Source organism: Microbacterium sp. NPDC055599, assembly GCF_053618975.1.
Map to the genome: position 1 here is coordinate 1 of NZ_JBSHIM010000007.1, position 110,170 is coordinate 110,170.

A 110,170-nucleotide genomic window follows, 5' to 3' on the forward strand; every position below is an offset into this window, starting at 1 on the left:
GTGGGGGGGGCGTCGCCAGCACCCACAGGGCGACGGCGACGAGAACGGCCACGCGGGCCACGGTGAACAGCAGCATCACGCGGCGGGCGTCCACGCGGTCCGCGAGCACCCCGCCGAACAGCAGGATCAGTGCCCGGGGGAGGGTTCCGGCGGCGACGATGAGCCCGGCGACCGCGGGGGACGCGATCTGCACCGCCGTCCACGCCAGGGCGATGGTCCACAGCGCATCCCCTGCGTCGGAGAGGGCCTTCACGCCGATCCAGGCATGGACCAGGCGGTCGCGCCGGAACGGCGGAGGCGGCGCGAGCTCGACCGGCTCCTCGACCGCGGTCATCAGGGCTCCGTGGGGAAGGCGTGGGCGAACACGAAAACCGGCACGCGCTCCTGGCCGTCGTCCAGTGCGATGCCGCCCTGCCACTCGCGGATGGTCTGCAGCAGCCGCGCGGAGAGGTCCCGCAGCTCGTCGGGGGAGGCCCACGCGGTGGTCTCGGTGTTGGATGCGTCGTACCCGGCATAGGCGGGGTCGTCCCGGTGCCGGTGCCAGCGCTGGAGCCGGTCGATCTGCATGCGGATGCCCTGGCGTTGCGCCTCGCGGGCGAGCAGCGCATCGGCGGGGGAGTCGGCGAAGTCGTCCACCGACCAGGTGAGCCCTCGTCGGGCCACCCGCCACCAGCTGGTGCGGCGGTCGTCCGACTCATCGGGCGCGCGTTCGACGACGCCCGCGCGTTCGAGCATGCGCAGGTGATGGCTGATGCTGCCGACCTGACTGTCGAGGGCGCGCGCGAGCGTGGTCACCTGGCACGTGCCGTAGAGCAGGAGGTAGTCGTACATGCGGCGGCGCAGCGGGTGGTGCACGGCGGTGATCACGGAGATGTCTTCCACGGGCATCACGCTAGGGCGGGGTCCGCGGGTGCACAAGAGTTCTTGTATACCCCGGGAAATCAGGTTTGCGAGTCGGGTCCCTCTCGCCGTCAGCCCTCGTCGCCCGTGCGCGCGGGCGGTGCCTCGGAGTGCTTCCGGCGGGTGCGACGCGACCGACGGATCAGCCAGACCACGAGCACGACCACTGCGGCGACCGCCAGCCAGGGGAGCAGGAAGCCCACCGCGATGACCAGTGCGTTCAGCGACACGACGAGGCCGTTCCACCCCGCAAGGAGACCGTCGCCGAAACCAGCGGGGTCAGCCGTGCTCGGCGCGGTGGCCTTCGTCAGCTGCACCTGCAGCGACGACATCGCCACCTGATCGTCGAGGGCAGCGAGCTGCTGCTCGTACGACTCCAGCTGCGCTTGCCGGTCGGTGAGCGCCACCTCGGCCTCGATGAGCTCCGACACGCTGCCCGACTGCGCCATGAGCTGCGTGAGCCGTTCGACCGACGCCCTGGTCGAGTCGACGCGTGCCCGCAGGTCGATCGCGGTCGACGTCACATCCTGCTTCGACGTGGAGGACGACAGCACCTCACCGGTGTCGCCGAGCGCCGCGATCACGGCGGTGAGGTCGGTGGAGGGAACGCGGATGCTGATCCAGCCGTACGCGGAGTCGGCGGGCGCGGGCGCGCGGGTGTCGTCCGCCGCGAGCGCCTTGCCCACCTCGGTGCTCTCGACGTAGCCGCCGTGCTCCTCGGCCAGCGCGGCGATGGCGTCCGCCGCGTCGGGGATGCTCTTCACCTGCACCGTGGCCTGCGCGGTCGCGATGATGTCGCGGCCGGCGTCCGCCGTGGCGGCCCCCGGCAGCGTCACTCCGGGCAGCATCCCGCCGCTCGTGTCGGAGCGCGCGCCGTCGCCGGGCACCGAGCCGGGCGGGACCGCGGTGGTGCCCTCCGGCGCGGAGTCGGTCGACGACTCGGTCACCGTGTCGCCCGGGAGGCTGAGTCCCTCGACCGTCGACACGGCGGAGCCCCCGACGCTGTGCAGGATCGGCGGGGTGACGAGCACGCCGATCACGAACGCGGCGGCGATCCCGCCCCCGGTGAGCCAGGCGCGGCGGCGCCGACGGGCCTTCCCCTCCGCCGGCCGCGCCGGAGCGCGCTCCCCGGCGATCTCGGCGAACACCGCGTGCTCGATGCGGGCGATGGCCTCGTCCGACAGCTCGGGGAGCTGCTCGGCGGGAGTCTGTGCGTTCATGCGTCTCTCACTTCCTTCACGGCGCCGCGCAACTGCGTGCGCACTCGCGAGAGACGGTTCCGGACGACGGCGTGCGTGACCCCGAGCTCCTCCGCTGCGGCCTGATAGGCGTAGCCCTCCGCCGCGCACAGCCGGAAGATCTCCCGGTCGAGCTCGCTCAGCGTGCCCACCTCGGCAGCGATCCGCGCGGCGAGCGCGGCCGTGATGACCTGCTCCTCCACGCTGACCGTGCTCGCCAGCTCCTCGTCGACCGCGTCCGCCGTGTGCGCCCGGTCGCGGCGACGCTGGCGCAGGCGGTTCGCCGCCTGGAACCGGCAGATCGTCGCGAGCCAGGGCAGGATCGACTCGCCCTGCAGCTCCAGGCCGGGGAGCTTGCGCCACGCGACCACGAACGTCTCCTGGGTCACGTCCTCGGCATCGGCGGGGGAGGCGAGGATGCCCTGCGCGATCCAGTACACGGGCCGCACATGGGCCCGGTAGAGCTCGCGGAAGGCCCCCTCGTCGCCGGCTGCGGCCTGGGCCGCCCACCTCTGATCAGTCGTCTGGGAAGGCATCGGGTTTCCGTTCGGTGTCTCTCACCGGTGAGTGTCACGATCGGGCCCATCGTCTCAGACCCGGATTCCCGACGCGATCGCTCACGCCGCAGGTCGGATGCTCCGGTAGCATGGCTCCGGCGAGAGGGAGTATCCCGGACCCGCGCGTAACGTCATCACGAGCACCGACACCGCTGCTCCGGGCGCGCGACGCACTTCGGTGCGGGGGAGAGACTTTCGGACATCACCGACCCCTCGCGAAAGGTGCAGTGCGCCGTTGGACATCCCCGTCTGGTTCGAGATCACCTCGATGGTCGTGCTCACGATCATCCTGATCGGCGACCTCCTGCTCATCCGGCTGCGGCCGCACATCCCCTCGACGAAGGAGTCGACCCTCTGGGTGGTGTTCTACGTCGGGCTCGCGCTGCTGTTCGCGGTGCTGCTGGGAAACGTCGGCGGCTGGCAGAACGCGGGCGACTTCATCACGGGCTGGGCGCTCGAATACAGTCTCTCGGTCGACAACCTGTTCGTGTTCGTGCTGATCATGGCGCAGTTCGCCGTGCCGCGTCGGCTGCAGCAGCAGGTGCTGATGGTCGGCATCATCATCGCGCTGATCCTGCGCGGACTGTTCATCCTGGTCGGCGTCGCGGTGATCGAGAACTTCTCGCCGATCTTCTACGTGTTCGGCGCCTTCCTGGTCTACACCGCGATCCGCCAGGCCATGCCGGAGGGCGACCACGAGGACGAGGTCAAGCGCGAGAACTTCATCGTGCGACTGCTGCGTCGCCGCATCGACATCAGCGAGACGTACGACGGCTCGAAGATCCGCACGACCGTCGACGGGAAGCGCATGTGGACGCCCATGGTGATCGTGTTCATCACGATCGGCGTGACCGACCTCATCTTCGCGATCGACTCGATCCCGGCGATCTTCGAGATCACCACGAACGGCTTCCTCGTGTTCGCCGCGAACATCTTCGCGCTGATGGGGCTGCGGCAGCTGTACTTCCTCCTCGGCGATCTGCTCGACCGCCTGCGGTACCTCCACTACGGCATCGCCGTGATCCTCGGCTTCATCGGCATCAAGCTGATCCTGCACGCGCTGCACGTGAACGAGCTGCCGTTCATCAACGGCGGACAGCACGTGGAGTGGGTGCCCGACATCGACAACATGGTGTCCCTGGGCGTCATCCTCGTGTCGATGACGGTCGCCACGGTGGCCAGCCTCGTGGCGTCCTCGCGGGAGAAGCGCGCGGAGCGGCGCAGCGCCCCCGTCGGGGAGTGAGCGGCCGAGAGGCCCGTCAGAACGATCGCAGGTTCGCCTGCAGCCCGCCGTCGGCGTACTCGCGCCGGAGCAGCCCGCGTCGGCGCAGGATCGGCACGAGCTCGTCGAGGGTGCGGTGCAGGGTGACGGGGTGGAAGTCTCCCCACAGGAGCACGCCGTCGTTGCCCCAGTCGCCGAGTTCCTCGACGAGGTCGGCGAACTCGTCCGCGGTGCCCACGAATCCCGTCCGGTCGGAGAGGCGTCCCGCCCGCGCGAGAGCGGTGAGGTGAGCGCGCAGCGGGGCGTCCTCGCCGCGGTCTCCGACGAGCCGCTGGATGCTGCCGCGCGACACGTGGGCACCGAAGATCGACAGGTCGAGCGGTCGGTCGAGGTCGAGCGCGGTGAGGTCGGTCTCCAGGTCGCTCGACTGCTTGCGGGCGATCTGGTGCAGCGCGGCGTCGTCGGGGCGCGCGGAGGCGGCGACGATGCGGTCGGCCTCCTCTCTCGATGACGTGATGACGGGCTGGATGGCGAACAGGATCGTGATGTCCTCGGGGCGTCGGCCCTTCGCGACCGCGGCCTCGTGCACTCTCGCGCGATAGTCGCGCACCGACTTCTCGTGCAGCGGGGCGAGGGCGAGCTGCACGTCGGAGTTCGCTCCCGCGAAGCCCAGGCCGCGTCCGGAGCCCCCGGGCGAGACGATCGCGGGCTCCCCGTCCGTGAAGGGCAGGGCGTTCAGCGGTCCGTCGAACGCGTAGTGGCGGCCGCGATGCGCGACGGGTCGCAGACGCGTGCCGTCGGCGTACACGTCGGTGGCGCGGTCGGCGACGAGCGCCCCGTCGTCCCAGCTGTGCCACAGCGACCGGATGCCGTCGAGCCACTCCTCGGCGCGGTCGTACGCCTCGTCGTGCCCGAGCTGCGGGGCGTCGGAGAAGTGCCGCGCGCTCCCGGTGTCGGTGACCACGTTGAGGCCGAGCCGATGGCCGCTCAGGTGGTGCAGCGTGGCGAACTGCCGCGCGGACGTGTACGGCAGCGATGCGGCGGGGTTCACGGTGGGGACCACGCCGAGGTGCCGCGTGGCCTGGAAGAGGTACGGCGCGAGCAGCAGCGGGTCGTGCTTCGGGCCGCCGAACGCGTGGCGCACCCGGAGGTCGATGGTCTCGGGCGAGCCGAGCGAGGGGCTGTCCTCGATGATCACGAGGTCGAAGCCCGCCTGCTCGAGCGTGCGTGCGGCCTCCTGGTACACCTCGGGCCGCGTCCAGTCGTAGTCCCAGTCGAGGGACGGGTAGCCCCACCCCTGCGGGCCGAAGCCGCGGGCGAGGAACCATCCGAAGTGCTGCGGCCTGGTCATGCCACCGTCTCCCGCACCGACTCGAGCACGCGCGCCAGGTCGGCCACGAGGTCGTCGACGTCTTCGATGCCGATCGACAGGCGCAGCGTCCCCGGTGCGACGCCGAGCACGCGGCGCTCCTCGTCCGTACGCTGCGCGTGGCTCGTGGTGCCCGGGTGCAGCACGAGCGAGCGCACGTCGCCGATGTGGGTCATGTGCGTGAACACCTCGACCTCCTCCACGAAACGACGCGCGGCGGGGAGGCCGTCGCGCAGCGTGACGGTGAAGATCGAGCCGAAGCCGCCGTCCAGGTAGCGTCGTGCGGTCGCATGGTGCGGGTGGGTCGGGAGGCCGGCGTAGTCCACGCTCTCCACGGCGTCGTGCGCGGCGAGCCAGCGCGCGACGGCGAGGGCGTTGCGCGACTGCCGCTCGACCCGCAGCCCCAGCGTCTCCGTGCCCTGCCCGATGAGGAAGGCGTTGAACGGGGAGGGGGAGGCGCCGAAGCGCGGCGCGACCGACTCCCGCACGTACGCGATGCGGGCGTTGCCGCCGTGGCGGGCGTACACGCTCGGCAGTCCGCCGCGGCCGGGGAGCACGAGGTGCGGGGCGTTGTGTCCGGCGCGGTCGGCGTCGAAGCGGCCGTCGTCGACGATCACGCCGCCGAGCACGGAGCCGTGCCCGGCGAGGAACTTGGAGGCGGAGTGCACGACGATCGCTGCGCCGTGCTCGAGCGGCCGCAGCAGGGCGGGAGTGGGGAGGGTGTTGTCCACGATCAGCGGGATCGCGGACTCGTCGCCGATCGCGCTCACCGCGGCGATGTCGAGCACGTCGTTGCGGGCGTTCGCGAGCGATTCGGCGAACAGCGCGCGGGTGGTGGGACGGATGGCCTCGCGCCAGGCGTCTGGATCGGCGATGTCGTCCACGAACGTGGTCTCGATGCCGAGGCGGGCCAGGTTGTCGAGGAAGAGCCCCCGCGTGCCCTCGTAGATGTGGGTCGACGACACGATGTGGTCGCCGGCTCCGACGACCGACAGCACCGCGGCGGTCACAGCGGCCTGACCGCTCGCCACGAGCACCGCGTCCGCCCCCGACTCGAGCGAGGCGAGCTGGCGCTCGACCGCGCGCACCGTCGGGTTCCCGGTGCGGGTGTAGCCGAATCCCGTCCCCGTGCCGAAGTGGTCGGCGGCGTGGTCGAAGTCGTCGAACTCGAAGCCGGCCGTGAGGTAGATCGGGGTCGCGCGCGACGCAGCGGTCTCGCGACGGCGTGCGGCGTGGACGGCACGGGTGGCGAAGCGGGCGGTGTCGACGGTCATGCGGGGCCTCTCGATCGGGCGGGTGAGCAACAGAGTGTCACGGCGCGTCGCGGCGTGTCCGAGCGGTGGTAACCTGACGTCATGCGGACCGTGCTCCTTCTTAGCGGCCGCGGCGAGACCTCGATCTGAGCCCCTCCTCGTCGCGGAGTCCATCGTGGGCCGAACCGCCAGCCACAGGAGACACGCCATGACCAGCCCCGATTCCGGAGCCCCTTCCGCACGCCGCAGGACCCTCGCCGAGAAGGTCTGGGACGACCATCTCGTCGTGAAGGGCGAAGACGGCCAGCCCGACCTCATCTACATCGACCTGCACCTCGTGCACGAGGTCACCAGCCCGCAGGCCTTCGACGGTCTGCGCAGCGAGGGCCGCCCACTGCGCCGCCTCGACCTGACGATCGCGACCGAGGACCACAACACCCCGACGTGGGAGATCGACAAGCCGATCGCCGACCTCACCAGTCGCACGCAGATCGAGACGCTGCGCCGCAACGCCGCCGAGTTCGGGGTGCGCCTGCACTCGCTGGGCGATGCGGAGCAGGGCATCGTGCACGTGGTGGGGCCGCAGCTGGGCCTGACGATGCCCGGCATCACGGTGGTGTGCGGCGACTCGCACACCTCGACCCACGGCGCGTTCGGCGCGATGGCGTTCGGCATCGGCACGAGCGAGGTCGAGCACGTCATGGCGACGCAGACCCTGCCGCTCAAGCCGTTCAAGACCATGGCCATCACGGTCGAGGGCACGCTGCGCCCCGGTGTCACGGCGAAGGACATCATCCTCGCGGTGATCGCGAAGATCGGCACGGGCGGCGGTCAGGGCTATGTGCTCGAGTACCGCGGCAGCGCGATCCGCGCCCTCTCGATGGAGGGCCGCATGACGATCTGCAACATGTCGATCGAGGCCGGAGCCCGCGCGGGCATGGTGGCGCCCGACGAGACGACCTTCGCGTACCTGGAGGGGCGGCCGCACGCACCGAAGGGCCAGGACTGGGAGGACGCGGTCGCGTACTGGCGCACGCTGCCGACCGACGAGGGTGCCGAGTTCGACGCGGAGGTCTTCATCGACGCGAACGAGCTCGAGCCGTTCGTCACGTGGGGTACGAACCCGGGACAGGGGAGCTCCCTCTCCGCCGCGGTGCCGGACCCCGCGCAGATCGCCGACCCGAACGAGCGCGCTGCCGCCGAGCGCGCGCTGGAGTACATGGATCTGACGCCCGGCACTCCGCTCAAGGAGGTTCCGGTCGACGCGGTGTTCATGGGCTCCTGCACCAACAGCCGGATCGAGGATCTGCGCGCGTTCGCGTCGATCATCCAGGGCAAGAAGAAGGCCGACGGCGTGCGCGTGATGGTCGTGCCCGGCTCCGCGCGCGTGCGGCTGGAGGCCGAGGCCGAGGGCCTGGACAAGGTCATCACCGACTTCGGTGCCGAATGGCGCTTCGCCGGTTGCTCGATGTGCCTGGGGATGAACCCCGACCAGCTCGCCCCCGGGGAGCGGTGCGCGTCCACCTCGAACCGCAACTTCGAGGGGCGACAGGGCAAGGGCGGTCGGACGCACCTCGTGTCGCCGCTCGTGGCGGCGGCCACGGCGATCCGCGGCACCCTGTCCAGCCCGAGCGACCTGACGGAAGAGGCCTGACCCATGGAGAAGTTCACGACCCACACGGGCATCGCCGCTCCGCTGAAGCGGTCGAACGTCGACACCGACCAGATCATCCCCGCGGTGTTCCTCAAGCGCGTCACCAAGACCGGCTTCGAGGACGCGCTGTTCCACGGATGGCGGCAGGACCCGGAGTTCGTGCTCAACCAGCCCGTGTACCAGGGCGCGTCGATCCTCGTCGCCGGTCCCGACTTCGGTACCGGCTCGAGCCGGGAGCACGCCGTGTGGGCGCTGCGCGACTTCGGCTTCAAGGTCGTGCTCAGCCCGCGGTTCGCCGACATCTTCCGCGGCAACTCCGGTAAGCAGGGCTTGCTCGCCGCGACGATCTCGGAGGACGACCTCGAGCGGTTCTGGGCCGAGATCGAGCGGAATCCCGGGGCGCAGATGACCGTCCACCTCGAGGCGCGCACCGCGTCGGTCGGCGGCATCCAGGCCGACATCGGCATCGACGATTACACTAGATGGCGGCTCCTCGAAGGGCTCGACGACATCGGGCTCACGCTGCGCAACGAAGACAAGATCGCGCAGTTCGAGGCCCGTCGCGAGTCGTGGCGGCCGCGGACCCTCCCCGTTCAGTGAGACGGAGGGGGCGGGGGAGCCAGGGGTAACCCCGCCCCCGATGAACGAAGTGAGGCCCCAATGACGACACCCGTGCGCGACGCTCTTCCCGACGACGTCCCTGCGCTCACCGGAGACGTCCTCGCCATCCGAGGAGGCCGACCGCTGCGCGGCCGGGTCGACGTCAAGGGCGCGAAGAACCTCGCCACCAAGGCGATGGTGGCCTCGCTCCTGGGAGAGACGACGAGCGTCCTGCGCGACGTGCCGGCGATCAGCGATGTGGCCGTGGTCCGCTCCCTTCTCGAGGTGCACGGTGTCCGGGTGTCGGAGGGCGATGAGCCGGGCTCGCTCGTGTTCGACCCGAGCGACGTGGAGTCGGCGCACTTCGAGGAGATCGACGCCCACGCGGGCGCGTCCCGCATCCCGATCCTGTTCTGCGGGCCCCTGCTGCACCGGCTGGGCCAGGCGTTCATCCCCGACCTCGGCGGCTGCCGCATCGGCGATCGCCCGATCGACTTCCACCTGGACGCGCTGCGCAAGTTCGGCGCGATCGTCGAGAAGCTGCCGAGCGGCATCCGCCTCTCGACCGGCGGCACCCGCCTGCACGGCGCCAACATCCACCTGCCGTACCCGAGCGTCGGGGCGACCGAGCAGGTACTGCTGACGGCGGTGCGCGCCGAGGGCGTCACGGAGCTGCGCAACGCCGCGATCGAGCCCGAGATCATGGACCTGATCGCCGTGCTGCAGAAGATGGGCGCGATCATCTCCTACGAGCCGAACCGCGTGATCCTCATCGAGGGCGTCGAGAAGCTCCGCGGCTACGACCACCGGTCGATCTTCGACCGCAACGAGGCGGCCTCGTGGGCGTCGGCCGCTCTGGCGACGGACGGCGAGATCTTCGTCGGCGGCGCCAAGCAGCAGGAGATGCTGACGTTCCTCAACGTGTTCCGCAAGGCGGGCGGCTGGTTCGACATCCAGGAGGACGGCATCCTGTTCCGGCGCGACGGCGACATCAAGCCGGTCGTGATCGAGACCGACGTGCACCCCGGCTTCATGACCGACTGGCAGCAGCCCCTCGTGGTCGCGCTGACCCAGGCGCACGGCCGCTCGGTCGTGCACGAGACCGTGTACGAGAACCGCATGGGCTTCACGGAGGCCCTCGTGAAGATGGGCGCCGACATCGTCGTGCACCCGCGCGGGCTGCAGGACGGCCCTCGCCGCGTGCCGCGCCGTGACCTGGAGCAGGCGGCCGTCATCACCGGCCCGACGCCGCTGCACGGCGCCGACATCGTCGTGCCCGACCTGCGCGGCGGATACAGCCACGTGATCGCGGCGCTCACGGCCTCCGGCGAGTCGAAGGTGTCGGGCGTCGACATCCTGGCCCGCGGGTACGAGAAGTTCCTCGCCAAGCTCGACGCGCTCGGCGCCGACTTCGACGTCCTCCGGTGAGCCCGATGGCTTCCCGGTCGCCGGAGAAGACGCGTCCGAGTCTGTTCTGGCCGCTCGCGGCGATCGTCATCCCGCTCGTGTCGCTGCTCGCCAAGATCCGTGTCACCGGTGGTGAGAAGCTGCCGCGCGACGGCGCGTTCGTACTCGCCCCGAACCACTACTCCGAGTTCGACCCGCTGATCGTCGCGGTCGCCGTGTGGCGCATCGGCCGAGCCCCGCGGTTCATGGCGAAGGAGAGCCTGTTCCGTGTCCCCGTGCTCGGATGGGTGCTGCGTCGCACGGGCATGGTGCCGGTCGCGCGGACGTCGTCGGCGACCGCGGCCAAGCAGACCATGGCCCAGTCGGCGGAGCTCGTCGAGCACGGCCGCGGCGTGATCGTGTACCCGGAGGGCACGCTCACGCGCGACCCGGATCTGTGGCCGATGCGCGGCAAGTCCGGCGCGGTCCGCCTCGCCCTCGCCGACGGGATCCCGCTGATCCCGATGGCGCAGTGGGGTACTCAGGAGATCATGGGTCGCTATCAGAAGGGCCTGAGCCTTTGGCCGCTGCGCAAGCCGGTCCGCGTGCTGGTGGGCGACCCGATCGACGTCGAGGATCTGCGCGGGCGTGCGACCGAGCCCGCCGCGCTGACCGAGGCGACGAGCCGCCTGATGAACGCGATCACGGCGCTGCTCGAGGAGTTGCGCGAGGAGAAGGCACCAGCGGAGCGGTGGAACCCCGCGAGCCACGGCCAGAAGGAGACCGGTCGACTTGACTCCTAAGAGGAACACACCAGCGGGACCCCGGGTCGCCGTGATCGGCGCGGGCAGCTGGGGCACCACGTTCGGGAAGATCCTGGCCGATGGCGGAGCGCAGGTCACGATGTGGGCCCGCCGCGCCGAGCTGGCGCACGAGATCGACGAGGCCAAGCGCAACTCGCGCTACCTGCCGGGCATCAACCTCCCGCGCACCATGGCGGCCACGCACGAGCTCTCCTCGGCGCTCGACGGGGCGGAGCAGGTGTACCTGTCGGTGCCGAGCCAATCGCTGCGCGAGAACCTCAAGGCGCTGCGACCGCTGATCGCGTCCGGCGATGCCCGGATCGTCAGCCTCATGAAGGGGGTCGAGCGGGGCACGGGTCTGCGCATGAGTCAGGTGATCGAGCAGGAGCTGCGCTGCGACCCGGAGCGCATCGCGGTGGCGTCCGGCCCCAACCTGGCGCTGGAGATCGCGCGCGAGCAGCCCACCGCGGCCGTCATCTCGTCGTTGAGCCAGGAGACGGCGGAGGTCGTGGCGCGGGCCGCGCGCAACGGCTACTTCCGCACGTTCGTGAACACCGACGTGATCGGCACCGAGTTCGGCGGGGTGCTGAAGAACCTCATCGCCGTCGCGATCGGCATCGTCGACGGCGTCGGCTACGGCGAGAACACCAAGGCCTCGATCATCACGCGTGGTCTGGTCGAGATGACCGACTTCGCGGTCGCGAACGGCGCGCAGCCGGAGACGCTGCAGGGGCTCGCGGGGCTCGGCGACCTGATCGCGACGTGCCAGTCGCCGCTGAGCCGGAACAACACGGCCGGGCGGCTGCTCGGACAGGGCTATTCGTTCCAGGACGTCGTGAAGCAGATGCAGCAGACCGCGGAGGGGCTGGCCTCGGTCGCCCCCGTGCTGCAGCTCGCCCGCGAGGCCGGCGTCGACATGCCGATCGTCGAGCAGGTGAAGATGGTGCTCGACGGCAAGATGGATCCCCGGGATATCGCCCCGCATCTCACGACGGACGACGACACCCCGCAGGGGGAGAGGACCAACCATGGACAAGCAGACGGTGGTGGTGCTCTTCGGAGGGCGCTCCAGCGAGCATTCGATCAGTTCCGCAACGGCGGGGGGAGTGCTCGGCGCGATTGACCGCGACCGCTACGCGGTGATCCCGGTGGGGATCACGCGCGAGGGCGCCTTCGTGCTGGAGGACGACGACCCGGCGAAGTTCCCGCTCGATGCGGCGCACCTGCCCGAAGTGGTCGACAACGGCACGCGCATCCTGTGGCCGGAGCCGGGCGGCGACCGCACGCTCCGCGTGGTGCACCCTGGCGGCGCCGTCGACGGTCTCGGCGAGATCGACGTGGTGCTGCCGATCCTGCACGGACCGCACGGCGAGGACGGCACGATCCAGGGGTACTTCGACACGCTCGAGGTGCCGTACGCGGGCGGTGGCGTGCTCGATTCGGCGCTGTGCATGGACAAGCACTTCATGAAGATCGCCCTGCAGGCCGCGGGCATCCCGGTCGCGCCGTGGGTCACGGTGCGGCGCGCGGCGTGGGACGGCGACCCGTCGCCGGTACGCGAGCAGGCGGCCGGTCTGGGCCTTCCGGTGTTCGTGAAGCCCGCACGGGCGGGCTCGAGCGTGGGGGTGTCGAAGGTGAGCGCCCCGGAGGAGCTCGATGCGGCTCTCGCTGTGGCGTTCGCGGAAGACGACAAGGTCCTCATCGAGTCGGGGGTCACCGGGCGCGAGATCGAGGTCGCGGTGCTGGAGGCGGCGGAGGGTGTCCGCGCTTCGCTCCCGGGCGAGATCGTCCTCACGTCGCGCGGCTTCTACGACTTCGAGGGCAAGTACCTCGGCGGCGACGGGGTCGACGTCGTGTGCCCGGCGGAGCTGAGCGACGCGGAGGTCTCAGCGGTGCAGGAGGCCGGCGTCCGCGCGTTCGAGGCGGTGGACGGCCGGGGCCTCGCCAGGGTCGACATGTTCCTCACGCCGTCGGGCGAGCTCGTGGTGAACGAGCTGAACACGATGCCCGGGTTCACGCCGATCTCGATGTTCCCCAAGTGCTGGGTGGCCTCCGGGCTGAGCTACCGCGACCTGATCACGGAGCTGGTGGAGGCGGGTCTGCGCCGCTGACCCGGGTTCCCCGCGGCGCTCAGCCCGCGGGGAACTCCACGCGGTCCGTGCACTGCGCGGTCGCGGGCGCCAGGCCGGACTGGATGCTCGATGAGAGGGTGTTCACGATCGACTGGAAGTCGATCTGCTCACCGCGGCGGATGATGACCTCCACCGCGGGCTCGCGCCCGTAGGTGACGAGGCGCTGCCGCTCCTCCTCCTGATCGAGCACCAGCCAGTCGACGCCGCCGAGCGTCGTGCAGACGAGCGCCGACGGCGCGGGGGGCTCCACGCCGCAGCGCAGCACGATCGTGGGGTCGCCCCAGGCGCCCGTGGCCTGCGCGTCGGTCCACACCCGGTCGAACCCGTCGACGCTGTCGGGGAGCAGCACGGAGACGGAGGCGCAGCCCGGATCGTTGGCGTCGTCCGCGGGTTCCAGGTGGACGGTGGTCGAGCATCCGGTGACGACGGCGGCGAGGGCGATCGCCCCGGCGACGGCGGCGAGACGACGAGAACGGGGCATGCATCCAGGCTACCTTTGACGACATGCACTCCCGACCCGATGCCGACGACCCGCGCCTGGCAGAACTCTCGGAGGGACGCATCCTGCGGTCGATCCTGAGCCGCACGACCCCGGGAGCGAACACGCTCCTCGGGCCGGGTGATGATGCGGCCGTGATCGCGGCGCCGTCGGGCTCGGTCGTCGCGACGACGGACACGCTGGTGCACGGTCCCGACTTCCGACTGGCGTGGTCCAGCGGGCATGATCTCGGCTGGAAGGCCGCGGCCGTGAACCTCGCGGACGTCGCGGCGATGGGGGCGCGTCCGACCGCGCTGCTGGTGGCCCTGGCGGTGCCGCGCGATCTGCGGCTGTCGTTCGTGGAACGGCTGGCCGACGGATTCCGCGATGCGTGCGCGGCGCTGGCGCCGGGGTGTGCGGTGGTGGGCGGCGACCTGACGGTGTCCGATGTGCTGACGGTGGCGGTGACCGCTCTCGGTGACCTGGAAGGGCGCCCTCCCGTCACGCGGGCGGGTGCGCGACCCGGTGACGTGGTCGCGGTCGCCGGCGAGCTCGGTCATGCCGCGCATGGGCTCGCGATCTTGTTCGGGCGCTTCCGCGACGGCGACGCGCCGATTCCGGTCGACCCGTCCCTGCTCGGACCCGGGGAGAGCGCGGCGGTGGCTGCGCAGCTGCGTCCGTCGCCGCCGATCGGGCTGGGCGTGGTGGCCGCGGCGGCCGGGGCGACCGCGATGATGGACGTCTCCGACGGGCTGGCGCTCGACGCGCGGCGGATGGCGGATGCCTCGGGGGTGACGATCGCGCTGGAGCGCGCCGAGCTCGGTGACTTCCCGGAGTGGGCGCTGGCGGGCGGGGAGGATCATGCGCTGCTGGCGAGCTTCCCGGACGGGATCCTGCCGCCGGGGTTCCGGGCGATCGGCACCGTGCGGGAGCGCGCGGACGAGAACCTGCTCTGCGACGACCTCCCGGTCGACGTCAGCGGCTGGGACCCCTATCGCGACTGGGACTCCGTGGCGGGCTGATCCTGTTCCGCAGGCGCGGCCTCGCCCGCGCGTTCGCACCACCAGAGCGCGGTGTCGCCATAGGTCTTCTCGCGGAACACGTGCAGTCCCGCCGCCTCGACGTCCGGACGGGTGGAGCGACGGGCACGTTCGACGATCAGCACCGCGTCGTCGCTCAGGAGCGGCGCGAGGGCGATCAGGTCCGCGGTCATGGCGGCGTCATCGAGGTCGTACGGCGGGTCCGTGAACACGAGGTCGTAGGGCCCCGTGGCGCGGGCCAGGTAGGAGCGGACGCTCGCTTCGTGCACCCGTGCCGGCGGCCGGCCGCTCGCCCTGGCCACGGCTCCCGCGTTACGGCGCACGACGGCCGCGGCGGGGCGACCCCGCTCGACCAGGTCGGCGGTCGACGCTCCGCGGCTGAGCGCCTCGAGCCCGAGGGCCCCTGAGCCGGCGTACAGGTCGAGGACCCGCGCGCCGTCGATCGCTTCGAGCGACTCGAGCGCGGCGAACAGGGACTCCCGCACGCGATCGCTCGTGGGCCGCGTCCCCGCCCCAGGAACCTCGAGACGGATGCCGCGCGCGCGTCCTGCGATGATCCTGGTCACCCGTTCACGATACGACAGGGGGCGACGACGTCGTGTCGGTCGCGTTCTCTAGACTCGGAGCATGTCGCTCACGCTCGAATCCTCGCTGGAGGAGGCCATCGGCGCGGCGTCGGCCAAGACGCTGGGTCGCGCCTTCGGCATGAAGACCGTGGGCGATCTGCTCGGCCACTACCCGCGGCGCTATGCGGATCCGGGTGAGCTCACGCCGATCCGCGATCTCCCGATCGGCGAGACGGTCACGATCGTCGCCGAGGTGCTGTCGTCGAGCTTCCGTCGTATGCGCAACCGACCCGGCGCGATGGTGGACGTGGTGATCGGCGACGGGGTGGGTCGCATGTCCTTGACCTTCTTCGCGAAGAACATCGGTGCGGCCGAGTGGCGGTCGAACGATCTCGCGGTCGGCCGACGCGGGGTCTTCTCCGGCAAAGTGGGCGAGTTCAACGGCGTCACGCAGTTCGCGCATCCCGAGTACGAGCTGTTCGATGATGAGGATGCGGCGCGCCGTCGGGCCGACGCGCGGGCGGCGGTGCCCATTCCCATCTACCCGGCGACGTCGGCGATCCAGACGTGGCAGATCGCCCGCCTGGTCGGCCGCGTGCTGGACGGGCTGACCGAGGTGCCTGAGCCGCTGCCCGAAGAGGTCCGTCGCGGCGAAGAACTGCTCACGGCGCGGGAGGCGCTCGAGCGCATCCACCGCCCCCGCACGCGCAACGACATCGACCCCGCGGTGCGCACCCTCCGCATGCACGAGGCGCTGACCCTGCAGACGGCGCTGCTGCAGCAGCGCCAGGCGGTGCGCGCCCTGGCGGCCACGTCGCGCCCGGCTCACCCCGGTGGGCTCCTCGAACGGTTCGACGCTGCGCTGCCGTACACCCTGACCCCCGACCAGGAGACCGTGGGCGCGCAGATCGCGCACGACCTGGTCGGTGCGTGGCCGATGAACCGGCTGGTGCAGGGCGAGGTCGGCTCGGGAAAGACCCTCGTCGCGCTGCGCGCCATGCTGCAGGTGGCCGAGAGCGGGGGACAGGCGGCCCTGATCGCCCCGACCGAGGTCCTCGCGGCCCAGCACCTGCGCTCCATCACGAAGATGCTGGGCCCGCAGCTCGCCCCGCTGCTGATGCCGACGCTGCTCACGGGTCAGCTCCCCGCGGCCGAGCGGCGTAAGGCTGCGCTCCGGGTCGCCTCCGGGCAGTCGCTCATCGTGGTCGGGACGCACGCGCTGCTGGGGGAGAAGACCACGTTCGCCGATCTCGGGCTCGTCGTTGTCGACGAGCAGCACCGCTTCGGTGTGGAGCAGCGCGAGGCGCTGCGCGCGAAAGGATCCAGTCCGCACGCGCTCGTCCTCACCGCGACACCGATCCCGCGCACGGTCGCGATGACGGTCTTCGGCGACCTCGACACCTCGGTCATCCGCACGATGCCCGCCGGTCGCGCCGGCATCGAGTCGTACGTCGCTCCGCTGGCCGAGCACCCCGGCTGGTTCAACCGCGTGTGGGAGCGGGCGGCGGAGGAGATCGCGCAGGGTCGACAGGTGTTCGCGGTATGCGCGGCGATCGACACGGCGGCGAAGACGGCGGAGGCGGGCGAGCAGGAGCTTTTGGCGCCGGAGGGCGGGAAGGGGCCGCGCTGGGGCGTCGTGCAGCTCGACGAGGCGCTGGCCACGCATCCGACGCTCGGCGGCCTCCGGCGCGCGGTGCTGCACGGGCGCATGCCGTCGGAGGAGAAGGATGCGGTGATGCAGTCCTTCGCCCGCGGCGACATCGACCTGCTGCTGGCGACGACCGTGATCGAGGTCGGGGTCGACGTGCCCAACGCCTCGACCATGATCGTGCTCGATGCCGACCGCTTCGGGGTGTCGCAGCTCCATCAGCTGCGCGGACGTGTGGGTCGTGGCGGCGTGCCGGGGTTGTGCCTGCTGGTCACCGAGGCCGAGGAAGGCTCCGTCGCGCGGGAGCGGGTCGATGCGGTCGCTGCGACCCTGGATGGGTTCGCCCTGGCCGAGGTCGATCTGGAGCTGCGGGGGGAGGGCGACGTGCTCGGTGCCGCGCAGGCGGGCGTGCGCTCGTCGCTCAAGCTGCTCAGGGTCGTGAAGGATGCGGCGCTGATCACCCGCGCGAGGGAGCTCGCTGAGGGGATCCTGTCCGACGACCCGGAACTCGCGCGCCACCCCGGTCTCCGCGACGCCATCGGTCGCCGCGTGACGGACGAGGACCGCGCGGCGCTGGCGAAGAACTGACGCCGTTCGGCCGTGCCCTAGGCTGGATGCATGAGCAGCAGGATCGCCGTCGTCCCGGGTTCGTTCGATCCGCCGACCCTGGGTCACCTCGATGTGATCCGCCGCGCGGCCGCCCTGTACGACGAGCTGCACGTGCTGGTGGTGCACAACCCCGGCAAGGAGGCGATGCTGCCGATCGCGCAGCGGCTGTCCCTGCTCGAGCGCTCGATCGCCGAGGACGGCATGCAGGGCAACATCGTGATCGGCTCCTGGAGCATGGGTCTCCTCGTCGACTACGCGCGCGACGTGAACGCGGGCGTGCTGGTGAAGGGCATCCGCTCGCAGGTCGATGTCGCGTACGAGTCGCCGATGGCGATCGTGAACCGTCACCTGGCCGACATCGAGACCGTCTTCCTGCTGCCCGATCCCGCGCACGCCATGGTGTCGAGCTCGCTCGTGCGCCAGGTCGCGTCGCTGGGGGGAGACATCGCGCCGTTCGTTCCGCCGGCCGTCGCGTCGTTCCTCGACACCGGTGCGCGCGGCCTCTGAGGCCGCCCGTCCGGCCCGGTCGCAGGGAGACCCCGGTAGCATTGAGGGGTGCGTTCCCGACTCAACAGCCCCTTCGTGCTCCCCGTCCGTGACATCGTCCGGCGTCCGGGGGAGATGCGCGAGCACACCTTCACGGTGACGCTCCCCGAGCAGTGGGGGGAGGGCATCGTGACCTTCGAGTCAGGCTCCGAGCTGGATCTCGACGTGCGTCTGGAGTCGGTTCACGAGGGCATTCTCGTGTCCGGTTCCGCGGATGGAGAGTACGTCGGCGTCTGCGGCCGCTGCCTCACCGACATCTCCGAGCCTGTCGAAGTCGAGTTCCAGGAGCTTTTCGCGTATCCTGGTGAGGAAGAAACTGACTTCGAGGTTCAAGACGACCACGTGGATCTTGAAACTCTCGTCAGGGATGCGGCCGTATTGTCGCTTCCATTTCAGCCGGTGTGTCAGCCGGATTGCCTCGGGCTCGACCCGGTCACAGGCGAGAGGCTGACCGAGAGCACCGGGACGGAGCAGGCCGCTCCCATCGATCCTCGATGGAGTGCGCTCCAGCAGATCACAGACCAAGACGGCACGGCAGAGAGCCGTGCCGCCGAGAAAGAAGAGAGCTAGTCATGGCTGGTAACCCCCCGAAGCGCAAGGTCTCCCGTTCGAACACCCGCTCGCGTCGCGCGCAGTGGAAGGCGGAGGCTCCGGCGCTCGTCAAGACCGTCGAGAACGGCAAGGTCGTCTACAGCCGTCCGCACCAGGCGAAGGTCGTCACCGACTCGCAGGGCACCGAGCTCTTCCTGGAGTACAAGGGCCGCAAGGTCGCCGACGTCTGAGTCGCGTACCGTGACGGAGGTCCCCGGGGGGACGAGACCTCTCCCAGCAAAGCTCCGCGTCGACATCGACGCGGAGCTTCTGGAGTTGGCACTCACCCATCGCTCCTACGCCTACGAGCACGGCGGCATCCCGCACAACGAGCGCCTGGAGTTCCTCGGCGACTCGGTGCTGGGGCAGGCGGTGACGGTGATGCTGTTCACCACGCACCCCGACCTCGACGAGGGCGAACTGGCCAAGCGGCGGGCAAGCGTCGTCTCGACGGTGGCCCTGGCCGAGGTGGCCCGCGGTATCGACCTCGGAAGTCATCTCTTGCTGGGTCGCGGTGAGGAGCAGACGGGCGGTCGCGACAAGGACTCCATCCTGGCCGACACCATGGAGGCCGTGATCGGCGCCACCTACCTCTCCGCGGGGCCGGAGGCGGCGACCGAGCTGGTGCTGCGATTGACCGAGCCTCTGCTGGCGGACCCGGAGCGCTACGGCGCCGCGATGGACCCGAAGACCAGCCTGCAGGAGCTTGCCGCCCGGGTGGGTGCTACGCCGCCGCAGTACTCGGTCGAGGCGAGCGGACCGGATCACGACCGTCGCTTCACGGCCACGGTCGCCGTCGGAGACGTCGAGATGACCGGCACCGGAAGCAGCAAGAAGACCGCGGAGATGGCGGCCGCGCTCAGCGCCTGGCGCGTGCTCAACGAGCGTGCCTGAGCTTCCCGAGGTCGAGGTCGTCCGCGCGGGCCTCGCCCCGGCCGCGGTCGGCGCGACGATCACGGCCGCGAGCGTCTTCGACGAGCGCGCCCTCACCAGGCACACGGCGGGTGCTGCCGACTTCGTGCAGCGCCTCGAGGGACGTGCCGTCACGGCGGCGATGCGTCGCGGCAAGTTCCTGTGGCTTCCCCTCGATGACGACGGGGAGTCGGCGCTGATCGCGCACCTCGGGATGAGCGGACAGCTGCTGCTGCGGGCTCCCGACGCTCCGTCCGAGCGCCATGAACGCGTGCGCCTCGGGATCGAGCATCCCGTTCACGGTGAGCTCGCGGTCGTGTTCGCGGATCAGCGCACGTTCGGCTCCCTCGCCGTCGACGCCTTGGTGGAGGACGGGCCCTCGCGCGTACCGACGCAGGTGGCGCACATCGCGCGCGATCCGATGGACCCGTTCTTCGACGACGACGCCTTCCGACTGGCTCTCGCTCGCCGGCACAGCGCGGTCAAGCGGGTGCTGCTCGACCAGGGCGTCGTGAGCGGTATCGGCAACATCTATGCCGACGAGTCGCTGTGGGCCGCGCGTATCCACCCCGAGACGCCGGCCGATCGACTCTCGACCCCGGCCGTGCACCGTCTGCTCACCGAGGTCCGCACCGTGTTGGCGAAAGCCCTCGCCGAGGGCGGGACCAGCTTCGATGCGCAGTACGTCAATGTGAACGGCCAGGCGGGGTACTTCGCCCACTCCCTCAATGCTTACGGCCGCGGCGGGGAGCCGTGTCCGCGGTGCGGCGGCGCCATTCGGCGGGTGTCGTTCATGAACCGGTCGTCCCACTTCTGCCCGACCTGCCAGCGCCGCCGCTGAGGTCACACCGGCTGGAAGGCTCGCCCGAGGAGCGGCCGCGTCGCCCAGGTGCTCGCCCACACCAGCCCGATCCCGGTGACGAGAACCACGGCGATGGTGGCGATCGAGACGGGCGCCGTGATCAGTGCGATTCCGAGCAGGGGGAACACGAGGAACGCGGCGCAGAGGGCGGAGCCGAGAGAGGTCACGAGCACCGGGGCGACGATGGAGCGTCGGCGGGCGCGATCGATCATCTCCATCGGCATCCCCAGCTGGTGCAGGCTTCGGTGGAGGTCTCTCTGATCGATCACGTCCGCAGCCTGATTGACGCCCACGGATGCCGCCACCATGAGGAACGATCCGATCAGGGTGATGATGAGTCCGGTGCGGATATCGGCGGCGAGCGTCGCGTCGGCCCCGGATGCACCAGGACCGTCGATCTCCGCCATGAGCGCGACACCGGTCCCCGCGAAGACGGCCATGAAGCTCGCCATCGCGATGCCACCGACCTGACGCCACGCAGCTTTCGGCGCATCCAGGACGATGCGGGCCGAGAGCATGCGGTCGGGCTCCTGTGCCCGGCGCAGGCTCGTGCGTGCCCAGATCGACAGTGCCCAGGGGCCGACCAGGTTCAGCACGGCGAGCGCCGCGGCGTAGAGGCCACACAGCACGATGACGGCGATCATCCCGCCGGCGATGGCGGGAACCGCCTTGATGAGCACGAAGGCGATCGCCAATCCCCCCACGGCGATCACCGCACGGATCCAGTGCATCTTGGTGACGACGGCCCGAGTGCGCACTCCCAGCGGCGAGATCACCACGCGGCGCAGACCGATGGAGGCACTCACCACGGCCAGCAGCAGCACCACGGCGACCACGAGGAGGATCGGAACGGGCGGCAGGAGCACAGCATCGAACCCGAGCGGTGCGCCGCGGAACGGGATCAAGCCGATGAGCGGACTGATCGCGAGGTGACCCGCCACCCCGATCGCGGCGCCGACGGCTGCCACGAGCAGCGACTCCGCCACGGTGGCGACCGTCACCCCCGCGGGTGTGACACCGAGCAGGCGGAGTGTCGACAGCCTCTCGTCGCGACGGCGCGCTGACAGTCGGGCGGCCGCACCACCGAGGGACATGAGCGGCACGACGAGGAGAACGAGAGCGATGCCAGCGAGTGCCTGGTAGAGGGCAGCAGTGTCATCGGACCACCGCCAGAACGACTGCGCACCGCCGATCACCGTGAGGACCAGGGTGGTGACGATGCCGAAGGCGACGACGGGGAGCACGAGGACGCTGTTCTCTCCGCGGGCCGGCCGCAGGAGGAGCGTCAGCACGCCGGCGTTCATGCGTCCACCGCCGAGGAGACGACGCGCCCGTCGCGCACGGCGACCGTACGGGTGCAGCGTGCCGCGACGTCGGCGTCGTGCGTGACCACCACCAGCGTGCGTCCCTGGCCGGTGGTCGACCACAGCAGTGCATCCATCACCTCTGCGGAGGTGTGCGAGTCGAGCGCGCCGGTCGGCTCGTCCGCGAAGACGATCTCGGCCCCCGTCGCCTGCGCGCGCGCGATCGCGACACGTTGCGCCTGACCGCCGGAGAGTTCGCCGATGCGTCGATCCTCCATTCCCGCCAGTCCGAGCGCGGCAAGCCAGGAGGCGGCGTGCGGGATGGCATCCTTCTTCGCCACGCCGTTGATCATGGAGGCCAGGGCCACATTCTCGACCGCGGTGAGCTCGGGGATGAGGAGTCCCTGCTGGAACACGAAGCCGAATCGTTCGCGACGCAGGCGCGAGCGCGCGGATTCCCCGAGTGCGGTGACCTCGACGGGTCCGCCGGCGGACGGGTGGAACGTGACGCTGCCGGCGTCGGGGGCCGTGATGCCCGCGAGCACGTGCAGCAGAGTGGTCTTGCCCGATCCGGAGGCGCCCATGATGGCCACGGCTTCTCCGCGCTGCACGGCGAGGTCGATGCCGGCGAGGGCGCGCGTGGCCCCGAAGGTCTTGGTGAGAGCGTGAGCTTCGATCACGAATGCGTTCATGATTCCAGCCTTCCCGCGCGCGGCCCCCACGTCGTCGGCCGTCCGGATGACCGTCCGGGAGCGGAGTCATCCAGGAGGATGACTCCGGCTCCCGCGGGATCAGAGCTTCTTCTGCCACGCTCCCGCGTACGAGACCGGGCGGAACCCGATCGCCTCGTTGATGTCGAGCATCGGCCGGTTCTCCTCCGCGTTGAAGGTGGAGACCACGGTGGCATCCGGCACGAGCTCACGCCAGCGGAGCAGGTTCGCGCACTTCACGATCATGCCCAGACGATGCCCGCGGTGGTCCTTGGACACCAGGGTGCCGAACTGATGCGTGACGCCGGTGCGCTCCGCTCCGATGACCAGCTCGTTGTACGCGACGATGTCGCCGGTGGGTACGTGCTCCACGGCGACGACGGACACCGTCTGCCCGGCGCCCGTCAACCGTGCATCTCGCCGGGCCACCCGGTCGGCGTCCCAGACCTCCGCGACGAAGTCCATGTCGCCGCTCGGAGCGTCCGTCGACAGCCGCGCCAGCACCGCCGCGTACCCGGAGCGGAGCTCGGGCGGTGTGGGCAGCAGCCACTCCACCACGCGGTAGTCGGGTCCTGCGGCCTGCGTGGCCTCGGCCAGAGCGGCCTCCAGGGGAGCGGGGTCCGCGCGCAGGTCGAATTCACTGTTGCGCTCGACCTGCTCCAGTGTGAATCCGTGGGCGTCGACGAGGTCGCTCAGCGGCGTCGCCGGAATGCGGCCCCATCCGGTCCGAGGGACCAGCATGCGAGATGTCTCCTCCGGACGATGCAGGCTCCAGATCTGCAGCACGCTGCGCCCGCGGGCCCGTGCCTCGCTCTCGGCTCGTGCGAGGAGCGCGTCCTCGATGCCTCGGCCCCAGTGTGCCTCAGACACGAGCAGGTCGACCTCGGCAGCGTTCGCGTCCGCCTCCTGCGCGAAGGACACCGTCACCATGCCCACGATGTCGGCACCGTCGCGGGCGACGAAGCCGAGGTCGAGGGAGTCGGTGTCGTCTTGCCAGCCCGGGAGCATCTGCGCGGAATCCGGCGCGAGATCCGGGATACCGACCTGCTCGTCGCAGATCTGCCGGTTGAGTTCGCCGTACGCGCGGAAGTCGGCGGCGTCGTCAGCGTCGAGCGCGGCGGGGACGGTCAGCGGTGAGATGGTCAGTTCCGCGATGGTCATGTCGGTTCCTTCGGGGTGGCGGGCGGCTGCGGGGGAGACGGCGAAGGGCCGTCCACGGTCTCCTCCGCCCACGGACGGGGCGGAGGAGACCGAAGGTGCGGTGTCGACGGCGTGCGAAGCGGTCATGCGGATCAGCGCATTCCCCGCTGCATGTCGAACATGAGCATGGCGTTCGACTCCGCTGCGGAGCGGTGACGCTGCTCTCCGACGAGGAACAGGTCGGCCGGGTCGAGGGTCAGCCCTCGGCGCGCCCGCCGCGGCCGCTGAGCCCGCTGGAGCAGCCAGAGGCCGATCCGGAGGGACAGGCGGTCCGTCAGACGGAGCTGTCGCCGTTCGTCGTCGCGGGGGAGGGGGAGGACCTCACGGTCCTCGATATCGGGCGGGTGGGTGGTGCTGCGGTACAGCGTGGTGTTCACGATGATTCCTTCGAGGTTGCGTGATGGGAGGGGGTGCGGAAGCACCGGCGCAGGCCGAGGATCCGGCCGGAGACGGTGCGGACGGTGGCGACCGCTCGGGGATGCGCTGACGCGAGAATGCGAGAGCGCGTGCCGAGGGCGGCGGGGAATCCATGACTCCGCGGTGCGGGTCAGAGGGTGGTGGCGCGGGGGAACCGGCAGGACGGATGGCCTCGGAGAGGCGTCACATCCCGGGCGACGGTTCTAGCAGATCGTGCCGAGGCGGTCGCCGGCGGTTACCGAGTACGCACGGTTCGGCGCGGTGTGCGCGGGCGCGGTGCGGCCGTTGGCCTTCGCGGTGTGCTGAGTGATCATCATCGGTAACCTCCTTTCGTGTGGCGATCCGGAGGCCAACCGTAGCGAAACTCTCAGCCGATCGTCAAGCATTTCGTGCTAGCGCCGGCGTGTCGCCGCCGGAGGAGCTCGCTCCGAGACCCGCGCGGGATCCGTGGGAATCCGCGCGATTCCGGTAGCGTAGCGACGTGATTCTCCCCCGACGAGCGGTGCCCGCATGCATCTGAAGAGCCTGACGCTCAAGGGGTTCAAGTCGTTCGCCCAGCCGACGAGCTTCGTCTTCGAGCCCGGCGTGACCTGCATCGTGGGTCCGAACGGCTCCGGCAAGTCCAACGTGGTCGACGCCCTCGCCTGGGTCATGGGGGAGCAGGGCGCGAAGACCCTCCGCGGCGGCAAGATGGAGGACGTCATCTTCGCCGGCACCTCCACGCGAGGGCCCCTCGGGCGAGCCGAGGTGCAGCTCACGATCGACAACGCCGATGGAGCACTGCCGATCGAGTACGCCGAGGTCACGATCAGCCGCACGCTGTTCCGCAACGGATCGAGCGAGTACGCGATCAACGGCGAGGGCTGCCGACTGCTCGACGTGCAGGAGCTCCTGAGCGACTCGGGTCTCGGCCGCGAGATGCATGTGATCGTGGGTCAGGGGCGCCTCGACACCGTGCTGCAGGCGTCGCCGGAGGATCGCCGTGGCTTCATCGAGGAGGCGGCGGGGATCCTCAAGCACCGACGCCGCAAGGAGAAGACCCTCCGCAAGCTCGACGCCATGGAGGCCAACCTGACGCGTCTGAGCGACCTAGCCGGTGAGATCCGGCGGCAGCTGAAGCCGCTGGGCCGTCAGGCCGAGATCGCCAGGGAGGCCCAGACGATCGCGGCCGTGGTGCGCGATGCGAAGGCCCGGCTGTTCGCGGACGACGTAGTCGCCCTGCGCACGGCCCTGGCCGACCACACCCGCACGGAGCAGGAGCGTCACACGGAGCGCCTCGTGCTGTCGGATCAGGCCGAGGCGGTGCGCGCGAGCATCGCGCGGCTCGAGAAGGACCAGAACTCCGTCGCCGTCGATGCGGCGCGCGGCGTGGCCTTCGGGCTCGAGCAGGTCCAGGAGCGCATGCGGGGGCTGTACACCCTCGCCAATCAGCGTCTCGCTCTGCTCGGCTCGGAGGAGGACGATGCCGCCGTGACCGCGGTCACGGTGACGCAGGCGACGATCGACGAGGCGAAAGACGACATCGAGACGATCTCCTCGGGGCTGGGCGATGCGCAGGATGCCGCGGTCGCGGCGAGCCGCGAGGTCGTGCACGCCAGGGCGGAGCTCGACACGCTCGACGTCGACATCGCGGAGCAGAGCGCGCTCGTGTCGGAGTACGACATGCGCCTGACGGCCCTGCGCGGTACGGCTGATGCGGCGGCGTCGGCCCTTGCCGCGGTGCGTGGTGCCGTGCTGCGCCAGGAGAATGCGCTCGAAGCGGCGAACGAACGGCGGCGGGAGGCGGCGGAGGCACTGGAGGCGATCGAGGACGCCGAGGCACCGCAGGGCACAGCCGTCGAGCACGCTGCCGCCTATGAGAGCGCGCAGCGGGCGGCGACGGCGGCGGAGGCCGAGCGCGAGACGCTGCGCGAACGGCTCCACGCCGCGGAGCGCGAGGTCGACTCGCTCACGGCGAAGGCGGCGGCGCTGAGCAGCGCGCTGTCGCTGTCCGGTGGTGCCGCCGAGATCGTGAAGGCCGGTGGCGCGGGAGTCCGCGGACTGGTCGGCGACGCGGTGCAGGTCAGGCCGGGGTTCGAGGCGGCGATCGCCGCGGTCCTCGGTCCGCTCGCGGAGGGCGTGCTGATCGACAGCGCGGACGCCGCGTTCACGCTGGCGGCCCTGGCTGCGGCGGAGCGCCGTGGGGTCGTGGATTTCGTGGTGGCGGATGCTCTGCGCCCCGAGTCGACCGCGCCTCCCGTCGACGGTGTCACGTCCGCGATCGACGTGGTGACCGCACCCGACGGCGTGCTGGGCATCCTGTCGCATGTGCTGATCGCCGAAGACCTCGATGCGGCGCGCTCGGCGCGAGCCGCTCTGGATGCGCTGTCCGACACGCGGACGACGATCGTGACGACCAGCGGCGAGGTGATCACCGCGCAGACGCTGCGCACGGGCTCCGGTGGTGAGCGGTCGCGTCTCGAGCTCGCGGCCGAGCGCGACGCGGCGACGGAGCGGCTCGCCGAGATCCAGATCGTCGTCGACTCGCTCCGGGAGGCGCGGATCGAGGCGGACGAGCAGGTGGAGGCGACACGGCGTCAGGCCAAGGACGCGTTGCGGGCGCTGCGCGAGCACGATGCCGCCCTGGCCACGCACGCCGAGCAGGTCAACCGCGTCACGGTGCGGCACGAGTCCGCCGTGGCCGAGTGCGAGCGCCTGGAGTCGGGGCTCGCGCAGGCCCAGGCTGCAGTCGCGGATGCCGAGGCGAAGGCGGAGTCGGCCCGTGCGGAGCTCGACGAGGCCGTGGCCGCGCCGCGTCCCGTGCTGGACGCGTCTGCCCGCGACGGTCTGCTCGAGGCTCTCGAGCTCGCCCGCGAGGGAGAGGTGCGCGCGCGGCTCGAGGTCGAGACGCTGCGCGAGAGGGTGCGTGCGGCGCAGGCGAGGGTCGCGACGCTCGAACGGCAGCGCGAGCAGGAGCGGGACGCCGCCGCCGAGGCCGCCCGCCGTGCAGTGATCCGTCGGGCACAGCGGGAGGCCGCCTCCGGGGTGGCAGAGGAGCTTCCGCGCATCCTCGACTCGCTCGACCGCTCGGTGACCGAGGCCCGTGTGGCTCTCGCCGAGGCGGAGGCCGCCAGAGCAGCGCAGAACGAGGAGCTGGTGGCGCTCCGGAAGCAGGAGACGTCGCTGCGCGAGCGGCTCGCCGGCCTCACCGAGAGCGTGCACGGCCTGGAGCTGCAGATCCACGAGAAGAAGCTCCACCTGCACAGCCTGCTGGAGCGTGTGTCCTCCGAGCTGTCGCTCGACGAAGATATTCTCGTTGCGGAATATGGACCTGATCAGCTCGTTCCGCGCGATCCCGGAGTGGAGCCCCCTGCGGACGAACTGCTCGACGACACGGCGATCCCGTTCGATCGTCGTATCCAGCAGCGCCGACTGGCCGAGGCCGAGCGGAAGCTCGCCCAGCTGGGCCGCGTCAATCCGCTCGCCCTGGAGGAGTTCGCCGCGCTCGAGCAGCGCCACGCCTTCCTGACGGAGCAGCTCGCCGACCTGACCCAGACCCGTCAGGATCTGCTGACGATCATCGCGGACCTCGACGAGCGGATGCAGACCATCTTCGCCAGTGCGTTCGAGGACACCAAGGAGGCGTTCGGCCAGGTCTTCCCGCTGCTGTTCCCCGGTGGGACGGGGAGCATCTCCCTGACCGACCCGGACAACATGCTCACGACCGGCATCGAGGTCTCGGTGCGGCCCGTCGGGAAGAAGATCGAGCGCCTGTCGCTGCTCTCCGGAGGGGAGCGGTCGCTGGCCGCTGTCGCGCTGCTGGTGGCGATCTTCAAGGCGCGTCCCAGCCCGTTCTACATCCTCGACGAGGTGGAGGCGGCCCTCGACGATGCGAACCTCGGCCGGCTGCTCACCGTGTTCGAGCAGCTGCGGGAGACATCTCAGCTCCTGGTGATCACGCACCAGAAGCGCACGATGGAGATCGCCGACGCGCTGTACGGCGTCTCGATGCGCCAGGACGGCGTGTCCGCTGTCGTCGGTCAGCGCGTCGGTGACCGCGCGGCCGCCGCGGCGAGCTGACCGGCGTAGCGAACCGCTACCCGTAGGCTGGGGGGATGGCAGAGAAGTCCTGGTCTCTCGGTCGCGCCCTGCGCGGCATGTTCGTCAAGCCCACGATCGATGAGACGACGTGGGAAGACCTGGAGACCGCCCTGATCACGGCCGACTTCGGGCCGGACATCAGCGAGCGCATCGTCGACGAGCTCCGCGACAAGGTCGCGAAGTACCGCACGACCGACCCCCGCGACCTCCAGCGCATGCTGCGCGAGACGCTCGAGGAGCACTTCGCGAAGTTCGACACGACGCTCAAGCTCACCGAGCGCCCGGCCGTCGTGCTCGTCGTCGGCGTCAACGGGGTCGGGAAGACCACCACGATCGGCAAGTTCACCAAGTTCCTGCGCGGCTACCAGCGCAGCGTCGTGGTGGGGGCCGCCGACACGTTCCGTGCCGCCGCCGTGGACCAGCTCGCCACCTGGGCGCAGCGCGGAGGGGCGGCGATCGTCCGCCCGCAGCACGAGGGGCAGGACCCGGCGTCTGTGGCGTTCCAGACCGTGGAGTACGCCAAGCGCGAGGGCATGGAGATCGCGATCATCGACACGGCCGGTCGTCTGCATACCAAGGGCGGGCTGATGGACGAGCTCGGCAAGATCCGCCGGGTCGTGGAGAAGCAGGCCCCGATCAGCGAGGTGCTGCTGGTTCTCGACGCGACGACGGGGCAGAACGGGGTCATGCAGGCGGAGACGTTCCTGCAGCACGCCGGCGTCACCGGGCTCGTGCTGACCAAGCTCGACGGGTCGGCCAAGGGCGGCTTCGTTCTCGCGGTTCAGGAGCGCACCGGGATCCCGGTGAAGCTGCTCGGACAGGGCGAGGGCATCGACGATCTGACCGGTTTCACCCCGCACGTGTTCGTGCAGGCGCTGGTCGGCTGACACAGGGCTACCGCCCTGAGCACGAGGCTGGTTTCATAGCGTTATGGCGATCGAACACGACTACTTCGGACTGCTGTCGTCGGGCCCCGACGGCTCGATCTTCTGGTCGGAGACCGTCGAGCTCGGTGACCAGAGCGTGACGGTCGACCTCACCGCTCCGGACCAGGACGACGTGTCCGCTGATGCCCTCGACATCGCCGCCGCGCTGATCGCAGGACTGGAGAACGTCGACGCCACGGCCCGCCGCGGCATGTTGTCCGAGGTGGATGACCGGACGAGCGAGGTGACCGAGTACATCCTTCAGCAGCAGGAGGCCTTCGGCGACGACCTGCCGGACGTGCTGGTGGACGTGTCCGGCGATGCAGCGGTGGACATCATCCGCTCGCTGCGCCTGATGAGCATGACGATCCTGGCGGACGAGCATGGCGGGTCCGAGCCCTTCGCGGTGCTCGAGTACGCGCTCGACGACAGTGCGACCGACGACGTGCTGCTCGTGAACCTCGGCTCGGACGGAAGCGTGCAGTCCGTGATGAGCGCTGACTGACCCGGCGCTCACCCCGCAGATCACACGGCCTGGGCGAACCCGAGGTCGGCGCCCTCGGCGATGTGCGCGAGGTGCGGCGGGATCTCCCGCCCCTTCGAGACCATGGACTGCGCCCAGAGGCGTCCGGCACGGTACGAGGAGCGCACCAGCGGTCCGGCGAGCACCCCGAGGAAGCCGATCCGCTCCGCCTCCTCCTTGAACTCGACGAACTCGGCCGGCTTCACCCAGCGGGCGACGGGGAGGTGCCGCGGCGACGGCCGCAGGTACTGCGTGATGGTGATGATGTCGCAGCCGGCGTCGTGAAGATCCTGCAGGGCCTGCACGACCTCCTCCGGCTCCTCGCCCATGCCCAGGATCAGGTTCGACTTGGTGATGAGTCCCGCGTCGCGCGCCTGGGTCAGCACTCCCAGCGAGCGCTCGTAGCGGAAGGCCGGCCGGATGCGCTTGAAGATGCGCGGGACGGTCTCGACGTTGTGGGCGAACACCTCGGGCCGGGACTCGAACACGACGCCGAGCTGATCCGGGTCGCCGTTGAAGTCGGTGGCGAGCAGTTCGACGCCGGTGTTCGGGTTGAGGCGATGGATCTGGCGGACGGTCTCTGCGTTGAGCCAGGCGCCGCCGTCGGGAAGGTCGTCGCGGGCGACGCACGTGACGGTGGCGTAGCGGAGGTTCATGCGCACGACGCTCTCGGCGACGCGGCGTGGCTCATCGGTGTCGTAGTCCGCGGGCTTGCCGGTGTCGATCTGACAGAAGTCGCAGCGCCGAGTGCACTGGGATCCGCCGATCAGGAAGGTCGCCTCGCGGTCCTCCCAGCACTCGAAGATGTTGGGACAGCCCGCTTCCTGGCACACGGTGTGGAGGTCTTCGCTCTTCACGAGCGAGTGGAGGGCGGTGTACTCCGGCCCCATCTTGGCCTTGGTGCGGATCCACTCGGGCTTGCGCTCGATGGGGGTCTCGGCGTTGCGGATCTCGAGTCGGAGGAGCTTCCGGCCCTCGGGGGCGGCGGTCATGCGGGGACTCCCGTCCGTGCGATGTCGGTGTATTCGGCGAGGAAGGCGGCGCGGACGGCGTCCACGAGGTCGCGGGGTTCGACGACGGCTCCGGAGACCTCGCTGACCGTGGTCACACCGGCGTCGGTGATGCCGCACGGGATGATGTCGCGGAACGGTGCGAGCGAGTTGGCGCAGTTGATGGCGAAGCCGTGCATGGTCACGCCCTGCTGCACGCGCACCCCGATGGCGGCGACCTTGTCCTCGGAGAGGGGGCGGCGAACCCACACCCCGCTGCGACCGGGCACCTGGTAGCCGTCGACGCCGAACGGTCGCAGGACGTCGATCAGCAGATGCTCGAGCCGGCGCACGTGCGCGACGACATCCATGGGCTCAGGGAGGCGGACGATCGGGTAGCCGACCAGCTGCCCCGGGCCGTGCCACGTGATCTTGCCGCCGCGGTCGACGTCGACCACGGGGGTGCCGTCCTGCGGTCGCTCGTGCGGCTCCGTGCGCTTGCCCGCCGTGTAGACGGCCTCGTGTTCGAGCAGGATCAGCGTGTCCGGACGCGCGCCGGAGAGCACATCGGCGTGCACGCGGCGCTGCAGGTCCCAGCCGTCGAGGTACGGCACGGGGGTCGGGGAGAACCCGGGGGTGAGGATGTCGAGCATGAAGTCTCGCCTCCGAAATAGTTGGATTGCGTCTAAGAATACGCCCTGTTGTGACGCCCGAGCGCGACTCGCCGCGCGCGGTAGCGTGAGGGTATGAACTCCACCGGCCGCGCTGGCCGCCCCAAGGCGTCGTCGCGCGAGACGCTCGCGGAGGCGGCGTGCGAGCTGTTCCTGGAGCGTGGGTACGACGCCACGTCGGTCGCCGACATCACGCAGCGCGCCGGGGTGAGCCGCTCCAGCTTCTTCAACTACTTCACCTCCAAGAGCGACGTGCTGTGGTCCGCCGTGGACGAGCGCATCGAGGAGGCCGTCGACCGCCTGCAGGGCCTCGGGCGCGAGGCGGACGGCGACGCCGTGGGCGGGATCCTGCGGGGCATCGTGCGGGACTTCGCGCCGGACCCGCTCGCGCTCGCTCTGCGCAACGCCGGCGCGATGGGACTGCAGGAGGAACTCGTCCGCGACACCGGGGTGCGCCTGGCGCGGCTGTCGGAGGCGATCGCCACCGCGGCCCGTGGCTCCGGTGTCGACGTGATCAGGGCGGACATCCTCGGCGCAGCCCTCGCGGCCGCCGTGTTCTCCGCGTTGCGCGTGTGGGCCGAGCAGGGCGCGGGGCTCGGAACCCCGCAGGCCGTGCTCGACGACGCCCTCGGCGCGATCCACGACCTCCCGTGGTCCGGCTGAGCGAGTCGTCGGCGCTCGCGTAGAATCGGGAGCACCATGGCTACCTTTGGAACGCTCTCCGACCGTCTCACCGAGACCTTCCGCAACCTCCGCACGAAGGGGAAGCTCACTGCCGCCGACGTCGACGGCACCGTGCGCGAGATCCGTCGCGCGCTGCTCGATGCGGACGTCGCTCTTGCGGTCGTCAAGGACTTCACGGCGAAGGTGCGCGAGCGCGCGCTCGGCGACGAGGTCAACAAGGCGCTGAACCCCGCCCAGCAGGTCGTGCAGATCGTGAACGAGGAGCTCGTGCAGATCCTCGGCGGGGAACAGCGTCGTCTACAGTTCGCCAAGACGGCGCCGACCGTCATCATGCTCGCCGGGCTCCAGGGCTCCGGAAAGACGACGTTCGCCGGTAAGCTCGCGAAGCAGCTGGAGGGGGAGGGGCACACCCCGCTCCTGGTCGCCGCCGACCTGCAGCGTCCGAATGCCGTCAACCAGCTGCAGGTCGTCGCGGAGCAGGCCGGTGCGACCGTGTACGCACCCGAGCCGGGCAACGGCGTCGGCGATCCGGTGAAGGTGTCGCGCGACGGCGTGGAGCACGCCCGTCGCCAGCAGCATGACGTGGTGATCATCGACACCGCCGGACGCCTCGGTGTCGACACCGAGCTGATGAAGCAGGCCGCCGACATCCGCAAGGCGGTCGACCCGGACGAGGTGCTGTTCGTCATCGACGCGATGATCGGTCAGGATGCGGTCAACACGGCAAAGGCCTTCCAGGAGGGCGTCGACTTCACCGGCGTCGTCCTGTCGAAGCTCGACGGTGACGCCCGAGGTGGTGCGGCGCTCTCGGTCGCCTCCGTCACCGGCCGGCCGATCATCTTCGCCTCGACCGGTGAGCGCCTCGAAGACCTCGAGCCGTTCCACCCCGACCGCATGGCGAGCCGCATCCTCGACCTCGGCGACATCCTGACCCTGATCGAGCAGGCGCAGCAGGCGTTCGACGAGGAAGAGGCGCTGAAGGTCGCCGAGAAGCTCGCCAACGAGGCCTTCACGCTGGAGGACTTCCTCGAGCAGCTGCAGCAGATGAAGAAGATGGGCTCGATGAAGAAGATGCTCGGCATGCTGCCGGGCATGGGCCAGATGAAGCAGCAGCTGGAGGACTTCGACGAGCGGGAGATCGATCGCACCGAGGCGATCATCCGCTCGATGACGCCGGGGGAGCGGCGTAACCCCAAGATCTTGAACGGGTCGCGTCGTCTGCGCATCGCCCGGGGCTCCGGCATGACCGTGACCGACGTGAACCAGCTGGTGCAGCGTTTCGACCAGGCGGCGAAGATGATGAAGACGGTCGCGCGCGGTGGCACGCCGAACATCCCCGGTATGGGTCCCGTGCCCGGCATGGGCAAGCCGGGAGCGTCGTCCAAGCGCGGCAAGAAGGGCAAGGGGTCTCAGGGACGCTCGCGCTCGGGTAACCCCGCCAAGCGGGCGGCCGAGAACGCTGGCCTGGCAGCATCCGCCTCCGCGAACGGCTCGGGCTTCGGTCTCGGCGGAGCTCCTGCGCCCACCGAGGCGGATCTCGCCGAGATCCAGAAGCTCTTCGGCAAGAGCTGATCCTCAGGCGCGTGCCGCCGGCACCGGTGGCTCCTCGCCGATCGTCGGCGTCGTCGGTGTTCGCCGTGGCCGCGCCGTCAGCTGTCCCACCACGAGCGCACCCAGAGCGAGGGCCAGTCCGACGCCCTGAACCGCGGTGAAGCTCTCCCCGAGGACGATGACGCCCAGCAGTGTGGCCACGAGCGGCGAGAGCAGGGCGAGCAGGCCGGGCGCGATCACCGGCAACTGCTGGATGCCCCGGAACCAGAGGGTGTAGGCGACGATGCCCCCGACCGTACCCAGCCAGAGGTAGCCCAGCGCTGCGGCCCCGTCGATGGACGACGGCACGCCCTCCACTGCGAGGGTCACGGGAAGCAGGAGCAGGCCGCCCGCGGTGAGCTGCCATCCGGCGTAGACCACGGGGCCGATGTCCCGCGGACGGCCCCAGCGCTTGGTGAGGATCATGCCGAGGCCCGTCGCGGTGACGCCGCCGAGCGCCGCGAGCACGCCCCAGAGGTCGAGCTGCGCCGCCGGACCGAGGACGACCAGTGCGACACCGCCCGCTCCGGTCACGGCGGCCGCGGCGGACACCGCCCTGATCCGCTCCTGGAGCACCAGGGAACCCAGCACCAGCACGATGAGCGGCTGCGCCCCTGCGACCGCGGCGGCGACCCCGCCGGGCAGCCGCTCGGCGGCGAGGAACAGCAACGGGAAGAACGCGCCGATGTTTAGCGCGCCCAGCACGAGCATCTTCGGCCACCACGTGCCGCGCGGCAGGCGACGAGCGAGAAGCACGGCCACGAGACCCGCCGGGAGCGAGCGGAGCAGCCCCGCGAACAGCGGGTGGCCAGGAGGGAGGAGCTCGGTCGTGACGAGGTAGGTCGTGCCCCACGACAGCGGGGCCAGAGCGGTCAGCAGCACGATGCGCCATCTGTTCATGGCTCCAGCGTGGGGGCTTCCCGCGCATGAGTCCAACGCGGGCTTGTCATCGTATCCATGAGACGCGATCATGATCGGATGGATCTGCAGCAACTGCGATACGTGGTCGCGGTCGCGGCGACCGGGAGCTTCACCCGCGCGGCGGAGCAGTGCTTCGTGACGCAGTCGGCGCTGAGCCACCAGATGGCGGCGCTCGAGCGCGAGCTCGGCCATCGGCTGTTCGCGCGATCGAGCCGCAGTGTGCGCCTCACAGAGGCGGGCGAGGCGTTCCTCGAGCATGCACGGGTCGCCGTCCGCGCCGCCGAGCAGGCGAAGGATGCCGTCGCTGCGGTTGCCGGCGAGGTGACCGGAACGCTCCGCCTCGGCGCGATCCCCACCGTGACAGCGGTCTCGGTCCCGGAGCTTCTGCGCGCGTTCCGGGAGGCGCATCCCTCGGCACGGGTGGAGCTGCGCGGTGGCAACAGCGACGAGCTCATCGCCGCGCTCCGCCGCGACGACCTCGACATCGCGCTGCTGGGCTTGCGCGGCGACCTGGAACCCGCGGGGGTCGCGTCTCGCGCGGTCCAGCATCAGCGACTGGTCGCGGTGCTGCCGCATGACCACGGGCTCGCGACGCGGCGGCGGCTCCGGCTCGCCGATCTCGCCGGGTGCGCCTTCGCGGACTTCCCCGCCGGGACATCGGGTCGGGCGCAGAGTGACGCCGCCTTCACCGCCGCAGGACTCGAGCGGGACGTGGCCTTCGAGGTCGACACCGCCCCGCTGCTTCTCGGACTCGTGAGGGCGGGGCTCGCCGTGACCCTTCTGGCCCCGGGGGTGGTCGACGGCGCAGAAGGTGTGGTCGCGGTGGCGGTGAGCGACGGGCCCGAGCGGACGGAATACGTCGCGTGGGATGCCGTGGCTCCGAGGGGCGTGGCGCGGGCGCTGCTGGCCGTCCTGGATGGGATGCGGAACCAGGAATCGGATCGCGGGTGAAACGAGAAGCGGGCCCGGGGGAGACCCCGGACCCGCTTCATCCTTCCTCGGACTACTTCACGTCCTCGTCGACCCAGTCCATCGACTTGGTGACGGCCTTGCGCCACAGCCGCAGCTGACGCTCGCGCTCGGCGTCGTCCATCGTCGGCTCCCAGCGCTTGTCCTCCTGCCAGTTGGCGGAGAGGTCGTCCAGCCCGTTCCAGAAGCCGACGGCGAGACCGGCGGCGTAGGCGGCACCGAGCGCGGTGGTCTCGGCGACGACCGGGCGCACGACCGGGACCCCGAGCACGTCGGCCTGGAACTGCATGAGCGCGTCGTTGGCCACCATGCCGCCGTCGACCTTGAGCTCGCTCAGGTCCACGCCCGCATCCGCGTTGACGGCATCGAGCACGTCGCGGGTCTGGAACGCGACGGCTTCGAGCGCTGCGCGCGCGATGTGGTTCTTGTTCGCGTAGCGGGTGAGACCCACGATCGCGCCGCGGGCGTCCGGACGCCAGTACGGGGCGAACAGACCGGAGAACGCGGGGACGATGTACACGCCGCCGTTGTCCTCGACCTGCTCCGCCAGCTTCTCGACCTCGGGCGCCGAGGAGATGATCCCCAGCTGGTCGCGGAGCCACTGGATCAGCGAGCCCGTCACGGCGATCGACCCTTCGAGCGCGTAGTGCGTCGGCTGGTCCCCGAGCTTGTACCCGACGGTCGTGAGCAGCCCGTTCTTCGAGTGGACGACTTCCTCGCCCGTGTTGAAGATCAGGAAGCAGCCCGTCCCGTAGGTGTTCTTGCTCTCGCCCTTCTGGAACGCCGCCTGACCGAAGGTCGCCGCCTGCTGGTCGCCGAGGATCCCGGCGATCGGCGTCTCGCGCAGCAGCGACGAGCTCTCGGCGGTGCCGTAGACCTCGGAGGAGGAGCGGATCTCCGGCATCATCGACCGCGGCACGCCGAACACCTCGAGGATGTCGTCGCGCCACTCGAGCGTCTCCAGATCCATGAACAGCGTGCGCGAGGCGTTGGTGACGTCGGTGGCGTGCACGCCGCCGTCCACACCGCCGGTCAGGTTCCAGAGCACCCAGCAGTCGGTCGTGCCGAACAGCAGGTCGCCCGCCTCGGCCTTCTCGCGCGCACCCTCGACGTTCTCCAGGATCCACGCGATCTTGGTGCCGGAGAAGTAGGTCGCCAGCGGCAGGCCGACGACCGGCTTGAAGCGCTCGACGCCACCGTCGGCTGCGAGACGGTCGACGATCTCCTGCGTACGGGTGTCCTGCCACACGATCGCGTTGTACACCGGCTTGCCCGTGGTCTTGTCCCAGACCACCGCGGTCTCGCGCTGGTTGGTGATGCCGACCGCGGCGATGTCGTGCCGGGTCAGGTCGGCACGGCCGAGCGCCAGTCCGATGACCTCTTGCACGTTGCGCCAGATCTCCGCCGCGTCGTGCTCGACCCAGCCGGCCTTCGGGAGGATCTGCTCGTGCTCCTTCTGGCCCGTGGCGACGATGCTGCCCTTCTTGTCGAAGATGATCGCGCGGCTCGACGTCGTGCCCTGGTCGATCGCGATGATGTAGTCAGCCATGTGTTCTCCTTTGAATTCGCTTGCGGGTAGGGATCAGCCGGCGAGGCCGAGCAGAACGGGTGCCGCGAGGGCGGCGATGACACCACCGATGAGCGGGCCGACGACCGGGACCCACGAGTAGGACCAGTCGCTCGCGCCCTTGCCCTTGATCGGGAGGATGGCGTGAGCGATGCGCGGGCCGAGGTCACGGGCGGGGTTGATGGCGTAGCCGGTTGGGCCACCGAGGGAGGCGCCGATCGCGACCACGAGCAGGGCGACCGGAAGCGCCGTGAGCGGGCCGAGGCCACCGGGGGTGCCGATCTCGATGTCGCCGTAGTCGGCGAACGCGAAGATCACGAACACCAGCACGAACGTACCGATGATCTCGGTGACGAGGTTCCAGCCGTAGGAGCGGATGGCCGGGCCGGTCGAGAACACGCCGAGCTTGTTGGCCGCTTCGGGCTCCTCGTCGAAGTGCTGCTTGTAGGCGAGCCACACGACGATCGCACCGAGGATCGCACCGAGCAGTTCCGCCCCGGTCGCGGTCAGGAACATCGCGAAGTCGATCTTGCCGGCGACGAGCAGGCCGATGCCGACGGCGGGGTTCAGGATGGCGCCCGAGTAGGCCGAGACGAGGACACCGGCGAACACCGCGAGACCCCACCCCCAGTTGACCATCAGGAAGCCGCCACCGAAGCCCTTGTTCTTCGCCAGGGCGACGTTCGCGACGACACCGCAGCCGAGCAGCACCAGCATCGCCGTGCCGACGAGCTCGGACAGGAAGTAAAGACCGAGATTGACGTCAGTCATGTCTTCATTGACCTTTCTTACGGGTCGGGGCCCCTCTGCCCCGACCCCCTATGGGGGTAGCACCGCGAGGAGGGCGGTGGTCGGACTTCCGTCAGCCGCGGGCGCGGGACGGAAGGTGGAGTCCGTGTCGTTCGTTGAGGAGGAGGCGGGTCTGCTCGACTTCGGCATCGTGCCGCTCGCGGTCCCAGCCGAGGAGGGGAGCGAGCGCCTCAGCGATCTCGTCGAGTACCTCGGCGTTGGCGCCGCCCGTGAAGGCGATGCTGGTGCGGCGCAGGATCACGTCCTCCAGCCGTGCGACCATCTCGTTCTGCACCATCCACTCAAGCTCCCGTGTGGAGAGGTCGCCGCCGGCGAGGGGCGCGTCCGGCCCCTGCTCGACGTGCGCCCAGACCTCGGCCGCCCGCGTGCCGTAACGGGCCAGCAGCTGCTCGGCACGTGCTCCGGCGCCCGGCAGGTTCTCCTGGATCCAGATGCGCTTGGCCTTCTCGGTGCGCGGGAACTCGCGTCCGCCGCCGATGGCACGACCCGCGGTCGACACCGTGCGCGTGCGACCCAGGAGGTCGAGCACCTGGTTGGACAGCGATTCGCCGAGCGCGCGGAACGTGGTCCACTTGCCACCGACCAGGCTCACCAGCGGGACGGCGCCCTGGCGGTCGACCTCTACCCGGTAGTCGCGCGAGACGAACCCGGGGGCCGTGTCCTCGTGGCGGGGGAGCGGGCGGATGCCGGAGAAGTTGTAGACGATCTGCTCGCGGGTCACCGAGATCGTCGGGAACACGTGGTGGATGAGATCGAAGAAGTAGTCGATCTCCTCCTCGGTGCACACCGGGACCTCGCGCGGGTCGGCGTCGATGTCCGTGGTGCCGACGAGCACTCGGCCCTTCAGCGGATAGATCAGCACGATGCGGCCGTCGGAGTGCTCGAAGAAGATCTCGCGGCCGCGGGTGGCGTCCAGCAGCTCCGGGTGGTCCAGCACGATGTGCGAGCCCTTGGTGCCGCCCATGAAGCGGCTCTGGAGGCCGAGCTCCTCGTTGGTGAGGTCGGTCCAGGGGCCGGACGCGTTGACGATCACGTCGGCGGACACGGCGAACTCGGTGCCGCTCTCGCGGTCGCGCAGCAGCACGCTGTCGCCGTCGCGACCGACCGCCTCGACGTAGTTGAGAGCCACGGCGCCGGGGTGCGCGGCGCGCCCGTCCTGCAGCACGTCGAGGGCGAGCCGCTCCGGGTCGTGCATCGAGGCGTCGTAGTACGTCGCGGTGTACTTGATGTCCGGGTCGAGCGACGGCAGTTCAGCGAGCGACTTCTTACGTCCGAGGAAGCGGTGGCGCGGCACGGTGCCGCCGTCGCGCGAGAAGGTGTCGTAGATCGTGAGGCCGACCTTGATCAGGAACGCTCCGCGCTCCTTCGGCTTGCCGCTCTTGTGGGTGAGGAAGCGGAGCGGCGCGGAGAGGATGCCCGAGAACGTCGAGTAGATCGGGATCGTGGTCTGCAGCGGCTTGACGTAGTGCGGCGCGATCTTGAGCAGACCGTTGCGCTCCTCCACCGATTCGCGGACGAGGCGGAACTCGCCGTTCTCCAGGTAGCGGATGCCCCCGTGGATCATGTGGCTGGAGGCGGCGGAGGCCCCGGACGCGAAGTCGCCGCGCTCGACCAGGAGGACATCGACCCCCTGCAACGCCAGGTCGCGGAACGTGGAGATGCCGTTGATGCCACCGCCGATGACGAGGACGGTGGTGCGTCCGGACTCGCGGACAGCGCGGACGTCCGCGCGCTCGGGGGACGCGTGTGTGGAATCGATCATCGTCGACCCTCTCTTCCTTGCTTGCCACCAGCATCGACCCGTCTGACGTGGGCGCGCAAGTCCGCTGCACATATGTGCAAGGATCGAAGGACAGGAGGAAGTCATGGCAGGTTCCGGCGCGCAATCCCGCGACAGCAAGCTGATCGCGGCGCTCACCGCCGCTCAGCTCTACTACATGCAGGACAAGACCATGGAGGTCATCGCCACGGAGCTCGGCACGTCGCGGTCCTCGGTCTCACGGCTGCTGAGCTTCGCGCGGGAGAGCGGACTCGTCGACATCCGCATCAACTCACCGCTCGAACGGCTCGGCATGCTCGAACAGCGCATCCGCGATCGCCACCGCGTCGTCGCACACGTGGTGCCGATGGCCGAGATCGTGAGCGAGGTGGAGCGGCTGGAGCGCGTCGCCCTGACAGCGGGACGACTCCTGTCTCAGTTCGTCGACTCCAACATGATCGTGGGCGTCGCGTGGGGATCGACCATCAGTGCCGTCAGCCGTGGTCTCACGCAGAAGGAGACGCACAACACCACGTTCGTGCAGCTCAACGGCGCCGGCAACACGCAGACCAGCGGTGTGGAGTACTCCAGCGACATCCTGCAGCGCTTCGGCAGTGCGTTCGGCGCGCAGGTGCAGCAGTTCCCGGTCCCGGCGTTCTTCGACGACCCCGCGACGCGAGAGGCGATGTGGCGGGAGCGCAGCACACGGCGGGTGCTCGACCTCCAGGCGAAGATGGACATCGCGGTGTTCAGCCTCGGCTCGCCCGCGGCAGAGGTCCCCAGTCGCGTCTACGTCGGCGGGTATCTGGGGCGTGAGGACTACCGGAGCCTCCGCGAGGATCACGCGATCGGCGACGTCGCGACCGTGTTCTTCCGCGCGGATGGCTCGTGGCGCGACATCCGCGTCAACGCCAGGGCGACCGGGCCGGGCCTCGACCGTCTGCGGCGCGTGCCCCGGCGGGTGTGCGTCGTGTCCGGGGTGCCGAAGCTCGCGAGCCTGCGGGCGGCGATCGCCGCGGAGCTCATCACCGACGTCGTGCTCGACGAGGGCCTCGCGCGCCGGCTCATCGAGGACTGAACCGCCGACGGGGCGTCACTCGCCGTCGATCGACGACTCCGGCCCCGAGCGGAACTCGCGGATCAGGTGCTGCACGACCGCGGCGAGGTCGCCGTCCGTCGCGTCGGCGACGGCCAACTGACGCGCATAGCTCGCGCCTCCCTCGAGGATGCCGCCGATGCTCGCGAACTCCCGCCCGCAGCCGAGCTCGACCGCGACCGGGGCGAGCTCTTCGATCTTCTCCGCCAGATGATCTCCTACGAGACGCTGCGTTCCGATCGCGTCGACGATCACGCGAGCGTCGAGGCCGTAGCGGGCGGCGCGCCACTTGTTCTCCCGGTGGTACCAGGCGGGAAGCTCGGGAAGCGCGGCGCCCTCGTCCAGCAGCCGCGAGAAGTGCTCGACCAGCACCTGCACGAGAGCCGCGACGGCGGCCATCTCGGACAGCGTGGACAGCCCGTCGCACGCCCTCACCTCGATCGTGCCCCAGCGCGGTGCGGGGCGGATGTCCCAGCGCACCTCCGTCGCGTCGGCCATGACGCCCGTGCGGACCATGTCGTCGAGGTACCGCTCGAACTGTGCCCAGTCGCGCAGCGGCCAGGGGAGCCCAGCGGTCGGAAGCTGCTGGAACACCAGGGCGCGGTTGGAGGCGTATCCCGTGCGCTCCCCGGCCCAGAACGGGCTCGACGCCGACAGAGCCTGCAGGTGGGGGAGGTAGGCGGACAGGGCGTTGATGATCGGGAACACCTTGCGCTGGTCCTCCACGCCGACGTGCACGTGGATGCCCCAGATCATCATGTTGCGTCCCCACCACTGGGTGCGCTCGATGAGGGTGTGATACCGGGTCTTGTCCGTCACCTGCTGATCGAACCATTGCGCGAACGGGTGGCTGCCGGCGGAGAGGAGCTCGATCCCCGCCGGGTCGGTGGAGGCCCGGACCGCGGAGATGGCGTTGGCGATGTCGTCGACCGCGTGGGCCACCGAGTCGCCGATGCCGCTCGTGACCTCGATCGTGTTCGTGAGGAGCTCCCCGGTCACGGTGTGGCGTTCATCCTCGCTCTCCGCTTCCAGCGCGGCGAGGAGCTCGGGCGCGCGGCCGACCAGATCGCCGGTCGCGGGATCGGCGAGCATGATCTCCCATTCGAGACCGACGGTGGAGCGGGCCGAAGCGGCGAAGTCGAGCTGCACGACCACAGTCTGACACGGCGTCGCCGACACGCGGCCACGCCGTGTCGCCGCGTTTCGCGCGGGGCCGGTGCATCTGGCAGAATAGAGGGTCGGACGACGTGCTCGACCCTCTATCCAGCATTCGTCCTCCCTATTGAGCTTCCGCCGGGTGTGCACCCCACTCTCCAGGCGATCGGTTCGTTTCCTTCCACACCATTCAGGAGAATCGTGTCTGTCAAGATTCGTCTCAAGCGCCTGGGCAAGATCCGCGCGCCTTACTACCGCATCGTCGTCGCCGACTCGCGCACCAAGCGCGACGGTCGTGTGATCGAGGAGATCGGCAAGTACCACCCCACCGAGGAGCCCTCCTTCATCGAGGTCGACTCGGAGCGTGCGCAGTACTGGCTGTCCGTCGGCGCTCAGCCGACCGAGCAGGTCACCGCCATCCTCAAGATCACGGGCGACTGGGGCATCTTCAAGGGCGACAAGGACGCGAAGTCCACGCTCAAGGTCGCCGAGGAGAAGACGGCGTTCGAGGCCGACTCCTCGAAGAAGTCGGTCATCAAGCCGAAGGCGGAGAAGAAGGAGGCTCCCGCTGAGGAGGCTCCCGCCGCTGACGCCGACGCGGAGGCCGCCGAGGCTCCCGCCGCCGACGCCGAGTAATCCATCGTGCTTGCCGCCGCGCTCGAGCACATCGTCAAGGGGATCGTCGATCACCCGGAGGATGTGCGCATCACCGAATCCACCTCGCCGCGAGGCGACCTCCTCGAGGTGCGCGTGCACCCCGACGACCGTGGACGCGTGATCGGGCGCGGCGGCCGCACGGCCAAAGCCCTGCGCACCCTCGTCAGCGCTCTCGCGGACGGGCGTCGCGTTCGTGTCGACGTCGCGGACGACTGACGTGGTGGCGAAGGACCGCAGCCAGGGCAGGAACCAGCTCCGCGTCGGACGGCTCGTCAAGGCGCACGGGCTGAAGGGCGCCCTGAAGCTGGAGCTGTACACCGACAACCCCGAGGGCCGATTCACCCCGGGGGCCGTGTTCACGTTGCAGGTGCCCGAGGCATCTCCGTGGCACGGCAAGGAGATCACCGTCCGCGAGTACCGCGTGATGAACGGGAACCCGGTCGTGTTCTTCGACGACGTCGACGACCGCACGGCCGCCGAGAGCCTCGTGCGCGCGATCCTCTGGATCGATCAGGACGAGGACGAGGTCGAGGAGAACGCCTGGTTCGACCACCAGCTGGTCGGACTCGACGTCGTCCGCGACGAGACCGTGGTCGGTCGCGTCGTCCGCGTCGATCACTTCCCCGCCCAGGACCTCCTCATCGTGAAGGCGGGCGAGCAGGAGATCATGGTGCCGTTCGTCGAGGCGATCGTGCCGACCGTCGATGTCGCGGGCGGCCGCGTCATCGTGACGCCGCCGTCCGGTCTGTTCGAGGAACTCCCCGACTCGGAGGATGCCCAGGCGGACGAGTCGACGGAGGCGGACGACGCTTCCGAATCGCGCTGATACGGTTCCCCCGTGCGCATCGATGTCGTCTCCATCTTCCCGTCGTACTTCGACGGCCTGACGCTGTCGCTGCTCGGAAAGGCTCGGCACACCGGTCTGCTCGATCTGCGCGTCCACGACCTCCGCGACTGGACGCACGACCGCCATCGCACGGTCGACGACACCCCGTACGGCGGGGGAGCGGGCATGGTCATGAAGCCGGAGCCGTGGGGGCTCGCCCTCGATGAGATCGCCGGTTCCGACGTGTCCGGCCCCGAAGCTCCCACCTTCATCTTCCCGTCTCCGGCGGGGGAGGTCTTCACGCAGGCGACGGCGCGCGATCTCTCGACGCGGGGACATCTCGTGTTCGGTTGCGGCCGCTACGAGGGGATCGACGAGCGCGTCTTCGAGTACGCGTCCGGCCTGGGCGAGGTCCGGTTGATCAGCCTCGGCGACTACGTGCTGAACGGCGGCGAAGTCGCCGCGATGGCCATGATCGAGGCTGTCGGACGGCTCATCCCCGGTGTCGTCGGCAATCCGGAGAGCCTCGTCGAGGAGTCGCACGAGGACGGGCTGCTGGAGTACCCGTCGTACACGAAGCCCTCGGTCTGGCGCGAGCGTGCGGTGCCGGAGGTGCTGCTCAGCGGCAACCACGGGGCGATCGCGGCCTGGCGCCGCGAACAGCAGATCGAACGGACTCGGCGCCGTCGGCCGGACCTCCTGCCACCGGCGGAGGCCTGAACCGACCTCCGAACGCGTGTCGCGCACCTGTTAGCGTCGGAGCATGGTGGATAGGGCACTCGCGCAGTCGTTCGAGACGATCGGCGAGGAGTACGACCGTCATCGGCCGGGATTCCCCGTCGCCGCGGTCGAAGCCATCCTCCCCGTCGCGGTTCCTACGGTGCTCGACCTCGGCGCGGGGACGGGCAAGTTCACCGAGCTCCAGCTCGAGCGCGCGGATCGGGTGGTGGCCGTCGAGCCTTCCGCGCCGATGCGCGAGGTGCTTCGGTCCAAGCTGCCAACGGTCAGCGCTCTCGACGGTACGGCTGAGCGCATCCCCCTGGGCGACGGCGCGGTAGACGCGGTCTGCGTTGCGCAGGCCTTCCACTGGTTCGACCGGGACACGGCCGCGGCGGAGATCGCGCGGGTGCTGAGGCCGGCGGGTGTGCTGGGTCTGCTCTGGAATCGCGCGGATCCGGCGTGCGCGTGGGACGTCGCATGTCACCGCATCGCGCACCCGGCCGTGGGCGATGCCGATGCCACGACCGCGACCGCCGTGGAGCTGCCGGGCTTCGACTTCGTCGGGCACCACGAGATCCGCTGGACGGAACGGATCAGCCGCGCCGGCTACGTCGCCCGGTGGGCCACGGTCAGCAGCTATCTCGTCGCGAACGAGTCCGGGCGCCGCGCGATGCGTGATGCGATCGAGGCGGTGCTCGACGAGAGCCCGGAGACGGCGGGCAGGGCGGCCTTCGACCTTCCGCATCTGACTGACGTCTTCCGCTACCGGCGCGCATGAGGATCTGGTCGTTGCATCCGGTGTACCTCGACCGGCAGGGCCTCGTGGCGTGCTGGCGCGAGACCCTGCTCGCTCAGGCTGTGCTCGCCGGAACGACGAAGGGCTATCGCGAGCACCCGCAGCTGGCGCGCTTCCGCGAGGCACCCGAGCCGTCGACGGCGGTGTCGGCCTATCTGCGCGGTCTTGCGGACGAGGCTGACGCGCGTGGTTACCGCTTCGATCGCTCGCGCATCCGTACCCTCGGCACCACTGTGCCGCCCCTCGAGGTCACCACCGGTCAACTCGACCTCGAGTGGCGCCATCTGCGTGCCAAGCTCGCCGCCCGAAGCCCGGACCGCCTGGCCCTGCATGCGCACACGCACCGTCCGGCGCCTCATCCGCTGTTCGTCGTGGTCGAGGGCCCCGTGGCGTCGTGGGAACGGGCGTGACGTCGCGGGTCAGTCGACGCCGAGGAAGGAACGGTCGGTGAGGATGATCGGCCCGTCATCCGTGATCGCGATGGTGTGCTCCGAATGCGCACCGCGGGAGCCGTCGACGCTGCGCAGCGTCCAGCCGTCTGGGTCGGTCACGAGCTCGTCGGTGGTCGCGAGGAACCACGGTTCGAGAGCCAGGACCAGGCCGGCGCGGAGCGGGAAGCCGCGGCCCGCTCTGCCGTCGTTCGCCACATGCGGGTCTCCGTGCATGGTGCGTCCGACGCCGTGCCCGCCGAAGTCGGTGTTGATGGAGTAGCCCTCGCGGTGGGCGACGGCGGCGATCGCAGCGGAGATGTCGCCGATGCGGTTGCCCACGACAGAGGTCTCGATCGCGGCCGTGAGAGCCCGCTCGGTGGTGTCGATCAGGCGCAGGTCCTCGTCGCGCGGCGTGCCGACCACGAACGAGACGGCAGAGTCGGCCACCCATCCGTCGACGGACACCGCGAAGTCGAGGGTGACCAGATCGCCGTCGCGCAGGGTGTAGTCGTGGGGGAGGCCGTGCAGGACCGCGTCGTTCACGGAGGTGCAGATGACCTTGCCGAAGGGGCTCGCCCCGAAGGACGGGTGGTAGTCGATGTAGCAGGACTCCGCGCCCGCTCTGCGGATCATGTCGTGGGCGCGACGGTCGATCGCCAGAAGGTTGGTGCCCACTTTCGTCTCGTCGCGCAGGGTCGCCAGGGTCTCGGCGACGAACCGGCCTGCCGCGCGCATCTCGTCGATCTCGGCAGGGGTGCGCAGTTCGATCATGGGTGTCCTCTCGTTTCCTCCATTCTCCCTGATCGAAGCGCCCAGGGGAGCCGAGCGCCCAGAGCGAACACGCTGACCCGACGAGGGGCGATCGACGTAGCATCGGAGCATGTGGTTGCGTCAGGCGTTCTTCCGGTGGCTCCTGCCGTCTGCCTTCGTGCTCCCGCTGTGGCTCCTCGTCGGCTGGGGCGTGTTCCAGGGCGGCTGGGCCATCCTGTGGGTGTTGCTCATCGCGATGCCGTCCGTCTTCATCGGGCAGCTCCTGCTCACACTGCTCACGCGTTCGCGGCCGTCGGTCCGCGCTGAGCGTGCCGTGTCCTGGTGGGATGTCGCCGGCTTCGCGCTGTGGCACGGCCTCACCATCGCGGTCGGGTTCTTCATCGACGGCGCGTTCGGCTGGTTGCTCGCGGCGGCGATCGTCGTCGGGATCGCGCTCGTCTGGCTGCAGCTGTGGCAGCTGTGGAACGAGGCCCGTGGCAGTGGGGCGCGCATCAGAGAGACCATCACGTGGTCCACGATCCCCGCCGCGGACGAGCCGACCGTGCGCGCGGAGCCCCATGAGATCATCGTCGTGCGCGAGAGTGATCCCCGGGACTGAGTGACCGTTTTGGTCGCATCTGCCATCCGTGGCAGAATGGATTCTTGTGCCGTGACCGGCTCTGCCTCAGGGGAGCCCGCGGACGCGTCAGCGCCGTTCAGCACACACCCGTTCTTGTTCCTTCCATCATCATGCATCCGACCTGTGGCGAGTGCAGAGAGAGACGATCATGCAGATCCTCGACGCCGTCGACGCGGCTTCGCTCCGTTCCGACATCCCCGAGTTCTTCCCCGGTGACACCGTCAAGGTGCACGTCAACATCACCGAGGGCAACCGCTCCCGTATCCAGGTCTTCCAGGGCGTCGTCATCGGCCGCCAGGGCGACAGCGTGCGCGAGACCTTCACGGTCCGCAAGATCAGCTTCCAGGTGGGCGTGGAGCGCACCTTCCCCGTGCACTCCCCGGTGATCGACCACATCGAGGTCGTCACGCGCGGTGACGTTCGTCGTGCGAAGCTCTACTACCTGCGCGAGCTGCGTGGCAAGAAGGCGAAGATCAAGGAGAAGCGCGACAACTGAGTCGCAGCTTCCTCACAGCACCCCGGGACACGATGTCCCGGGGTGCTTTGTCGTGCGCGGGGTGTGCGACCCTTGTTACTGCCGTGTGCCAACGGTGCTCCACTCGAGAAGGAACCAGATGACTGACTCTCCGTCCGCACGTCCGACGAGAAGGCGCCGCGGGTTCCTGGTCTTCCTCCGTGATGTGCTGGTGATCGTCCTGATCGCGGCGCTGGTGTCGTTCGTCATCAAGACGTTCGTCGTCCGCTCGTTCTATATCCCCTCGGCCTCGATGGAGCGGACGCTACTCATCAACGACAGGATCCTCGTCGACGAGCTGACACCGCGCTGGACCGGCTACGAGCGGGGCGACGTGGTCGTGTTCAAGGACCCCGGGGGATGGCTCGACGGTCAAGTGCAGACACCGGCGCAGCCGCCTCTGATCCAGGCCGTGGATTGGGTGCTGAACTTCGTGGGTATCTCGGCGACGGACTCGCAGGACCATCTCGTCAAGCGCGTGATCGGGGTCGCGGGCGACCACGTGGTGTGCTGCAACGCGCTGGGGCAGATCACGATCAATGGTGCACCGATCGACGAGCTCGGATACCTCAACCTCCCGCAGGGCGACACCGCCGCCTCCAACGAGCCGTTCGACGTGGTCGTGCCTGAGGACTCGGTGTGGCTCCTGGGCGACAACCGCGATCGCTCGCGAGACGCGCGCGCCCACCAGGATCTCCCGAGCGGCGGCTTCGTGCCCGTCGGCAACATCGTCGGCAAGGCGTTCCTGACGACCTGGCCGCTCGATCGGTTCGGCACGATCGACGGGCATCACGAGATCTTCAACGGGGTACCGGAGTCGGAATGACCGTCGTCGCGCCCCGTCTGACGCTCGAGCGACGGCTCCTCGGCGAATGCGAGCTGATCATCGCGCTCGACGAGGTCGGGCGCGGTGCCCTCGCGGGGCCGGTCGCCGTGGGGGCTGCCGTGATGGACGCCAAGGGAGCGCGCCGGCGGGTTCCCGAGGGCCTGCGCGACTCGAAACTCGTCACGGAACGACGGCGCCCTGAGGTGGCTGCGCGCGCCGCGGCGTGGGTCCAGGCCTCCGCCGTCGGCTGGGCAACGGCGAGGGAGGTCGACGAGGTGGGGATCATGCGGGCGCTCGGTCTCGCCGCGTCGCGGGCCGTTCAGGCCGTGGTGGACCAGGGGGCCGCCCTCGAGAATGCGCTGGTGCTGCTCGATGGGAATCACGACTACGTGTCCCGCGTCCATCCCGTCCCCCTCCGTGTGCGGCCGGTGGTCAAGGCCGACCGCGACTGCGCCTCCGTGTCGGCCGCCTCCGTGATCGCCAAGGTCGCACGCGACGGGCACATGGCCGAGCTGCACGAGGGTCATAGCGGCTATCAGTGGGATCGGAACAAGGGCTACGCGAGCCCCGAGCATCGGGACGCCATCCGCGCTCTGGGCCTGTCACCGTTCCACCGGTCGTCCTGGGCGATCGCCGATGCCCCGACGCTCTTCTGAGGGCGCCCGCGGATACCGCTCCGTGCGGTCCGCCGCCATAGGATGGAGTCATCATGGATGAGGAAGCCTTCGACGACTACGACCGCGAGCTCGAGCTGGCGCTGTTCCGTGAGTACCGTGACGTCGTCTCGCAGTTCCAGTACGTGGTCGAGACCGAGCGGCGCTTCTACCTCGCCAACGAGGTCAACGTCGTGCGACGCGACACCGAGCACGACTTCTACTTCGAGATCTCCATGAGCGATGTCTGGGTCTGGGACATCTATCGCGCGGACCGCTTCGTGAAGGCCGTGCGGGTCCTCACCTTCAAGGACGTCAACGTCGAGGAACTGCAGCGACGCGAGTTCGAGCTCCCGCAGGAGCTGTCCCTCGACGGTGAGTGACCTGACGCCGTCGTAGAGGTCCAGACGCGCCGGTCGGCTGCGACTCCCGTTCTGCACCGACCGCAGGAACGAGGGTCTTCTCCGCGGCGTCCCTCGCAAAGCCCGACAGCCCCACGGCGCAGGGCGGGAGTGCGGGATCCTCTCCGCATGGCAGCGAAAGACGAGCTCGGACGAGCGGGCGAACGACGTGCGGCGGAGTACCTCCGATACCGCGGGTACACCATCCTCGACCGGAACTGGCGGTGTGCGCAGGGCGAGATCGACATCGTCGCCCAGCGGGACGGATGGCTCGCGATCGTCGAGGTGAAGACACGGCGGAGCACCGCATTCGGGCATCCGCTCGAGGCGATCGATGCACGGAAACGCCGTCGTCTCTGGCAGCTCGCGTACGCCTGGCGGGCCGCGCACGCGGATGCGGTGGCGGGCCTGGCGCTGCGCCTCGAGGCGATCGGGATCACCGGTCCGGACGCCGCGCAGGGCGTCGTCGACCATCTCGAGGACATCGCGTGACCACCGCGCGCACCTGGTCCGTCGCCCTCAACGGTGCTGTCGGACACCTCGTCGAGGTGGAGGCCGACCTGACCAATCAGACGCCCGAGTTCCGCATCATCGGGCTTCCGGACAAGTCGCTCGGCGAGGCCGTACAGCGAGTCCACAACGCCTGTCAGAACTCCGGGCTGGATCTCCCACGGCGCCGTCTCACCGTCAACCTGTCGCCGGCCAGTCTCCCGAAGCACGGCTCGGCCTTCGACCTCGCCATCGCGATCGCCAGCCTCGCCACGGGCGGCACTCTGAACCAGCGAGCGGTCCGACGGACGGTACATCTCGGCGAACTCGGGCTCGACGGGAGGATCCGCCCGGTGCCCGGCGTCCTGCCGGCGGTCTTCGCCGCCGTGCGTGCGGGGTTCACCCAGGTCGTGGTGCCGCGCGGCAACGAGCCGGAGGCGCGGTTGGTTCCCGGTGTGGAAGTGCGGTCCGCGGCGTCGCTGGCCGAGGTCGCCGTCTGGCATGGCGCCGCCGTGGACGTGGACGACGTCGAGCCGGTCCTGCTTCCGGCCCCCGTCTCCCGGCGCGAGGACGAGCACGACCTCGCAGACGTCATCGGACAGGACGAGGCGGTCGAGGCCCTCATCGCAGCCGCCGCGGGCGGCCATCACCTGCTCCTCAGCGGTCCTCCTGGCGCGGGGAAGTCCATGCTCGCCGCACGTATGCCGGGGATCCTGCCGCTGCTCGATGAGCGAGAGGCGCTGGAGGTCGCATCGATCCGGTCGCTGAGCGGCGAGTCCGTCACCTCTCTGGACCGTCGACCTCCGCTGGAGGCGCCCCACCATACGGCCTCCACCGTGGCGTTGATCGGCGGAGGATCGCGCTCTGCGAGGCCGGGAGCCGTGGCTCGTGCGCATCGCGGGGTGCTGTTCCTCGACGAGGCGGCCGAGTTCTCCCGCGTCGCGCTCGACGCGCTTCGCCAGCCGTTGGAATCGGGGGTGGTGGACGTGCACCGATCCGGCTTCACCGCGCGTTTCCCTGCCCGCTTCCAACTCCTGCTCGCCACGAACCCGTGTCCCTGCGGCAACTTCGGTGTGCGGAACGCGGAATGCACCTGTCCGCCGAGCGCCGTCCGACGGTATGCCGCTCGGATATCCGGCCCTTTGCGTGACCGAGTCGACATCGATCTCGGGCTCACCCGTGTTGCCGCGTCGAAAGCCATCTCCGACGCGCGTGCTCGGGTGACGACGGCGTTCGCGCGTGAGCGCGTGCAGGCAGCACGGGAGCGCGCGGCGCATCGCTGGCGTGGGACACCCTGGCAGAAGAACGCCGAGGTGCCGGGTCCCGTCCTCCGACGGGCCCCGTTCCATGTTGAGAAGACCGAGCGGATGATCCTCGATCGTGCCCTCGAGCGCGGTGCGCTCACGCTCCGCGGTTACGACCGTGTGCTCAGGGTCGCGTGGACGATGGCGGACCTCGCCGGCCGGGGGCGGCCCGGCGAAGAGGAGATCGGTCGCGCCTTGCACCTACGTCGAGGGGTGGCGGCATGATCGACGCTCTGCTCGCCGACGAGAGCACGTGTGCGGTCGCCCGTCGGATTCGAGGAGGCCAATCCGAAGGACTTGCGGACGTCGTCGCCCGCGCGGTCTGGAGCGTCATCGCCGAACCCGGAGATGCCGTCGCCGGAGTCTTGACGCAGGAGTTCGGGGCGGTGGGTGGGCTCCGCTACGCCTTCGACGCGAGTGCGCGCACGAAACCCGAAGTGCGCCGTGCCGGAGCTGTACGCGCGCTCGCTGAGGCGCGGAGGCGCTGGGCCCCCCGCGCGTCACCAGCAGCGGTGTGTCGTGCGTTCCGCGCGGCGGAATCGGTCGGGGCTCACCTCGTCGTGCCCGGTGACGCCTGCTGGCCGGTCCGTCTGTCCGATCTCGGCACACAGGCACCCGCGGCTCTCTGGGTGCGCGGGCGCTGCGAGCTCCTGGTTGCGCAGCCCCAGGTCGCCGTCGTCGGCGCGCGGGCTGCGACCGGGTACGGCGACCGCGTGGCGTCGGAGCTGGCGGGAGACCTGGCGACGACCGGCGCGGTGATCGTGTCGGGTGGTGCGTATGGCATCGACGGAGCGGCACACCGCGCTGCTCTCGGGGTGGGAGGGGAGACGGTCGCGGTGCTCGCCGGCGGCGTGGACCGTCTTTACCCCGCCGGTCATCACGACCTGTTGACGCGCATCGCGGAGCGCGGTGCCGTGGTGAGCGAGCCCCCGTGCGGGGCCGCTCCCACCAAGTGGCGGTTCCTCGCTCGAAACAGACTCATCGCGGCGCTGGGGCATGCGACGGTCGTCGTCGAGGCGGGGTGGCGAAGCGGCTCCCTGAACACCGCGGGCCATGCCGCGACTCTCGGACGGCCCCTCGGCGCGGTGCCGGGACCCGTGACGTCCGCATCATCGGCCGGGTGCCATCGGCTCCTGCGGGAGTACGATGCGACCTGCGTGACGTCGGCCACGGAGGTCAGAGAGCTCATGGGGGAGTCGGTGGGGGCGCCTCCTGGCGTCTCCTCCCTCGGCCCCGATCGGAGTCGTGTCGAGGCAGCGATGAGCACGGCGGTCTCCCTGACGATCGCCGACATCGCGGAACGAGCGGGGGTCGAGGCAGGGCGGGCGCGCGCGATCCTCGGGCTTCTCGATCTGGAGGGCACCGTGCGCCGAGACGAGCGGGGGTGGCGCCGCCGCTGAGTTGCCCGAGTACCGCCGAACGTCGCGGTGCGGCGGGGCGCGACGAACTCGCCGACGATCCGGGCAAGCTGGAGACGTGGATTACGCAGTCGCGGTGGAGGCGTTCACCGACCACCTGGAGAAGGTGCGCCGGCTCTCGCCCGCGACCGTGCGCGCCTACCGTGCAGACCTGCGAGACCTCGGGTCCACGGTGGGCATCGGGCCGGTGGCGAGCGTGGACCTGGAAGATCTTCGGGAATGGCTCTGGCACGCGACCCAGCGTGGCGACGCCCGCTCCACCCTGGCACGTCGCGCGGCCGCCGCACGATCCTTCTTCGCCTGGGCGCGCGAACGCGAGCTGATCGCGACTGACCCGAGCATCCGCCTCGTGGCCCCCAAACGAGCGAAGACGCTGCCGACCGTGGCGTCGAAGGATGCGATGACCCAGTTGCTCGACGCGCACCGCGCGGCCGCGAGCGACGGAGATCCGGTAGCACTGCGAGATCACGCGATCCTGGAGCTCCTATACGCGGCAGGCATCCGCGTCTCCGAGTTGTGCGGCCTCGACGTCGACGATGTCGACCTCGAGCGCGGGACCGTCCGTGTCCTCGGCAAGGGCGCGAAGGAGCGGGTCGTGCCCTTCGGGGCTCCGGCCGTCGTGGCCACAGGTGCGTACCTCACCCGTGCCAGGCCCACGCTGCTCGCCCGCGCCATGTCCCCCGGAACGGCAGTCTTCCTCGGAGCGCGAGGGGGACGCATGGGACCGCGAGCCGTGTACGCCCTGGTGGCCCGAGCGCTGGCGCCGGTCGTGGGGGCGGAGACGATCGGCCCGCATGCGCTGCGACACAGCGCGGCGACCCACCTCCTCGACGGAGGCGCGGATCTGCGTGCCGTGCAGGAGATCCTCGGCCACGCCAGCCTGGGCACGACCCAGATCTACACGCATGTCTCCGCGGAGCGCCTCACGGCGACCTATCGTCTCGCTCATCCCCGCGCCTGACGGCGCCCGAGCCGCTCACGTCCCGCACCCCTGTTGCAGCACCCCGGGGGTGCGACGGGCACGCGAGGAGGCTGCCGGTCGTCGGACTCGCCGGATCACTCGCGACAGCAGGGGAGGAGCACCGCGCGTCGCACCTCTCCGAACAGCGTCAGTGGATCGACGTACAGGCCTTGCAGCCGCACGCCGAGATGGACGGTGCCATCGGCCGCGTGTCCGCCCCGCGCGACCGTGCCGACGTGCTGTCCACGTGTCACACGTTCGCCCGGCGAGAGCGAAGAGTCCACCGGCTCGAACGTCGTGACCAGACCGCCGGCGTGAGTGATGGTCAGAAGAGGCCGATCGACGACGACACCCCGGAAGGCCACGACACCGTCCGCCGGAGCCATCACCGCGGCGCCGACGGGCGCAGCGATGTCCACACCGCGATGACCCGGGCCGTACGGCTGCGTCGGAGCACGGAAGCGGACCACGACGGAGCGCGCGCCCTCCACGGGCCAGTGCCAGTCGCCGGCGGGTTCGCGCGTGCGGTCGCGCGGCCTCCCGGTGCTCGAACCCTCCATCCGTACGCGCGACACCCCGAGGGAGAGACCGGTCGGCGCGCGATCAACCGCCGCGACGTTCGTCAGCTCCGGGCCCGAGCCCGCGACGGGAGCGGTCGTGGCCGCCGCGCCGCTCAGGGTGCCCGAGAGCACGGCTGCGACCAGCCCGAGAGCGAGGACGACCGATCGGTGTTCTGAGGTCATGCGGCGAGTCTGAGGGAGGCGGCGGACGCATGGCGGGCGGGCGAGTCGCTGGTTCGGCGGCCGGGAACAAGTCGCGCGAGCTCCAGGCTGTGCAGTGCGAGCGCCGCACCGTGATCCTGTATGCTGGACGAGCACCTCGATCTCGGGGTGACTACGCGTGCCCACAGCGATTCTCTCGTGGCATCCACTCCCGCAGGTCCTGCTTCCCGCAGGTGGGCGTGAGCCGGGCACCAGGGCGTCCGATCATCCGGTCGGCGTGAACAACCTCAACGGCGCCTTCGAGCGCCAGAACCAGGAGACGACCATGGCTGTGGTCACCATCCGCCAGCTGCTCGACAGCGGCGTGCACTTCGGACACCAGACCCGTCGGTGGAACCCGAAGGTAAAGCGCTTCATCCTCACGGAGCGCAGCGGCATCCACATCATCGACCTTCAGCAGTCGCTCGGCTACATCGACAAGGCGTACGACTTCGTCAAGGAGACCGTCGCGCACGGCGGCACCATCCTCTTCGTCGGCACCAAGAAGCAGGCGCAGGAGATCCTCGCGGAGCAGGCCACGCGCGTCGGCCAGCCGTTCGTGAACCAGCGCTGGCTGGGTGGACTCCTCACCAACTTCTCCACGATCGCGAAGCGTCTCGCCCGCATGAAGGAGCTCGAGGAACTCGACTACGAGAACCCGGCCGCTTCGGGCTTCACCAAGAAGGAGCTGCTGCTCAAGAAGCGCGAGCTCGACAAGCTGCACAAGTCGCTCGGCGGCATCCGCAACCTCACCAAGACGCCGTCGGCCCTGTGGGTCGTCGACGCCAAGCGCGAGCACCTCGCGATCGACGAGGCCAAGAAGCTCGGCATCCCGGTGATCGGCATCCTCGACACCAACGCGGACCCGGACGACTTCCAGTACCCGATCCCCGGCAACGACGACGCGATCCGCTCCGTCTCGCTGCTGACCCGCATCATCGCTGACGCCGCGGCCGAGGGCCTGCAGCAGAAGCACAACCCCGAGTCGGGTGACGCCGAGCCGCTCGCCGAGTGGGAGAAGGAGCTGCTCGAGGCTCCGGTCGAGGAGTCGGCCGACGCCGCTGAGGTGGTCACCGCCGCCGATGAGGCCGCTGTCGTCGAGACGCCCGCTGCCGACGAGACCGCCGCCGACAAGGCCGGTGCCGAGGCGCACGACGAGGCGATCGCCGCCGCTTCCGGTGAGGAGACCGCTGAGGTCGCCGCCGCCGAGGCCGCAGACAACAAGTAATCCCTCGTTCACACCCACATCACGAAGCAAGGAGCCACCACACATGGCCAACTTCACCATCGCGGACCTCAAGGCGCTGCGCGAGCAGCTCGGCACCGGAATGGTCGACACCAAGAAGGCGCTCGAGGAGGCCGACGGCGACGTCGAGAAGGCCACCGAGATCCTGCGTCTCAAGGGTGCGAAGGGCAACGCCAAGCGCGCTGACCGTTCCACGAGCGAGGGCCTCGTCGTCGCTCGCGAGCAGGACGGCGCCGTGACCCTGATCGAGCTCGCCTGCGAGACCGACTTCGTCGCGAAGAACGACCGATTCATCGCGCTGGCCGACAAGGTCGCCGACGCCGCGGCCGCGGTCAAGGCGGACTCGGTCGAGGCCGCGCTGGCCGCCCAGGCCGGCGACAAGAGCGTCGAGCAGGTCATCTCGCAGGAAGCGGCGATCATCGGCGAGAAGGTCGAGCTGCGTCGCGTGCGCACGATCTCCGGCGACAAGGTCGAGGTCTACCTGCACCGCACCAGCAAGGACCTGCCGCCGCAGATCGGCGTCGTCGTCGCCTACTCGGGTGACGACGCCGAGACCGCGCGCAGCATCGCTCAGCACATCTCGTTCGCGAACCCGTCGTACCTGTCCCGCGAGGACGTGCCGGCGGACGCGGTCGAGAAGGAGCGTGAGATCGTCACCGAGATCTCCCGCAACGAGGGCAAGCCCGAGGCCGCCCTGCCGAAGATCGTCGAGGGCCGTGTCGCCGCGTTCATCAAGCAGGTCGCCCTGCTCGAGCAGGACTACGCGAAGGACAACAAGCTCTCCGTCGCCCAGGTGGCGAAGGACGCCGGTATCACCGTGACGGACTTCGCGCGCTTCAAGGTCGGCGCGTAACACCGTCGAAGGGGTTCGGATCGCATGATCCGAACCCCTTCTTCATGCCCACGAGGCACTATCTTGAATCGGGACGAGAGGACACCACCCATGACTGAACGCACCGGACGCCGCCGCGTCCTGCTCAAGCTCTCCGGAGAGGCCTTCGGAGCGGGGCAGTTGGGGGTGAACCCGGACGTCGTCAGCCAGATGGCGCGGGAGATCGCGGCGGCGGTGGATCGGGTCGAGGTCGCCGTGGTCGTCGGCGGTGGCAACTTCTTCCGCGGCGCCGAACTGAGTCAGCGCGGCATGGACCGCGGCCGCGCGGACTACATGGGCATGCTCGGCACCGTGATGAACGCTCTCGCGCTGCAGGACTTCCTCGAGCAGGCGGGGGCGGCGACCCGCGTCCAGTCGGCGATCGCGATGACGCAGGTCGCCGAGCCGTACATCCCGCGGCGGGCGGAGCGACACATGGAGAAGGGGCGCGTCGTGATCTTCGGCGCGGGTGCCGGACTGCCGTACTTCTCGACCGACACCGTCGCGGCGCAGCGCGCCCTGGAGATCGGTGCGCAGGAGGTGCTCGTCGCCAAGAACGGCGTCGATGCCATCTACACCGCCGACCCGAACAAGCACGCCGACGCCGAGCGCATCGAACGCGTGACGTACCGCGACGCGCTGCAGCAGGGCCTCAAGGTCGTCGACTCCACCGCCTTCAGCCTGTGCATGGACAACAACATGGACATGCGCGTCTTCGGGATGGAGCCGGCCGGGAACGTCACCCGCGCGCTTCTGGGCGAGACGATCGGCACGCTCGTCACCGCCTGACGGCCTGCGCGGTTCGAGCACGCCCGACCGATAGAATTTCTGAACACCCCGACGATAGGAGTCACCGTGATCGCGGATGTCCTCGCTGAAACCACTACCCGCATGTCTCGCGCCGTCGAGGCTGCCAAGGAGGACTTCTCCACGGTGCGCACGGGCCGCGCCAACCCCCAGCTCTTCCAGAAGGTGCTCGTGGACTACTACGGCACCCCGACGCCGCTCGCGCAGCTGGCCTCCCTGGCGAACCAGGAGGCGCGCACGCTCATCATCACCCCGTACGACAAGTCGGCGCTGAAGGCGATCGAGCAGGCCATCCGCGAGATGCCGAACCTCGGTGCGAACCCCACCAACGACGGCAACCTCGTGCGCGTCACGATGCCGGAGCTCACGGCTGAGCGTCGCAAGGAATACGTCAAGCTCGTAAAGTCCAAGGCCGAGGACGCGAAGGTGCACGTGCGCGGCATCCGTCGCAAGGCGAAGGACGAGCTCGATGCGCTGAAGAGCGAGCTCGGTGAAGACGAGATCGCCCGCGGCGAGAAGGAGCTGGACGCGCTGACGCGTCAGCACGTCGATCTGATCGACGACGCGCTCAAGCGCAAAGAGGCCGAACTCCTCGAGGTGTAAGCCCGCATGACCGACGAAACGCGAGACGCCGAGGAGGGCAAGCCGCTCACGCGCCGCGATGCGCGTGACGATGGCGTGTCCGAGGCCGGCGCCCCGCTCGCCGATGCAGCGTTCCCGGGGTTCGACGTCGCCGCGGTGCCGCCCCGCCCGCCGCTTCCCGAGCCCGAGACGCCGGCCGGTCCGGCGCGACGCCTCGACACGGCCGACCACAACGCGATCCGCGAACAGTGGCGCGCCGCCCGCGACGAGTTCGGCACGCACGTGTCGCACGCGCGGGATCAGTTCGATCAGGCCAACGAGCGGATCAAGCAGCGGACGGGGCGCGACCTCATGCTGGCGATCCTGATCGGGCTCGCGTTCGGCGGTGCCCTGCTCGCCTCGCTTCTCTTCATCAAGGCGCTGTTCGTGCCGTTCGCCCTCGCCGCCGCGCTGCTCGGTGTGTACGAGCTGTCCCGCGCGCTGCGGGCGGCAGGACGCCGTGTGGACGTCGTGCCGCAGCTGATCGCTGCGACGTTCCTCGTCCTCGGCGCCTACTTCGCGGCGCCGTGGCTGTCGTGGGTCATGCTGTTCGTGTCGGTGGCGTTCGTCATAGTCTGGCGCCTGGTGGCCCAGATGATCGCCAAGGACGGGCGCACCTACGGCGACGTGCTCACCGATGCGGTCATCGGCGGTTTCGTGCAGGTGTACGTCCCGTTCCTGGCGGGAGTGGCGCTGATCCTCCTCGAGCAGGAGGGCGGGCAGTGGTGGGTCCTGAGCTTCATCGCCATCGCCGTCGCCGCTGATACCGGTGCCTATGCGGCCGGTCTCGCGTTCGGACGCCATCCGATGGCACCGCGGATCAGTCCCAAGAAGACCTGGGAGGGCTTCGGCGGTGCTGTCGGGGCGTCGCTCGTCGCCGGTGTGTTCCTCGCGATCCTTCTGCTGGATCTGCCCTGGTGGGGCGGGCTGATCTTCGGAGCAGCGATCCTGCTGTCCGCGACGCTGGGTGACCTCGGCGAGTCCATGCTCAAACGCGATCTCGGCATCAAGGACATGAGCTCCTGGCTGCCCGGTCACGGCGGTCTTCTGGATCGACTCGACAGCATCCTGCCCTCGACGATCCCCGCGTTGTGCCTCTACTTCCTCCTCTCTCCCTGGGTGGTGCTGTGATGACCGACAACCGGACCGACGAGAAGACCCGGCCTTCGGCGCCCCCTGCGTTCGCGGTGACGTCGGGGCGCACGCGCGGATATCACCGTGCAGCCGTCGACACGTTCCTCGCGTCGGCGCGCCGCGCGTTCGAGACCGGGAGCGACGAGCTCACGGCGGACGCCGTCCGCACGGCCTCGTTCCCCCTCGTCAAGGAGGGTTACGTCGTCGCTGACGTGGACGCCGCACTCGGACGGGTGGAGGACGCCTTCGCTGCACGCGAGCGGGAGCGCGCCGTGCGATCGCTGGGTGCGGGTGCCTGGGTCGAGCAGGCGAGGGCGGACGCGCAGGTCATCCTCGATCACCTCGCGCGGCCGGCGCGCCACCGTTTCGGCCGGACCGGCATCCTCACCTTCGGCTACCGCGTCGACGAGGTCGATCATGTGATGTCGCGCATCGTCCGCTACCTGCGCGACGGCGACCCCCTGACCGCGGAGCAGCTCCGATCCGCGGCGTTCCGCATGCAGCGAGGGGGGTACCGGGAGGAGCAGGTTGACGCGCTCCTGGACGCGACGATCGACGTGATCCTGGCGGTCCGCTGAGTCGTGGATGGCCTGTCCAGGCTCCTGTGCGTAAACTGTCTCCCATCGTGTACTCCCGAAACGACATGAACCTCGATCGAACCGCTGCGTCGCCGGTGCCTGCCGCGACCGCGACGTCGGTGACCCGAGGGGCCCGCCGGTGGACGCGCCGTCGTGGCGTCGCCGGTGCCTTCAGCGGGCTGGCTGTCGTCGGATTGGCCGCCGCGATGGTCGCACCGACCGGCGTCGCTCTCGCAGAGCCCGCGCCGCAGGAGTCGCCGGAGTCGGTCTACGCCGCTGCCCTCGCCGATACGCAGGACCTGACGGTGACGGTGAAGGGCGCCGAGATCACTCCGCTCGCCCGTGGCACGTTCGAGATCTACGTCAAGCCGAAGCCGCCGCCCCCGCCGCCCGCCCCGACCGCGACGAGCGGTTCGAAGGGCAAGCCCTCCGGCGGTGGATCGCTCCCGCCGTACAGCGGTGGCGGTGCGCCGGCCGAGTGGATGGCTGCGGCGGGCATCGCTCAGAGCGACTGGCAGTACGTCGACTACATCGTGTCGCGCGAGAGCGGCTGGAACCCCAACGCGACGAACAAGTCGTCCGGTGCCTGCGGTCTCGTGCAGGCGCTGCCGTGCAGCAAGGTGCCCGGAAACGGCTACAACCCGGTCGACAACCTGCGCTGGGCCACCGGCTACGCCACGGGTCGCTACGGCAGCTGGGCGGGCGCGTACAACTTCTGGACCACCAACCACTGGTGGTGAGCAGGCACCATGCCCCGCTCACGTCGACGCCCTCCGGCGCGCCCTGACCCCGACGCGTCGCTCGATCGCCTGCTGGCGGGGAGGAAGCGCACGGAGATCCGTCGCGGTGTCGAGTGGACCGTTCAGCCCGTCTCCGCGGTGCAGGCGCTGAAGGAGTACGTCTGCCCGGGGTGCGGACGGGTGATCGAGCCCGGTACCGCGCACGTCGTCGCCTGGCGGGCGGACGGGGTTCTGGGGGAGGCTGCCGCCCTCGCCGACCGCCGGCACTGGCACAACCACTGTTGGAGGATCGCATGACCATCGAGATCCGGGGACCGCTGCAGTTGCCGGCGCGCCGCGAGGACATCGAGCTGACGACGGCGGACGGCCTGACCCTGGTCGGGGAGCTCGCCCTGCCCGCGGAGAGCGAGCCGGTCGCGACGCTCGTCACGCTGCATCCGCTTCCCACGGCCGGCGGATTCATGGATTCGCACATCCTGCGGAAGGCGGCGGCTCGTCTGCCCGCCCTCGCCGATCTCGCGGTCCTGCGCTTCAACACCCGTGGCACCACGTCTCCGCGCGGCACGAGCGATGGTGCGTTCGACGGCGGGGCTCTGGAGCAGTTCGACGTCGCCGCGGCCATGGAGTTCGTGCACGCTCGCGCGCTGCCGCGCCCCTGGCTGCTGGGCTGGTCGTTCGGCACGGAGCTGGCGCTGAAGTACGGCCGCGACCACGCGATCGAGGGCATCATCCTGCTGTCGCCGCCGCTGCACCGCGCGACGGACGAAGAGGTCGCCGCCTGGGCGGAAGCCGATCGTGAGGTCGTGGTCCTGGTTCCGGAGTTCGACGACTATCTGCGGCCGGCCGAGGCCGAGAAGCGCTTCGCCTCGATCCCGCACGCGCGTCTGATCCCCGTGGAGGGCGGCAAGCACCTCTGGGTGGGGGAGACGCAGACGCGACGCGTGCTCACCGAGGTGGTCGCTGCCGTGAACCCGTCGGCGCTCCCACTACCGACGCACTGGTCCGACGACTCCTGACCACCGCACGGCGCGTCGGACGACGCGTCAGAGGTCGTTCATGCGCGGGATCAGCACCTGGCGGTAGATGATCAGGATGCTCGCCGCGACGGGGATGGCGATGAGCGCCCCGAGCAGACCCAGCAGGCTGCCGCCGGCGAGGGCGGCGACGACGACGACCGCGCCGGGGACGGAGACCGCGCGGCTCATGATGCGCGGGGAGATGACGTACGCCTCGATCTGCATGTAGATCAGGTAGTAGATCCCCGCGGCCAGCGCGGTGGCGGGGGAGCCGAGCCCGGGGATCAGGCAGACCAGCACGATGATCGTGGAACCGGTGAGTGTGCCCACCAGCGGGATCAGGGAGAAGAAGAACGCGATGACCGCGAGGACGGCGGGGAACGGCGCCTCGATGATCGTCAGGTAGATCGCGCTGAGCACGCCGTTGATGACGCCCTGGGACACCTGGCCCATGACGTAGTAGCCGACCGAATCGGTGATCTGCTCGGACAGGTCGATGAACCGGTCGCGCTTCGACGACGGCACCAGCTGGTACACGGCTCGCTTGAGCGACGGGGTCGACGCCGTGAGGTAGATCGTGAGGATCAGCACGATGAAGGCCCCGAACACGCCGCTCAGCACGGCGCCGCTGGCGATCAGCACTCCCTGTCCGATCGACCCCCCGATCTCCGCCAGGTTCGTGGTCAGCCAGTCCTCGATGTAGTTGAAGACGTCGTCGACCAGAAGGTTCGGGAACGTCTCCTGGATCCAGTCCTTCAGGTCGTCGATCGCGGTGCCGCGCTGGACGATCGTGGTGATCTGCGCGATCAATTGCGAGATCTGGTCGACGAGCACCGGCAGCACGATCAGGATGATCCCGACGAAGACCGCAAGGACCGCGAGGATCGTGACGAGCACGGCGAGCCACCGGGGGAGTCGCCGTCGCTCGAGGAACGAGACGAGGGGATCGAGGCCCAGGCTCAGGAAGAGCGCCGTCCCGATGTAGAGCAGCACGGTCGAGAGGGTCTGCACGCTGCTGATCAGCAGGATCCCGAGTCCCACGCCGAGCGTCGCCACGAGGGCGGTGCGGAACGGATTGTGGATCTTCATCGGTGCTCCTCGAGACGGCTGCAGCAAGGCTATCGAGCCCGGAGCACGGTGCCGCGACGACGTGCCGTCCGTTGCCCACGCGAACTGCTCGTGGGCAACACACAGGTGACTTCGCTAGTCTGAAATGTCGAGTGTGGCGTCGCGGGCGGGTATTCGCGATGCGTGAGGAGACTATTCGTGCGTTTCGTATGGGCCGTGGTGGCCTTCGTGCTGGCTGCCGTGCTGATCGGCGCGGGTATCGCTCAGCGGACCGTCTTCATGGGCCCATCGAACCAGCAGGAGCGCGTCTCGATCGAGGAGCCCGCGCCGTTCGTGCTGATGGACGGCGACGTGCTGCGGACCAACCCGGGCTCGCAGAAGCTCGTGGTGAGCGGCGAGGGCGAGATCTTCGCCAGCTACGGCCGGACCGCCGACATGCAGGCCTGGCTGGCCGACTCCGACTACAACCACGTCTCGGTCGGTGACGACGGTGAGTTCGTGGTGGAGCACGTCTCGGCTCCTGCTGAGGAGGAGACGACGGAGCCCGGCGACGAGGCGGGAGCGACGCCGGCACCCGAAGAGACGCCGGCCACCGACGCCGAGACCGAGGAGCCCGCAGGTCGCGACCCGGTCGGCTCCGACCTGTGGCTGGACTCCTTCAGCGAGGAGAACCTGCTCACGGCCGACAACATGCAGCTCCCGGAGGGCACGAGCGTACTCATCGCCTACGACGGCACGAGAGACGCTCCGGACGACATCGTGGTCTCCTGGCCCCTCGACAACAGCACCCCGCTCGCCGGACCGTTGATGGTCGCGGGTGGGATCGTGCTCGTGATCGGCCTCGTGCTCTACATCCTCGCGATCCGCCACCAGCGCCGCGGACGTGGGCCGCGCCGGAAAGGCCCCGGGCCGCTCCCGATGACGGAGCCGATCGAGGTCGCCGCACTGCCCGCGGGCGAGCGCGCGGCTCTCGATGCGGCCGACGCGAAGCCGACGTCCGACCCCGGTGTCGAGGACGCCGAGGTGGTGGAGGACGAGCCGACGCCTCGCGCAGAGCCGGAGGGGAAGTCCTCCCTGCGCGCCGCCGGAGCGACGCGCCGCCGTCGGATGCTGGTCCTGCCCGCCCTGGGGCTCACCGCGCTCCTGGCCGCCGGGTGCTCGGCCGACTCGTGGCCGCAGCTGGGCGACGCCTCCGCCACGCCCTCGCCGTCGCCGACCGTGATCGCCCCCGAGAACCAGAAGCCGCCGGCGGTCACCGAGGCCCAGGCGAAGCGCATCCTGAAGAGCCTGGCCGACACGGTCGCCGAGGCCGACAGCACCCTCGACGCCGACCTCGCGGCCACCCGCCTCGTCGGTCCCGCGCTCGAGGAGCGCGTCGCCGACTACGCCATCCGCGCGAAGGTCACCAACGACGCGCCTCCCGTGGCCATCCCCACCGACGACGTGCGGGTCGTGCTGCCCGAGGCCACGGACCGCTGGCCGCGCACCGTTCTCATGCTCTCGCAGAGCGCCGACGACGACACCGTCCCGCCCGTGCTGCTCACGATGACGCAGGACGACCCGTGGTCGAACTACAAGGTGACCAACCTGGCCCAGATGGCCGCCGACGCACAGTTCCCGGAGGTCGCGGCGAGCTGGCTCGGCACTTCCATGGTGCCGGCCGACTCCGCGTTCCTGACGCTGCCGCCCGACCAGGTGGCCACGGCGTTCTCCGACGTGGTCGACAACGTGGAGAAGAGCCAGTACTACGGCCAGTTCGACGATCTCTCGTTGGCGGTCGCCCAGTCGATCCGTGATGGGCGGCAGACCGTGGTGCAGGGGCTCGTGGATGCCAATGCCGCCGAGACATCGAAGACGGCGTTCAAGGCGGCGCCCACGACCGCCGAGCCGGTCTCCATGACCACCCTCGACAGCGGCGCGATCGTCGCCGTCTCGGTGCTCGACGTCGAGACCATCACCCCGGTCAACTCCGACGTCGTCATCCGCTTCGGCAACAACGAGCAGGCCAAGGCGCTCACGGGCGTGACCGAGTCGTCGACGGGTGTCGAGACGACGTACCTGAGTCAGTTGTTCTTCGCCGTCCCCTCGCAGGGTTCGAGCGAGCCGATCAAGCTCCTGGCCTCCACCCAGGACCTGCTCTCCGTGAAGGTGATCAAGTGACCGACATCTCTCCCGCGGCGCTGCGTGGCGCCGTCGACCTCTCGAGTCTCCGCAACCGCCCCACCCCGTCCTCCGGGGGCGGCCCCGCGACGCAGGGCCAGGGCGTCACCGATGTGGTCGTCGATGCGACGGACGAGACCTTCGGCGAGGTCCTGGAGATCTCCCGCACCGTCCCGGTCGTGGTCGACCTGTGGGCCGAGTGGTGCGGGCCGTGCAAGCAGCTGAGCCCGATCATCGAGAAGGTCACCCGCGAGCTGGGCGGTCGCGTGCTGTTGGCGAAGGTGGACGTGGACGCGAACCCGCAGCTCGCCCAGAGCTTCCGCGCGCAGTCGATCCCGATGGTGGTCGCGCTGATCGCCGGGCAGCCGGTGCCGATGTTCACGGGTGCCGTGCCGGAGCAGCAGGTGCGCGAGGTGTTCGCCCAGCTGCTCCAGGTAGCGGCGCAGAACGGCGTGTCCGGGACGCTCTCGATCTCGGGCGATGCTGCAGCGGATGCGCCCGAGCCGGTCGAGCCCGAGCTGCCCCCGCTCCACGCCGAGGCGTACGCCGCGATCGAGGCGGGCGATTACGCCGCCGCCATCCGCGCATATGAGAAGGCGCTGGCCGAGAACCCGCGCGATGAAGACGCCATCGCCGGGCTCGGGCAGGTGCGCCTGCTCCACCGCGTGCAGGGCCTCGATCTGCAGGAGGCGCGGGCCGCGGCCGCCGCCGGACCGCTCGACGTGCAGGCGCAGTTCGACGTGGCGGATCTCGACCTCGCCGGAGGGCACGTGGATGACGCGTTCGCGCGGCTCCTCGATCTGTTCGCTCAGCTCCCGTCGGACCAGCGGGCGCCGGTGCGCGAGCGGCTCGTGGAGCTGTTCGGCCTCATCGGCCCCGCCGACCCGCGCGTCGTGTCGGCGCGCAACCGGCTGTCCTCGCTGCTGTTCTGAGTCCGCGCCCCGGGGCGAGGTCGTCCTCGCGGGGCGCGGCCGGCGCAGCTCAGCCGTTGTTGACGGTGGGGACGTGCGGCTCGGGCTGGTAACGCAGCCAGAGGGTCGACAGTGCGGGGAGCGTGATCGCCGCCGTCGCGGTGCCGCTGTCGTCGCGCACGGCGACCACCATCCCGAGGTTGCCCGATCCGTGTCCTCCGTATTCCGCGGCGTCCGAGTTGAGCACCTCCTGCCACACGCCCTCGCGGGGGAGTGCGAGTCGGTAGCCGGTGCGCTCGACCCCGGCGAAGTTGCTCACGACCACCAGCCGCCCGCCGTGGGCGTCGCGCCGCTCGAAGGCGATCACGGAGGGGTCCCAGCTGGGGGCGCCGAGCCGCGTGAACGACGATCCGTCGCTGTCACGCTCCCACAGCGGCGCCTGGGCGCGGTACACGCCGTTGAGCGCGCCGACGAAGTCCTGCAGCTGGGCGTGCGAGGGCTGCTCGCGCAGCCACCAGTCGAGTTCGCGCCCCTCCGACCACTCGGCGAGCTGCCCGAACTCCTGGCCCATGAACAGCAGCTTCTTGCCCGGGTGTCCCCACATGTAGGCCAGGTAGGCGCGGACGTTGGCGAGCTTGTGCGTGTGGTCGCCGGGCATCTTCGCGAGCAGGCTGCCCTTCCCGTGCACCACTTCGTCGTGACTGATGGGCAGCACGTAGTTCTCGCCGAAGGCGTAGACGAACGAGAACGTCATCTCGCCCTCATGGTGCGCGCGATACATCGGGTCGCGGGCGATGTACTGCAGCGAGTCGTTCATCCAGCCCATGTTCCACTTGAACCCGAACCCGAGTCCCGCGTGATCCGTGGGCGCGGTGACGCCGGGGAAGCTCGTCGACTCCTCCGCGATCATGAGGATCCCGGGGTGCAGGCGGTAGGCGGTGGCGTTCACCTCCTGGAGGAACCGGATCGCCTCGAGGTTCTCGCGACCCCCGTGGACGTTGGGCTCCCACTCGCCGTCGCGGCGCGAGTAGTCGAGGTACAGCATCGAGGCGACCGCGTCGACGCGCAGCCCGTCCACATGGAACTCCTCCAGCCAGTAGAGGGCGTTCGCGACGAGGAAGCCGCGGACCTCGGGGCGACCGTAGTCGAAGATGAGCGTGCCCCAGTCCTGATGCTCGCCGCGGCGGGGATCGGGGTGCTCGTAGAGGGGCTGGCCGTCGAAGCGGGCGAGCGCGAACTCGTCCTTCGGGAAGTGGCCGGGGACCCAGTCGAGGATCACGCCGATGCCCGCCTGGTGCAAGCGGTCGATGAGGTAGCGCAGATCGTCCGGCGTGCCGTAGCGGCTCGTCGGCGCGTAGTACCCGCTGACCTGGTAGCCCCAGGAGCCGCCGAACGGGTGCTCGGCGAGCGGGAGGAACTCCACGTGGGTGAACCCCGTCTGCTGCACGTGCTCGATGAGGGGATCGGCGACCTCACGGTAGCCGAGATCGCCCCGCCAGGAGCCCAGGTGCACCTCGTAGACCGAGAGCGGCTGCGCGACCGCGTGGGTCGCGGCGCGCCGGGTCATCCACGCGCCGTCCTGCCACGCATAGGTCGAGGCGGTGACGACCGACGCGGTCTCCGGCGGCAGCTGCGCGGCGAGCGCCATCGGGTCGGCCTTGAGGATCCACGCACCGGCGCGGGTGCGGATCTGGTACTTGTACCGGGTGCCGAGCGGCAGGTCGGGGATGAACAGCTCCCAGACGCCGCTCACGCCCATCGACCGCATGGCGTGCGTCTCGCCGTTCCACCCGTTGTGGTCTCCGACCACGCGTACGGCGCTGGCGTTCGGCGCCCAGACCGCGAACGCGACACCCGCCTCGCCGCCGTGCGTGGTGGGATGCGCTCCCAGTACCTCCCAGAGCCGCTCGTGCCGTCCCTCCGCGATGAGGTGCAGGTCGAGCTCGCCGAGCGCGGGGGAGTGACGGTACGGGTCGCCGGTGATCGCTTCGTCGTCCACGTCGCGGTAGCGCGTCGCCAGTCGATAGGGGACGGGCGGCCCGGGGTGACGGCCCTCCCACAGCCCGTGGGTCACGTGCGAGAGCTCGAGCCGGGTGCCGTCGGCGAACACGGCGGCGACGGAGGAGGCCAGCGGGCGGCGGGCGCGGATGATCGTGACCGTCCGCCCCGCGGCGTCCTCGGCGGGATGGGTTCCCAGCACGGCGTGCGGATCGTGGTGCTGTCCCTCGGCGACGGCGACCCACTCGGCGGATGCGATCGCTTCTTCGGCAAAGCTCATGCTCTCTCCCTCACCTTCAGGATGTGCACCGGCTCGGCGAAGGCGTCGAGCCGCACGTAGTTGTGGTCGCTCCAGGTCCAGACACTGCCGGTCAACAGATCCTCGACCTCGAACGGTTCGCCCGGGGGGACACCCCAGCGGGTCGTGTCGAGGTGGACCGTGGTCTCCCTGACCGAGTGCGGGTCGACGTTCGCGACCACGATGATCGTGTCTGCCTGTCCGGTGCCGGTGAACGCCGCATCGAGGTGCTTGCTGTAGACCAGGACGGCGTCGTCGTCGCTCCAGTGGGTCTCCAGGTTCCGCAGCTGCCTCAGCGCCGGATGCTCGGCGCGGATCGCGTTGAGCCGACGCAGCAGCGGGGCGAGGGACTCACCGCGCTCCTCGGCACCGCGCCAGTCGCGGAACTTGTACTCGTACTTCTCGTTGTCGATGTTCTCCTCCGAGCCGGGACGCGCCACGTTCTCGAAGAGCTCGTATCCCGCATACACCCCGTACACCGGCCCCGCGGTGGCCGCGATGCAGGCCCGGATGCGGTAGGCCGCCCGGCCACCGAACTGGAGGTACTCGGTGAGGATGTCGTGCGTGTTCACGAACAGATTCGGTCGCATGTAGTCCGCGGTGTCGTGGGAGATGCTGGTGAGGAACTCCTCCAGCTCCGCCTTGGTGTTGCGCCAGGTGAAGTAGCTGTAGCTCTGCTGGAAACCCACCGCAGCGAGCGCCCGCATGACGGCGGGACGGGTGAAGGCCTCCGCGAGGAACACGACCCCCGGATCGCTCTCGTTCACGGTGCGGATGAGCCACTCCCAGAACCGGAGCGGCTTCGTGTGCGGGTTGTCCACCCGGAAGATGCGCACGCCCTGTGCCACCCAGTGCTGCACGACCCGCAGCATCTCCGCGGCGATGCCCTCGGGGTCGTTGTCGAAGTTGAGCGGATAGATGTCCTGGTACTTCTTGGGCGGGTTCTCCGCGTAGGCGATCGTGCCGTCCGGCAGGGTCGTGAACCACTCCGGATGCTCGCGGACCCACGGGTGGTCGGGGGACGCCTGCAACGCGAGGTCGAGCGCGACCTCGAGCCCTTCCTTCTCGGCAGCCCGGACGAAGGCCCGGAAGTCCTGGGCGCTACCGAGGTCGGGATGGATGGCGTCGTGCCCGCCCTCGGCCGCACCGATCGCGTACGGGGATCCTGGATCGCCCGGCTCGGCCACCAGCGTGTTGTTGCGTCCCTTGCGGTTGGTCGAGCCGATGGGGTGGATGGGCACGAGGTAGATCACGTCGAACCCCATGGCCGCCACGTCGGGGAGCCGCTTCGCAGCCGTCCGGAAGGTGCCGCTCCGCACCGAGCCGTCCCTCAGCCGCCGCGCCCCCTCCGAGCGGGGGAAGAACTCGTACCAGGCGCCCACTCCTGCTCGCGTGCGATCGACGTGGAGGTGCTGGTCCGCAGAGGCGGAGCGCAGCGACATCAGGGGACGCTCGGCGAAGACGACCGCGAGCTCCGGGTCTGCCGCGAGGGAGGCGGCGATCGCGGCGTCTCCCGTGCGCAGCGCCTCGGCGCCCTCGCGCAGGCGGCGACGCTGGGCCGCTGGCCGGTCCTTCTCGGCGGCGGCCCTGGCCAGCAGCTCGGCGCCGAGTGCGGCCACGACCGGGACATCGACGCTGGCGGCGAGCTTGAGCCGTGCGGCATGCGCCCAGGTGGCGTAGTCGTCGGAGAAGGCCTCGAAGCGATACCGCCACGGACCCTCCAGGTCCAGCGCGATCGAGACCGTCCACGTGTCGGTGCCGTCCGCGAGCGCGGTCAGGCGGTGCAGGCTCCGCTCTCCGGTGGGGGCGGTGAGGCGCACGTGCACGCCGATGAGGTCGTGCCCTTCCCGGAACGACACCACCCGGAACGGCACGACCTCGCCGGCGAACGCCTTCGCGGGAAAGCCGCCGGGGACCGAGGGCGAGCCGTCGAGGAGCGGGATCCGCGTCGTGCGCAGCTCGCCGGGGAGGTCGGCGCCGTCGAACTCGCGCGGCGGGATCTGAGCGGGGCTCCGGAGAGCCGGGGGCCGGGTACCAGCACGTGCAGTCACAGTGCGAATCTACCGCTCCGGTGTGCCGGAGCCTACCGCTCGACCCGGGCGCAGAACCGTGCTATCACTCGACGCGGAACAGGCGCATCGAGGTGCCGGGAACGGACAGGACGTCGCCGGGCTCGAAGACCTCCGCGTGCGCGGAGGGGTGCTCGTCGGCACTCGACCAGAGCGAGACGAACCGGTTCGCGCCGTCGATCTCCAGCGGCAGTCGCACGTCGATCGGCGCCTCCGTGCCGTGCACGATCAGGAGGATGCGGTTCGCCGCCTCGGTGTCGGGCGTGGAGGCGGCGACGTACTGCAGCGTGCGGTTGCCGGGATCGTTCCACTGCCCCGGTTCCATCGTCTCGCCGTTCTGGTCGTACCAGTCCATGACCGACGCGTTCGGGATGTGCTCGCCGAGCCGGGCGTAGCGGCTGGGGCGCAGCGCGGGATTCTCCTGTCGCAGCCGGATGAGCCGCGTGACGTGCGCCCGCAGATCCTCCTGCCACGGCTCCAGGTCCCACCCGAGCCACGTGAGCGGAGAGTCCTGGGCGTAGGCGTTGTTGTTCCCGCGCTGAGTGCGCCCGACCTCATCGCCGGCGGTGAGCATGGGGATGCCCGCGGACAGCAGGACCGTGCCCAGGAGGTTGCGCATGGCCTTCCGGCGGGCAGCGAGGATCGCAGGATCGTCGGTGGGGCCCTCGACGCCGTGGTTGAAGGCGCGGTTGGTGTCGGCGCCGTCGCGGTTGTTCTCGCCGTTCGCCTCGTTGTGCTTGACGTCGTAGGAGACGAGGTCGTGGAGCGTGAAGCCGTCGTGTGCCGTGACGAAGTTGATGCTGGCGAGCGGACCGCGCTCCTCGCTGAAGGTGTTGGAGGAGCCCGCGAGGCGCGTGGCGAAGCCGCCGATGCCCACCGGGGCGGAGGCGCGACGGGCGTAGTCGATGTCGCTCAGCCAGAAGTTGCGCACCCGGTCGCGGTAGCGGTCGTTCCACTCGTGCCACCCCGTGGGGAAGTTGCCCGTCTGCCAGCCGCCCAGCCCCACGTCCCACGGCTCGGCGATGAGCTTGGTGTCGGCGAGCACGGGGTCGGCGGCGATCGCCCGCAGCAGCGGATGCTCGGGGGTGTACGTGTGGGCGGCGTCTCGGGCGATCGCGGTCGCGAGGTCGAAGCGGAAACCGTCGATCTGCATCTCCTCCGCCCAGTACCGCAGCGAGTCCAGGACGAGGCGGGCGCCGGCGTCGGTGCTGGTGTCCAGCGTGTTGCCGCACCCGGTGGTGTCGATGTAGACGCCGTTCCCGTCCTGCCGGTAGTAGCTCGCGTTGTCGATACCGCGCAGGCTCGAGCGCGGGCCGCCGATGCCCTCCTCCGAGGTGTGGTTGTAGACGACGTCGAGGATGACCTCGAGCCCGGCCTCGTGGAGCAGCTTCACCATGCCCTTGAACTCGGCGATGATCGCCTCCGGTCCGCGCTTGCGGGCGTCCTCGGTGGCGTACGCGGCGTGAGGCGTGAAGTAGTTGAGGGTGTTGTAGCCCCAGTAGTTGGTGAGGCCGCGCTCGAGCAGGCGCGGCTCCGGCACGAAGGCGTGCACGGGCAGGAGCTCGACGGAGGTGATGCCGAGCGCGTGGAAGTGCTCGATCATCGCGGGGTGTGCGAGACCCGCGTACGTGCCGTGCAGCGCGGGCGGCACCTCGGGGTGGCGCTTGGTCATGCCCTTGAGATGGCCCTCGTAGATCACGGTGCGATCGAGCGGGATGCGCGGCTTGCTCGTGTTCCCCCAGTCGAAGCCGTCGACGATGACCACCGACCGCCACTCCTGGTAGCCGTGTCCCTGGGCGAGGCCCTTCGCGTAGGGGTCGAGCAGCAGCGTCTCGGGGTTGAACGTGTTGCCGGGGCCGTGCGGCCCTCCCACGCGGACCGCGTACCGGGTTCCTGGCTGGAGCAGGGCAGACGTGACCTCCCACACGCCGCCCGGCCGACGCTCGAGCGCGGCCTGGTCCGTGACCCAGTCGAGGTCGGTCGCGTCGAAGACGACCAGCTCCATCGACGAGGCGTTGCCCGACCAGACCCGCAGGGTGCCGCCGCCGTCGTGCAGGCGGACGCCGAGATCGTCGAGGGCCGATCCGCCGGGGACGACGGGGACGCGGGAGACAGGCATGAATACACCCTAGGCGTGTTGCATTTCAGTCTCATGTCGGCGCGGACCCGGTCCCAGAGGCACGACCGTGTCCGCACGACCGGGGAACGGGGGAGAATCGAGGTATGCGGCACTACCTCGACCACGCGGCGACCACGCCTCTGCGCGCGGCGGCCCGCGACGCCTGGCTCGAAGCGGCGACCGTCGTGGGCAACGCCTCGTCGACGCACGGCGCCGGACAGGACGCGCGACGCCTGCTGGAGGAGTCGAGGGAGCGGCTCGCCGCCGTGCTCCACGCCGACCCGATCGAGGTCGTGTTCACCTCGGGGGGCACGGAGTCGATCAACCTCGCCGTGCAGGGGCTCTGGCGCGCACGGGACGCGGGCACCACCGCGATCGTGCTGCCCGACGGGGAGCATCACGCCACGATGGACACCGTCGCGGCTCTCGCCGCGGAGGGCGCGGAGGTCCGCGCGGTCCCGGTGTCGCCGGAGGCGCGCATCGATGACCCCCGCTTCGCCGCCGCGCTTCCGGGTGCCGCGCTCGCGACGGCTCTGGTCGCCAACAACGAGGCCGGCACGATCAACGATGTGGCCGCCCTCGCGGCGGCGGCGGCCGACAACCGCGTGCCGTTGCACCTCGACGCGGTCGCGGCCCTGGGCCACGTGCCGCTCTCCTTCCGGGGCCTGCGCGGGTCGGCGGAGGGTCATGGCGGGCTCGTCGCGCTGAGCATCGCGGGCCACAAGGTGGGTGCTCCGGTCGGGACCGGCGCACTGCTGGTCGCCCGATCGGCTCGTCTCGCTCCGCTGCTGCGCGGCGGTGGACAGCAGCGGGGGCTCCGGGCAGGCACGCAGGACGTGGCGGGTGCGGCGGCGCTGGCCACCGCGGTCGAGCTGGCCGAGAGCGAGCGCGAGGAGGAGGCGCGTCGGCTGCGTGCTCTGCGCGACCGCCTCGTCGAGGGCGTTCGCGCGCGGGTGCCCGCCGCCGAGCTCCTGGGCGACCCGCACGTGCGGTTGCCGGGCAATGCGCAGCTGCTGTTCCCGGGGGCCGTGGGGGAGAGCCTGCTCTTCCTCCTCGACGTCGCCGGGGTATCGGTGTCCACCGGCTCGGCCTGTCAGGCGGGGGTCGCGGAGCCCTCCCACGTGGTGATGGCGATGGGCCGGTCGGAGCGAGACGCCCGCAGCGTGCTGCGCTTCTCTCTGGGGCGCACCTCCCGCGATGATGACGTGGACGCCGTGCTGACGGTGATCGCGGACGCGTATGCGCGTGCGTCCGGCGCCGGCTCAGCTGCGCGCTCGTAGACTGGACCCATGCGTATCCTTGCGGCGATGAGCGGCGGCGTCGACTCCGCCGTCGCCGCGGCGAGGGCGGTCGAGGCCGGGCATGACGTCGTCGGCGTGCACCTCGCCCTGTCCCGCGCGGGCGGGACGCTGCGCACGGGCAGCCGCGGCTGCTGCACGATCGAGGACGCGCTCGATGCGCGCCGCGCCGCCGACCTGCTCGGGATCCCCTTCTACGTGTGGGACTTCTCGGAGCGGTTCCGTGACGACGTGATCGACGACTTCATCGCCGAGTACCGCGCCGGGCGCACCCCGAACCCCTGTATGCGCTGCAACGAGAAGATCAAGTTCGCCGCGCTCCTGGAACGGGCGATCGAGCTGGGCTTCGACGCCGTCTGCACGGGGCACTACGCCACCCTGATCGAGGGGCCGGACGGCCGGGAGCTGCACCGGGCATCCGACAACGCCAAGGACCAGTCGTACGTGCTCGGTGTGCTCACCGCCGAGCAGCTCGCGCACACCTACTTCCCGCTCGGCACGACGCCCTCCAAAGCGGTCGTGCGCGCTGAGGCGGCAGCCAGGGGCCTGACCGTCGCCCAGAAGCCCGACAGCCACGACATCTGCTTCATCCCGGACGGCGACACGCGCGGGTGGCTGGCGGAGAAGGTCGGTGCGGAGGCCGGGGAGATCGTCGACCGCAGCGGCGCGGTGGTCGGCGAGCACGAGGGCGCGCACGCCTTCACGGTGGGGCAGCGGCGAGGGCTCAAGCTCGGGGTGCCGGCCGCGGACGGCAAGCCCCGGTTCGTGCTGGAGGTCCGGCCGGTGTCCAACACCGTGGTCGTCGGGCCGAAGGAGGCGCTCGCGATCGCCGAGATCGCGGGGGAGCGGTTCAGCTGGGCCGGCGCGGCGCCCGTGGAGTCGTCCTTCGCATGCGACGTGCAGATCCGCGCGCACGCCGACCCCGTTCCCGCCACGGCCACCGTGACCGCGGACGGCGTCCGTGTGGCTCCGGAGGTTCCGCTCGACGGCGTCGCACCGGGGCAGACCGCGGTGTTGTACGTCGGCACGCGCGTGCTGGGCCAGTTCACGATCGACACCACGGTCTCGGCGGTTCCGGTCGGCGTCTGATCCCGGCGGATGTCGGCGGCCGCTCCTAGACTGAGCAGGTGGCGGAGAACATCTCACTGGAAGACGCTCGGATCGAGGCCGAGGAGCTGACGACCCGCATCCTCGAGGCCAAAGACGCCTACTACGGACGCGACACCTCGCTCGTCGACGACGCGACCTACGACGGGTGGATGCGGCGTCTGGAAGAGCTGGAGCGCCTGCACCCCGAACTGCAGGGCCAGGACTCGCCGACGCAGATGGTGGGAGCGGCGGAGGCCACCGGTCTCGCCACGATCGAGCACGCCGAGCGCATGCTCAGCCTCGACAACGTGTTCTCCGTCGACGAGCTGCGGGAGTGGGCGGCCAAGACCCGCGCGGCGGCCGGTCGTGACGTCGACTGGCTCACCGAGCTCAAGATCGACGGACTCGCGATCAACCTCCGCTACGAGAACGGGGTGCTCACCTCCGCCGCCACACGCGGTGACGGCCGGGTGGGCGAGATCGTGACGGAGAACGCGCTCCGTCTGCCGGAGATCCCGCAGCGACTGCGTGGTGAGGGGCATCCGCCGATCGTCGAGGTCCGCGGCGAGGTGTTCATCCCGGTCGCGGCGTTCGAACGGCTCAACGCCGCGCAGGCCGCCTTCCGCGAGCGCGCCTACGCCGACGCGCTCGCCCGGTGGGAGGCACGCGGCGGCGTGAAGAAGCCGTTCGACGAGGAGAAGGCGCGCACGGCTGCGGCACGTCGGTTCCCCGCGTTCGCGAATCCGCGCAACGCCGCCAGCGGTGGTCTGCGCCAGCAGATCGACAAGAAGGACGGGCTCGAACTGGAGGCGGGGCTCCTGCGGATCGAGTCGCTCGCGCTGTACGTGCACGGCATCGGCGCCTGGGCACAGCCGCCGGTGGCCGCGCAGAGCCAGGTGTACGACCTGCTGGCCGAATGGGGCCTGCCGACGAGCCCGCACACGCGGGTGTGCCGCAGCATCGATGAGGTCGTCGACTTCGTGGAGTACTACGGCGAGCACCGGCACGACATCGAGCACGAGCTCGACGGGATCGTGGTGAAGGTCGACGAGCTGGAGCTGCATGACGAGCTCGGCGCGACCAGCCGGGCACCCCGGTGGGCGATCGCCTACAAGTACCCGCCCGAGGAGGTGCAGACGACGCTCCTCGACATCGTGGTGTCGGTCGGACGCACGGGCCGGGCGACCCCGTTCGCGGTGATGGCGCCCGCGCACGTCGCGGGGTCGGTCGTGCGTCAGGCCACGCTGCACAATAAGGACGTCGTGAAGGCCAAGGGCGTGCTCATCGGCGACACCGTGGTGCTGCGCAAGGCCGGTGACGTGATCCCCGAGGTGCTCGGGCCGGTCGTGGAGAAGCGGGACGGCACCGAGCGCGAGTTCGTGATGCCTGCCGACTGTCCGGAGTGCGGAACACCGCTGCGGCCGATGAAAGAGGGCGACATCGACCTGCGCTGCCCGAACGCGCGCTCGTGTCCCGCACAGGTTCGCGGGCGTGTCGAGCACATCGGGTCGCGCGGCGCGCTCGACGTCGAGGCGCTGGGCGAGGTCACGGCCGCGGCCCTCACGCAGCCGACGTCACCCGCCGTGCCGCCGCTGGAGACGGAGGCCGGGCTGTTCGCGCTGACGCTCGACCAGCTCGTGCCGATCGAGGTCGTGGTCCGGGATGCCGAGACCGGGCTGCCGCGTGAGGACGAGGACGGTCTCGTGAAGACGAGGGCGCCGTTCCGCCGGAACTCGACGGCGGCCGAGAGGAAGGCGGGGCGCGAGGGTCCCCAGCCCTCCTCGCAGGCGCTCACGCTCCTCGCCGAGCTCGAGAAGGCCAAGACGAAAGATCTGTGGCGACTCCTCGTCGCGCTGAACATCCGTCACGTGGGCCCGGTGGCGGCTCGAGCCCTCGCGCAGTGGTTCGGTTCGCTGGACGCGATCCGGGCGGCCTCCCGGGAGGAGCTCGCCGCGGTCGAGGGCGTCGGCGGGATCATCGCCGACTCGCTGCTCGCATGGTTCGAGGTCGACTGGCACCAGGAGATCGTGCGGCGCTGGAGCGAGGCGGGGGTGCAGTGGGCGACGCCGGGGCACCCGGGGCCCGGGGCTGCGGTCGCCGAGGGCGGAGTGCTCGACGGGCTCACGGTCGTCGCGACGGGTTCGCTCGACGGCTACACGCGCGAGGGAGCGCAGGAGGCGATCATCAAGGCGGGGGGCAAGGCCGCGTCGAGCGTGTCGAAGAAGACCGACTTCGTCGCGGCAGGTCCGGGCGCCGGCTCCAAGCTCGCGAAGGCCGAGGAACTGGGCATCCGCATCCTCGACGCTGCACAGTTCCACCTGCTGGTGACCGAGGGACCCGACGCCCTCGGCTGAACGGGTGCCCGCGGGTCAGGTGTCCGTGGGAGGCAGGAACTGCAGCAGCCGAGGGGAGTCGGCGAAGCCGAGCCCGCGGTACAGCGTCACGGCCTCCTCGCTCGCGTGCACGGTGACGCGTCCTGCGCCGAGGGACACCGCGTGAGCGCACGCCGCCGCGACCAGTGCTCGCCCGGTTCCGCGCCCGCGGTGCTCCGGCAGCACGAACACGCTCTGCACGTCGGCCGAGACCCGGTCCGCGGCCCCGGGGCGCGGCACCCGGGGGAGCATCGCGACCCAGGCGACCCCGACGGGCTCGCCGTCGTCCGCCCTCGCTACGAACGCCGAGTGCGTGTCCTCGTGGAGGCTCCACCAGGCGGCGAGCTCCGCCGTGAACTCGTCGAACGACCGTCCCGCCGTCAGCTCGTCCGGCACGTCCTGCCACTTGAGCAGCGCGAGCCCCGCGACGTCTCGGCGGTCCGCACGGTCGATACGCACGATCAGCTCTTGTGACGGGGCTTCCGGAACGGCTTGTCCTCGCGGGGACCGCGGGGTCCGCGATCGTCACGGTCATGGCGGTCACCGCGATAGCCGCGGCCCGCGCTGTCGTCGTTCCCGCGGTCGCGCGCAGCTCCCCGGCGTGCCCCGGGGCCACGGTCGGGCGCGATCTCGATCAGCCGCCCGGAGATGCGGGTGTCGCGGAGCTTCTCGAGGACGGCGGGGTCGAGGTTGGCCGGCAGTTCCACGATCGAGAAGTCGGGGCGGATGTTGATGGCGCCGAAGTCGTCGCGACCGAGGCCGCCCTCGTTCGCGAGCGCGCCGACGATCTGCCGCGGCTCCACGCGGTGCCGTCGTCCGACCTCGATGCGGTACGCCGCATAGTCTCCACGGCCCCGGCGTTCCCTGGGCTCACGCGTCTCCCGCGTGTCGCGCGGTGCGCGCTCACGCGGAGGACGGTTGTCGGCGGCGACCGCTCGGGCGAGCGGGTCGTCCGCGGGGTCGAGGAGGAGTGGACGCTCACCCTGCGCGACCACGGCGAGAGCCGCGGCGACATCGCTCTCCGGCACGTCGTGGTGGCGCACGTAGTGGGCGATGATGTCGCGGAACGCGTCGATGCGGGCGGTCTCGGACAGCGCGGTCGTGATGGCGTCGTCGAAGCGTGCGAGGCGCGTGGTGTTGACGTCCTCCGTGGTCGGCAGCTGCATCTGCGTCGGCGTCTGACGCGTGGCCTTCTCGATGTGCTTGAGCAGGTAGCGCTCGCGCGGGGTGATGAAGCTGATCGCGTCGCCGGTCCGCCCGGCGCGCCCGGTCCGGCCGATGCGGTGCACGTACGACTCGGTGTCGGTGGGGATGTCGAAGTTGATGACGTGGCTGATGCGCTCCACGTCGAGACCGCGCGCGGCGACGTCGGTCGCGACCAGGATGTCGAGCTTGCCGTCCTTGAGCTGGTTGACACTGCGCTCGCGCTGCACCTGGGGCACGTCGCCGTTGATCGCGGCGGCGGAGTAGCCGCGAGCGCGGAGCTTCTCCGCGAGCGTCTCGGTCTCGTTCTTGGTGCGGACGAAGACGATCATCCCGTCGAAGTTCTCCACCTCGAGGATGCGCGTGAGGGCGTCCACCTTCTGCGCGTACGACACCACGAGGTACCGCTGGGTGATGTTCGTGTTGGTCGCGGTCTTGGACTTGACCGTGATCTCCTCCGGGTCGCGGAGGTACTGCTGCGCGAGGCGTCGGATCTGGGCGGGCATCGTGGCGGAGAACAGCGCGACCTGCTTCTCCTCCGGCGTCTGGGCGAGGATCTGCTCGACATCCTCCGCGAAGCCCATCTTCAGCATCTCGTCCGCCTCGTCGAGCACCAGGTACTGCAGCTCCGAGAGGTCGAGCGTGCCCTTGGCGAGGTGGTCCATGATGCGACCGGGGGTTCCGACGACCACGTGCACACCGCGGCGCAGCGCCGACAGCTGCACGCCGTACCCCTGACCGCCGTACACGGGCAGCACGTGGACGCCCTTCATGCGTGAGGCGTACGACTCGAACGCCTCACACACCTGCAGCGCGAGCTCGCGCGTGGGGGCGAGCACGAGGGCCTGCGGGGTCTTCTGTGCGGTGTCGAGGCGCTCCAGCACGGGGAGCGCGAAGGCCGCGGTCTTGCCGGTGCCGGTCTGCGCCATGCCCACCACGTCGCGGCCCGACAGCAGGGTCGGGATCGTCGCGGCCTGGATCGGGGAGGGGGTCTCGTAGCCGAGGTCTCGGATGGCCTTGAGGACGGGCCCGGTGATGCCGAGCTCCTCGAATCCGGGGGTTGCGGGGGACTCGTCGGGGGCGTCGGTGGGCACTGCGTCTTCAGGGGTCACTTCCCAAGGGTAGCGCGCGCCGGCCGCCACCACCTGTGCAGACGGCTCAGGCGCCGGTGGTGAGCGCGAGCAGCTTCTCCTTGACCTGGCGGCGCAGGACCTTGCCGATGAGCGACTTCGGCAGCTCGTCGACCACGAACACGCGGCGCGGCACCTTGTACGGGGTGAGGATGCTGCGGGCGTACGCGCGGATCGCTTCGACGTCGACGTCGGCTCCGCCGTCGACGACGATCGCGGCGACGACCTCCTCGCCCGAGTGCTCGCTGGGCAGTCCGACGACGGCGGCGTCCACGACCGACGGGTGCTGCCGCAGCGCGTTCTCGACCTCGGTGGGGGCGACGTTGAAGCCGCCGGTGATGATCAGCTCCTTGATGCGGTCGACGATGCGGACGAAGCCGGCCTCGTCGATCGTGACGATGTCTCCCGTGCGGTACCAGCCGTCGACGAACACGGCGTCGGTCTCCTCCGGCTTGCCGTAGTAGCCGGAGAACACCTGCGGGCCGCGGACGACGAGCTCGCCCGCCGACCCCGCCGGTACGTCCTGCGTCGGGTCCTCAGGGTCGACCACGCGGCACTCCGTTCCGGGGAGGGGGAGGCCGACGGTGCCCGGCACGCGGTTGTCGGCCACGGGGTTCGCCATCAGCACGGGCGAGCACTCGCTCAGCCCGTAGCCCTCGACGAGGTACCCGTGGGTCGCGGCCTCGAAGGGGACGACCAGGTCGTGCGGCAGGGCCATCGCCCCGGAGATCGCGACCTCGATGCCGTCCAGGGAGACGCCCTTCGCCTGCGCGGCCGCGAGCAGCCGGTCGGCGATCGGGGGCACGAGCGGGAGGAAGGTGGCGGGGTGCTTCTTGACGACATCGAGCACGAGGTCGGGGTCGAACTTGGGGAACAGCACGAGCCGCGCCCCCATCGACATCGCGAACGTGAGGCACAGCGTCAGCCCGTAGGCGTGGAACATCGGCAGCACGGCGTACACCACGCAGCCCTTGCCGCGCTGGATCGACGGCACCCATGCCTGCGCCTGCGCCGCGTTCGCCAGCAGGTTGCGGTGCGTCAGCGCGGCGCCCTTCGGAGTTCCGGTGGTGCCCGAGGTGTACTGGATGATCGCGAGGTCGTCCGTGTTCGGTCTCGGATGCGACGCCGGAAGCGGGTCGGAGGCCACGAGCGAGTCCCACACCACGGTTCCGCGCACGCGCTCGGTCAGCGCTGCCCTGGACTCGCGCGCCTTCGCGACGGGCAGCCGCAGAGCGAAGCGGGTGAGGGCGGGCATCGCGCGCGTCACGTCGACGGAGACGAGGTTCGTCACGGCGAGGTCGGCGGGGAAGTCCTGCACGGTGGCGACGACCTTGTTCCACACGATCGCGTGCTTGGCGCCGTGATCCTCGAACTGCTTCCGCAGCTCGCGCGGCGTGTAGAGCGGGTTGTGCTCGACGACGACGGCGCCCAGACGCAGCACGGCGTAGAAGGCGATGATGTGCTGTGGGCAGTTCGGCAGCACGATCGCGACCGGGTCGCCCGCACGCACGCCGAGGTCGCGGAGTCCGGTGGCGGCCCGGTCGATCGCATCTTGCAGTCGGGCGTACGTGGTCTCGCGGCCGAAGAACTGCAGCGCGGGAGCGTCGGGGTAGTCGCGGGCGGACGCGGCGACGATGTCGACGAGGGAACCGGTGACGGGGGCGAGATCCTCGGGGACGCCGTCGGCGTAGCTGGCGATCCACGGGCGAGGAGGCTGGAACGTGCTCACGCGCCCAGCTTAGGCGCGCCGCGACGCGCCGAGCGGGCGACGGCACCCCAACTAGACTGGGGTCGTGTCTGAAATCACCCCTGATCTTGTGCGCCATCTCGGCGTGCTCGCGCGCATCCAGCTGAACGACGACGAGGTGACGCGGCTCACGGGCCAGCTCGACGCCATCGTCGACAACATCGCCAAGGTGTCGGAGGTGGCCACGGCCGACGTCGCCGCCACGAGCCACCCGATCCCCTTGAGCAACGTCTTCCGTCCAGACGTCGTCGGGCAGACGCTCACGCACGAGCAGGTGCTGCAGAACGCCCCCGACGCCGCCGACGGCCGCTTCCGGGTGACCGCGATCCTGGGAGAAGAGCAGTGAGCGACATCATCCGGCTGACTGCGGCGGAACTCGCCGACAAGCTCGCGGCGCGTGAGGTCTCCAGCGTCGAGGCCACCCAGGCGCACCTGGACCGTATCGCCGCGGTCGACGGCGACGTGCACGCGTTCCTCCACATCAACGAGCACGCGCTCGACGCGGCCGCTGCCGTCGACGCACGCCGTGCGGCAGGGGAGGAGCTCGGCCCGATCGCCGGGGTCCCGCTCGCCATCAAGGATGTCCTGGTCACCACCGACCAGCCGACCACCAGCGGCTCGCGCATCCTCGAGGGCTACCGGTCGCCGTACGACGCGACCGTCGTCGCCCGCTCGCGCGCGGCCGGTCTCATCCCGCTCGGCAAGACGAACATGGACGAGTTCGCCATGGGCTCGTCGACGGAGCACTCCGCGTACGGCCCGACGCGGAACCCCTGGGATCTCGACCGGATCCCCGGTGGATCCGGCGGCGGTTCGGCCGCCGCCGTGGCCGCGTTCGAGGCCCCGCTCGCGCTCGGCTCGGACACGGGCGGCTCGATCCGTCAGCCTGCTCACGTGACCGGCACGGTCGGGGTGAAGCCCACGTACGGCGGAGTCAGCCGCTACGGCGCGATCGCCCTCGCGTCGAGCCTCGACCAGGTCGGCCCGGTCACCCGCACGGTGCTCGACGCCGGTCTGCTGCACGATGCGATCGGCGGCCACGACTCGAAGGACTCGACGTCGCTCGACGAGCGGTGGCCGTCGTTCGCCGCTGCAGCGCGTGAAGGTGCGAGCGGGGACGGCCTCAGAGGTCTCCGCGTCGGTGTCATCCGTGAGCTTCCCGACAGCGGCTTCCAGCCGGGGGTCGCCGCGTCGTTCCGCAGCGCCCTCGCGCTCCTGGAGGCTCAGGGCGCCGAGATCGTCGAGATCGACGCGCCGCACTTCGAGTACGGCGTCGCCGCGTACTACCTGATCCTCCCGGCGGAGGCGTCCAGCAACCTGGCGAAGTTCGACTCGGTCCGCTTCGGTCTGCGCGTGACGCCGGAGGGCAACCCCACGGTCGAGGACGTCATGTCCGCCACGCGCGACGCCGGATTCGGCGACGAGGTGAAGCGACGCATCATCCTCGGCACCTACGCGCTGTCCGCGGGCTACTACGACGCGTACTACGGCAGCGCCCAGAAGGTCCGCACGCTCATCCAGCAGGACTTCGCCGCCGCCTTCTGCCAGGTCGACGTGATCGCCACGCCTTCGGCGCCGACCACGGCGTTCAAGCTCGGCGAGAAGATCGACGATCCGCTGCAGATGTATCTCAACGACATCACCACGATCCCCGCGAACCTCGCGGGTGTGCCCGGCATCTCGATCCCGAGCGGCCTGTCCGACGACGACGGCCTGCCCGTGGGCATCCAGTTCCTGGCTCCGGCGAGGGAGGATGCCCGTCTCTACCGCGTGGGAGCGGCGCTGGAGACGCTCCTCGTCGACTCGTGGGGGGCACCGCTCCTCACCCGCGCACCGCAGCTCGCAGGAGGGAACCGCTGATGGCCGCCGCAGCCAAGCTGATGGACTTCGACAGGGCTCTCGAGCTGTTCGAGCCTGTGCTCGGGTTCGAGGTGCACGTCGAGCTCAACACGAACACCAAGATGTTCTCCAACGCGCCGAACCCGGCGAACGAGGCGTATCACGCCGCCGAGCCCAACACGCTCATCGCCCCGGTCGACCTCGGTCTGCCCGGGTCGCTGCCGGTCGTGAACGAGACGGCCGTGCGCTCGTCGATCAGCCTCGGACTCGCACTGGGCTGCTCGATCGCGGAGTCGAGCCGGTTCGCGCGAAAGAACTACTTCTACCCCGACCTCGGCAAGAACTACCAGATCTCGCAGTACGACGAGCCGATCGCGTTCGAGGGGTCGGTCGAGGTGGAGCTCGAAGACGGCACCATGGTGACCATCCCGATCGAGCGCGCGCACATGGAGGAGGACGCGGGCAAGCTCACCCACATGGGCGGCGCGACCGGACGCATCCAGGGCGCGGAGTACTCGCTGGTCGACTACAACCGCGCAGGGGTGCCGCTGGTGGAGATCGTCACCAAGACGATCTTCGGCACCGAGCACCGGGCGCCGGAGGTGGCGAAGGCGTACGTGGCGGCGATCCGCGACATCGTGCGCGGTCTGGGCATCTCGGAGGCCCGGCTGGAGCGGGGCAACCTGCGCTGCGACGCCAACGTGTCGCTGCGTCCGCGGGGGCAGGAGAAGCTCGGCACGCGTACCGAGACGAAGAACGTCAACTCGATGCGCTCCGTGGAACGCGCCGTCCGGTACGAGATCCAGCGCCAGGCGCAGATCCTCGCCGACGGCGGCACGATCATCCAGGAGACCCGCCACTGGCACGAGGACACCGGCACCACCTCGCCGGGCCGTCCGAAGTCCGACGCGGACGACTACCGGTACTTCCCCGAGCCGGACCTCCTCCCGGTGCAGCCCGCCCCGGAGCTGATCGAGGAGCTGCGCGCGGCACTGCCCGAGCAGCCCGTCGCCCGGCGCCGCCGGCTCATGGCCGAGTGGGGTTTCACGCCGCTCGAGTTCCAGGACGTCCGCAACGGCGGCCTGCTCGAGGCCGTCGAGGCGACGATCGCGGCGGGCGCGTCGCCGGCGACCGCGCGCAAGTGGTGGACGGGTGAGATCAGCCGCCTGGCGAACGCGCAGGAGAAGGACGCTACGGAACTAATCACCCCGGAGAACGTCGCAGCGTTGCAGAAGCTCGTCGACGAGGGGACCCTCACCGACAAGCTCGCCCGTCAGGTGCTCGAGGGCGTCATCGCCGGCGAGGGCAGTCCGCAGCAGGTGGTCGATGCCCGGGGCCTGGCCGTGGTGTCCGACGACGGCGCGCTCGTCGCGGCGATCGATGAGGCCCTCGCCGCACAGCCCGACGTGATGGCGAAGATCCAGGACGGCAAGGTGCAGGCCGCCGGTGCGATCATCGGTGCGGTCATGAAGGCCATGAAGGGTCAGGCCGACGCCGCACGCGTGCGCGAGCTCATCCTCGAGCGCGCTGCCCAGTAGCCGTCTCTCCCGGGCCTCGTGTCCGGGGCCCGGGAGAGAATGGATGCATGGGACACGGTGACGGCAGAGGGCGCATGGTGTCCGCGGCCGATGCCGACGACACCGGAACCCGCATCCTGCATGTCGACATGGACGCGTTCTACGCCGCGGTCGAGGTGCTCGACGATCCGAGTCTGCGGGGCCTGCCCCTCATCATCGGCTCGCCGGACGGTCGTTCCGTCGTCTCCAGTGCCTCGTACGAGGCGCGGCGCTACGGCGTGCGGTCCGCGATGCCCGTCTCGCAGGCTCTCCGCCTGTGCCCGACGGCCAGGGTGGTACCGCCGCACTTCCCCCGCTATCAGGCGGTCTCGCGCCAGGTGATGGCGATCTTCGAGTCGTTCACCCCGCTGGTGGAGCCCCTGTCCGTCGATGAGGCGTTCCTCGATGTGCAGGGCGTGCGTCGGCTGTGGGGGAGCCCGGCGAGGATCGCCGCGCAGATCCGGGAGCGCGTCTCGGCGGAGGTCGGCATCACGTGCTCTGTGGGCGTGGCCGAGACGAAGCACGTCGCCAAGATGGCGTCGACGATCGCGAAACCCGACGGCATGCTCGTGGTATCGGCCGCGGAGACGCTCGACTTCCTGGCCCCGCGGTCGGTGCGCGCGTTGTGGGGTGTGGGGCCGAAGGCGGCGGAGGCGCTGGAGGCGCGAGGCATCCGTACGATCGGCGACATCAGGGCGACCACGGCCGACATGCTCGACCGTGCAGTGGGCCCGGCGCTGAGTGCGCGGCTGGCGCAGCTCTCGTGGGGCCGGGATGCGCGGGCGGTGGACACCGAGCGCGTGGAGAAGAGTATCGGACACGAGGAGACGTTCGACGTCGATGTCGACGACCGCGCGTTCCTGCGTGCGGAGCTGTTGCGGCTGGCCGATCGCGTGGGCGCGCGGTTGCGTCGTGCCGGGTGGGAGACGTCGACCGTGTCGATCAAGATCCGCTTCGCCGACTTCCGCACGGTCACCCGGTCGCAGACCCTGAGCGACCCGACAGCCGTGAGCCAGCGCATCGGGGAAGCGGCGCAGACTCTGTTCGAGCAGATCGATCGGCGCGATCCGATCCGTCTGGTCGGCGTGCGGGCCGAGAGACTGCAGCCGGCGGGCGGCTCCGCCCTGGCGCTCTGGGACGACGACGAGGACTGGCGCCGCGTGGAGGGGGCGGTGGACGAGGCGATCGCCCGCTTCGGGACGGCGACGATCAGCCGCGCGCGTCACATCGGTCGCGGCGAGGGTCGCGGGGCCGCGCGGCATCCGAAAGACCACGGCATCGCGGATTGAGGGGCGCGCACGCGGGCGGGGTCGGCTACCGTGGGAGCATGCCGAACATTGCACTGGAACTCGGGAAGCAGGTCGCGTCCTTCGGCGTGAAGAGCGCGTACGGTGAGCCGCAGGATGTCGACGGCGTGAGCGTGACGCCGGTCGCATTCACCTACTCCGGTTTCGGGGGCGGCAGCGGCGACGGTGCCGAGGGCGGCGGTGGGGGCGGTGTCTCGATTCCCGTCGGCGTCTACGTGCGCCGCGAGGAGGGGCTCCGCTTCGAGCCGAACATCGTGACGCTGCTCGTCGTGGCGGTGCCCTTCGTGTGGGTCACCGGTCGTGCCCTCACGCGCATCATCCGTGCCCTCAAGAAGTGACGATCCCGTCGCGGCGGCGCTTCGCCAGGCCGCGGCACTGATCGCGCAGGACATCCGCGTCCTCGCTGCGGCGAACCCGATGGTGGTCATCGACGGCGGGAGCGGTGCTGGCAAGACCTCGCTGGCGGAGCTGCTCGCGCGGAACTGGCCGCTCGTCGGACGGGTGCAGGTCATCGCCCTCGACTCGCTGTACCCGGGCTGGGACGGCCTGGAGTCCGGCGTGGAGCGAGCGGTGGACGGAATCCTGCGGCCGCACGGGCGGGGCCTGCTCGGCTCCTGGCGTCGGTGGGACTGGGAGCAGAACACGGAGGCGGAGAGTCATGCCGTCGACCCATCGCTCGGTGTGATCGTCGAAGGCAGCGGCATCCTCCGTCCGTCGACGGCCGACCTCGCCGATGTCCGCATCTGGGTGGAGGCGGGGGAGGAGTCGCGAAAGGCGCGCGCGCTCGCGAGGGACGGCGACACGTACCGACCGCACTGGGAGCGGTGGGCGGCGCAGGAGCGTCAGCACCTCCTGCAGCACCACCCGCGCGAGCTGGCGACGCGCATCGTCACGGTGCCGTGACCGCCGGTATCCGGTCTCAGGCCCCGATGTCGTCGGCCGCTTCGATGAGCAGTTCGAGCCGGTAGCCGAGCCAGTCGTACACGGCCATCGCCTCACCACCCGCGACGGGCTCCTCCACGGTGAGGCCGAGCCGCGTCGCGATCACCAGACGGATGGCGGTGAGGGTGCGCAGCCAGGCGTCGATGTCGCTTCGCCGGATCGTCACCTCCCGGGGCTCGCGGGCCTGTTCCGGCGTGAGCGGCGCCTCCGGGTCGAAGGCGGAGAGCGCCGACCGCACGGTGCGCGCATCCAGGACACGCCGGTCGGTCACGTCGTCGCGAGTGGCCGCTGCGAACGCGGCGGCGGCCCCCTCGTCGTCGGGATAGGGGTTGGGCGTCAGTCGGGCGATCGCGGGGTCATTCGGATCCTGCTCGGCGATGAGGGCGAGGAAGTCGTCGACGATCCGCAGGAGCTGGGCGCCCTCGATGGCGGCGACGGTGAGGATGAGGGGGGCGGTCATGCGGATGCCTTCCGCACGGTCGCCCAGAGCCCGTAGTCGTGCATCGCCTGCGCGTGGACCTCCATCGTCTCGCGCGGCCCTGTCGCCACGATCGCGTGGCCCTCGTTGTGCACGGCGAGCATGAGTGCGGTGGCGTGCTCCTCGGTGTAGCCGAAGTAGGTGCGGAAGACACGGACCACGTAGCTCATGAGGTTCACCGGGTCGTTCCAGACGACGACCTGCCAGGGCTCGAGCGGTGCGGCGGACAGATCCGTGCTCTCGTCGAGATCGGGGAGTGCCGTGCTCATCGTCACGCCCATCCCAGCTCGTGCAGGTGCGCATCGTCGATGCCGTGGAAGTGCGCGATCTCGTGCACGAGCGTCGTGTGGATCTCGTCGCGCAGTTCATCGAGGGTCTCGCACTGGGCGAGGTGCGGCTCGCGGTAGACGATGATCCGATCCGGGAGTTCGCCCATGCCGTACTGTGTGCGTTCCGTCAGTGCGAGACCGTCGTACATCCCCAGCAGGTCGAGACTGCCGTCCTCGGGGCGGTCCTCGACCACGAACACGACGTTGTCGAGGCGGTCCACCATGTCGTCGGGCAGCAGGTCCAGCTCCTCGATCACGAGGGCCTCGAATGCGCCGGCGTCCATGTCCATCCAGACCAGCCTAGGGGCCATTCGGGACACCGGTCAGTGCAGCAGGACCAGCAGCGCTGCCACGAGGATGAACAGGCCGCCGAAGACGCCGTTGAGGATGCACTGCCCGCGCGGCGAGGCCGTCAGGCGGCGGAAGGGCCGGGCCGCCACCGCGAAGAACCCCCACATCACCAGCACGTCGACCACGACGACCGTCGCGATCAGCGCGAGGTACTGGGGAAGCTGTGGCTGGTCGAGCCGGATGAACTGAGGAATGAACGCGAGGAAGAAGACGATCGCCTTGGGGTTGAGCAGGTTGACCCAGAAGCCCCGGCGCATCATCGGCCAATGGCTCTCGTGCGCCGGTGCGGGGATGGGCGCGTCGTCGAGCGGTGGTGTCGGGCGGCTGAGGATGAGGCGGAGGCCGAGGAAGACGAGGTAGGCGGCGCCCGCGTAGCGGATGAGGGTGAACAGCACCTCGGATCGGGAGACGAGCAGACCGACGCCCGCGGCGACGATCACGACGTGAACGATCAGAGCGATCTGCTGGCCGATGATGCCCCAGATGGAGCGCCGCCAGCCCTGCGACAGGGAGTTCGACATCGTGTTGATCGCGCCAGCGCCGGGCGTGAAGCTGATCACCACCGACGCGGTGAGGAGCGAGAACCAGACCGCCAGTGACACGGCTCCAGTCTAGAGCCGCAGGGCAGCGTCGATCCGCGCCTCGAAACGGAAGAAGCCCGGTTCCGAGGAACCGGGCTTCTTCTCTCCGGGTGAGTAACGGGGCTTGAACCCGCGACCTCCTGGACCACAACCAGGCGCTCTACCAACTGAGCTATACCCACCATGCGCCCGCCTGCGCGGGCAACCCTACGAGTCTATTACATGTTCGAGGTGAACTCCGACACGGTGCGCGTCGCGATCTCCTTGGCGTCGTCGCTCGACGGACCCGGCTCGTCGACGAACACGGCCTCCCGGTAGTAGCGGAGCTCACGGATGGACTCGAGGATGTCGGCGAGGGCCCGGTGTCCGCCGTCCTTGGCCGGGGCCTGGAAGAACACCCGGGGATACCAGCGCCGGGAGAGCTCCTTGATGCTCGACACGTCCACGTTGCGGTAGTGCAGCCACTGGTCGACCTGCGGCATGTACTTGGCGAGGAACATGCGGTCGGTGCCGATCGTGTTGCCTGCGAGGGGTGCCTTGCGCTCGAGCGGGACGAAACGACGGATGTAGGCGAGCGTCTGCTCCTCGGCCTCCGCGAGCGTGACGCCCCGCGGGATCTCCTCGATCAGCCCGGAGGTCTCGTGCATCTTCGTGACGAAGTCGTTCATGTGGGACAGCGCCTGATCGCTCGGCTTGATCACGACCTGGAATCCGGGGTCGAGGGGACGCAGCTCGAAGTCGGTGACGACGACCGCGATCTCGACGAGCTCATCCACGGAGAGATCGAGGCCCGTCATCTCACAGTCGATCCAGACCAGGCGATCGTTCTCGGAGGCAGCTACCATGTCGTCATCCTATCGAGGGCACCGACATCGCCCGCCTGCCCGCGGTACGGTAGGACTGTCCGCCTCCGTAGCTCAGGGGATAGAGCAGGAGCCTTCTAATCTCTTGGTCGCAGGTTCGAATCCTGCCGGGGGCGCTTCCGATCGACGTAGCGACGGCATCAGCAGTGGCGAAGCGCGGCCACGGCATCGTCGGCACGCCAGAACTCTCCGATCAGCCGGAAGCGGCCGGTCGCGAGGTGCAGCCGCTCCGCCCGGTAGCGCAGACCGAGCGGGTCCGGCACGATCCTCAGGTGACCGAGGACATACTCCCGCGAGTCCTGAACCCGCCACAGGTGGTCGGCGGCGCGGACGAGATGCTCCTTCTCCGAGGAGAGACGAGGTGCGGCGAAGGGCACCTCGGGGGCCGTGGCGGACGTTCGTTCAGACATCGATTTCTCCCTTCCTGCATCAACGCTAGGACGGGCCACCGACATTCGCGCCGCGCCGGGACACGCGTCTGACCGGGCTCTTCCTCCACGCTTCGTCGATGTCGGCGATGCGTCCCCACAGCGCGTGGATGCGTCAGTCGATGCTCCTGCCGTCACCGCAGGCTGGAGACATCCGGAGAGGCTCCGGCGACAGAAGGAGAACAGCATGACCGAGATGATCACCGTCGTGGGGCGAGTGGCGACCGATCCGCATCAGGGGCACACCGGCGCGGGGGTGCCCGTCACCAACTTCCGGCTGGCGAGCACGCACCGCCGCTTCGAACCGACGACCCAGACCTGGGTCGACTCCGAGACCAACTGGTTCTCCGTGGCGGCGTTCCGGCAGCTCGGTCAGAACGCCAGGGCGTCGCTGCGGGTGGGCGACAGCATCGTCGTGACCGGCCGCCTGCGCATCCGGGCCTGGGAGAGCAATGGGAAGCAGGGCACGAGTGCCGACATCGAAGCCGACGCGATCGGGCACGACCTGCGGTGGGGGACGACCGCGTTCCGGCCGTCGCCGAGACGCTCTCCGGAGACCGTGGCGGAGGGAGAGAAGGATGGGGAGCAGTCTCCCGGTGCCGACTCCGCGAGTGGAGGCGCGCGGACGACGGCGAGTGGCCGAACCGGAGACGATCTGGGTGACCTGTGGGGCATCGACGGTTCCGGGGACGGGGGTGCGGCGACGGACCAGGCGTTCCCCGACGGCTTCCTCGGAGCGGGAGCCAGGGTGTCGGCGGGGCAGTAGGGGCAGGCGCGCAGCGTCAGCCACGCACCGTCAGCACGCCGGGCTGTGGGTGTGGGCGACGTAGACTCGGCTCGTGCTCCGAACGGCCCCGTCACTCGCCCGCACCGCCCGCGCGTTCGTCGGAGCCGGTGCGATCCTCGTCCTCCTCGTCGGATGCACGGCCGCCGCCGGCGAGCATCCGACGCCGCCGAGCTCCCTGTCGCCCTCGCCCGCGGATACGGCGACGGCGTCGCCGGCACTGCAGCCCGAGGGCACCGCGGAAGACAATCTTCCGTATTTCCGGGCGATCGCGGAGGGTGTGTGGGCCTCGGAACAGCGGGCGGAGGGTCGGGCCTATATCGACGCGCTGGTGGCCGGGGGCTTCGATCGCACCGCCATGCAGGTCACGCCCGACCAGACCACCGTGGGCAACCCGGTGGAAAGCCTCCAGTTCTCGGTGCGCTGGGGAGAGGAATCCTGCCTGGTGGGACAGGTCGGTCCCTCGACGGGACAGGTGGTGGCCGTCGTCATGCCCCAGCTCGCCGAGGGACGCTGCCTGGTCGGGACGACGCGTCCGATCGACTGGTGATGCTTCGGTCACGAACCCTGCCGCCGACGGCCGGTAGGCTGGAGTGTCGATCTTCGACGCCAACAGAAGGAGCGGTTTTCGGTGGCTGAGTACATCTACTCGATGGTGCGTGCGCGCAAGGCGGTGGGCGAGAAGCTCATCCTCGACGACGTCACGATGGCGTTCCTTCCCGGAGCGAAGATCGGCATGGTCGGCCCCAACGGCGCCGGCAAGTCGACGATCCTGAAGATCATGGCCGGGCTCGACACGCCGTCCAACGGCGAGGCGAAGCTGTCGCCCGGCTATTCGGTCGGGATCCTCATGCAGGAGCCGGAGCTGGACGAGTCGAAGACCGTGCTGGAGAACATCCAGGACGGCATCGCGATCAAGGCGAAGCTCGACCGCTTCAATGAGATCTCGGCGCTGATGGCCGATCCCGATGCGGACTTCGATGCGCTGCTCGCCGAGATGGGCACCCTGCAGGAGGAGATCGACGCGGCCGACGGCTGGGACCTCGACTCCCAGCTCGAGCAGGCCATGGACGCACTGCGCACGCCCCCCGGCGACGCCGCGATCGCCCCCCTCTCCGGCGGAGAGAAGCGACGTGTCGCCCTCGCCAAGCTCCTGCTGCAGAAGCCGGATCTGCTGCTCCTCGACGAGCCGACCAACCACCTGGACGCGGAGAGTGTGCTGTGGCTCGAACAGCACCTGCAGTCGTACAAGGGCGCCGTCATCGCCATCACCCACGACCGGTACTTCCTCGATCACGTGGCCGAGTGGATCGCGGAGGTCGACCGCGGTCGGCTGATCGGCTACGAGGGCAACTACTCGACCTACCTGGAGAAGAAGGCCGAGCGTCTCGACATCCAGGGCAAGAAGGACGCGAAGCTCGCCAAGCGCCTCAAGGACGAGCTCGAATGGGTCCGTTCCAGCGCCAAGGGTCGCCAGACGAAGTCGAAGGCGCGACTCGCGCGCTACGAGGAGATGGCCGCGGAGGCGGAGCGGACGCGGAAGCTCGACTTCGAGGAGATCCAGATCCCCGCGGGGCCGCGTCTGGGCAACGTGGTGATCGAGGCGAAGAACCTGCAGAAGGGCTTCGACGGACGCTCGCTGATCGATGGCCTCAGCTTCAGCCTTCCGCCGAACGGCATCGTCGGCGTGATCGGTCCGAACGGCGTCGGCAAGACCACGCTGTTCAAGACCATCGTCGGTCTCGAGCCCCTCGACGGCGGCGACCTGAAGATCGGCGAGACGGTCAAGATCAGCTACGTCGACCAGTCGCGCTCGTCGATCGACCCGAACAAGACGCTGTGGGAGGTCGTCTCCGACGGGCTCGACTTCATCACGGTCGGCAAGACGGAGATCCCCTCGCGGGCCTACGTGTCGAAGTTCGGCTTCAAGGGTCCTGACCAGCAGAAGAAGGCCGGTGTGCTCTCGGGCGGTGAGCGCAACCGACTGAACCTCGCGCTGACGCTCAAGGAGGGCGGCAACCTGCTGCTTCTCGACGAGCCGACCAACGACCTCGACGTCGAGACGCTCAGCTCGCTGGAGAACGCCCTGCTCGAGTTCCCCGGCTGCGCGGTGGTCATCACCCACGACCGGTGGTTCCTCGACCGCATCGCGACGCACATCCTGGCGTACGAGGGCACCGACGAGAAGCCCGACCAGTGGTACTGGTTCGAGGGCAACTTCGAGGCCTACGAGCAGAACAAGATCGAGCGCCTCGGGCCCGACGCGGCCAAGCCGCACCGGTCGACCCACCGCAAGCTCACGCGCGACTGACCCGATGACTGCGCCTTCGCCGGGAACCCGCCTGCACATCCCGATCCACCTCCGCTGGGGGGATCTGGACGCGTTCAACCACGTCAACAACACCTCGATGCTCAAGCTGCTCGAGGAGGCGCGCGTCCGCGCGTTCTGGCGGGCGGGTCCCGGCGAGGAGGCGCCGTCCACGGCGGTGCTCGACTCCGGCATCGACGAGGGCATCCTGACGCTGATCGCCCGGCAGGAGATCGAGTACCTCGCGCCAGTGCCGTATCAGCGTCGACCGCTCGAGGTGCAGATGTGGTTCGGCAAGCTCGGCGGGTCCAGTGTCGAGGTCTGCTACGAGGTGCACAACGACCCGGCCGCGGAGCCGCGGGTGCTGTACGCGCGGTCGACAGCAGTGATCGTGCTCGTCGAGGCCGCGACGGGTCGCCCCACGCGACTCACCTCCGAGATGCGCGAGGCCTGGGAGCCGTACGTCGGCCCCTCCATCGAGTACGCGCACCGCTGACCTCGACGGCCGTGTGACCCGCGCCGAACGCTCGGATCAGGATGCCTCCGACGGCACGCGGATCATGATCTCCTGCGCCACGCTCGCCACCAGCGAGCCGTCGCGCGTGTAGATCCGCCCGGTGGCCAGCCCGCGCCCGCCGCGCGCGTTCGGGGACTCCTGCGCGTACAGCAGCCACTCGTCGACGCGCGCGGGACGGTGCCACCACATCGCGTGATCGAGGCTCGCGACCTTGAGTCCCTGGTGTGCCCACGAGACCCCGTGCGCGCGCAGGATGGACTCCTGGATCGTCATGTCGCTGAGGTACGCCAGTGCCGCGCGATGCAGCCGCTGGTCGTCGGGGAGCGGAGCGCGCAGTCGCATCCAGACGGCCTGACGCGGGACCCGGGCATCGTCGTTGGGGAGGTACAGCGGCGACTCGACGTGACGGATGTCCGCGGCGCGATCGGTGAGCATCCGCCGCGCGCCCCCGGTGAGTCCGGGAACGCGATCCTCGTCGGGGGACAGCGTCTCCGGGTCGGGCACGCCCTCGGGCATGGGCTCCGCGTGCTCGACTCCCGGATCCGCATCCTGGAAGGACGCGATCATCGAGAAGATCGGCACCCCGTTCTGGTACGCCTGCGTGCGGCGCGTCGAGAATGAGCGGCCGTCATGGATGCGGTCGACGGCGATCGTGATGCCCTGACTCGCGTCACCGGGCCGCAGGAAATAGCCGTGCATCGAATGGACGGCGCGATCCTCCGGCAGGGTGCGCTCCGCCGCGAGGAGCGTCTGCGCCAGCACCTGGCCTCCGTAGATGCGGCCGCTCGGCATCGGGTGCGAGGAGCCCGTGAAGATGTCCTCGGTCGTCCGGGCCTGGGTGGCGTCGAGGTCGAGAACCTCGAGGAGTCGATCGACGGTCTGGATGGCGTGGTCGTCCGCGCTCATGGGTTCCTCTCCGCGACCGCAGGCGCCGCACCTCTTGGTAGTTTAGAACGCGTGCCGCCTACGCTCCTGCTCGCCGATGCCGACACGGCGAAGGATGTCCTGACGTTCGTGGGCCGCGCCGGTCGCGCGGGTGACGGGGGAGTACGACTTCAGGCCTCGCGCGGGGTCCTGGCGCTGACCACGGCCGTGCTCTCGCCGCAGACCCTGTTCGATCAGACCCCCACGATCCTCGCGATGCGTATCGTGCACGCGGACCCTGAGCTCGAATGCGACCTGGTCGTCGACAGCCTGTCGCCCGCCGACACCCCCGAACGCCTCATGCTGCCGGACACCGGCCTGTCGCCGTCCTGGGCCGGGGTATCCCCGCCGCGCCAGGGCTGGACCGTGGAGGCGTCGCTGGAGGCGTCCGTCGTCGCGCAGCGCGCACAGTGGGGGATCTCCGCCGTGGCGCGGGGTGCGGGCGCCGGCTCGGGCGAGGAAGCGGTTCGCGCGCTCCGGGCGGCCATCTGGGGCGAGCCCGACGACGATCTCGGCGGGCTGCCGCGCGGTGTGGCGTTCGCCGCAGACGCCATGGGCTTCATCTCGGGCGAGGAACAGGTCGGGGTGTCGCGCGCCGGTCGCTGGTCGCGGCTCGCCTTCCGTCGCGGGCATGTGCTGGCACGAGGCCCCGTGGCGTCCGGGCTCACGGGCGTGCGGGCCACCGGCACCCGAGCCTGACGGCGCTGCCACCTCGGAGCGACGGGATGAGCGCCAGGGCCTGATGGGGCGGCCGCAGCGCCGGCGTGACCCGAGGGGGCGAGCCACGCTCGTCGATCGACCGCGCCGGGGCGTATCCGAGGGTTTCGCCACGAGCCCCGTGGCGCGGGGTCAGTCCGCCGCCGCGGCGGCCGACCTTCCCGCCTGTCGCCCGGAGAACAGGCACCCGCCGAGGAACGTGCCCTCCAACGCCCGGTACCCGTGGACACCGCCACCGCCGAAGCCGCTCGCCTCGCCCGCGGCGAACAGGCCAGGGATCGGGATGCCCTGGGCGTCCAGCGCACGACCGTCGAGGTCGGTGTGGATGCCGCCGAGCGACTTGCGGGTGAGGACGTGCAGCTTGACCGCGATCAACGGGCCGGCGGCCGGGTCCTGCAGCCGGTGCGGCGCTGCCGTCCGGATGAGCTTGTCACCGCGGTAGCCGCGCATCGAGCGCAGCATGCCGATCTGGGCATCCTTGGTGAACTCGTTCTCGATCTCGCGGTCGCGCGCGACCACCTCGCGCCGCACGGTGTCGATGTCGAGCAGCTCGCCACCGTCATGCCGGCTCATCTGCTCCAACAGCGACTCCAGGTCGTTCTCGACGATGAAGTCCTGTCCCTCGTCGAGGAACGCCTGGACGGGGCCGGTCGGTCCCTTGGCGAGCCGCGACTTCAGCAGCAGCCCCACATCCTTGCCAGTGAGGTCGGGGTTCTGCTCGCTGCCGGACAGGGCGAACTCCTTCTCCACGATCTGCCGCGACGTGACGAACCAGGAGTGGTCGTGACCGGTGCGCCGGAGGTGCGCGAGCGTCCCGAGCGTGTCGAACCCGGGGAACAGCGGCACGGGGAGGCGCGCGCCCGTCGCGTCGAGCCACAGGGACGAGGGGCCGGGGAGGATGCGGATGCCGTGCGCGGGCCACACCGGATGCCAGTTCGTGATCCCCTCCACGTAATGCCACATGCGGTCGCCGTTGATCAGGCGGGCGCCGGCGGCCGCGGTGACGGCCTGCATCGAGCCGTCGACATACGCCGGGACGCCGGAGAGCATGTGCGCCGGCGGCGTTCCCAGCCGTTCGGGCCACGCCGCACGGACGAGCTCGTGGTTGCCGCCGATCCCTCCGGACGACACGACGGTCGCCTTCGCCGTGATCTCGAACGCGCCGATCACCTCGCGGGAGGACGGCACTCCCCGTTCCGCACCGCTGGAGGCGAGGACGGAGCCGCGGGCGCCGGTGACACGTCCATCCGTGACGATGAGGCTCTCCACGCGGTGCCGCGCGAGCACGGTGAGCCGACCGCTGCGCTCGCCCTCCTCGACGGCCGCGGCGAAGGGGGCGACGATCCCGGGGCCGGTGCCCCAGGTGATGTGGAATCGCGGCACTGAGTTGCCCGGTCCGATCGCGCCGTAGCCGCCGCGCTCCGCCCAGCCGACCACGGGGAAGAAGCCAACGCCGAGGCTGCGCAGCCATGAGCGCTTCTCTCCGGCGGCGAACTGCAGATACGCCTCGGCCCAGCGGCGCGGCCACTCGTCCTCCGGGCGGTCGAAGCCCGCGTTGCCGAACCAGTCCTGGGTGGCGAGCTCGAGCGAGTCCTTGATGCCGAATCGGCGCTGCTCGGGGGAGTCCACGAAGAAGAGTCCGCCGAACGACCACCACGCCTGGCCGCCGAGGTTCGTCCGCGGCTCCTGGTCGACGACGATGACCCGGCGCCCGGCCGCCAGTGCTTCGCGGGCGGCGACCAGTCCGGCCAGCCCCCAACCGATCACCAGGACGTCCGTGGTCGGGGGCTTCGTCGTCATGTGTTCTCCGTTGATTCCTGACGTGCGCGGGTCTCGAGCGTCGGGCGCCCGTGGGGAGTCGTGCCGATGCCGGACGGCTCGAATGTGTTCACCATGGCATAGGCGGCGCGCTCCAGGTAGTCCCAGAGCGTGGATTCGTGCAGCGGAGACAATCGAGCCTCGTCGACGGCGGTGCGCATGTGACGAAGCCAACGATCACGCGCGTCCGGGTCGATGTGGAACGGCATGTGACGCATGCGCAGGCGCGGGTGTCCGCGGGTCTCGCCGTACGTGGTCGGACCGCCCCAGTACTGTTCCAGGAACATCCGCAGGCGGTCCTCGGCGGGACCCAGATCCTCCTCGGGATACATCGGCTTGAGCACCGGATCGAGGGCGACCTCGCGGTAGAACACGGAGACGATCTTCCGGAACGTCTCTGCGCCCCCGACCTCGTCGTAGAACGTCATCTGTCGCCACTCCCTTCGGTCGACGGCTTCTTGCGGCGCCAGATGCCGCGGTCCGGGATGACCGGCACGCCCGTGACGGCGTTCGGCCGGGTCTTCGGCGGGTTCGCCCCGCGTACGCGCCGTGCGCCTTCGAGCCCCGTCGGCACGACATCGGACATGCGCGGCACCGCGATCTCCTTCTCCAGCAGAGCGGCCCGCAGCCGGCGCCGCAGCTCCTGTGCGACGTCGTCTCTGGCGTTCGCCCTGGTCTTGATGACGACGCGGACCACGAGGGCGTCGCCGTCGATGGATTCCAGGCCCCACAGCTCGGGCTTCTCGACGATGCGCGTCCGCCACTTGGGGTCCTTCGCGAGGCCCTGTGCCGTCTCGAGCATGATGTGCTCGACCTGGTCGAGGTCGGCGTCCGGCGCGACGCCGGTGTCGACGATCGCGCGCGCCCAGCCCTGCGACATGTTGCCGATGCGCGTGACCTCGCCGTTGCGGACGTACCAGAGCGTGCCGTTCACGTCGCGGACCTGGGTAATGCGCACGCTCACGTACTCGACCACGCCGCTCGCCAGACCAAGGTCGACCACGTCACCGATGCCGATCTGGTCCTCCGCGACGAGGAACATCCCGTTGAGCACATCTTTGACGATGTTCTGGGCGCCGAAACCGAGACCAGCGCCCACGGCGGCGGTCAGCAGCGTGAGCGACCCGAGCAGGCTGGGACTGAGAGCGTTCACGACCAGCACGATCGCGATGACCACCAGCATCACGTTGACGATGTTCTGGAGGATCGTGCCCAGGGTCCTCGTGCGCTGGACCAGACGCATATCGGCGAGCGGAGAGCGTTCGAGCGCCTGGGTGTCGTCGACCGACGCCTTGTTCTTCGCGCTGTCCACGATCCGGTGCACGACGCGCCTGATCACGCCCCGCAGCACGAAAGCGATCACCACGCAGGAGGCGATGATGATCGCGACGACGAGCGCTTTGCCGCCGATGTGTCCGAGCAGGGTCAGCAGATCCTGGACCCAGTCGGGAAGCGCGGTGGGAGTGGGGTCGGGCGTGGTCTCGAGGGGGAGGATCATCACTGCCGAGTTTACCGAGCGGGCCTCTGCCCCGGCTGGAAGCGCGGCGGCAGAGGCCCGGACGGAGGGTGGCGCCGATCAGTCCTCGGCGTCGCGGGACTGCGCCGCCAGCGCGCGCTCGACGTCGGCGAGGTTCTCCAGCACGAGGCGACGGAGCGCCGGCGGAGCGTCCTGGTGCGAGGACAGCCACGAGCGCGTCGCGTCGCGCAGCGCCACGTCGGCCAGCGCCGTGGGGAACAGTCCGACGATGAGGTACTGGGCGATCTGGTAGGTGCGCGACTCCCACACCGGCAGCAGCATCTCGAAGTACTTCGGCACGAACTCGCCGAGCACTTCGGCGCCTGCGGGGTGCACGAAGCCGAGGGCTGCCGACCGGACGATCGTGTTCGGCGCGTCATCCCGCTCGATCAGAGAGGCCCACGCGGCCTGCTTCGAGGCGGCGTCGGGAAGAGCGGCTCGTGCCTGTGCGGCGAACTCCGCGCCCTTGGCGGTGTTGTCGGCGGCGAGAGCGGCGTCGATCGTCGCGGCGTCCGTCGCTCCGATGGTCGCGAGTCCGACGAGCAGCTGCCAGTTCAGGTCGGCGTCGATCTCGAGACCGGGGAGGGTCTCCTCGCCGGAGCGCAGGCGCCCGACGATGCCGGCGTGCTCAGGGGTGACCAGGGCGTTCGCGAACGCCGTGACGAACTGGAGCTGGCTGTCGCTGCCCGCCTCTGCGGCTTCGGCGAGGGCCCACAGGCCGTCCGCGACCTTGAGCCGCGCCGCCTGGCGCTCCTCGGGTCGCACGTACAGCGTGGCGGCCGTGCGCAGCTGGGCGAGTGTCGTGCGGACCGTGGTCGACTCGGTCTCGCGGCCGATGTTGCCCAGCACGAGGTCGATGTAGTCCGAGGCCGCCGTCTCCGCGTCGCGCGTCTGGTCCCAGGCGGCGCCCCACACGAGGGAGCGCGCAAGCGGGTCGTGGATGTCGGCGAGGTGTGCGATCGCCGTCGCCAGCGACTTCTCGTCGAGACGGATCTTGGCGTAGGCGAGGTCGTCGTCGTTCAGCAGGATCAGGTCGGGGCGCGCGAGGCCCTGCAGTTCGGGGACCTCGGTGCGGTCGCCGTCGACATCGACCTCGACGTGGTGGACGCGCGTGAGCGTGCCGTCCTGCAGCGAGTAGAAGCCGATGCCCAGGCGGTGCGGACGGATGGTCGGGTAGTCCGCCGGGGCGGTCTGGGTGATCGCGAAACGCGAGATCTTGCCGTCGTCGCCCTCGGCCACCACGGGCTCGAGCGTGTTGACGCCGGCCGTCTCCAGCCACTTCTTCGACCAGGTGCCCAGGTCGCGTCCACTCGTGGCCTCGAGCTCCGACAGCAGGTCGCTGAGCTCGGTGTTGCCCCACGAGTGCTTCTGGAAGTACTGCGACACCCCGGCGAAGAACGCCTCGATGCCGACCCACGCGGCGAGCTGCTTCAGCACGGAGCCGCCCTTGGCGTAGGTGATGCCGTCGAAGTTGACCTGCACGTCTTCCAGGTCGTTGATCTCCGCGACGATCGGGTGCGTAGAGGGGAGCTGATCCTGGCGATAGGCCCAGGTCTTCTCCATCGCGTTGAACGTGGTCCAGGCCTCGGTCCATTCGGTGGCCTCGGCCGTCGCGATGGTGGAGGCCCACTCCGCGAACGACTCGTTGAGCCACAGGTCGTTCCACCACTTCATGGTGACCAGGTCGCCGAACCACATGTGCGCGAGCTCGTGCAGGATCGTGACGACCCGGCGCTCCTTGACGGCGTCGGTGACCTTGCTGCGGAAGACGTAGGTCTCGGTGAACGTGACCGCACCCGCGTTCTCCATCGCCCCGGCGTTGAACTCGGGCACGAACAGCTGGTCGTACTTCGCGAACGGGTAGGGGACGCCGAACTTCGATTCGAAGTACGCGAAGCCCTCACGGGTCTTGTCGAAGATGTAGTCGGCGTCGAGGTGCTGCCACAGGCTCTTGCGGCCGTAGACGCCGAGCGGGATCACGCGGCCGGAGGCGCTGGTGAGCTCGGAGGACGTGGACTCGTAGGGTCCCGCGACGAGGGCGGTGATGTACGAGGAGATGCGCGGCGTCGGCTCGAAGCCCCAGGTGGCGGTGACGTCGTCGTCGTGCACGATGGGCTCGGGCGTGGGGGAGTTGGACACGACCTTCCACGCCGCGGGCGCCGTGACCGTGAACTGGAACGTCGCCTTGAGGTCGGGCTGCTCGAAGACCGCGAAGACGCGGCGCGAGTCCGGCACCTCGAACTGCGAGTACAGGTAGACCTCGCCGTCGACGGGGTCGACGAATCGGTGCAGGCCCTCGCCCGTGTTGGTGTAGAGGCAGTCCGCGTCGACGACGAGCACGTTCTCGGCCTGCAACCCGGACAGCGCGATGCGAGAGTCGGCGAAGACCTCCTGCGGGTCGAGCTGCTCGCCGTTGAGAGAGATCTCGCGCACGTCGCGGGCGATCAGATCGATGAAGGTGAAACCGTCGGGCGTCGCGGAGAAGCGCACGACGCTGCGGGAACCGAAGACCTCGGCGCCCTTCGTCAGATCGAGGGCGACCTCATAGGAGTGCGTGTCGATGACATCGCGGCGCTCCTGCGCTTCGATTCGGGTGAGGTTCTCTCCAGGCACAGCTGTACTCCCAGGGGTGAGGGGATGTCACCGGGGTCGGCGCAGTTGGCGCCGACGGCAACCATGACAGCCTACGCCAGTGCGCGAGGCGGGCTCACGCTCTGTGCGCATTCTCCCGGCGGCGAGCGGACACCGGTGCCTCGACGAGGTGGGAGGATGGAGGGGTGACTGCGATCGAGCCGAATGTCGTCCCCTTTGCCTCGCCTGCCGCCGCCAGCGGTGCGCCCTTCGTGACCACGCCCGTCGCGTACGATGCGATCCTCCTCGCCGGCTTCGGTGGCCCGGAGGGTCAGGAGGACGTGATCCCGTTCCTCCGCAACGTGACGCGCGGTCGCGGCATCCCCGATGAGCGGTTGGAGGAGGTCGCGCACCACTATCGTCACTTCGGCGGCGTGAGCCCCATCAACGGGCAGAACCGCGTGCTCAAGGAGGCGCTCGAGCAGGCGCTCGTCGCGCGCGGCATCGAGCTGCCCGTGTACTGGGGCAACCGCAACTGGGCCCCCTACCTCGAGGAGGTCGTGCCCGAGGCGGCGCGCAACGGGCACACCACGCTGCTCGCGTTCGCCACGAGCGCCTACAGCTCGTTCTCCAGCTGCCGCCAGTACCGCGAGGACTTCGCGCGCGTGCTGGAGGAGACCGGCCTCGGGGAGACCGTCACGATCGACAAGATCCGCCCGTTCTACGACCACCCGGGTTTCGTCGAGGCCTTCGAGTCGGGAGTGCGGGAGGCCATCGAGGGCTTTCTGGCGCAGGGCATCGCCGCGCCGGACATCCAGATCCTGTTCTCGACGCACAGCATCCCGACGGCCGACGCCGAGCGTTCCGGCGCCCGCGACATCGACTGGGGCGAGGGCGGCGCCTATGCCGCGCAGCACCTGGCCGTCGCGGCCTGGGTGATGGACCGGGTACGGCAGTCCGTGCCGGCGGCGGCCGACGTGGCCTGGGAGCTCGTCTACCAGTCGCGCTCGGGGCCCGCGTCGCAGCCGTGGCTCGAGCCGGACGTGTGCGACGTGATCGGTGAGCTTCCCGCGCGAGGGCGGCGCGCGGTCGCGGTCGTGCCGGTGGGATTCATGAGCGACCACATGGAGGTGCTCTGGGATCTCGACACCGAGGCGGCGGAGGCGGCGGAAGACGCGGGACTCGCGTTCACGCGCACGCCGACGCCTGGCGTGTCGCCGACGTTCGTCGAGGGGATCGTCGACCTGATCGAAGAGCGGCTGCAGGGGCGTCCGAACGAGGAGCGCGCTCACGTCACGTCGCTCCCCGGCGGCTTCGACGTCTGCCGGCCCGGCTGCTGCGAGAACGTCAGGGCGGGGTTCAAGCCGGCGGCCGCCGGCGTCGCCCCGTGACCGGAACGGGTGTCGGCGGCGGCTTCTAGGATGGAAGCCATGCGCATCCACATCGCCACCGATCACGCTGGACTCGATTTCTCCACGCAGCTGCAGGAGCACCTGCGGGCGGCGGGGCACGAGGTCGTCGACCACGGTCCGGTGGAGTACGACGCGCTCGACGACTACCCGGCGTTCTGCATCCGGGCTGCTCAGGCGGTGGTCGCCGATCAGGAGGCGGGCGTCGAGGCGCTGGGTGTCGTGTTCGGCGGATCCGGCAACGGCGAGCAGATCGCGGCGAACAAGGTGCGCGGTGTCCGCGCGGCCCTGGTGTGGAACCTCTCCACGGCCGAGCTCGCACGGGAGCACAACGACGCCAACGTGATCTCCATCGGCGCGCGGCAGCACACGTACGACGAGGTGACCTCCTTCATCGACCGGTTCATCTCGACCCCGTTCTCGGGCGATGAGCGTCATGTGCGCCGCATCGGACAGATCGCCGACTTCGAGCGCGACGGCTCGCTGCTCCCGGATCCGCGGGGCTGACATGCCCGAGGGTCACTCCGTTCACCGCATCGCCCGGCAGTTCGACCGCAACTTCGTCGGCAAGGTGCTCCGCGCCTCCAGCCCCCAGGGACGCTTCGCCGAGGGCGCGGCGATCCTCGACGGGCGCACGGCGACGAGCGTGCAGGCGGTCGGCAAGCAGATGTTCCTGGAGACCGAGGGCGACCTGTGGCTTCGCGTGCACCTCGGGCTCTACGGTGCCTGGGACTTCGCTGGCGAGATCCTCGTCGACCCCACGATCGCGTCTGCGAATGGTCGTATGGGTCAGACGAACCAGCGAGGCACCGTGCTGGAGGACCCGATCCTGGACGACGCCGGAGAGAACTCTCTCGCCTCGATCGGCGCCCCGCGACGCACGCGGGTGCACGTGCGCATGTCCGAGCAGACGAAGGGTCTCGCGGACGAGGGGGTGGAATGGCCGCCGCCCGTGGTGGGGCAGGTGCGTCTGCGGCTCATGACCGACATCACGGCCGCCGACCTGCGCGGCCCTACGGCGTGCGTCCTGCAGACGCCCGAGGAGATGCTCGCGACGGTCGCCAAGCTCGGTCCGGATCCGCTCGTCGGCGATACGGCCGAGAACGAGGAGCGCTTCGTCCGTGCGGTGCGCAAGAAGTCGACGCCCATCGCGCTGCTGCTGATGGACCAGGCGGTGGTGAGCGGCATCGGCAATGTGTATCGCGCGGAGATGCTCTACCGGCAGCGGCTCAATCCGCACACGCCCGGACGAGACGTGCCGGAGGATGTGGTGCGCGCCCTCTGGCACGACTGGGTGCGCCTGCTGGCGATCGGTGTCGAGACGGGTCAGATGATGACGATGGACGACCTGTCGCCCGACGAGTACCGTGCTGCGATGGCGAGCCGCGACGACCGGCATTGGGTGTACCACCGCGCCGGACTCCCGTGCCGGGTCTGCGGCACCGAGATCGCGCTCGAGGAGATCGGCGCGCGCAAGCTCTACTGGTGCCCCCGCTGCCAGGCGTGAGTCCGCGCTGGCGTGTGCGGGCGCCCCTAGGCTGAATCCATGCGACAGAATCCGAGCTTCACGCTCGCCGACGTGACCGAGATCCGGCGCGTGATCGAGGCCAACCCCTGGGCCACCATCGTGAGTTCGACCGACGACGGGCTCGTCGCCTCGCACTATGCCGTGCTGCTCGACGACGACCGCGACGACCTGACGATCGTGGCGCACGTCGGGCGTCCCGACGACCTCATCCACGGGCTGGGCGAGCGGGAACTGCTGGTGGTCTTCCAGGGCCCGCACGGCTACGTGTCGCCCGGCTGGTACGGCGATGTCCCCGCGGTGCCCACATGGAACTACACCGCCGTGCACCTGGCGGGCACACCCGAGATCCTGACGCCGGACGAGAACCTGCGGGTGCTCGACCGCCTCGTGGAGCGGTTCGAGAACGGCATGCCCGAGCCGCGACGGATGTGGCAGCGTCCCAACGATGCCGCGTTCGTGGAACGGCTCGCCGCAGGGACAGTGGGATTCCGCCTCACCCCCGCGCGCGTCGTCGCGAAGCGCAAGCTCAGCCAGAACAAGCCCGTCGAGACGATCGAGGCGGTGATCGCGGCACTCGAGAGCGAAGGCCCGTACACCAACCGTCCTCTGGCGGCGGAGATGCGGCGCGCTCAGGTGGCGCGCGAGGGGAACCGGGCATGACGGCGCGGAACGACACCGTCGGGACGGTGCGCGCCGTTCGTCTGGCCGGTCCCGGCCGGGAGTTCCTCATCGACGACGAACCGGTGGACCTTCACCTCGATGGCGGCGTCATCGTCGACATCGCGCCGACCGGCGCCCTGCGACCGCGTGGACAGGTGCTCGACGCCGATGGTCTCTGGGCGGTCCCCGGCTTGTGGGACAACCACGTGCACACGGTCCAGTGGGCGCTGGCGGCGGAGCGGGTCCCGTTGCATGACACGACCTCGGCGGCGGAAGCCGCGCTGCGGATGGGTGAGGCGCCGACGCTCCCCGACGGACGCCGCGTCGGTACGGGATTCCGCGACGCCCTGTGGCCGGATCGGCCGAGCCTGGAGCTGCTGGACGCGACGACGGGAGCGGCGCCCACCTACCTCATCAACGCCGACGTGCACAGCGTGTGGCTGAACACCGCTGCTCTCGCCCGCGAAGGCTTCCGTGCTGACGACGGGGTCCTGCGCGAAGAGGACGCCTTCGAGATCTCGCGCCGCCTCAACGCGGTCGACCCGGCGCACAGCGACGAGGCCGTGCTCCGCGCCGGTGAGGCCGCAGCGGCGCGAGGCGTCACCGGACTGGTCGATTTCGACATGGCGTGGAACGCCGCTGCCTGGCCGCGCCGCGTCCGTGCGGGCTTCGCCTCGCACCGCGTGGAGTTCGCGTTCTATCCCGCAGACCTCGATCGTGCCGTGACCGAAGGGCTGCGTAGCGGCGAGCCGCACGAGGAACCGGACACTCCCGCCGAGGCGCGCGGTCTGATCCGTGTCGGCTCGCTCAAGATCATCACGGACGGGTCGCTGGGAACCCGCACCGCCGCGTGCTCTCATGCCTATCCGGACGACCCCGGCAACTACGGGGTCCTGACGGTACCGGGCGATGAGCTCGTCGCCCTGCTGACCACCGCGACCGGCGCGGGCATCACGGCGGCCGTGCACGCCATCGGCGACCGCGCTGTCACGTCCGCCCTCGACGCCTTCATGGTCACCGGGGCGACCGGTTCCCTGGAGCACGCCCAGCTCGTGCGTCATGCCGACCTGGCGCGGTTCGCGCGCCTCGGTGTGATCGCCAGCGTGCAGCCGCAGCACGCCGTCGACGACCGTGACTTCGTCGAGCACCACTGGGCAGGGCAGACCTCTCTCGGCTACCCGCTGTCGTCTCTGTTCGCCGCCGGTGCCGAGGTGCGGTTCGGTTCCGACGCCCCGGTGGCGCCCCTCGACCCGTGGCAGGCTCTGTCGGCGGCGGTCTGGCGCACGGATGACGAGCGGGAATCGTGGCACCCGGAGGAACGCCTCACGGTAGACCAGGCGTTGAGCGCCAGCGTGCGCTCCACGCTCCGCCCTGGGGAGATCGCCGATATCGCGCTCACGTCCGCGGATCCGCGCACCGCAGATGCCGCCGCGTTGCGCGCGATGCCCGTAGCCGCCACCCTTCTCGCGGGCCGCGTGACCCACGTCGGCTGAGCCTCGCGCACGCGGAGAGGGCGGCCTCGGTATCCCGGGGCCGCCCTCTCCGAAGGTGCTGACTGGTCAGGCCGCGATATGCGACACGAGGAACCAGCGGTCCTTCTCCAGTCCGCGCTGGATCTCGATCGCGACGTCCTGGCTGGTCAGGTCGACCTCGTCGAGGCCCTCGACGGCCGCCTTGACGTCGACGAGGATGGCGTCGATATCGGCGATGACCGCGCGGACGAGTTCATCCGACTGCGCGAAGCCGGCGGCGACCGACGTCGAACCGGCCTTCTCTGCGACGGCCGAGACACGCGCGTCGATCGGGAGTCCGAGGGCGACGATCCGCTCGGCGGCGGTGTCGGCGAAGTCGCCGGCGTGGGCGACGATGGTGTCGAGGAGTTCGTGGACGCCGACGAAGTTCGCCCCGCGCACGTGCCAGTGCGCCTGCTTGCCGTTGATGGTCAGGGCCTGAAGGCCGAGGACGACGGGGGAGAGGAACTGCGCGGCGCCGGCGGCGACGGTGGGGTCGATGGCGGTGGGGGAAACGGTCTGTGCCTTGCTCATCTTGTGCTCCTCCGGGAGATTCTCGTGTCTGATGGGAACAACGCTACTCAGCTGAGAATGTTCCGCAAGGAAGATGAGGCATCGCTTACCGCCGGGAATCGGCGCGGGACGGGCGACGGCTAGAGTCGCTGCATGAGCGACGACGCGACCATCCTGTCTCTGCCCGGCCGCACTCCCGATCTCGACGACTCGGTGTTCCTCGCCGCGGGCGCCAGGGTGATCGGGGAGGTGACCATCGGGGAAGGGTCCAGCGTCTGGTACAACGCGGTCCTTCGGGCGGACTCCGCTGCGATCACGATGGGCGCCGGCAGCAACGCGCAGGACAACGTGTCGATCCATGTCGACAGCGGACACCCGGTCGTGATCGGAGACGATGTCTCGATCGGGCACAACGCCGTCGTGCACGGCTGTCGGATCGGCGACGGTTCGCTCATCGGAATGGGAGCCGTGGTGCTGTCAGGCGCCCGTATCGGCTCGGAGTGCCTCATCGCCGGCGGCGCGCTCGTACTCGGCGACGCGGAGGTGCCGGACGGCTCGCTGGTGGCGGGCGTCCCGGCCCGCGTTCGTCGCGCGCTGAGCGACGAGGAGCGTGCCGGGTTACGGGAGAACGCTCGGATCTATCGCGCACACGTCGAGACCCATCGTGGTGCGGCGCACGCCGACGCGTCCGGGGAGGAGAGCGGTTCGGACGGGCGGTAGTCTCGGAGGGCAGGGGGCGGTGGCCAAGCTGGTTAAGGCAGTGGGCTCATAACCCAACGATCGCGGGTTCAAGTCCCGCCCGCCCTACGACTCGGATTTGCACGGGATCCATGCCGCCATGGGGCGCACCGGATGAGGAGGCTGAGAGCATCCGCACTCCGAAGGGAAGTCATGCAGCTCTCACCAGAATCCGAGACCGTCGTTCGCGCCACCGCCGGTGTGGTCGCCGAGCACGCCGAGGAGATCACTCGACTGTTCTATCCGCGGATGTTCGCGGCGCACCCCGAGCTTCTCAGGGTCTTCAACCGGGCGCACCAGGCGCACGGTGAGCAGCCGAGGGCACTCGCCGCCTCGGTCGTCGCATTTGCCGTGTCCCTGATCGATCCCGAGGCGCCCGATTTCACGCCCGTGATGCGGCGTATCGCTCACAAGCACGTCTCGCTCGGGATCCGCGCGCGTCAGTACACGATCGTGGGACACCATCTGCTCGACGCCGTGGGGATCGTGCTGGGCGACGCGGTGACCCCGGAGGTCCGTGCTGCCTGGGACGAGGTGTACTGGCTGTTCGGGTGCTCACTCATCGCGGAAGAGGCTCGACTGTATGCGTTGGCCGGCACCGACCCCGAACACCCGTGGCGCAAGCACCGCGTGGTCGAGCGGATCGCGGAGGCCGACGACGTGATCACCCTCGTGCTCGAACCCCTCGACGGTGCGGTCGCCGATCACCGCGCGGGGCAGTACGTGGCCGTCGCCGTGGATCTGCCGGACGGCTCACGGCAGCCGCGTCAGTACACGCTGTCGTGTGCGCCCGGGGGCGGAGCACTGCGGGTGACCGTGAAGCGGGTGCGCGGGATCGATGGTACGCCCGACGGCCAGGTGTCCACGTGGCTGCACGACAACGCGATGCCCGGCACGATCCTCGACGTCTCACAGCCCGCCGGTGACGTCGTCCTCGATGAGTCGCACGACCCGCTGGTGCTGGTCTCGGCAGGGATCGGCGTCACCCCGGTCGCGGCGATGCTGGACGGCGTTCGACGCACGCAGCCCGAGCGCACTGTGCGGCTCTTCCATGCCGATCGCACACCGTCGTCGCACGCGCTGGTCGGCCCCGTGCAGGAGAACCTCAGCGGCCTGGAGGATGCGACGGCGGTGCGCTGGTACTCGTCGGCCCCGACGGACGCTCCTGTCCTCGACGGCGTGCGCGCCGGGCGGATGGACCTGACGGATGTCGAGCTTCCCGCCGGGGCGCGGGTGCTCCTGTGCGGACCCCTCGGCTTCATGCGCGACATGCGCGCGTCACTGCTCGGGCGCGGCGTCCCCGCGGAGCGGATCGACTACGAGGTGTTCGGCCCCGACACCTGGATGCGCCATCCAGCGGACGCGTCGGCGGCGTGAGCAGCGACCGGTCGCGGACTCCGGTTCACCGGGGCCTTCCGACAGCGGAACGCCAGGAGAGGGCCGTGTCAAGCCCCTCCTGTCGACCTTCTGGACGCGCCACCCTCTTTCTGTGCGGCGTCCGCCGCTGAACGGGAGGCAACATGAGCATCGGCACTGGAATCGTGCTCTTCGTGATCGGGGCGATCCTCGTCTTCGCGGTGAACGTCGAGGTGACCTGGGTGAATCTCGACATGGTCGGATACATCCTCATGGGAGCCGGAGTCGTCGTCTTCTTGATCGGCATCGTGCTCCTGGCACGTCGCCGTCGGACCGAGACCGTCTCGCGCACGTATGTCGATCCCGCCACGGGGGAACCCACCACCCGACGGTCGGTGAGCTCAAGTTCCGACGACGGGCTCTGAGCGACACGGACGGCTCGCGGGGACCCTGGGCCCCGCGAGCCGTCTGCGTGTCAGCTGATGTCGGCGCCCTCGAGATGCTCCTCGACGAGGGTGATGCCGCCGCTCGAGTTCGCGGAATGGGCGAGCTCCTCGATCCACCGTCGACTCAGTTCCGGCGGCTCGGGAGCGTCGAACACGAAGCGCAGCGGGATGGAGGGGTGCAGCCACAGCGTCGAACGGCCGGGTGCGTCGCCCTCGGGGTGCCGCCAGGAGAGCGTGAAGCTCTCATTGCGACGAAGCTTGGTGGCGATGACGACCTTGAGGTGGGCGAGCGCCCTGTCGTCGATCTGGATCGGGGTCTGAGTGTCTCCGTAGTAGAGGCTTCCCATCGTCAACCGACCTTGGTGCAGCAGAGGACTGCGGTGTTCATGGGGGCTCCTCGAAACATGCTGGGGGCCGGACGGGGTGATCCGGATACTTCGGACTCTAATCGGCTCAGCCGATAGAGCCCGAGAGGGCGCGCAACTCGCCGTCACGCACGAAACAAGTGTGCGCGCGGTGTCAGGTCCGGGGCAACGTCGGCGGCATGGAGTACGCCTCACGATAGGCCGCGGCGAAGCGCGAGGAGTTGCTGAACCCCCACCGCCGCGCGATCGTCGCCACGGAGGCCCCGTTGCGGGCCAGCAGGTCTCTATGGGCTCCGTCGAGGCGGGCCCGACGCAGTGCCTCGGTGGGGGTGATGTCGAGCGCCCGACGGAAGGCGTACTGAAGTCCCCGCGTGGACATGTACGCGGCGGCTGCCACGTCATCGATCGTGATCGGGAGATGGGCGTTGTCGTCGATGTACGCGAGGGCGCGCCGCACCGACGCAGGGGCGCCCGACCGCTGGCTCGGCCGGCGCAACGCATCGCTGAAGGTCGTCGAGAAGCTGGTCATGGTGAGCATGAGCGCGTGGCGCTCCAACTCCTTCATCACCAGCGGGTCGAGGGCCTCGCCTTCGACGAGAGTGCCGTCGAGGTAGGAGAACATCGATCCCCATCGTTCGGCATCGGCGGGCGAGTGGGGGGAGAGCCCGGTGGCTTTGAGCTGGACCCGGTCGTCACCGGTCACCTGACGCAGGGCCGTCTCGGCGTGCGTCCGATCGAACACGATCGCGCGCACGCGAGCGCCACGCTCCCACGTCGCGTCCACCTGTGCTCCGTCGGTGATCCACGGCACACCGCCGTCCAGCGTTTGACGATGCGACCACACCCGCGCGTCCGGAGAGTCGACACGGCACACCAGCAGTTGATCGTCCGGCTGCGTTCTGGCGTGCACCTGTGCGGCGAGGTCGTAACGGAGGACCGTGGTGGCCCCGAGCTCCATCGAACGCCAATCGAAGCGGAAGCGATGGGGGTCGACGTCCTCCAGCGTGGCGGACGGAACGAACTGCTTCCAGGTGGTCTCCACCTGCGCGACGTCCCTGGATGTGAACTGCACCTTCGGCCCCTCGTTGCGTGGCCGACCCGAAGAGGAAGGCCACTTGGGACGATAACCCATCTGCCTGACAGCGGGAGAGCGAGGGCCCACGGCGGCTCGTAGACTCGGGGTATGACCGTGCCTTCCCCCTACGCGGACCGCCTGAGCACCCTGCCCGTGGAGCGCCACGAGGTCGCCGTCCGCGGCGGTGTCACGGCGTACTGGGAGTACGGTCCGCGCGATGCCGACACGACCATCGTCGCCGTGCACGGGTTCCGCGGCGAGCACCACGGCCTCGAGCCGGTGCTCGCGTACCTTCCGGAGGTGCGGGTGCTGGTCCCGGATCTCCCGGGCTTCGGGGAGACCGCGCCGCTCCCCGGACGGCGCCACGACCTGGACGAATAC

Annotated in this window: 112 protein-coding genes and 3 tRNA genes (1 of these 115 cut by a window edge); 72 read left to right on the top strand and 43 right to left on the bottom strand. The window is 70.0% G+C overall.

The features are described from left to right. The 4 genes from ACWGQ1_RS08040 to ACWGQ1_RS08055 form a co-directional block, all read right to left on the bottom strand. Positions 1 to 334, bottom strand: a 334-nt coding sequence (locus tag ACWGQ1_RS08040; RefSeq protein ID WP_452312739.1) for an MFS transporter, incomplete at its 3' end; no start/stop codon positions are given. Further along, positions 334 to 882 carry an ArsR/SmtB family transcription factor gene (locus ACWGQ1_RS08045; protein ID WP_206251335.1) on the bottom strand — a complete coding sequence of 183 codons (549 nt, stop codon included), beginning with the start codon at positions 880 to 882 and terminating at the stop codon, positions 334 to 336. The genes ACWGQ1_RS08040 and ACWGQ1_RS08045, both read right to left, overlap by 1 nt. 89 nt (positions 883 to 971) lie before the next feature. Next, positions 972 to 2,120 carry a DUF4349 domain-containing protein gene (locus ACWGQ1_RS08050; RefSeq protein ID WP_452312740.1) on the bottom strand — a complete coding sequence of 383 codons (1,149 nt, stop codon included), beginning with the start codon at positions 2,118 to 2,120 and terminating at the stop codon, positions 972 to 974. Further along, positions 2,117 to 2,674: an RNA polymerase sigma factor gene (locus tag ACWGQ1_RS08055; protein ID WP_241115020.1), complete on the bottom strand. Its 558-nt coding sequence runs from the start codon at positions 2,672 to 2,674 to the stop codon at positions 2,117 to 2,119. Before ACWGQ1_RS08055 ends, ACWGQ1_RS08050 begins: the two co-directional genes overlap by 4 nt. 256 nt (positions 2,675 to 2,930) lie before the next feature. Between ACWGQ1_RS08055 and ACWGQ1_RS08060 the strand changes: the two genes are divergently transcribed. Then, a complete protein-coding gene (locus tag ACWGQ1_RS08060) occupies positions 2,931 to 3,938 on the top strand; it encodes a TerC/Alx family metal homeostasis membrane protein (RefSeq protein WP_136046047.1) in 1,008 nt (335 codons plus the stop codon). Positions 3,939 to 3,954: 16 nt separating this feature from the next. Here the strand turns inward: ACWGQ1_RS08060 and ACWGQ1_RS08065 are convergent, their stop codons facing one another. Further along, on the bottom strand, positions 3,955 to 5,268 hold the full coding sequence (locus tag ACWGQ1_RS08065; RefSeq protein ID WP_206251332.1) for an LLM class flavin-dependent oxidoreductase: 1,314 nt from the start codon (positions 5,266 to 5,268) through the stop codon (positions 3,955 to 3,957). Beyond that, positions 5,265 to 6,560: a PLP-dependent transferase gene (locus ACWGQ1_RS08070; RefSeq protein WP_452312741.1), complete on the bottom strand. Its 1,296-nt coding sequence runs from the start codon at positions 6,558 to 6,560 to the stop codon at positions 5,265 to 5,267. The genes ACWGQ1_RS08065 and ACWGQ1_RS08070 overlap by 4 nt, the downstream gene beginning before the upstream one ends. A 187-nt stretch (positions 6,561 to 6,747) precedes the next feature. Between ACWGQ1_RS08070 and leuC the strand changes: the two genes are divergently transcribed. From leuC to ACWGQ1_RS08100, 6 genes are read left to right on the top strand one after another with little or no spacing between them, the layout of a single operon-like run. Beyond that, positions 6,748 to 8,193 (top strand): 3-isopropylmalate dehydratase large subunit, encoded by a 1,446-nt coding sequence (gene leuC, locus ACWGQ1_RS08075; RefSeq protein WP_136034520.1) that lies wholly within the window; start codon positions 6,748 to 6,750, stop codon positions 8,191 to 8,193. 3 nt (positions 8,194 to 8,196) lie between these two features. Next, positions 8,197 to 8,793, top strand: a complete 597-nt coding sequence (leuD, locus tag ACWGQ1_RS08080; protein WP_452312742.1) for a 3-isopropylmalate dehydratase small subunit — start codon at positions 8,197 to 8,199, stop codon at positions 8,791 to 8,793. A 60-nt stretch (positions 8,794 to 8,853) separates the two neighbouring features. Further along, positions 8,854 to 10,221: a UDP-N-acetylglucosamine 1-carboxyvinyltransferase gene (gene murA / locus ACWGQ1_RS08085; protein WP_136034524.1), complete on the top strand. Its 1,368-nt coding sequence runs from the start codon at positions 8,854 to 8,856 to the stop codon at positions 10,219 to 10,221. A gap of 5 nt (positions 10,222 to 10,226) precedes the next feature. Further along, positions 10,227 to 10,982, top strand: a complete 756-nt coding sequence (locus ACWGQ1_RS08090; protein ID WP_136034526.1) for a lysophospholipid acyltransferase family protein — start codon at positions 10,227 to 10,229, stop codon at positions 10,980 to 10,982. Then, positions 10,972 to 12,105: an NAD(P)H-dependent glycerol-3-phosphate dehydrogenase gene (locus tag ACWGQ1_RS08095; RefSeq protein ID WP_136034529.1), complete on the top strand. Its 1,134-nt coding sequence runs from the start codon at positions 10,972 to 10,974 to the stop codon at positions 12,103 to 12,105. The genes ACWGQ1_RS08090 and ACWGQ1_RS08095 overlap by 11 nt, the downstream gene beginning before the upstream one ends. Next, on the top strand, positions 12,011 to 13,093 hold the full coding sequence (locus tag ACWGQ1_RS08100; protein WP_452312743.1) for a D-alanine--D-alanine ligase: 1,083 nt from the start codon (positions 12,011 to 12,013) through the stop codon (positions 13,091 to 13,093). Before ACWGQ1_RS08095 ends, ACWGQ1_RS08100 begins: the two co-directional genes overlap by 95 nt. A 19-nt stretch (positions 13,094 to 13,112) precedes the next feature. Here ACWGQ1_RS08100 and ACWGQ1_RS08105 read toward each other — a convergent pair whose 3' ends face one another. Next, the gene (locus ACWGQ1_RS08105) at positions 13,113 to 13,595 is read right to left on the bottom strand and encodes a DUF3515 domain-containing protein (protein ID WP_136037003.1); all 483 of its coding nucleotides are present in this window, start codon (positions 13,593 to 13,595) and stop codon (positions 13,113 to 13,115) included. 23 nt (positions 13,596 to 13,618) lie between these two features. On the opposite strand from ACWGQ1_RS08105, the gene thiL reads away from it, so the two are divergent. Continuing rightward, positions 13,619 to 14,614 (top strand): thiamine-phosphate kinase, encoded by a 996-nt coding sequence (gene thiL / locus ACWGQ1_RS08110; protein ID WP_452312744.1) that lies wholly within the window; start codon positions 13,619 to 13,621, stop codon positions 14,612 to 14,614. Here the strand turns inward: thiL and rsmD are convergent. Beyond that, positions 14,584 to 15,198, bottom strand: a complete 615-nt coding sequence (rsmD, locus tag ACWGQ1_RS08115; RefSeq protein WP_452312745.1) for a 16S rRNA (guanine(966)-N(2))-methyltransferase RsmD — start codon at positions 15,196 to 15,198, stop codon at positions 14,584 to 14,586. The two genes, thiL and rsmD, sit on opposite strands and share 31 nt — an antisense overlap. A 61-nt stretch (positions 15,199 to 15,259) precedes the next feature. On the opposite strand from rsmD, the gene ACWGQ1_RS08120 reads away from it, so the two are divergent. The 6 genes from ACWGQ1_RS08120 to mutM all read left to right on the top strand — a co-directional run bounded on the left by ACWGQ1_RS08120 (position 15,260) and on the right by mutM (position 20,345). Then, positions 15,260 to 17,434 carry an ATP-dependent DNA helicase RecG gene (locus ACWGQ1_RS08120; protein ID WP_378803658.1) on the top strand — a complete coding sequence of 725 codons (2,175 nt, stop codon included), beginning with the start codon at positions 15,260 to 15,262 and terminating at the stop codon, positions 17,432 to 17,434. Between the two features lie 30 nt (positions 17,435 to 17,464). After that, positions 17,465 to 17,962: a pantetheine-phosphate adenylyltransferase gene (coaD, locus tag ACWGQ1_RS08125; protein ID WP_136034542.1), complete on the top strand. Its 498-nt coding sequence runs from the start codon at positions 17,465 to 17,467 to the stop codon at positions 17,960 to 17,962. Positions 17,963 to 18,076: 114 nt separating this feature from the next. Further along, complete coding sequence (locus ACWGQ1_RS08130; RefSeq protein ID WP_136034620.1) at positions 18,077 to 18,571, top strand: YceD family protein; 495 nt, start codon at positions 18,077 to 18,079, stop codon at positions 18,569 to 18,571. 2 nt (positions 18,572 to 18,573) lie between these two features. Then, the gene (gene rpmF / locus ACWGQ1_RS08135; protein WP_050721097.1) at positions 18,574 to 18,783 is read left to right on the top strand and encodes a 50S ribosomal protein L32; all 210 of its coding nucleotides are present in this window, start codon (positions 18,574 to 18,576) and stop codon (positions 18,781 to 18,783) included. A gap of 10 nt (positions 18,784 to 18,793) precedes the next feature. Next, complete coding sequence (gene rnc, locus ACWGQ1_RS08140; protein WP_136034544.1) at positions 18,794 to 19,486, top strand: ribonuclease III; 693 nt, start codon at positions 18,794 to 18,796, stop codon at positions 19,484 to 19,486. Further along, the gene (mutM, locus tag ACWGQ1_RS08145; protein WP_452312746.1) at positions 19,479 to 20,345 is read left to right on the top strand and encodes a bifunctional DNA-formamidopyrimidine glycosylase/DNA-(apurinic or apyrimidinic site) lyase; all 867 of its coding nucleotides are present in this window, start codon (positions 19,479 to 19,481) and stop codon (positions 20,343 to 20,345) included. The genes rnc and mutM overlap by 8 nt, the downstream gene beginning before the upstream one ends. A gap of 2 nt (positions 20,346 to 20,347) precedes the next feature. On the opposite strand, the gene ACWGQ1_RS08150 is transcribed toward mutM, so the two are convergent. The 4 genes from ACWGQ1_RS08150 to ACWGQ1_RS08165 form a co-directional block, all read right to left on the bottom strand. Next, the gene (locus ACWGQ1_RS08150) at positions 20,348 to 21,670 is read right to left on the bottom strand and encodes an FtsX-like permease family protein (protein ID WP_452312747.1); all 1,323 of its coding nucleotides are present in this window, start codon (positions 21,668 to 21,670) and stop codon (positions 20,348 to 20,350) included. Continuing rightward, positions 21,667 to 22,362, bottom strand: a complete 696-nt coding sequence (locus tag ACWGQ1_RS08155) for an ABC transporter ATP-binding protein (protein ID WP_136034550.1) — start codon at positions 22,360 to 22,362, stop codon at positions 21,667 to 21,669. The genes ACWGQ1_RS08150 and ACWGQ1_RS08155 overlap by 4 nt, the downstream gene beginning before the upstream one ends. A gap of 99 nt (positions 22,363 to 22,461) precedes the next feature. Then, positions 22,462 to 23,541: a GNAT family N-acetyltransferase gene (locus ACWGQ1_RS08160; protein ID WP_452312748.1), complete on the bottom strand. Its 1,080-nt coding sequence runs from the start codon at positions 23,539 to 23,541 to the stop codon at positions 22,462 to 22,464. Positions 23,542 to 23,672: 131 nt separating this feature from the next. After that, a complete protein-coding gene (locus ACWGQ1_RS08165) occupies positions 23,673 to 23,957 on the bottom strand; it encodes a hypothetical protein (protein WP_452312749.1) in 285 nt (94 codons plus the stop codon). A 550-nt stretch (positions 23,958 to 24,507) separates the two neighbouring features. On the opposite strand from ACWGQ1_RS08165, the gene smc reads away from it, so the two are divergent. From smc to ACWGQ1_RS08180, 3 genes are read left to right on the top strand one after another with little or no spacing between them, the layout of a single operon-like run. After that, on the top strand, positions 24,508 to 28,056 hold the full coding sequence (gene smc / locus ACWGQ1_RS08170) for a chromosome segregation protein SMC (RefSeq protein ID WP_136034556.1): 3,549 nt from the start codon (positions 24,508 to 24,510) through the stop codon (positions 28,054 to 28,056). 35 nt (positions 28,057 to 28,091) lie between these two features. Continuing rightward, positions 28,092 to 28,964 carry a signal recognition particle-docking protein FtsY gene (ftsY, locus tag ACWGQ1_RS08175; protein WP_136034558.1) on the top strand — a complete coding sequence of 291 codons (873 nt, stop codon included), beginning with the start codon at positions 28,092 to 28,094 and terminating at the stop codon, positions 28,962 to 28,964. Positions 28,965 to 29,007: 43 nt separating this feature from the next. Beyond that, entirely contained in the window at positions 29,008 to 29,508 is a 501-nt protein-coding gene (locus ACWGQ1_RS08180; protein WP_136034560.1) for a DUF2004 domain-containing protein, read from the top strand. A 20-nt stretch (positions 29,509 to 29,528) separates the two neighbouring features. On the opposite strand, the gene lipA is transcribed toward ACWGQ1_RS08180, so the two are convergent. After that, positions 29,529 to 30,518: a lipoyl synthase gene (gene lipA, locus ACWGQ1_RS08185; RefSeq protein WP_136034562.1), complete on the bottom strand. Its 990-nt coding sequence runs from the start codon at positions 30,516 to 30,518 to the stop codon at positions 29,529 to 29,531. After that, positions 30,515 to 31,168 (bottom strand): lipoyl(octanoyl) transferase LipB, encoded by a 654-nt coding sequence (lipB, locus tag ACWGQ1_RS08190; protein ID WP_136034564.1) that lies wholly within the window; start codon positions 31,166 to 31,168, stop codon positions 30,515 to 30,517. The genes lipA and lipB overlap by 4 nt, the downstream gene beginning before the upstream one ends. 93 nt (positions 31,169 to 31,261) lie before the next feature. Here lipB and ACWGQ1_RS08195 point away from each other — a divergent pair, with 93 nt between their 5' ends. Both ACWGQ1_RS08195 and ffh read left to right on the top strand, forming a co-directional pair. Further along, complete coding sequence (locus ACWGQ1_RS08195) at positions 31,262 to 31,849, top strand: TetR family transcriptional regulator (RefSeq protein ID WP_452312750.1); 588 nt, start codon at positions 31,262 to 31,264, stop codon at positions 31,847 to 31,849. A gap of 36 nt (positions 31,850 to 31,885) precedes the next feature. Next, a complete protein-coding gene (gene ffh / locus ACWGQ1_RS08200; RefSeq protein ID WP_452312751.1) occupies positions 31,886 to 33,442 on the top strand; it encodes a signal recognition particle protein in 1,557 nt (518 codons plus the stop codon). Positions 33,443 to 33,445: 3 nt separating this feature from the next. Here the strand turns inward: ffh and ACWGQ1_RS08205 are convergent, their stop codons facing one another. Then, the gene (locus tag ACWGQ1_RS08205) at positions 33,446 to 34,360 is read right to left on the bottom strand and encodes an EamA family transporter (RefSeq protein WP_452312752.1); all 915 of its coding nucleotides are present in this window, start codon (positions 34,358 to 34,360) and stop codon (positions 33,446 to 33,448) included. Positions 34,361 to 34,438: 78 nt separating this feature from the next. On the opposite strand from ACWGQ1_RS08205, the gene ACWGQ1_RS08210 reads away from it, so the two are divergent. Continuing rightward, on the top strand, positions 34,439 to 35,332 hold the full coding sequence (locus ACWGQ1_RS08210) for a LysR substrate-binding domain-containing protein (protein ID WP_452312753.1): 894 nt from the start codon (positions 34,439 to 34,441) through the stop codon (positions 35,330 to 35,332). Between the two features lie 52 nt (positions 35,333 to 35,384). On the opposite strand, the gene glpK is transcribed toward ACWGQ1_RS08210, so the two are convergent. From glpK to ACWGQ1_RS08225, 3 genes are all read right to left on the bottom strand, one after another. Further along, on the bottom strand, positions 35,385 to 36,899 hold the full coding sequence (glpK, locus tag ACWGQ1_RS08215) for a glycerol kinase GlpK (protein ID WP_136034574.1): 1,515 nt from the start codon (positions 36,897 to 36,899) through the stop codon (positions 35,385 to 35,387). Between the two features lie 33 nt (positions 36,900 to 36,932). Continuing rightward, the gene (locus ACWGQ1_RS08220; protein ID WP_136034578.1) at positions 36,933 to 37,688 is read right to left on the bottom strand and encodes an MIP/aquaporin family protein; all 756 of its coding nucleotides are present in this window, start codon (positions 37,686 to 37,688) and stop codon (positions 36,933 to 36,935) included. 91 nt (positions 37,689 to 37,779) lie between these two features. After that, positions 37,780 to 39,489: a glycerol-3-phosphate dehydrogenase/oxidase gene (locus ACWGQ1_RS08225; protein WP_136037017.1), complete on the bottom strand. Its 1,710-nt coding sequence runs from the start codon at positions 39,487 to 39,489 to the stop codon at positions 37,780 to 37,782. 103 nt (positions 39,490 to 39,592) lie between these two features. Between ACWGQ1_RS08225 and ACWGQ1_RS08230 the strand changes: the two genes are divergently transcribed. Next, positions 39,593 to 40,564, top strand: a complete 972-nt coding sequence (locus ACWGQ1_RS08230; protein WP_136034582.1) for a sugar-binding transcriptional regulator — start codon at positions 39,593 to 39,595, stop codon at positions 40,562 to 40,564. 15 nt (positions 40,565 to 40,579) lie between these two features. Here ACWGQ1_RS08230 and ACWGQ1_RS08235 read toward each other — a convergent pair whose 3' ends face one another. Continuing rightward, positions 40,580 to 41,731: a glutamate--cysteine ligase gene (locus ACWGQ1_RS08235; protein ID WP_136034584.1), complete on the bottom strand. Its 1,152-nt coding sequence runs from the start codon at positions 41,729 to 41,731 to the stop codon at positions 40,580 to 40,582. Between the two features lie 207 nt (positions 41,732 to 41,938). Here ACWGQ1_RS08235 and rpsP point away from each other — a divergent pair, with 207 nt between their 5' ends. From rpsP to ACWGQ1_RS08265, 6 genes are read left to right on the top strand one after another with little or no spacing between them, the layout of a single operon-like run. Further along, on the top strand, positions 41,939 to 42,373 hold the full coding sequence (gene rpsP / locus ACWGQ1_RS08240) for a 30S ribosomal protein S16 (RefSeq protein ID WP_136037018.1): 435 nt from the start codon (positions 41,939 to 41,941) through the stop codon (positions 42,371 to 42,373). 6 nt (positions 42,374 to 42,379) lie between these two features. After that, a complete protein-coding gene (locus ACWGQ1_RS08245) occupies positions 42,380 to 42,610 on the top strand; it encodes an RNA-binding protein (RefSeq protein ID WP_136034588.1) in 231 nt (76 codons plus the stop codon). A 1-nt stretch (position 42,611) separates the two neighbouring features. Then, positions 42,612 to 43,220 (top strand): ribosome maturation factor RimM, encoded by a 609-nt coding sequence (rimM, locus tag ACWGQ1_RS08250; RefSeq protein WP_136034591.1) that lies wholly within the window; start codon positions 42,612 to 42,614, stop codon positions 43,218 to 43,220. A 12-nt stretch (positions 43,221 to 43,232) separates the two neighbouring features. Next, complete coding sequence (trmD, locus tag ACWGQ1_RS08255; protein ID WP_452312754.1) at positions 43,233 to 43,940, top strand: tRNA (guanosine(37)-N1)-methyltransferase TrmD; 708 nt, start codon at positions 43,233 to 43,235, stop codon at positions 43,938 to 43,940. Positions 43,941 to 43,983: 43 nt separating this feature from the next. Continuing rightward, a complete protein-coding gene (locus tag ACWGQ1_RS08260) occupies positions 43,984 to 44,718 on the top strand; it encodes a methyltransferase domain-containing protein (RefSeq protein WP_452312755.1) in 735 nt (244 codons plus the stop codon). Then, entirely contained in the window at positions 44,715 to 45,146 is a 432-nt protein-coding gene (locus ACWGQ1_RS08265; RefSeq protein WP_136034598.1) for a pyrimidine dimer DNA glycosylase/endonuclease V, read from the top strand. The genes ACWGQ1_RS08260 and ACWGQ1_RS08265 overlap by 4 nt, the downstream gene beginning before the upstream one ends. Before the next feature lie 9 nt (positions 45,147 to 45,155). Here ACWGQ1_RS08265 and map read toward each other — a convergent pair whose 3' ends face one another. Next, complete coding sequence (gene map, locus ACWGQ1_RS08270) at positions 45,156 to 45,938, bottom strand: type I methionyl aminopeptidase (protein WP_247638738.1); 783 nt, start codon at positions 45,936 to 45,938, stop codon at positions 45,156 to 45,158. Between the two features lie 109 nt (positions 45,939 to 46,047). Here map and ACWGQ1_RS08275 point away from each other — a divergent pair, with 109 nt between their 5' ends. From ACWGQ1_RS08275 to ACWGQ1_RS08315, 9 genes are all read left to right on the top strand, one after another. Next, positions 46,048 to 46,536, top strand: coding sequence for an MFS transporter permease (locus tag ACWGQ1_RS08275; protein WP_136034602.1), 489 nt, complete (start codon positions 46,048 to 46,050; stop codon positions 46,534 to 46,536). A gap of 169 nt (positions 46,537 to 46,705) precedes the next feature. Further along, positions 46,706 to 47,053, top strand: coding sequence for a 50S ribosomal protein L19 (gene rplS / locus ACWGQ1_RS08280; RefSeq protein ID WP_136034604.1), 348 nt, complete (start codon positions 46,706 to 46,708; stop codon positions 47,051 to 47,053). Positions 47,054 to 47,171: 118 nt separating this feature from the next. Beyond that, positions 47,172 to 47,897: a signal peptidase I gene (gene lepB / locus ACWGQ1_RS08285; RefSeq protein WP_136034606.1), complete on the top strand. Its 726-nt coding sequence runs from the start codon at positions 47,172 to 47,174 to the stop codon at positions 47,895 to 47,897. Next, a complete protein-coding gene (locus ACWGQ1_RS08290; RefSeq protein WP_136037023.1) occupies positions 47,894 to 48,553 on the top strand; it encodes a ribonuclease HII in 660 nt (219 codons plus the stop codon). Before lepB ends, ACWGQ1_RS08290 begins: the two co-directional genes overlap by 4 nt. A 53-nt stretch (positions 48,554 to 48,606) precedes the next feature. Next, complete coding sequence (locus tag ACWGQ1_RS08295; RefSeq protein ID WP_017204525.1) at positions 48,607 to 48,933, top strand: DUF2469 family protein; 327 nt, start codon at positions 48,607 to 48,609, stop codon at positions 48,931 to 48,933. A gap of 147 nt (positions 48,934 to 49,080) precedes the next feature. Then, positions 49,081 to 49,443: a YraN family protein gene (locus ACWGQ1_RS08300; protein ID WP_452312756.1), complete on the top strand. Its 363-nt coding sequence runs from the start codon at positions 49,081 to 49,083 to the stop codon at positions 49,441 to 49,443. Then, positions 49,440 to 50,969, top strand: a complete 1,530-nt coding sequence (locus ACWGQ1_RS08305) for a YifB family Mg chelatase-like AAA ATPase (RefSeq protein ID WP_452312757.1) — start codon at positions 49,440 to 49,442, stop codon at positions 50,967 to 50,969. Before ACWGQ1_RS08300 ends, ACWGQ1_RS08305 begins: the two co-directional genes overlap by 4 nt. Next, entirely contained in the window at positions 50,966 to 52,144 is a 1,179-nt protein-coding gene (gene dprA / locus ACWGQ1_RS08310; protein WP_452312758.1) for a DNA-processing protein DprA, read from the top strand. The genes ACWGQ1_RS08305 and dprA overlap by 4 nt, the downstream gene beginning before the upstream one ends. A gap of 76 nt (positions 52,145 to 52,220) precedes the next feature. Further along, positions 52,221 to 53,123 carry a tyrosine recombinase gene (locus ACWGQ1_RS08315; protein ID WP_452312759.1) on the top strand — a complete coding sequence of 301 codons (903 nt, stop codon included), beginning with the start codon at positions 52,221 to 52,223 and terminating at the stop codon, positions 53,121 to 53,123. A 95-nt stretch (positions 53,124 to 53,218) separates the two neighbouring features. Here ACWGQ1_RS08315 and ACWGQ1_RS08320 read toward each other — a convergent pair whose 3' ends face one another. Beyond that, complete coding sequence (locus ACWGQ1_RS08320) at positions 53,219 to 53,866, bottom strand: peptidoglycan DD-metalloendopeptidase family protein (RefSeq protein WP_452312760.1); 648 nt, start codon at positions 53,864 to 53,866, stop codon at positions 53,219 to 53,221. Between the two features lie 304 nt (positions 53,867 to 54,170). On the opposite strand from ACWGQ1_RS08320, the gene rpsB reads away from it, so the two are divergent. The 9 genes from rpsB (at position 54,171) to ACWGQ1_RS08365 (ending at position 60,897) form a co-directional block, all read left to right on the top strand. Beyond that, the gene (gene rpsB / locus ACWGQ1_RS08325) at positions 54,171 to 55,112 is read left to right on the top strand and encodes a 30S ribosomal protein S2 (protein ID WP_136031920.1); all 942 of its coding nucleotides are present in this window, start codon (positions 54,171 to 54,173) and stop codon (positions 55,110 to 55,112) included. Between the two features lie 43 nt (positions 55,113 to 55,155). Next, positions 55,156 to 55,983, top strand: coding sequence for a translation elongation factor Ts (tsf, locus tag ACWGQ1_RS08330; protein ID WP_452312761.1), 828 nt, complete (start codon positions 55,156 to 55,158; stop codon positions 55,981 to 55,983). A gap of 90 nt (positions 55,984 to 56,073) precedes the next feature. Continuing rightward, positions 56,074 to 56,790, top strand: coding sequence for a UMP kinase (pyrH, locus tag ACWGQ1_RS08335; RefSeq protein ID WP_136031812.1), 717 nt, complete (start codon positions 56,074 to 56,076; stop codon positions 56,788 to 56,790). Between the two features lie 66 nt (positions 56,791 to 56,856). Then, complete coding sequence (gene frr, locus ACWGQ1_RS08340) at positions 56,857 to 57,411, top strand: ribosome recycling factor (protein ID WP_136031814.1); 555 nt, start codon at positions 56,857 to 56,859, stop codon at positions 57,409 to 57,411. 6 nt (positions 57,412 to 57,417) lie between these two features. Then, positions 57,418 to 58,560, top strand: coding sequence for a phosphatidate cytidylyltransferase (locus ACWGQ1_RS08345; RefSeq protein WP_452312762.1), 1,143 nt, complete (start codon positions 57,418 to 57,420; stop codon positions 58,558 to 58,560). Continuing rightward, on the top strand, positions 58,560 to 59,141 hold the full coding sequence (locus ACWGQ1_RS08350) for a DivIVA domain-containing protein (protein ID WP_247981632.1): 582 nt from the start codon (positions 58,560 to 58,562) through the stop codon (positions 59,139 to 59,141). Before ACWGQ1_RS08345 ends, ACWGQ1_RS08350 begins: the two co-directional genes overlap by 1 nt. Positions 59,142 to 59,206: 65 nt before the next feature. Then, positions 59,207 to 59,881 carry an aggregation-promoting factor C-terminal-like domain-containing protein gene (locus tag ACWGQ1_RS08355; RefSeq protein WP_136045734.1) on the top strand — a complete coding sequence of 225 codons (675 nt, stop codon included), beginning with the start codon at positions 59,207 to 59,209 and terminating at the stop codon, positions 59,879 to 59,881. A gap of 9 nt (positions 59,882 to 59,890) precedes the next feature. After that, complete coding sequence (locus tag ACWGQ1_RS08360; protein ID WP_452312763.1) at positions 59,891 to 60,178, top strand: hypothetical protein; 288 nt, start codon at positions 59,891 to 59,893, stop codon at positions 60,176 to 60,178. Continuing rightward, the gene (locus tag ACWGQ1_RS08365) at positions 60,175 to 60,897 is read left to right on the top strand and encodes an alpha/beta hydrolase (protein ID WP_168442836.1); all 723 of its coding nucleotides are present in this window, start codon (positions 60,175 to 60,177) and stop codon (positions 60,895 to 60,897) included. Before ACWGQ1_RS08360 ends, ACWGQ1_RS08365 begins: the two co-directional genes overlap by 4 nt. Before the next feature lie 27 nt (positions 60,898 to 60,924). Here ACWGQ1_RS08365 and ACWGQ1_RS08370 read toward each other — a convergent pair whose 3' ends face one another. Then, the gene (locus tag ACWGQ1_RS08370) at positions 60,925 to 61,986 is read right to left on the bottom strand and encodes an AI-2E family transporter (protein ID WP_136031823.1); all 1,062 of its coding nucleotides are present in this window, start codon (positions 61,984 to 61,986) and stop codon (positions 60,925 to 60,927) included. Between the two features lie 177 nt (positions 61,987 to 62,163). Here ACWGQ1_RS08370 and ACWGQ1_RS08375 point away from each other — a divergent pair, with 177 nt between their 5' ends. Further along, positions 62,164 to 64,125: a glycosyl transferase gene (locus tag ACWGQ1_RS08375; protein ID WP_452312764.1), complete on the top strand. Its 1,962-nt coding sequence runs from the start codon at positions 62,164 to 62,166 to the stop codon at positions 64,123 to 64,125. Beyond that, on the top strand, positions 64,122 to 65,057 hold the full coding sequence (locus tag ACWGQ1_RS08380) for a tetratricopeptide repeat protein (RefSeq protein ID WP_452312765.1): 936 nt from the start codon (positions 64,122 to 64,124) through the stop codon (positions 65,055 to 65,057). Before ACWGQ1_RS08375 ends, ACWGQ1_RS08380 begins: the two co-directional genes overlap by 4 nt. Before the next feature lie 49 nt (positions 65,058 to 65,106). On the opposite strand, the gene glgB is transcribed toward ACWGQ1_RS08380, so the two are convergent. The 3 genes from glgB to glgX form a co-directional block, all read right to left on the bottom strand. Next, entirely contained in the window at positions 65,107 to 67,314 is a 2,208-nt protein-coding gene (glgB, locus tag ACWGQ1_RS08385; RefSeq protein WP_452312766.1) for a 1,4-alpha-glucan branching protein GlgB, read from the bottom strand. Then, a complete protein-coding gene (locus ACWGQ1_RS08390; protein ID WP_452312767.1) occupies positions 67,311 to 69,383 on the bottom strand; it encodes a maltotransferase domain-containing protein in 2,073 nt (690 codons plus the stop codon). Before ACWGQ1_RS08390 ends, glgB begins: the two co-directional genes overlap by 4 nt. Before the next feature lie 64 nt (positions 69,384 to 69,447). Beyond that, complete coding sequence (gene glgX, locus ACWGQ1_RS08395; RefSeq protein WP_452312768.1) at positions 69,448 to 71,520, bottom strand: glycogen debranching protein GlgX; 2,073 nt, start codon at positions 71,518 to 71,520, stop codon at positions 69,448 to 69,450. A gap of 104 nt (positions 71,521 to 71,624) precedes the next feature. Between glgX and ACWGQ1_RS08400 the strand changes: the two genes are divergently transcribed. From ACWGQ1_RS08400 to ligA, 3 genes are read left to right on the top strand one after another with little or no spacing between them, the layout of a single operon-like run. Next, positions 71,625 to 72,800, top strand: a complete 1,176-nt coding sequence (locus tag ACWGQ1_RS08400; RefSeq protein ID WP_452312769.1) for an aminotransferase class V-fold PLP-dependent enzyme — start codon at positions 71,625 to 71,627, stop codon at positions 72,798 to 72,800. Between the two features lie 9 nt (positions 72,801 to 72,809). Beyond that, a complete protein-coding gene (mnmA, locus tag ACWGQ1_RS08405) occupies positions 72,810 to 73,907 on the top strand; it encodes a tRNA 2-thiouridine(34) synthase MnmA (protein ID WP_136045266.1) in 1,098 nt (365 codons plus the stop codon). Positions 73,908 to 73,945: 38 nt separating this feature from the next. Beyond that, a complete protein-coding gene (ligA, locus tag ACWGQ1_RS08410) occupies positions 73,946 to 76,261 on the top strand; it encodes an NAD-dependent DNA ligase LigA (protein ID WP_452312770.1) in 2,316 nt (771 codons plus the stop codon). Between the two features lie 15 nt (positions 76,262 to 76,276). Here ligA and ACWGQ1_RS08415 read toward each other — a convergent pair whose 3' ends face one another. The 3 genes from ACWGQ1_RS08415 to ACWGQ1_RS08425 are packed head-to-tail and all read right to left on the bottom strand — an operon-like array spanning position 76,277 to position 80,341. Further along, entirely contained in the window at positions 76,277 to 76,738 is a 462-nt protein-coding gene (locus ACWGQ1_RS08415; protein ID WP_452312771.1) for a GNAT family N-acetyltransferase, read from the bottom strand. 2 nt (positions 76,739 to 76,740) lie between these two features. Next, positions 76,741 to 78,594 (bottom strand): DEAD/DEAH box helicase, encoded by a 1,854-nt coding sequence (locus ACWGQ1_RS08420; RefSeq protein WP_446724364.1) that lies wholly within the window; start codon positions 78,592 to 78,594, stop codon positions 76,741 to 76,743. A gap of 46 nt (positions 78,595 to 78,640) precedes the next feature. After that, positions 78,641 to 80,341, bottom strand: a complete 1,701-nt coding sequence (locus ACWGQ1_RS08425; RefSeq protein WP_452312772.1) for a long-chain-fatty-acid--CoA ligase — start codon at positions 80,339 to 80,341, stop codon at positions 78,641 to 78,643. Between the two features lie 64 nt (positions 80,342 to 80,405). Between ACWGQ1_RS08425 and gatC the strand changes: the two genes are divergently transcribed. Genes gatC through ACWGQ1_RS08455 form a run of 6 tightly spaced genes read left to right on the top strand, consistent with a single transcriptional unit; the run spans position 80,406 to position 85,964 of the window. Continuing rightward, entirely contained in the window at positions 80,406 to 80,705 is a 300-nt protein-coding gene (gene gatC / locus ACWGQ1_RS08430) for an Asp-tRNA(Asn)/Glu-tRNA(Gln) amidotransferase subunit GatC (protein WP_136031845.1), read from the top strand. Continuing rightward, entirely contained in the window at positions 80,702 to 82,219 is a 1,518-nt protein-coding gene (gatA, locus tag ACWGQ1_RS08435; protein WP_452312773.1) for an Asp-tRNA(Asn)/Glu-tRNA(Gln) amidotransferase subunit GatA, read from the top strand. The genes gatC and gatA overlap by 4 nt, the downstream gene beginning before the upstream one ends. Next, positions 82,219 to 83,736 carry an Asp-tRNA(Asn)/Glu-tRNA(Gln) amidotransferase subunit GatB gene (gene gatB, locus ACWGQ1_RS08440; protein ID WP_452312774.1) on the top strand — a complete coding sequence of 506 codons (1,518 nt, stop codon included), beginning with the start codon at positions 82,219 to 82,221 and terminating at the stop codon, positions 83,734 to 83,736. The genes gatA and gatB overlap by 1 nt, the downstream gene beginning before the upstream one ends. 47 nt (positions 83,737 to 83,783) lie before the next feature. Next, a complete protein-coding gene (locus ACWGQ1_RS08445) occupies positions 83,784 to 85,043 on the top strand; it encodes a DNA polymerase IV (protein WP_247981642.1) in 1,260 nt (419 codons plus the stop codon). 38 nt (positions 85,044 to 85,081) lie between these two features. Beyond that, entirely contained in the window at positions 85,082 to 85,399 is a 318-nt protein-coding gene (locus ACWGQ1_RS08450; protein WP_136031854.1) for a hypothetical protein, read from the top strand. Then, complete coding sequence (locus ACWGQ1_RS08455; RefSeq protein WP_452312775.1) at positions 85,383 to 85,964, top strand: hypothetical protein; 582 nt, start codon at positions 85,383 to 85,385, stop codon at positions 85,962 to 85,964. Before ACWGQ1_RS08450 ends, ACWGQ1_RS08455 begins: the two co-directional genes overlap by 17 nt. 16 nt (positions 85,965 to 85,980) lie before the next feature. Here ACWGQ1_RS08455 and ACWGQ1_RS08460 read toward each other — a convergent pair whose 3' ends face one another. The 6 genes from ACWGQ1_RS08460 to orn all read right to left on the bottom strand — a co-directional run bounded on the left by ACWGQ1_RS08460 (position 85,981) and on the right by orn (position 88,587). Further along, the gene (locus tag ACWGQ1_RS08460) at positions 85,981 to 86,463 is read right to left on the bottom strand and encodes a DUF2017 family protein (protein WP_136037382.1); all 483 of its coding nucleotides are present in this window, start codon (positions 86,461 to 86,463) and stop codon (positions 85,981 to 85,983) included. Then, positions 86,460 to 86,750, bottom strand: a complete 291-nt coding sequence (gene clpS, locus ACWGQ1_RS08465) for an ATP-dependent Clp protease adapter ClpS (protein WP_136031860.1) — start codon at positions 86,748 to 86,750, stop codon at positions 86,460 to 86,462. The genes ACWGQ1_RS08460 and clpS overlap by 4 nt, the downstream gene beginning before the upstream one ends. Positions 86,751 to 86,752: 2 nt before the next feature. Beyond that, positions 86,753 to 87,100 carry a metallopeptidase family protein gene (locus ACWGQ1_RS08470; RefSeq protein ID WP_136031862.1) on the bottom strand — a complete coding sequence of 116 codons (348 nt, stop codon included), beginning with the start codon at positions 87,098 to 87,100 and terminating at the stop codon, positions 86,753 to 86,755. Between the two features lie 33 nt (positions 87,101 to 87,133). Then, entirely contained in the window at positions 87,134 to 87,763 is a 630-nt protein-coding gene (locus ACWGQ1_RS08475) for a LysE family transporter (protein WP_452312776.1), read from the bottom strand. A gap of 88 nt (positions 87,764 to 87,851) precedes the next feature. Next, positions 87,852 to 87,924 (bottom strand) — tRNA-His (locus ACWGQ1_RS08480). A 36-nt stretch (positions 87,925 to 87,960) separates the two neighbouring features. Then, positions 87,961 to 88,587 (bottom strand): oligoribonuclease, encoded by a 627-nt coding sequence (gene orn / locus ACWGQ1_RS08485; RefSeq protein WP_136031865.1) that lies wholly within the window; start codon positions 88,585 to 88,587, stop codon positions 87,961 to 87,963. Between the two features lie 61 nt (positions 88,588 to 88,648). On the opposite strand from orn, the gene ACWGQ1_RS08490 reads away from it, so the two are divergent. Continuing rightward, positions 88,649 to 88,721, top strand: a tRNA-Arg gene (locus ACWGQ1_RS08490). 24 nt (positions 88,722 to 88,745) lie between these two features. Here ACWGQ1_RS08490 and ACWGQ1_RS08495 read toward each other — a convergent pair. Further along, positions 88,746 to 89,015, bottom strand: a complete 270-nt coding sequence (locus ACWGQ1_RS08495) for a hypothetical protein (protein WP_136031867.1) — start codon at positions 89,013 to 89,015, stop codon at positions 88,746 to 88,748. Between the two features lie 205 nt (positions 89,016 to 89,220). Here ACWGQ1_RS08495 and ACWGQ1_RS08500 point away from each other — a divergent pair, with 205 nt between their 5' ends. From ACWGQ1_RS08500 to ACWGQ1_RS08515, 4 genes are all read left to right on the top strand, one after another. Beyond that, positions 89,221 to 89,799 (top strand): single-stranded DNA-binding protein, encoded by a 579-nt coding sequence (locus ACWGQ1_RS08500; RefSeq protein WP_247981645.1) that lies wholly within the window; start codon positions 89,221 to 89,223, stop codon positions 89,797 to 89,799. 73 nt (positions 89,800 to 89,872) lie between these two features. After that, positions 89,873 to 90,367, top strand: a complete 495-nt coding sequence (locus tag ACWGQ1_RS08505) for a DUF6993 domain-containing protein (protein ID WP_240744576.1) — start codon at positions 89,873 to 89,875, stop codon at positions 90,365 to 90,367. Positions 90,368 to 90,448: 81 nt separating this feature from the next. Further along, complete coding sequence (gene ettA, locus ACWGQ1_RS08510; protein ID WP_211544294.1) at positions 90,449 to 92,128, top strand: energy-dependent translational throttle protein EttA; 1,680 nt, start codon at positions 90,449 to 90,451, stop codon at positions 92,126 to 92,128. A gap of 4 nt (positions 92,129 to 92,132) precedes the next feature. Beyond that, positions 92,133 to 92,621 (top strand): acyl-CoA thioesterase, encoded by a 489-nt coding sequence (locus ACWGQ1_RS08515; RefSeq protein WP_136037378.1) that lies wholly within the window; start codon positions 92,133 to 92,135, stop codon positions 92,619 to 92,621. 36 nt (positions 92,622 to 92,657) lie between these two features. Here ACWGQ1_RS08515 and ACWGQ1_RS08520 read toward each other — a convergent pair whose 3' ends face one another. Beyond that, on the bottom strand, positions 92,658 to 93,548 hold the full coding sequence (locus ACWGQ1_RS08520) for an acyl-CoA thioesterase (RefSeq protein ID WP_136037377.1): 891 nt from the start codon (positions 93,546 to 93,548) through the stop codon (positions 92,658 to 92,660). Between the two features lie 51 nt (positions 93,549 to 93,599). Between ACWGQ1_RS08520 and ACWGQ1_RS08525 the strand changes: the two genes are divergently transcribed. Next, positions 93,600 to 94,265, top strand: coding sequence for a hypothetical protein (locus tag ACWGQ1_RS08525; protein WP_452312777.1), 666 nt, complete (start codon positions 93,600 to 93,602; stop codon positions 94,263 to 94,265). A 150-nt stretch (positions 94,266 to 94,415) separates the two neighbouring features. Here the strand turns inward: ACWGQ1_RS08525 and ACWGQ1_RS08530 are convergent, their stop codons facing one another. The 4 genes from ACWGQ1_RS08530 to pepN form a co-directional block, all read right to left on the bottom strand. Next, entirely contained in the window at positions 94,416 to 96,083 is a 1,668-nt protein-coding gene (locus ACWGQ1_RS08530; RefSeq protein WP_452312778.1) for an FAD-binding dehydrogenase, read from the bottom strand. Next, positions 96,080 to 96,529, bottom strand: a complete 450-nt coding sequence (locus ACWGQ1_RS08535) for a globin (protein ID WP_136037375.1) — start codon at positions 96,527 to 96,529, stop codon at positions 96,080 to 96,082. The genes ACWGQ1_RS08530 and ACWGQ1_RS08535 overlap by 4 nt, the downstream gene beginning before the upstream one ends. Beyond that, positions 96,526 to 97,599 (bottom strand): mechanosensitive ion channel domain-containing protein, encoded by a 1,074-nt coding sequence (locus ACWGQ1_RS08540; protein ID WP_452312779.1) that lies wholly within the window; start codon positions 97,597 to 97,599, stop codon positions 96,526 to 96,528. Before ACWGQ1_RS08540 ends, ACWGQ1_RS08535 begins: the two co-directional genes overlap by 4 nt. A 78-nt stretch (positions 97,600 to 97,677) precedes the next feature. Further along, complete coding sequence (pepN, locus tag ACWGQ1_RS08545) at positions 97,678 to 100,230, bottom strand: aminopeptidase N (RefSeq protein ID WP_452312780.1); 2,553 nt, start codon at positions 100,228 to 100,230, stop codon at positions 97,678 to 97,680. Between the two features lie 164 nt (positions 100,231 to 100,394). Between pepN and ACWGQ1_RS08550 the strand changes: the two genes are divergently transcribed. From ACWGQ1_RS08550 to ACWGQ1_RS08570, 5 genes are read left to right on the top strand one after another with little or no spacing between them, the layout of a single operon-like run. Continuing rightward, a complete protein-coding gene (locus tag ACWGQ1_RS08550; protein WP_136037372.1) occupies positions 100,395 to 101,579 on the top strand; it encodes a ferrochelatase in 1,185 nt (394 codons plus the stop codon). Positions 101,580 to 101,618: 39 nt separating this feature from the next. Then, complete coding sequence (locus ACWGQ1_RS08555; RefSeq protein WP_136037371.1) at positions 101,619 to 102,104, top strand: ribose-5-phosphate isomerase; 486 nt, start codon at positions 101,619 to 101,621, stop codon at positions 102,102 to 102,104. Between the two features lies 1 nt (position 102,105). Next, complete coding sequence (locus tag ACWGQ1_RS08560) at positions 102,106 to 103,104, top strand: DNA-formamidopyrimidine glycosylase family protein (RefSeq protein WP_452312781.1); 999 nt, start codon at positions 102,106 to 102,108, stop codon at positions 103,102 to 103,104. A gap of 39 nt (positions 103,105 to 103,143) precedes the next feature. Continuing rightward, positions 103,144 to 103,785, top strand: a complete 642-nt coding sequence (locus tag ACWGQ1_RS08565; RefSeq protein WP_452312782.1) for an FMN-binding negative transcriptional regulator — start codon at positions 103,144 to 103,146, stop codon at positions 103,783 to 103,785. Further along, positions 103,782 to 105,278 carry an amidohydrolase gene (locus ACWGQ1_RS08570; RefSeq protein ID WP_136037370.1) on the top strand — a complete coding sequence of 499 codons (1,497 nt, stop codon included), beginning with the start codon at positions 103,782 to 103,784 and terminating at the stop codon, positions 105,276 to 105,278. The genes ACWGQ1_RS08565 and ACWGQ1_RS08570 overlap by 4 nt, the downstream gene beginning before the upstream one ends. 66 nt (positions 105,279 to 105,344) lie before the next feature. On the opposite strand, the gene ACWGQ1_RS08575 is transcribed toward ACWGQ1_RS08570, so the two are convergent. Next, positions 105,345 to 105,830: a ferritin-like domain-containing protein gene (locus ACWGQ1_RS08575; protein WP_452312783.1), complete on the bottom strand. Its 486-nt coding sequence runs from the start codon at positions 105,828 to 105,830 to the stop codon at positions 105,345 to 105,347. Positions 105,831 to 105,962: 132 nt separating this feature from the next. Here ACWGQ1_RS08575 and ACWGQ1_RS08580 point away from each other — a divergent pair, with 132 nt between their 5' ends. From ACWGQ1_RS08580 to ACWGQ1_RS08595, 4 genes are all read left to right on the top strand, one after another. Beyond that, positions 105,963 to 106,529, top strand: coding sequence for a gamma carbonic anhydrase family protein (locus ACWGQ1_RS08580; protein WP_136031901.1), 567 nt, complete (start codon positions 105,963 to 105,965; stop codon positions 106,527 to 106,529). A gap of 13 nt (positions 106,530 to 106,542) precedes the next feature. Beyond that, positions 106,543 to 106,616: transfer RNA gene (locus ACWGQ1_RS08585), tRNA-Ile, on the top strand. 45 nt (positions 106,617 to 106,661) lie between these two features. Then, positions 106,662 to 107,924 carry a globin domain-containing protein gene (locus ACWGQ1_RS08590; RefSeq protein WP_452312784.1) on the top strand — a complete coding sequence of 421 codons (1,263 nt, stop codon included), beginning with the start codon at positions 106,662 to 106,664 and terminating at the stop codon, positions 107,922 to 107,924. 143 nt (positions 107,925 to 108,067) lie between these two features. Beyond that, the gene (locus ACWGQ1_RS08595; RefSeq protein ID WP_136031905.1) at positions 108,068 to 108,328 is read left to right on the top strand and encodes a DUF6458 family protein; all 261 of its coding nucleotides are present in this window, start codon (positions 108,068 to 108,070) and stop codon (positions 108,326 to 108,328) included. 50 nt (positions 108,329 to 108,378) lie between these two features. Here ACWGQ1_RS08595 and ACWGQ1_RS08600 read toward each other — a convergent pair whose 3' ends face one another. Together ACWGQ1_RS08600 and ACWGQ1_RS08605 are read right to left on the bottom strand one after the other, a co-directional pair. Further along, positions 108,379 to 108,696 (bottom strand): DUF7882 family protein, encoded by a 318-nt coding sequence (locus ACWGQ1_RS08600; RefSeq protein ID WP_136037366.1) that lies wholly within the window; start codon positions 108,694 to 108,696, stop codon positions 108,379 to 108,381. A 172-nt stretch (positions 108,697 to 108,868) separates the two neighbouring features. Next, on the bottom strand, positions 108,869 to 109,786 hold the full coding sequence (locus ACWGQ1_RS08605) for a helix-turn-helix domain-containing protein (RefSeq protein ID WP_452312785.1): 918 nt from the start codon (positions 109,784 to 109,786) through the stop codon (positions 108,869 to 108,871). A gap of 111 nt (positions 109,787 to 109,897) precedes the next feature. Here ACWGQ1_RS08605 and ACWGQ1_RS08610 point away from each other — a divergent pair, with 111 nt between their 5' ends. After that, positions 109,898 to 110,170: the 5' portion of an alpha/beta fold hydrolase gene (locus tag ACWGQ1_RS08610; RefSeq protein WP_452312786.1), read on the top strand. 627 nt of this gene lie beyond the right edge of the window; 273 of the gene's 900 nt are visible here — the first part of the coding sequence; it begins with the start codon at positions 109,898 to 109,900; its stop codon lies beyond the right edge, outside the window.

Excerpts from the sequence above, each read along its gene's own strand:
- thiL (WP_452312744.1), top strand. The coding sequence starts at position 13,619 with ATGCACTCCCGACCCGATGCCGACGACCCGCGCCTGGCAGAACTCTCG.
- ACWGQ1_RS08210 (WP_452312753.1), top strand. The coding sequence starts at position 34,439 with ATGGATCTGCAGCAACTGCGATACGTGGTCGCGGTCGCGGCGACCGGG.
- rpsB (WP_136031920.1), top strand. The coding sequence starts at position 54,171 with ATGGCTGTGGTCACCATCCGCCAGCTGCTCGACAGCGGCGTGCACTTC.
- ACWGQ1_RS08105 (WP_136037003.1), bottom strand. The coding sequence starts at position 13,595 with ATGCCCCGTTCTCGTCGTCTCGCCGCCGTCGCCGGGGCGATCGCCCTC.
- ACWGQ1_RS08065 (WP_206251332.1), bottom strand. The coding sequence starts at position 5,268 with ATGACCAGGCCGCAGCACTTCGGATGGTTCCTCGCCCGCGGCTTCGGC.
- mnmA (WP_136045266.1), top strand. The coding sequence starts at position 72,810 with ATGCGTATCCTTGCGGCGATGAGCGGCGGCGTCGACTCCGCCGTCGCC.
- ACWGQ1_RS08460 (WP_136037382.1), bottom strand. The coding sequence starts at position 86,463 with ATGACCGCCCCCCTCATCCTCACCGTCGCCGCCATCGAGGGCGCCCAG.
- ACWGQ1_RS08120 (WP_378803658.1), top strand. The coding sequence starts at position 15,260 with ATGTCGCTCACGCTCGAATCCTCGCTGGAGGAGGCCATCGGCGCGGCG.
- ACWGQ1_RS08555 (WP_136037371.1), top strand. The coding sequence starts at position 101,619 with ATGCGCATCCACATCGCCACCGATCACGCTGGACTCGATTTCTCCACG.
- ACWGQ1_RS08360 (WP_452312763.1), top strand. The coding sequence starts at position 59,891 with ATGCCCCGCTCACGTCGACGCCCTCCGGCGCGCCCTGACCCCGACGCG.
- ACWGQ1_RS08400 (WP_452312769.1), top strand. The coding sequence starts at position 71,625 with ATGCGGCACTACCTCGACCACGCGGCGACCACGCCTCTGCGCGCGGCG.
- ACWGQ1_RS08565 (WP_452312782.1), top strand. The coding sequence starts at position 103,144 with ATGCGACAGAATCCGAGCTTCACGCTCGCCGACGTGACCGAGATCCGG.
- ACWGQ1_RS08365 (WP_168442836.1), top strand. The coding sequence starts at position 60,175 with ATGACCATCGAGATCCGGGGACCGCTGCAGTTGCCGGCGCGCCGCGAG.
- orn (WP_136031865.1), bottom strand. The coding sequence starts at position 88,587 with ATGGTAGCTGCCTCCGAGAACGATCGCCTGGTCTGGATCGACTGTGAG.
- ACWGQ1_RS08540 (WP_452312779.1), bottom strand. The coding sequence starts at position 97,599 with ATGATCCTCCCCCTCGAGACCACGCCCGACCCCACTCCCACCGCGCTT.
- leuC (WP_136034520.1), top strand. The coding sequence starts at position 6,748 with ATGACCAGCCCCGATTCCGGAGCCCCTTCCGCACGCCGCAGGACCCTC.
- ACWGQ1_RS08205 (WP_452312752.1), bottom strand. The coding sequence starts at position 34,360 with ATGAACAGATGGCGCATCGTGCTGCTGACCGCTCTGGCCCCGCTGTCG.
- ACWGQ1_RS08275 (WP_136034602.1), top strand. The coding sequence starts at position 46,048 with ATGTGGTTGCGTCAGGCGTTCTTCCGGTGGCTCCTGCCGTCTGCCTTC.
- ACWGQ1_RS08345 (WP_452312762.1), top strand. The coding sequence starts at position 57,418 with ATGACCGACGAAACGCGAGACGCCGAGGAGGGCAAGCCGCTCACGCGC.
- ACWGQ1_RS08220 (WP_136034578.1), bottom strand. The coding sequence starts at position 37,688 with ATGACTGACGTCAATCTCGGTCTTTACTTCCTGTCCGAGCTCGTCGGC.
- ACWGQ1_RS08195 (WP_452312750.1), top strand. The coding sequence starts at position 31,262 with ATGAACTCCACCGGCCGCGCTGGCCGCCCCAAGGCGTCGTCGCGCGAG.
- glpK (WP_136034574.1), bottom strand. The coding sequence starts at position 36,899 with ATGGCTGACTACATCATCGCGATCGACCAGGGCACGACGTCGAGCCGC.
- ACWGQ1_RS08050 (WP_452312740.1), bottom strand. The coding sequence starts at position 2,120 with ATGAACGCACAGACTCCCGCCGAGCAGCTCCCCGAGCTGTCGGACGAG.
- ACWGQ1_RS08370 (WP_136031823.1), bottom strand. The coding sequence starts at position 61,986 with ATGAAGATCCACAATCCGTTCCGCACCGCCCTCGTGGCGACGCTCGGC.
- lipB (WP_136034564.1), bottom strand. The coding sequence starts at position 31,168 with ATGCTCGACATCCTCACCCCCGGGTTCTCCCCGACCCCCGTGCCGTAC.
- ACWGQ1_RS08070 (WP_452312741.1), bottom strand. The coding sequence starts at position 6,560 with ATGACCGTCGACACCGCCCGCTTCGCCACCCGTGCCGTCCACGCCGCA.
- glgX (WP_452312768.1), bottom strand. The coding sequence starts at position 71,520 with ATGCCTGTCTCCCGCGTCCCCGTCGTCCCCGGCGGATCGGCCCTCGAC.
- map (WP_247638738.1), bottom strand. The coding sequence starts at position 45,938 with ATGATCGAACTGCGCACCCCTGCCGAGATCGACGAGATGCGCGCGGCA.
- ACWGQ1_RS08350 (WP_247981632.1), top strand. The coding sequence starts at position 58,560 with ATGACCGACAACCGGACCGACGAGAAGACCCGGCCTTCGGCGCCCCCT.
- glgB (WP_452312766.1), bottom strand. The coding sequence starts at position 67,314 with ATGAGCTTTGCCGAAGAAGCGATCGCATCCGCCGAGTGGGTCGCCGTC.
- gatB (WP_452312774.1), top strand. The coding sequence starts at position 82,219 with ATGGCCGCCGCAGCCAAGCTGATGGACTTCGACAGGGCTCTCGAGCTG.
- ACWGQ1_RS08150 (WP_452312747.1), bottom strand. The coding sequence starts at position 21,670 with ATGAACGCCGGCGTGCTGACGCTCCTCCTGCGGCCGGCCCGCGGAGAG.
- ACWGQ1_RS08160 (WP_452312748.1), bottom strand. The coding sequence starts at position 23,541 with ATGACCATCGCGGAACTGACCATCTCACCGCTGACCGTCCCCGCCGCG.
- tsf (WP_452312761.1), top strand. The coding sequence starts at position 55,156 with ATGGCCAACTTCACCATCGCGGACCTCAAGGCGCTGCGCGAGCAGCTC.
- ACWGQ1_RS08090 (WP_136034526.1), top strand. The coding sequence starts at position 10,227 with ATGGCTTCCCGGTCGCCGGAGAAGACGCGTCCGAGTCTGTTCTGGCCG.
- ACWGQ1_RS08295 (WP_017204525.1), top strand. The coding sequence starts at position 48,607 with ATGGATGAGGAAGCCTTCGACGACTACGACCGCGAGCTCGAGCTGGCG.
- ffh (WP_452312751.1), top strand. The coding sequence starts at position 31,886 with ATGGCTACCTTTGGAACGCTCTCCGACCGTCTCACCGAGACCTTCCGC.
- ACWGQ1_RS08530 (WP_452312778.1), bottom strand. The coding sequence starts at position 96,083 with ATGACGACGAAGCCCCCGACCACGGACGTCCTGGTGATCGGTTGGGGG.
- lipA (WP_136034562.1), bottom strand. The coding sequence starts at position 30,518 with ATGACCGCCGCCCCCGAGGGCCGGAAGCTCCTCCGACTCGAGATCCGC.
- ACWGQ1_RS08600 (WP_136037366.1), bottom strand. The coding sequence starts at position 108,696 with ATGGGAAGCCTCTACTACGGAGACACTCAGACCCCGATCCAGATCGAC.
- ACWGQ1_RS08180 (WP_136034560.1), top strand. The coding sequence starts at position 29,008 with ATGGCGATCGAACACGACTACTTCGGACTGCTGTCGTCGGGCCCCGAC.
- dprA (WP_452312758.1), top strand. The coding sequence starts at position 50,966 with ATGATCGACGCTCTGCTCGCCGACGAGAGCACGTGTGCGGTCGCCCGT.
- clpS (WP_136031860.1), bottom strand. The coding sequence starts at position 86,750 with ATGAGCACGGCACTCCCCGATCTCGACGAGAGCACGGATCTGTCCGCC.
- smc (WP_136034556.1), top strand. The coding sequence starts at position 24,508 with ATGCATCTGAAGAGCCTGACGCTCAAGGGGTTCAAGTCGTTCGCCCAG.
- ACWGQ1_RS08500 (WP_247981645.1), top strand. The coding sequence starts at position 89,221 with ATGACCGAGATGATCACCGTCGTGGGGCGAGTGGCGACCGATCCGCAT.
- ACWGQ1_RS08130 (WP_136034620.1), top strand. The coding sequence starts at position 18,077 with ATGCGCGAGCACACCTTCACGGTGACGCTCCCCGAGCAGTGGGGGGAG.
- ACWGQ1_RS08265 (WP_136034598.1), top strand. The coding sequence starts at position 44,715 with ATGAGGATCTGGTCGTTGCATCCGGTGTACCTCGACCGGCAGGGCCTC.
- ACWGQ1_RS08575 (WP_452312783.1), bottom strand. The coding sequence starts at position 105,830 with ATGAGCAAGGCACAGACCGTTTCCCCCACCGCCATCGACCCCACCGTC.
- ACWGQ1_RS08055 (WP_241115020.1), bottom strand. The coding sequence starts at position 2,674 with ATGCCTTCCCAGACGACTGATCAGAGGTGGGCGGCCCAGGCCGCAGCC.
- ACWGQ1_RS08355 (WP_136045734.1), top strand. The coding sequence starts at position 59,207 with ATGAACCTCGATCGAACCGCTGCGTCGCCGGTGCCTGCCGCGACCGCG.
- ACWGQ1_RS08320 (WP_452312760.1), bottom strand. The coding sequence starts at position 53,866 with ATGACCTCAGAACACCGATCGGTCGTCCTCGCTCTCGGGCTGGTCGCA.
- ACWGQ1_RS08155 (WP_136034550.1), bottom strand. The coding sequence starts at position 22,362 with ATGAACGCATTCGTGATCGAAGCTCACGCTCTCACCAAGACCTTCGGG.
- ACWGQ1_RS08225 (WP_136037017.1), bottom strand. The coding sequence starts at position 39,489 with ATGATCGATTCCACACACGCGTCCCCCGAGCGCGCGGACGTCCGCGCT.
- ACWGQ1_RS08515 (WP_136037378.1), top strand. The coding sequence starts at position 92,133 with ATGACTGCGCCTTCGCCGGGAACCCGCCTGCACATCCCGATCCACCTC.
- ACWGQ1_RS08590 (WP_452312784.1), top strand. The coding sequence starts at position 106,662 with ATGAGGAGGCTGAGAGCATCCGCACTCCGAAGGGAAGTCATGCAGCTC.
- ACWGQ1_RS08595 (WP_136031905.1), top strand. The coding sequence starts at position 108,068 with ATGAGCATCGGCACTGGAATCGTGCTCTTCGTGATCGGGGCGATCCTC.
- ACWGQ1_RS08495 (WP_136031867.1), bottom strand. The coding sequence starts at position 89,015 with ATGTCTGAACGAACGTCCGCCACGGCCCCCGAGGTGCCCTTCGCCGCA.
- ACWGQ1_RS08300 (WP_452312756.1), top strand. The coding sequence starts at position 49,081 with ATGGCAGCGAAAGACGAGCTCGGACGAGCGGGCGAACGACGTGCGGCG.
- murA (WP_136034524.1), top strand. The coding sequence starts at position 8,854 with ATGACGACACCCGTGCGCGACGCTCTTCCCGACGACGTCCCTGCGCTC.
- ACWGQ1_RS08570 (WP_136037370.1), top strand. The coding sequence starts at position 103,782 with ATGACGGCGCGGAACGACACCGTCGGGACGGTGCGCGCCGTTCGTCTG.
- coaD (WP_136034542.1), top strand. The coding sequence starts at position 17,465 with ATGAGCAGCAGGATCGCCGTCGTCCCGGGTTCGTTCGATCCGCCGACC.
- ACWGQ1_RS08260 (WP_452312755.1), top strand. The coding sequence starts at position 43,984 with ATGGTGGATAGGGCACTCGCGCAGTCGTTCGAGACGATCGGCGAGGAG.
- ACWGQ1_RS08445 (WP_247981642.1), top strand. The coding sequence starts at position 83,784 with ATGGGACACGGTGACGGCAGAGGGCGCATGGTGTCCGCGGCCGATGCC.
- ACWGQ1_RS08450 (WP_136031854.1), top strand. The coding sequence starts at position 85,082 with ATGCCGAACATTGCACTGGAACTCGGGAAGCAGGTCGCGTCCTTCGGC.
- rpmF (WP_050721097.1), top strand. The coding sequence starts at position 18,574 with ATGGCTGGTAACCCCCCGAAGCGCAAGGTCTCCCGTTCGAACACCCGC.
- ACWGQ1_RS08535 (WP_136037375.1), bottom strand. The coding sequence starts at position 96,529 with ATGACGTTCTACGACGAGGTCGGGGGCGCAGAGACGTTCCGGAAGATC.
- pyrH (WP_136031812.1), top strand. The coding sequence starts at position 56,074 with ATGACTGAACGCACCGGACGCCGCCGCGTCCTGCTCAAGCTCTCCGGA.
- ACWGQ1_RS08580 (WP_136031901.1), top strand. The coding sequence starts at position 105,963 with ATGAGCGACGACGCGACCATCCTGTCTCTGCCCGGCCGCACTCCCGAT.
- ACWGQ1_RS08100 (WP_452312743.1), top strand. The coding sequence starts at position 12,011 with ATGGACAAGCAGACGGTGGTGGTGCTCTTCGGAGGGCGCTCCAGCGAG.
- rplS (WP_136034604.1), top strand. The coding sequence starts at position 46,706 with ATGCAGATCCTCGACGCCGTCGACGCGGCTTCGCTCCGTTCCGACATC.
- ftsY (WP_136034558.1), top strand. The coding sequence starts at position 28,092 with ATGGCAGAGAAGTCCTGGTCTCTCGGTCGCGCCCTGCGCGGCATGTTC.
- ACWGQ1_RS08230 (WP_136034582.1), top strand. The coding sequence starts at position 39,593 with ATGGCAGGTTCCGGCGCGCAATCCCGCGACAGCAAGCTGATCGCGGCG.
- ACWGQ1_RS08520 (WP_136037377.1), bottom strand. The coding sequence starts at position 93,548 with ATGAGCGCGGACGACCACGCCATCCAGACCGTCGATCGACTCCTCGAG.
- ACWGQ1_RS08470 (WP_136031862.1), bottom strand. The coding sequence starts at position 87,100 with ATGGACATGGACGCCGGCGCATTCGAGGCCCTCGTGATCGAGGAGCTG.
- leuD (WP_452312742.1), top strand. The coding sequence starts at position 8,197 with ATGGAGAAGTTCACGACCCACACGGGCATCGCCGCTCCGCTGAAGCGG.
- lepB (WP_136034606.1), top strand. The coding sequence starts at position 47,172 with ATGACTGACTCTCCGTCCGCACGTCCGACGAGAAGGCGCCGCGGGTTC.
- ACWGQ1_RS08290 (WP_136037023.1), top strand. The coding sequence starts at position 47,894 with ATGACCGTCGTCGCGCCCCGTCTGACGCTCGAGCGACGGCTCCTCGGC.
- ACWGQ1_RS08560 (WP_452312781.1), top strand. The coding sequence starts at position 102,106 with ATGCCCGAGGGTCACTCCGTTCACCGCATCGCCCGGCAGTTCGACCGC.